This is a genomic window from Clostridium intestinale DSM 6191, from assembly GCF_900130055.1.
Taxonomy (GTDB): domain Bacteria; phylum Bacillota; class Clostridia; order Clostridiales; family Clostridiaceae; genus Clostridium_T; species Clostridium_T intestinale.
The window spans coordinates 251,288-366,630 of record NZ_FQXU01000007.1 but is presented as its reverse complement, the minus strand read 5'-3'; the positions used below and the strand labels follow the sequence as shown (position 1 = coordinate 366,630).

Here is a 115,343-nt window from a genome sequence, read left to right as displayed (position 1 = left end):
GAGGAAGAAGCTGAAAAATCTAAGTTTGGCGCTGTTATAACAGTTGCATTAGCTTTTTTTATAGGAGAGTTAGGAGATAAAACACAATTAACAGCAATAACTTTATCTATAGATGCGGTATATCCTTTAGTTATATTAGCGGGATCAGTTTCAGGTATGATAGCTACAGGTGTATTAGGAATTATTGTAGGCAAAAAGCTTGGAGACAAGATACCAGAGTTTACTATGAAAATAATAGCAGCTTCTATATTTATGTTCTTTGGATTAACTAAGTTATATGAAACCTTACCAGATAGTTATTTGACCCCATTAAATATTATTTTATTTTTAGCTGTATTAGTTGTAGCTGTAGTATTTTTATTAAGACCAGAAATTATAAGACGAAGACAAGGAAGACAAACCTTGTTTAAGAAGACTTCAAAAGATTTATATGACTATTACAACAAAATACAAAGTGATATAGGTGAGATATGCCTTGGAACAGAAAGCTGTGGAAGTTGTAAAGGTAACAGCTGTGTAGTAGGACATACTAAAATACTTATACAAAAAGGATTAAATGAAGAAGAGTTACTGCTTGATGAAAGTGTAGATATTAATGAAAAAACTTTAGAAAAAAAATATGATAAAAATAAGGTTATAGAGAGTTTAATAACAACTTTAGAGGTAATAAAGGATGATCCATCTAATCCAAAGTATGAAAATTTACATAAAATAAGAAAAAATCTTGAAAAAATACTCTTTGGAAAAAGTATAGAAAACATTGAAGTCTGGAGTGATTATTCAAGTAAGTTTACAAAAATGGATTCTGAAATAGCTGATAAAGTTTTTAGTGTCTTAAATAATTAAATAAATAATAATTTAATACTATTATGTTTGAATTAAAGGGGTTGTTGCACCTCTAGAAATCTAGATTTGCAGCAACTCCTTTTTATCATTTTTAACTAAAAAACAGATATTAAAGAATCTTTTAATTTTTTAACATCACTTATAGGAGGAAGTCCAAATAATCTAGCATATTCACGACTAAATTGTGAAGGACTTTCATACCCAACTTTAAATCCCGCATCAGCGGCCTCAGTAGTTTCAGAAAGAAGTAAACGACGAGCCTCTTGAAGTCTTATTAATTTTTGATATTGAAGTGGGCTCATTGCAGTTACCTTTTTGAAATGAGTGTGTAATGAAGAAACGCTCATTGAGACCTCTTTGGCTAAAGCTTCAATAGTTAAAGATTTATAGTAATCACGATTTATTATCTTAATAACTTTAGATATTGCTTGTGCATGGCTTCCTAGCATAGCAAATTGTTTAATTAAATAACCACTTTCATCTTGTAAAACTCTGTAAAGAATTTCACGCGTAATTAGTGGATATAAAATAGGAATATCATTAGGCGTATCTAAAAGTTTTATAAGTCTTAATACAGGCTCTAAAATAGATGATTTAAGTGTATTTACTACAAGACCTCTTCCGATTTCATCATTATGTTTCCACATATCAGGACAATCCTTTACTATGTTTAGAATATCGTCAGGAGAAAAACTAAGTTTAAGTGATAGATATGGAGAATCTTTGGAAGCATCAACTATTTCACCACATATAGGCAGATGAACAGAGGCTACCAAATAGGTTGCAGGATCATATCTGTAACTTTCTTGAGCTAAAGTTACAATTTTTGAACCTTGAGCAATAATACATATTGATGGGTCATATATTGAGTGAAGAGATTTAAATGGGTTTGTTGAACGAATAAGTTTTAATGCTGGAATTTCAGTATCTTGAATACCTTCTGAGTGAGTATGCAAGTCTATAAATTCGGCTAATGATTTCTTTGATTCAGTACTTATTTGAGTTTTATTAATTTCTTTAGACATAACACTCATCCTTTTGTGATTAATATAATAATTATAATTTCTTTTGTAGGATTAGGCAATAATACTATAGGAACTGTATACCACTTTAATCTACTTGAATTGTATAATTATTTCAAGAATACTGTTTAAAGGAGAGGTAGTTATGAAAAATATAGAAGAGAGAGTTGCTATAGTAACAGGAGCATCAAGAGGAATAGGGAAAACTATAGCTAAACAACTAGCTAGTTTAGGAATAAAGGTAGTAGTTAATTATTCTAGTAGCGAAGAAAAGGCATTAGAAGTAATAGAAGAGATTAATAAAAATGGCGGAGAAGGTATTGCAATAAAAGCAGATATAAGTAAAGTCAGTGAATTAGAAGATTTGTTTAAAAAGACTCTAGAGTCTTTTGGGAGAATAGATATCCTAATTAATAATGCAGGTATAATGAGAACAAAACCTTTATTAGAAATAAGTGAAAAGGACTTCGATGATCATTTTTCTATAAATGTAAAAGGAACATATTTTGCATGTAAAGAGGCTATGAAGCATATGGCTTATAACGGAAGAATTATTAATTTCTCAACTTCTGTCTTAGGTCAAATGTTCCCTGGATATAGTCTTTACGCGGCAACTAAAGGAGCGGTTGAACAAATAACACGTCAATTGGCAAAAGAATTTGGAGCAAAGAAAATAACAATTAATGCAGTTGCACCAGGGCCAGTAAATACAGAACTTTTTACTACTGGAAAAACAGTAGAACAAATAGAAGGAATGAAAAAGATGAATGCATTTGGACGTCTTGGTGAAACAGAGGATATTGCAAAAGTAATTGAGTTTTTAATAAGTGATAATTCCAATTGGATAACAGGTCAGACTATACGTGTTAATGGTGGATTTATTTAATAGGGAGGCAAAAAAGAACTTTGAATAATTTAAGGTTCTTTTTGCAGTTTGTATAAAAATAATAATAATTAACGATAATTACTAAAATCATTACTTTTATTACAAGTTCTACTAATAAATGATAAAATCTGATAAACTAAATTTAAGAATAATTGATAGAAGGGGGGATGAGTAAGGTGAAAAAATACGGATTAATTTTGATAACTCTTGGAGTAATAGCAGCAATAAGCTACATTGTTAAAGAAGATAATAATGTACCGCTTGCAGCAACTAAAGATGTAATATATAAGAAACTAGATTCAAATGAAGTTAAAAGTGAACAATTAAAAGAATCCAATATTAAGAAAAATTATGATATTGAAACTGCAAAAAAAGATATGTCATTAATTTTTTTAACAGACAGTGGAGAATATATAAATAAAAATAAGATTGATGATTTTTTTAAGCAGATGGAAAATAAAAATCAAATAAAGATAAGGTATACTCAATATGCAGGTGAATTTTTAGATAAGATGAGAGATGTAGAATTTGATGGGGAAAAAATCATATTAAAAGAATATGATACTAAGTCACCAGAAGGAGAGAACTACTTCTACATAGAAATAGCAGGTGAAAAGATAGATGTTATAGATGGATACTACAAATTATTGGATGACAAAGGTGAGAAGATAAAACTATTTCCCCAGTAAAACTAAGAGGTAATAAAAAGCAGGAAGCTTTTTATTACCTCTTTTAAATTATTGTTTTATAAGAACTTTTTGAACCTCTGAGATATACATTGTATGGTAGTCTTTATCTTGATAGAATTTGTCATCAAATCCATCTACAGAAAAACTTTCAGGTGATAATTCTTGAGCATAAAGTTTTTTACATATAACAGTAAGTTTTGCTTCTTCAAAGTAAGGAGTAGAACCGTCATGTGTTATTGTTAGGTTAGATTTTGATATTTTATCTTCATCTCTTCCAGAGGTGCTGCCTAAATAACCTAACTGTTTTTTAAAGCTGTTATCAAAAAATGTTAATGAAAAAGTATCTGAAGCATCTACAAATTCTTTAGTGTAACGATGAGGTCTTATAAAAATATAAGCTGCAGGTTTACCCCACATAATACCAAGTCCACCCCATGAGGCAGTCATAGTATTTACTTTTCCTTCTTTTTCAGCAGTAATTAAAGTCCAATCACTGCCTATAAGTTTAAATGGATTTTCAGTTAATTCTTCTGGTTTGATTTCTACGAATGTACTCATAATATATCTCCCTTCATATTTTAAGTAATTTAATAACATTTTACCATAATATGTTCGGTGAAGAGATATTTATTTAACTAATAATCGATGTAATACACGAACTTTGTGTGATTGCTAAATCATAAATATATAGGAGAAGCAATAAAATATACAATGCTATAGAATAGTTGCGAAATAATAAGCAAATTTAAGCTAGAGGTAACTATACCTCCCTAGGGCATAATAATTAAGAATATCTATTGATAATAATTATTGATTAAAAAGAATTATCATTTATAATAGAATTAAGAACTGAATTTTATTAAGTTTTTAAGATAGATTGACACCTAATTATCAAGGAGGTAACTAGAAGTGAATTATAATGTTTTAATTGGCGGCGCTGCTGGCCAAGGTATGGATACTATTAGTAATTTTTTAGAGAAAATACTAAAGAAAAAAGGTTTTTATGTTTTTACAAACAAAGATTATATGTCAAGAGTAAGGGGAGGTCATAACTTCCTTCAAGTGAGATTTTCAGATGAACCTATATATACTCATACGTCTAATGTTGATGTTATTTTTGCATTAGATCAAAACACAATAGATCTTCATATGGAAAGATTAAGTGAACATGGAGTTGCTATAGGAGATGATGCATTAGTTTCAGAAGATAGCAGATTTAAAAAACTTCCACTAAAAAAGACTGCATTGGAATTAAAGCTTTCTAAAGCATTAGGAATGGTGGGATTAGGAGCTGTTATTAAGTTTTTCGGAATTTCATTAGAGGGTGTAGAAGAAATATTTCCAAAGAAATTCGCACCGCAAATAAGAGAAACAAATATACAAGCTTTAAATAGAGGATATGATTTAATAGATACAAAATTTCAATTAAAGGGTGGAAACTTAGAAGATCATCTTTTACTTGATGGAAATACAGCTATTGCTTTAGGGGCACTGGCAGCAGGGGTTAACTTTTACTGTGGTTATCCTATGACTCCAGCTACTTCTGTAATGACTTATCTTTCTAAAAAACAAGTTCAAGCAGGAATAGTAGTAGAACAGGTTGAGGATGAAGTTGCAGCTTTAAATATGGCAATAGGTGCATCTTATGCAGGAGCTAAAGCCATGACTGGTTCTTCAGGTGGAGGAGTATCTTTAATGGTTGAAGCTTTTGGGCTTGCAGGTATTATGGAAACACCAGTAGTTGTTGTGGATTCTCAAAGACCAGGACCAGCTACAGGATTACCTACAAGAACAGAGCAAAGTGATTTAAGTTTCTTATTAACAGCATCTCATGGTGAATTCCCAAGAGCTGTATTATCAGTAAGAAATGCTGAAGATGCATTTTATCAATCTTTTAGAGCATTAAATCTAGCAACTAAGTACCAAACACTTGTTATCTTGTTAACTGATCAATACTTAGCAGATAGTAAGGTTACAGTAGCACCATATAAGTTAGATGATTTAACTATTGAAAAAGGTAAGTGGGTAGATGGACCTTTTAAAGAAGGTGAAGAATATAAGAGATATGAACTTACAGAGGATGGAATATCTCCAATGTTAGTTCCAGGTAAAGTTCCAGGTCAAACTGTGTTAGTTGATTCAGATGAACATACTGATGAAGGTCATATAACTGAGTCAGGAGAAGTTAGAAATTCTATGATGGAAAAAAGAATGAAAAAGCAAGTTCTTATGGAAGCTGATATAGAAGAACCAGTTTATTTTGGAGTTGAAGAACCTGATACAGTATTAGTTGGATGGGGTTCTACTTATGGAGCGTTAAAGGAAGCTACAGATTTACTAAATAAAGAAGGACTTAAGGTTGCAGCATTAAGTTTTGGTGATATATTCCCATTACCTAAAAAGACTTTAGATAAGTTAAAAGGTAAAGTTAAGTTTATAAATGTTGAACAAAACTACAATGGTCAACTAGGTAAGTTTATAGCTAGCGAAACTGGAATTTTAATGGACGGAAGCATATTAAAATATGATGGACGCCAAATAAATGGAGTTGAGCTTTATGAAAGAGTAAAGAGTGAGGTGAACAAGTAATGCTTGATTTAAAAATATATGATTCAAAAGATGAAATTGCATGGTGTCCAGGTTGTGGTCACTTCTCAATATTAGATGGTATTAAACAAACCTTAGCTGAACTTGAGATTAAACCTCATGAGGCTGTTATAGTTTCAGGTATAGGCCAAGCTGCTAAAATGCCACACTATTTAAAAATAAATGGTTTTAATGGACTTCATGGTAGAGCACTTCCACCAGCTCAAGGTATTAAAATAGTAAATAAGGATCTTAAAGTAATTGTAGTAGGTGGAGATGGAGACGCTTATGGCGAGGGTGGTAATCACTTCCTTCATGCTATAAGAAGAAATATAGATATAACTCAAATAGTAGGAGATAACCAAATCTATGGTTTAACTAAAGGTCAAGGTTCACCAACTACATTTTTAGGACAGGTAACTTCAATGCAGTTTGAAGGAGTTATGCAAAATCCTTTAAATCCTTTAGCAATAGCAATATCAGCTGGGGCAACATTTGTTGGTAGAGCTTTCTCAGGAGATAAGGAAACTATGGTTAAGGTACTAAAAGAAGCAGTAAATCATAAAGGTTATGCATTAGTAGATATAGTTGAACCTTGTGTAAGCTTTAATAAGGTTAACACTTTCAAGTGGTATAAAGATAGGGTGTATAGATTACTAGAGGAATATGATCCAACAGATAGAGCAAAAGCTATGGAAAAAGCCTTAGAGTTTGGAGATAAGATTCCTACAGGAATTATCTATAAAGAAGAAGGAAAACCTGTGTTTGAGGATTTACATCCAATTGTTAAGGATAACCCACCAGTAGTGGATAGGGAATGGAATGTTAAAAACGTAGAAAAATTCCTTAATGAGTTTAAGTAATAGGAAATATATAAGATGCTGCAAACTTAATGTAGCATCTTTTTTATTTTTGTAGTTACATAATTGATATTTGTGATATAATATATAAAAATTTGTTAGGAGGAGATTATGGAAGCATTATTCGTTAATTATCCTAAATGCACTACCTGCATAAAGGCTAAAAAATTTCTAAAAGAAAACAACATAGACTTTATAGATAGACACATTGTTGAAGATAATCCTACTAAAGAAGAGTTGAAAAAATGGTTAGATAAAAGTGGACTAACAATAAATAAATTTTTTAATACAAGTGGGAAATTATATAAAGAAATGAATTTAAAAGACAGAGTAAAAAGTGATTCAGAGGAATCTTTATTAGAACTACTTGCTACTAATGGAATGCTTGTAAAAAGACCTATATTAGTAACAGAAGACAAGGTTTTAGTAGGATTTAAAGAGTGGGGAAAAGATTTATTATAATCATAAGTTGTAAGTAGGGGGCTATAAATTGACAAGAATGTTAGAGGCTAAAGAGTATCTTAAAAGATTGCTTAAGGGAAATGAAAATTTTTATAACAAGGACAACTATGAAGAGGTAGATATATCAAATAATAAAATAGAAAGCTTAAGAGAAAATCAATACCCTTTTGGAGTAGTTGTATCCTGCTCTGATTCTAGAATCACACCAACTATAGTATTTAATCAAGGACTTGGTGACTTGTTTGAAATTAGGATAGCAGGAAATGTTATGAATGAAGATGCTTTAGGATCAATAGAGTATGGAGTTGAAGTTGGTGGAGCATCTATAGTTATGGTTTTGGGGCACGAAAACTGTGGGGCAGTTAAGGGTGCAATAGATCAATTTGAGGAAAAAGCAGAATTCAATGGAAGTATAAAATATGTATTAAAAAAGATAGAACCATCAGTTAAGTATGTGAAAACACATTTTAAAGAGGATATCTATCTAAATACTATAAAGGTAAATATAAAAAACACATTAGATATTATATATGAAAGTCCAATAATAAAGGAATTTATAGAAAAAAAAGAAATAATTCTAGTAAGCGCACTATATAAATCAGATGGAAAAGTGGAAGTATTAGAAGTAATTGAAAGCAATATAGATAATCAGCTTATTAATTCATTAAAAGTAATATAGACAAGTATATTAAGAAGTTATAAAGTGGTTAAACTGAACAGTATAGAAATAAATTAAATTGGAAGGTGCTTTTATGAGAAAAAGCTACAAAAAATTTTATTCTGAAAATAAGTTGTTTTCAAAATTAAAGAAGTATGCTACAAAAGCAGGAACTAAGGTTGTGTATGCTATTTTAATTTTATTTTATGCTATGAAAAAACCTGAGATATCTATGAAAGAAAAGCTAATAGTAATAGGTGCTTTAGGGTATTTTATCGCACCAATAGATAGTATACCAGATTTTATACCACTTGCAGGATTTACAGATGATTTTGGAGCTTTGATGTTTGCATTAATAAAAATAGCAAGGCACGTTGATGATGAAGTAAAAACAAAAGCTAAAAATAAATTAGATAGTTGGTTTAAAAATATTAATGAAGATGATTTGATAGTTGTTGAAAGAAGATTATTTACTTAAAAGCGGTTATGCCGCTTTTATTTTTGCCATATTTATACTAGGATAAGTGGTAGCATAAAAATTTTAAGTTTATTATTAAAAGTTATTTTAGGAGGAGAGTAATGGATTTTATTAAAAGTTTGGATTTAAATACTTTTGATTTTATTCAGAAGTATATATCAAATAGTTTTTTGGATAGTGTTTTGCCTATCATAACCAATTTAGGTCATGGGGGTGCTATTTGGATTGTAATTTCATTAGCCCTAATAATAAGTAGAAAATATAGAAAAGCTGGAATACTTACATTAGCCGTACTTTTAGTAAACTATTTAATAGGTGATGTAGCATTAAAAAACATAATCGAAAGGGAGAGGCCCTTTATAAGCATAGAGGGAATTGAGCTTATAGTTAAGCCACCAAGCTCTTTTTCTTTTCCATCAGGACATACTTCAAGTGCTTTTGCTGCAGCTACTATCTTAAGTTTACACATTAAGAAGTATTCTTTTTTATTTATTACATTAGCATGTATCATAGGTTTTTCTAGAATTTATTTATATGTACATTATTTGAGTGATGTCATAGCAGGAATGTGTTTAGGAATTGTAGTTGCAATGATATGTAATATAATTTGGGAGAATTTTTTAGAAAAAAAGTTTGCAAAAGTATAGAGAATCGATAAATTCTGATATCAATCTACTTTTTTTATTCATATATTGGATAAGGAAAGGAGATTGATATAGATGGAAAACTATAATCCTATCTTACTTGCTCTTATAGCGACTTTATTTACTTGGGGTATAACTGCTCTTGGAGCAGCAGTAGTTTTTTTCTTTAAAGACATAAATAAAAAAGTTTTAAATGCCATGTTAGGTTTTGCTGCAGGAATTATGATAGCAGCGAGCTTTTGGTCATTATTAAAACCTTCTATAGAGATGGCAGAGGAAATGGGAATTGTTCCTTGGATACCTGCTGTTATAGGATTTTTATTAGGTGGATTTTTTCTAAGAGTTGTAGATAAATTTTTACCTCACTTACACCTTGATAAAGGTGAAGGAGAGGAAGAAGGGGTTAAAACCTCCCTTAAAAGAAGTATACTTTTGGTTTTGGCTATAACCCTTCATAATATACCAGAAGGATTAGCAGTTGGAGTTGCATTTGGAGCTTTAGCTGATGGTGGTTCTGGAGCTACTTTAGCATCGGCAATAGCTTTAGCATTAGGTATAGGACTTCAAAACTTTCCAGAAGGCGCAGCTGTATCCGTTCCATTAAGAAGAGAAGGGTTATCTAGATGGAAAAGTTTTATGTTTGGACAGCTTTCAGGAGTAGTAGAACCTATATCGGGAGTTATAGGAGCAGTGCTCGTACTGACTATGAAAGGAATATTACCTTATGCCTTAGCCTTTGCAGCAGGAGCTATGATATTTGTTGTAGTTGAAGAACTAATACCAGAGTCGCAAGCAGATTCAGGATCTGATATTGCAACTATGGGAACAATTTTAGGATTTGCTGTTATGATGCTTCTTGATGTTGCTCTAGGCTAACAAAATACGGTGAAATAAAGGCCTATGAGTTGATAACAACTTATAGGCCTATTTTATTCTTTAGGAAATTATACACATTATTGCTGTAGCAACCCGACGTAGGAGTGGTTGCGTTAAATTCATTTATTAGACATGAAGCTCCTAAAGAATAAAAAACAAGAAAATTGAGCGCCTGCCAGTTTTTCCTCACATGCGTTTGGAAAGGCAGATGCGCAAAAAAAGTCGACGGCTCATAATCGCCTTGGCGACTTTTTTATTAAATATAGATAACTTTTTTATAACTTAGAATAAATCTCCAGTTATGTAATATAGATATATTAGAAGATATTCATAATTAGGGGGTGAGGAGTAAAGCATGGGAAGTGGTATAATTATAAAATGTAATAAATGTGAGTTTTCAAAGGAATTACTTTTAGGATATGGAATGTATAAACCTACTTTTGAGAAGACAATGGAAACTATAGATGAAAGAAATATTAATGTTGTAGAAAGGTTACTAGAAAATTACTGTGTAGAAGATTTTCATGTAACTAGACAAATATACTATTGTGAAGAATGCTCTGAAATTGTAGATAAGAGTGCTTTAAAAATTGATTTTCAAGATGGAGTAAAGTTTGAAGAGCAAATGTACTGTAACAAGTGTAATAATAAAATGGCGAAGATTAATAATTTAAAAGAAATTGATAATATACACTGCCCTAATTGCAGAGAAGCTGCTTTAACCTATATAGAAAACTATATATCTTGGGATTAATTTTAGATATATTTGGAGAAAATAAAAGTATGGATAATATTAATAATTCTGACGAAAAAGTCTTTGAGGTACGTTTAAAAAGATATTGTGAAGATATTGATACTCTTATAGGAGAAAGTCTAAAAATGCTAAAAAATATGGGAAGGGAAGTTAAGTTTCTAGGTTTTGATAAATATAACTCTCTTATTTCATTGATAGATGGAGAGAAATATAGATGTGTTAGAGGGACACAGAAATCAGGTTGTGTGAGGTTTTTCAAAACAAACTGTGAAATTTTAGATTTAAAAAACAGAGATAGGGTTTTGAATATCAGAAAGCTTATAAATTAAGGTGAGAAAAGATGTAATCATAATAATATGGTTACATTTTTTTGTATAGGATTTAGTTTAAATTTTTTGCAGAGGGCATAAAGTCAATTATTTTGTCTAAATATAGAATTGGAGTAGTTCATATAGTATAATAATACATAAAATGTATAAAGTGAAACTTATCTAGGGTCGTGCCACTGTTATCTCCCACTTTAATATAAGATGGGAGTGTTACAGTGGCTAGACATCAGATAAAGAAATACAAATAAACTAGATAATTAAGGAGGCAACTAATGAGGGGGCATTTATTTAAAGATACATTATTAATAAAGGAACTTGAAAAGAAAATACTGGTTCTTGATGGGGCAATGGGAACTTGTATTCAAGCATATAAACTTAAAGAAGATGATTTTAGGGGAGAATTATTAAAGGATTTTAATAAAGATCAAAAAGGTAATAATGATTTATTAAGTTTAACAAAGCCAGAGGTTATTAAAGAAATACAAAAAGCGTATTTAGAGGCAGGGGCCCATATAATAGAAACTAATACTTTTAACAGTAACGTGATATCACAAGAAGATTATGGATTAACAGATTTAGTTTATGATTTAAATTTTCAAGGAGCAAAAATAGCTAAAGAAGTAGCTAATGGGTTTTCGACTCCAGAAAATCCAAGGTTTGTAGCAGGTTCTATAGGGCCTACAAATAAAACTTTATCCATGTCTCCAGAGGTTGAAAACCCAGCATATAGAAGCGTAAGTTTTAAAGAGGTTTTAGATTCTTATAAAGTTCAGATAAGAGGCTTAATAGATGGTGGAGTAGATGTACTTTTAATTGAGACTATATTCGATTCCTTAAATGCTAGAGCAGCTATTATTGCAGCTGAGGAGGTCTATGAAGAAAAAGGAAAGGTTCTTCCTATAATGATTTCTGGAACAATAAATGATAAAGGTGGAAGAATTCTATCAGGTCAGACATTAGAAGCTTTTGCTGTATCTATGAAAAGCGATTATGTAATATCTATAGGTTTGAACTGTTCATTTGGAGTTAAGGAATTAGTTCCATTTGTAAAAGAGCTATCTAAAAAGCAGGACTTATATATATCTGTATATCCTAATGCAGGGTTACCAAACTTATTAGGAGAATATGATGAGATTCCAGAAATAACTGTGAAGAATTTAAAAGAATTATTAGATGAAAGTCATTTAAACATTGTAGGGGGTTGTTGTGGAACTACTCCTGCACACATTAAAGCCATACATGAACTTACACAAGAGTATTCCCCAAGAGTTATACCAGAAGTAAAAAGAGTAAGTTCTTATGCAGGATTAGAGTTACTAGAAGTTAAAGAAGAAAATAACTTTGTAAATATAGGAGAGAGACTAAATGTTGCAGGTTCTGCTAAGTTTGCAAGACTTATAAGAGAGAAAAAGTATGAAGAAGCTTTAGCAATAGCTAGGGAACAGGTTGAAAATGGAGCCCAGGTTTTAGATGTAAACTTTGATGATGGACTTTTAGAAGGAAAAGAAGAGATGGATCACTTCTTAAAGCTTTTAGCATCTGAACCTGAAGTTGCAAGAAAACCTATTATGATAGACTCATCAAGATGGGAAGTAATTTTGGCAGGTATTCAAGCTATTGGTGGAAAACCTATAGTTAACTCTATATCTCTAAAAGAAGGAGAAGAAGAGTTCTTAAAGAAAGCTAAAGTCATTAAAAGTTTTGGAGCAGCTACAGTTGTAATGGCATTTGATGAAAAAGGTCAGGCTGATAATTATGAAAGAAGATTAGAGATATGCAAAAGAGCCTATGATTTATTAGTTAATAAGATTAACTTTCCACCAGAAGATATAATATTTGATCCTAATATACTAGCAATAGCTACTGGGATGGATGAGCATGATAATTATGGAGTAGATTTTATTAAAGCAACTAAATGGATAAAGGAAAACCTACCTTATGCAAAGATATCAGGAGGAGTTTCTAATCTTAGTTTTTCATTTAGAGGAAATAATGTTATAAGAGAAGCTATGCATTCAGTATTTTTATATCATGCTATTAAAGCTGGAATGGATATGGGGATTGTTAATCCAGGAATGATAAGGATTTATGATGATATTCCAGAGGAACTTCTAGAACTAGTTGAAAATGTAGTATTAAATAAGAAGCAAGGAGCTAGAGAAGAACTTCTTGAACTTGCTGAAAAGTATAGAGAGCAAGGTGGAAAACAAGAAGAAAAAATAGAACTTTGGAGAAGTGAAGATATAGAGAAAAGACTAAGCCATGCAATAGTTAAAGGAATAAGCGATTATCTTGAAGAGGATTTAGAGGAAGCTAGAAAACAATATGATAAGGCTTTAATTATAATTGAAGGACCTTTAATGGATGGAATGAAAATCGTTGGAGACTTATTTGGTGAAGGAAAGATGTTCCTTCCTCAAGTTGTTAAGTCTGCAAGGGTTATGAAAAAGGCAGTAGAGATATTGATGCCATATATAAAAGCTGAAAATTCAAAAGGTGGCTCTAAAGCTGGCAAAATACTTTTGGCAACTGTAAAAGGTGATGTTCACGATATAGGTAAAAATATAGTTGGAGTTGTATTAGCCTGCAATAACTTTGAAGTTATAGATTTAGGGGTTATGGTTCCTTGTGAGGAAATATTAAAAAGAGCAAAAGAGGAAAATGTAGATGCTATAGGTTTAAGTGGACTTATTACACCATCTTTAGATGAGATGGCACATGTAGCTTCAGAAATGGAAAAGCAAGGGTTTGATGTTCCATTATTAATAGGTGGTGCAACGACCTCTAAAACTCATACAGCTCTAAAGATAGCACCTAATTACTCTAATGGAGTAATTTATGGAGGAGATGCTTCAAAGACTGTAGAGATTCTTAAGGAGCTAATGAAAGATAAAAAAGGATATTTAGAAAAGGTAAAAGAAGAGTATGAAAAAGCAAGAGAAAATTATAAAGCTATTTCTATAAAAAATGTTTCTATAGAAGAGGCTAAAGGGAAAGCTTTAAAACTTGATTGGAATACTGAAGTAATAGATAAACCTGAGTTTATAGGAATAAAAGAAATTAAGTATTCAGTTAGAGAACTTAGAGAATATATAGATTGGACTTTCTTCTTTATAGCTTGGGAAATGAAAAAAACTTATCCAGAAATTTTAGAAGATGAGAAGTATGCACAAGAAGCTAAAAAGCTATTTAAGGAAGCAAATGAAATGTTAGATGAATTAGAGAAAAATAACAAAGTGTGTCCAAAGGGTGTATTTGGTATTTTTCCATGTAATTCTATAGGAGAAGATATTGTTATTCACGATGAGAAGGGTGGAGTTTTAGAAACTTTCAATTTCTTGCGTCAACAAAGAGAGAAATCAGAAGGCTCTTATTTATCCTTAGCTGACTTTGTAGCACCTTTAGATAGCAATAGAGTGGACTATATAGGCGGATTTTTAGTGACAGCAGGTACTGAAGTAAATGAGTATGAAAGAGAACTTAAAAATAGCGGAGAAGACTATAAAGCTATTATGCTTAAACTTTTATGTGATAGATTAGCTGAAGCTTCTGCTGAGAAATTACATGAAGAAATAAGAAAAGTATATTGGGGTTACTCAAAAGAAGAAAATATAACTAAAAAGGAACTATTCCAAAGCAAATATAGAGGAATAAGACCAGCCTTTGGTTATCCATCTTTAAAAGATCCTAAACAAATGGAGAAACTATTTAAGTTATTAAATGGAACTGAGGTAACTTCTGTAACTTTAACTGAAAGCTATATGATGAACCCTGTATCATCTGTATGTGGATTGTACTTTGGGGCTCCAAAATCAAGATATTTTGATCTTCTTAAACTTTCTAAGGATCAAATAGAGGATTATAGCAGAAGAACAGGTGAAAAGATTGAAGTAGTTGAGAAGAGACTTAATAACTATTTATTATAATAAGAGATAAAAGGAACTTTAGGAGGAAGAGTATTCATGAGAAAAATTGTGATATTAGATGGAATAAGTATGGGGAATGTAGATTTTAGCTTGTTAAATTCTTTGGGAGAAGTAACTTATTATGATTTAACAGAGGATAATGAAGTTGCTTCAAGAATTCAGGATGCAAATGTAATTTTAACTAATAAAGTTGAGTTAAATAAAGATAACTTATCAAATGCAAAAAATCTTGAGCTAATCTGCGAAATGGCAACAGGTTTTAATAATATAGATATTGAGTATGCTAAAGAAAAGGGAATAGCAGTAACTAATGTTGCAGGTTATTCTACAAACTCAGTAGCTCAGCATACTTTTGCAACTCTTCTACATTTGTACAATGAAATAGCTTATTATGATGACTATGTGAAAAGTGGAAATTATGCTAAAAGTCCTATTTTCACGCATATAGATAGAGAGTTTAATGATATATCAGGTAAAACTTGGGGAATAATAGGTCTTGGAGCAATAGGAAGAAAGGTTGCGGCTATTGCTACTGCTTTTGGTGCAGAAGTTCAATATTACTCAGCGTCAGGAAATAACAACAATGCTGACTACACTAAGGTGGAGCTTGATGAACTTCTATCAACTTCAGATATAATATCGATACATGCTCCACTTAATGATAAAACTTTAGGACTTATTAATTATGAAAACTTAAAAAAGATGAAGAAGAGTTCAGTTTTAGTAAATATGGGTAGAGGACCGATTGTGAAAGAAGAGGATTTAGCAAAAGCTTTAGATGAGGGTTTGATAAAAGGTGCAGCCTTAGATGTATTTGTTTCAGAACCAATAGGAAAAGATAGTCCTTTATTACAGATTAAAAACAAGGATAGACTTGTTGCAACTCCTCATATAGCTTGGGCAAGTGTGGAAGCTAGAGAAAAGCTTTTTGGTTATTTAATTGAGAATATAGAAGCTTTTTATAAAGGAGAAAAGAAAAATAGAATAGTTTAACAACTTATGGTTGAGAACTGAAAGTTGAGAACTAATAGAGAAATATAAAAAGCAACTTTCATAAATTTCAGAAATAGGGACTTGTAATGAGATTTTTATAATCTTTATGGCAAGCCCTTCTTTTTTATTGATATTATCATAGAAAAAAATTACAATAAAAGGGGGACTATATCAAGTTTCACTTGCTTCTAGGGATGGAGGAATGCTATATGGCTAGAGGTAAATTTCAGATATTAATTAATGAAGGAATTAGGCTTAAAAAAGAAAATAAATTTAAAGATGCTATAGATATGTTTACAAAAGCAAAAGAAGAAGCTTTAGAAAAGGATGAAGAACTAACTTGTTTAGTTTCTATGATAGATTGTTCAGTTAACTTAGAAGACTATGAATTAGCTGAAAAACTATGTTTAAAGGTACTTCTTAAGTTTGGTGAAATAGAAGATGCATACCTTAATCTAGCGTATATTAAGGAACAGCAGAGACAATATATAGATTCATATAGAAATCTACAAAATGCTTATATAATATCCAAAAAAGAAGTTTATAAGGAAAACTTAGATTCTAGGTGTTTAACTTGGGAAAAAGAGCTTTGGATGGAGTACAAGTACAATATAAGTAGTTTAGAATTTAAAAAAGCGTCAGAAAACTTAGAGGACTTATTTTGTTTAATTGCTATACAAGGGCAGGGAGAAATAACTAAGGAAGAAGCATATACTAAGTATATATCTTTATTAATTCAAACTAAGGAGTATTCTAGGCTCTATAATCTGAGAAACAGACTTAGATCATTAAGGATATCGGAAGAAGAGATAGAAGAGCTAATAGATGAAGAGTACTTTTTAAAAAAAATTAAAGCCTCACTTAATGATAAAAGCATATATTTTATGTTTATTGACTTTTTATTAATAAAGGAAAAGAAAAGCCTATATTATCTTGAAAAATTAAAATTATCAATGGAATTTTTAGATAAAGAATATTTCAAGTGTTTAGTGGAAAAATACTTACATAGAACAAAAGATGAAAAAATTAAAAATAAAGAAAAAGAATACAAAGTTGAGATGGAAATATACGACTTAGCCTATAATTATTTGTTAAATGATTATGAGGAATTAGCTAAGGCTATACAAGAGGAATTAAGTGAACTAAGAAAAGTTAAATAGTATAAATATAGTAATTATGCTATAATATTCTCAAAACAAAAATATGGAAGTGGCTATTTTAAATAGTCACTTTTATACTCTATCTTAGATATTTAGCGAGAGACTTAATAGTATAGGAAGTGATAATATGAATAATATAACAGTAAATGATGTGTTAGATCAGACACCACCTGGTGCCGCAGTACCTTTAGTGGTTAATTTTAATGGGAAAGATGTACCTTTTATATTTATAAAAGACTACAAAGATCTATTAGACTATATTAGCCAAGAGGTAGATATAAGAATAAAAACTGCCTATATTGAGAATAAAAAAGTTACCATACTTTTAATTTTAATTAAGATAGGGGAGGTTGAAGAAAGTATCTATGATATGTGGTTTGATTATGGAAATAAGGTTCAAAGAGATTTTCTTCAAAAACTTTTACATGAAGAAGAGATAGTTCTTGATGTAAGAGATGAAACTAACGAAAGGTTATGCTGTCTTAGTATTAACAACGAATTAGTTTTGCCTATTGAAGAATATGTTCATAGAGTTAATAAAATAAAATTAGTAAAAGGTGAAACTGATGGTAATGTGATTTTTCTTCAGAATGTTGAAAAATATAATTATTGGAATGAAGATGATGTAGCTGATCTTTTAGAAAATGTATTTATGGATTATGAAGATTTAGAAGAACTTTGGGATAATTTTTAATCAATATATATAGGAAATCATAAATAATAAAAGAAAATATGAGTAAATTAAGATTAGTTTAGTATAAAGTAAGCTGATCTTATTTTTTCGCCTAATTTTAGATTATATATTAACATTTAAAATATGATATAGTATTTATTGGTTAATATATATAAAACATCAAGTTTAGTAAAAGTAAACAAATGAAAAAAGTTTAATAAATTAAACTTGAAATTTAATATTAGTAAACAAAATATATATAAATATATATAAAAGTTTATATAAATAGTATTTAAGGAGGTTTTTATGTTATTCGCTGTGTTACTACAAAAATATTTATGTAACATATAGGACATATTAAATATTAATGGAGGGATTAAAATGAAACTAGAACAATTGGGAAGACACATTTTAGTTGAATATTATAATTGCGATAAGGACTTACTAAAGGATCATAAAATAATCGAAGAATATATGAGAGAGGCAGCTATACGATCAAAGGCTACGATAGTGACTAGTTGTTTTCACAGGTTTAATCCCTGGGGAGTTAGTGGTGCAGTAATAATACAAGAATCTCATTTAACAATTCATACATGGCCAGAATATGGTTATGCGTCTGTAGATTTATATACCTGTGGAGATACAATAAATCCATGGGATGCATTTGATTACTTAGAAGATGTACTAAAAGCAGAAAGAAGTGAATCTACAGAAATTGCTAGAGGAATGGTTGAGAAAATAAGAAATTATTCTAAGGTTCAAGATGAAGTTATAACTTTTAAACCTATGGATGTTTAGTAGTAGGAGGAACAAAGATGGAATTGTGGTATACAGAAAATCAAACTGAAAATGTTAAATTTTCAATGAAGGTAAAGGAACATATATTTACAGGACAAAGCGATTTTCAAAAAATCGATATTATAGATACTTATGAATTTGGAAGAGTTTTAGTTATTGATGGATGGACAATGGTTACTGAAAAGGATGAGTTTATTTATCATGAAATGATAACTCATGTTGCCTTAGGAGTTAATCCTAATATAAAAAGGGCTTTAGTAATAGGTGGAGGAGATGGAGGTACAGTTAGAGAACTTACATCTTTTAAAAATATTGAAGAAATTCACATGGTTGAAATAGATCCAGTTGTTGTTGAGGCATCTATAAAATACCTACCTTTTACTTCAAGTAAACTTTCTGATGAAAGAGTTAAAGTCTTTTATCAAGATGGATTAGAGTATGTTAAAGATAAGGAAGATTATTATGATATAATAATTGTAGACTCTACAGATCCTATAGGGCCTGGAGAAGGACTATTTACAGAGTCGTTCTATAAAGACTGCTTTAAGGCTTTAACAAAGGATGGAATTATGGTTAACCAATGTGAAAGTCCATATTATCCTAATAACGCTAGAGAAATGAAGAGATCATATAGTAAGATTAAAAATATCTTCCCTATATGTGAAGTTTATCAATATAACATGCCTACATATGCATCAGGACATTGGTTATTTGGATTTGCATCTAAAAAATATCATCCTTTAAAGGACTTTAAAGGGTTTGAATTTAAAGAAAAATTAAACTATACTAAATATTATAATGAGGATATTCATAGAGGTGCATTTGCTCTTCCTAATTACGTTAAAAATAATTTGGAAAAATAGGGTTGACATTTATATGGAATTAGTATAATATTTTACTAAAATATCAAAGGCGATGAATGAGAGTAGTAAGAAGAAGTGTTTTTTAGAGAGCAGTCGGTTGGTGTAAGTCTGCAGATGAATTTTCTGAACTCGCTCAAAGAGCTGTGAATTGAAATTAAGTAGATTCAACCGGTTAATAACCGTTATTTTAATTAAGTTATAAGTTTGGATGGTACCGCGCCCTTGCGCTCCAATATGGAGTGTTAGGGCGCTTTTTATGCTTTAGGAGTTTGTAAAAAGTTTGCATACATTTATGAAGTTAAAAAGAAGCTGAGAACTCTACCATCCAATTTCAAATAAAAAAGGGGGCAAAACTATGAAAAGAGAAGGATTTAAAAAGTATAAGCAGTATCAAAATGTAGAATTAAAAGAAAGAAAGTGGCCGAGTAATCTAATAACTAAAGCACCAATATGGTGTAGTGTAGATTTAAGAGATGGTAATCAAGCGCTTAGAAATCCTATGAGCTTAGAGAAAAAGATGGAGTTTTTTAATCTCCTTGTTGAAATGGGGTACAAGGAAATTGAAATAGGTTTTCCAGCAGCTTCGCAAATAGAATTTGATTTTACTAGACATCTTATAGAAAATAATTTAATACCAGAAGATGTTACTATACAAATATTAACTCAGGCAAGAAGAGAACTTATAGAAAAGTCCTTTGAAGCTCTTAAAGGAGCAAAAAAGGCAGTAGTACATTTATATAACTCTACATCAGTTGCACAAAGAAGAGTTGTGTTTAATAAATCTAAACAAGAAGTTATAGATTTAGCAGTAGATGGTACTAAAATTATAAAGGAACTAACAAGAGAATATCCAGAAACTAAATTTACCTTAGAATATTCTCCAGAAAGCTTTAGTGGAACAGAATTAGATTATGCATTAGGGATATGTGATGCAGTGGTTAAGGAATGGAAACCTACTATAGAAGATAAGGTAATTTTAAATCTTCCTACAACGGTAGAGATGTATACACCTAATATATACGCAGATCAAATAGAGTGGTTCTCAAATAATATAGAAAATAGAGAATGTATAATACTTAGTTCTCATCCTCATAACGATAGAGGAACAGCAGTTGCAACTGCAGAACTTGCTATGCTTGCTGGGATAGATCGTATAGAAGGAACTCTATTTGGTAATGGAGAGAGAACTGGAAATGTCGACTTAGTCACTTTAGGATTAAATCTATATACACAAGGGATAGATCCAGAGATAGATTTTGGTAAGATAGATAATATAGTAGATATATATGAAGATTGTACCGAGATGATTATCCCAGAAAGGCAACCTTATGCTGGGGAACTTGTGTACACTGCATATTCAGGTTCTCATCAAGATGCTATTAATAAAGGACTTGTTGATTACAAAGATGGCGGATACTGGGAGGTGCCATATCTACCTATAGATCCTAAAGATGTTGGCAGAAATTATGAAGCTTTAATTAGAATTAACGCTCAATCAGGAAAAGGTGGAATTGCCTTTATCATGCAAAACTATTATGGATTTACTATACCTAAATTCATGCAAAAGGATTTAAGTTTAGTTATTCAAAACATTGCAGATAAAAGTGCTAAAGAAGTTAATGCTGAAACTATATTAGAAGCCTTTAAAGATAACTATTTAAATATACCATCCCCACTAGTCTTAGAGAGCTTTGAAATCAGTAGTAAGGAGTTTTCAAGTCAAGACATATGTATAAAGGCTGAGATGAAAAATAATGGTGTGAAGGTTAATATAACAGGTTCAGGTAATGGGCCTATAGATGCCTTTGTTCATGCTTTAAATGGACTATTTGGAGGATGTAAGGTAACATCATATACTCAGCACTCTTTAGGAAGTGACTCAAATGCAGAATCAGTTGCATATATTGAAATAACAGATGACAAAAATGAAAGTTATTATGGAGTAGGTACAGATAGTAATATCATATTAGCTTCCATAAAAGGAATAATAAGTGCAGTAAATAAAAGGATAATAACGTTAAGTTAAGAATTTGTAACATATTTTTAATAAAAACACCAGAAATTTTCTGGTGTTTTTTATATTCAAACTAAAGGGATTTATGATATTATGTTAAAGTGAGGTGGTTTAATGAAAAAAGGAAGAGGGCTTAAAATTTTAGCTACACTTATGGTTTTAATGCTAATTGGGGCTTTAGGGTCAGTATATGCTCTTAAAAAGTACAACAGATATAAGTTAGAGCAAGCAAGACTTAAAAACATAGCAATAACTAAGGACATAATTAGATTGTATGTAGATGAAGCAGATAAAATGGGTGTAGAAAAGATTCAGTTAAATTGGAAAGAGCTTGCAGCAATTAGTGCTGTAAAAGCAAATAATTACATAGTAAACGTTGATGAAAATGAAATAAAAAACATAGCTGAAAGTTTTATAATAGAAAAACAGTCAGGTGGTAAAACATATTACGGCGCAAAAGATATGCTAGAGGTAGCGGCGGACTTAAAATTTGATGATAAACAAACATCAAGAGTAACATCATATTATGAACAATTAGATGACCTGGGACTATATTCAGAGAATTTAAAGAAAGACTCGCCTCAAAGAAAGTTTGTTGAAAGTGTTAAACCTTATGCAATAGAGGTTTATGAAAAGTATGGTATATTACCTTCTATAGTAGTTGCACAAGCTTTTTATGAAAGTCACTGGGGAGAATCAGTATTAAGCCAACAGGCAAAGAACTACTTTGGCATAAAGGCTGATACTAGTTGGAAGGGAAAAACCGTAACTATGGAAACCACAGAGTTTCATAATGAAAAAATAAAAGATAAATTTAGGTTATATGACACTGTATCAGAGTCTTTTGATGATTATGGTAACTTCTTAACTACTCATCCTAGATATAGACAGGCGGGGGTTTTTGAGGCAAAAGATTACGAAGCTATGGCAAAGGCTTTGGAAAAAGGCGGATACTCAACAGCACAAAATGCAAAAGGCGAAAAGGTATATGCAATAGATATATACTCTATCGTAAGGGCAAACGATCTTATGATATTAGATAGCACTGTATTAAAAAATAAATTTAATAAACAATTTGGGAATAGTTAAGGGTTCGAGTTGAACACTTAACTATTTTTTCATTAGTAGACTAGTTTAAAAGATTTTTCTTTATTTTCTAAAGGAACTTCCTTTGAACTTATGTCATCAACAGAAGAAAAGCCATTTCCTTTATAAAGTTCACTTATTAGTTTAAGAATATGCTCTTCGTCGCCTTGAGCAAAAATTTCAACATTTCCATTGGATTGATTTCTAACTGTTCCAGTTAAATTAAGGGTGTTGGCTTTAAGAAGTACAAAATATCTAAAACCAACTCCCTGAACTCTACCAGAAGCAATAATATGATATCTTTTCATAATTACCTCCAACCTTTAATAATAAAATTATATCAAAAAGTTTCATAAAAGGAAAAATAAAAGAGAAATATTTTAATATTTGAAATATACAGAATATTTGGTATAATATTAAGTAGACTGGAATATGGAGGAATTTATGACTATGATTGAGAAAAGTTTTGTTCTAATTAAACCTGATGCAGTTGAAAGAAATTTAATAGGAAAGATATTGGACTGTTATGAAAGTAATAATCTAAAAATAGTAGCTATGAAGCTTTTTAAAGTAGATAAAAGTTTAGCTGAAAAACACTATGAAGAACATAAAGAAAAAGTATTTTATGACAACCTTATAAAATATATAACAAGAAGTCCTTTATGTGCTGTGATTTTAGAAGGTGAAAATGCAGTAGAGGAAGTAAGAAGGATAAATGGAGCAACAGATCCAGAAAAGGCAGAAGAGGGAACCATAAGAAAGCTTTTTGCAGTTAATAAAACTGAAAACTCAGTACACTCATCTGATTCTAAATCTAGTGCTGAAAGGGAAATAGCACTTTGGTTTTAAGCTGTTTAATAACATATAAAAAACGGATTCTTTTAAGGAATCCGTTTTTGTTTTAATGACTTTTTATTTCAAGCCATGCATCATCATAAAGTTTTATCTTATCTCCTAAATCTATAAACACTTCACATTTGTCTAAGATATCTTCAGGAGGATATGCAGCTTCATCTTCTTGAGTTTCTTCATCTAGAAGCTCATAAGCAGCAGCATTAGGTGTAGAGTATCCAATATACTCAACGTTTTGTTTTGCATTTTCTGGGTCAAGTAAGAAGTTTATAAAGGCTTCAGCTTCTTCTTTGTGTTTTGAACCTTTAGGAATTACCATAGTATCAAACCACTTATTACTACCTTCCTCAGGAACCACATAAGCTAAGTCAGGGTTCTCTTCCATCATATAGATAGCATCTCCAGAATAAACTGTAGCTAAAGCAGCCTCTCCACCTATCATTCTATCCTTAACTTCATCAACCACATATGCTTTAACTAAAGGTTTTTGTTTTATTAACTCATCTTTAGCTTTAGTTATTTCTTGTGGATTAGTAGAATTTAAAGAATATCCTAATCTCTTAAGAGAAATAGCTAGAGTATCTCTTATAGAGTCAAACATCATTATTTCCTTAGTATATTTAGGATTCCAAAGAATGTTCCAAGAATCTACAGGGTCATCAACCATAGTTGTATTGTAGATTATACCAACAGTTCCCCACATATATGGTACAGAATATTCATTGTTAGGATCATATGAAAGTCCTTTATAATCTTCATCTATATATTCATAGTTAGGCAGATTGTCAAAGTTAAGTTTCTCAACCATATCTTCTTTAATCATTTTCTCTAACATGTAATCAGATGGTACAACTATGTCATAGTCTGAATTACCGCCCTTTAGTTTTTGATACATTATTTCGTTTGTATCATATTCTTCATAGTTTACCTTGATGCCTGTCTCTTGTTCAAACTTATCAAGTAAATCTCTATCTATGTAATCACCTACGTTAAATACATTTAGGGTTTTGGTAGTAGAGTTACTCTTTCCAACAAATACTAAAGTAGAAACAAGTACAACAATAGCAAGAGCAAAAGCTAAGGCTTTGTTGTTATTTTTGTTAGTTACTTTCTTAGTTTTCTTTTCAGAAGTTAACTCTTTCTTATTTACAAGAAGTAAAAGAGAAAGTACTGTAATAAACATCAAAGTTGAAAGTGCATTTATTTCTGGTTTAATTCCTCTTCTAGCCATTGAGAAAATCTCTATAGAAAGATTTGAAACTCCTGAACCAGTAGTAAAGAAGGAAATTACAAAGTCGTCTATACTCATGGTAAAAGCCATCAAGAAACCTGCTAAAATACCTGGTTGTATTTGAGGAATTATTATCTTTCTTAAAGTATAACTAGGTGTTGCACCTAAATCTAAAGCTGCATCTGTTATATTAACAGGCATCTGTTTAAGTTTAGGTAAAACAGATAATATTACATAGGGTATATTAAAGGTAATATGAGCTAAAAGCATTGTTTTATATCCAAAAGTAAGACTGAAGAAAACAAATAAACTCATCAAAGCTATACCTGTAACTATATCTGGGTTAAGAACAGGTAAGTAGTTTATGTTTAATAAAATGTTCTTAAGTTTACCTTTCATATTAAATATACCGATAGCTGCAATAGTACCTATTATAGTTGCTATAGTTGCTGATGATAAAGCTATAAGTATGGTGTTATATAAGGCTCTTAGAATCTTATCATTGTGTAGAAGCTCTATATACCACTTGAAGGTAAATCCTTGCCAAGATGCCATGGATTTAGAATCATTAAAGGAAAACACTAATAAAGCAAGTATAGGTGCATATAGAAATAAGAAAATTAAAAACATGTATACTTTTGAGCTTATACTTTCTAATCTTTTCATTATAAAATAGCACCGCCTTCCTTACTGTTGTCACCTTCATATCTAGATAGTATAGCCATAGATATAAGAATTATTATCATCATAAAGATTGAAATAGCAGATCCAAAATTCCAATCCCCTATATTTGTAAATTGCTGTTCTATAAGGTTACCAACTAACATGTATTGTCCACCACCTAGAAGGCTTGAAATTATAAAAGTTGATACAGCAGGCATAAATACCATTGTTATACCAGACATTACCCCTGGGATTGATAGTGGGAAAATAACCTTTTTAAATACGATTGATCTATCTGCACCTAAATCTGCAGCAGCATTTAATAAATCAGAATCAATCTTTATTAGTACTGTATAAATAGGAATAATCATAAAAGGTAAAAAGTTGTATATCATTCCTAAAATAACAGCAGTATCTGTATAAAGTATATCTATAGGACCTAAACCTATCTTCATTAAAAGAGTATTTATGATACCATTTTTACCTAAGATAGAAAGCCAAGAATAGGTTCTAAGTAAAAAGTTCATCCACATAGGAAGAATAATGAGCATTATAAGCATATTTCTACTACTAGCAGCTTTTTTAGATATTATATAAGCAATAGGATAGCCTAAAACTAAGCAAGCTAAAGTTGAGATTAAAGCTAAACTTAAACTTCTTCCAAAAACCTTTAGGTATTGAGTTGAAAATAGTTTTTGATAGTTCTCTAAGCTGAAAACATAAGAATCAGCTACTTTTACAGTGAAGCTGAAAAATAACACTATAAGTAGTGGAATAACTATAAATAGAATACTCCAAACTAGGTAAGGGTAAGCTGCAAGTCCTTTTCTTTTATTCATTTTCACTCACCTTTCTCATTATGTGAATATCTTCTGGGAATATATTCATTCCTAGAATATCTCCAACTGAAGCATTTTTAGTATTATGTATTATCCATCTTCTATCAGCTTCCATAAGTTCTATCTCATAATGAACACCTTTAAAAATTACTGAAGTTACAGTTCCAAATAACATTCCTTCTTCTTTGGAAGTTATCTTAATATCTTCAGGACGAATTACCACTTCAATTTCTTCATTTTCTAAGAAGCCCTTGTCCACACATTCGAAATCTTTATTGCAGAAGTTTACTTTAAAATCTTCTTTCATAATTCCAGGTAATATGTTACTTTCTCCTATAAATCTAGCTACAAAAGAGTTTGCAGGTTCGTTATAGATATCTTCGGGAGTTCCCATTTGTTGAATCTTACCGTTATTCATAACTATGATTTTATCAGACATAGTTAATGCTTCTTCTTGATCGTGAGTTACAAATATAAAGGTTATACCTAATTTTTGTTGAATCTTTTTAAGTTCAAGTTGCATTTCTTTTCTAAGTATTAAATCTAAAGCACCTAAAGGCTCATCTAGAAGCAAAACTTTAGGTTCGTTTACTAAAGCTCTAGCTATAGCAACTCTTTGTTGTTGACCACCTGATAAGGAGTCAATACTACGATTTTCAAACCCATCAAGAGAAACTAATTTAAGAATATTTTTAACTTTTTCATCTATTTCATCTTTGGAAAGCTTTTTTATTTTTAAACCAAAAGATACATTATCATATACATCCATGTGTGGGAATAATGCATACTTTTGGAACACAGTATTAAGAGCTCTCTTATATGGAGGAATATTATTAATAACTTTCTCTTCAAAAATAATGTCGCCTTTATCAGCTGATTCAAAACCTGCTAATATCTTTAAGGTTGTTGTTTTTCCACAACCACTAGGACCTAAAAGAGTCAAAAACTCATTTTTCTTTACACTAATACATAAGTCATCTAATACCTTATGCTCAACATAATTTTTTGATACATTTTTAATTTCAATAATGTTTTCTGACAAAACAAACACCTCTTTCTAAAATGATGGGGGAGTACTAATCCATATAACCTTTGCTGAAGTTTTACCAGGATTAGAAATAAAGTGATTTTCCCTAGGTTTAAAATAAAAGCTTTCGCCTTTTCTAACTTTGTATTTTCTGTCGCCTAAATGAAGAGTTATTATACCAGATAATACATATCCAAATTCCTCACCTTCATGAGGTTCTTCTTCTACATATCTTCCATCTGGATCAAGAGTTATCATAATAGGTTCCATTTCATTTTTTTGAGCATTAGGTATTAACCACATAAGGGAATACTTAAGCTCAGAGTCTTCTTTTTCAAACATATCATCTTTAGTGAAAGTAACTCTTTCTTGATTGTCTTCACTAAAAAACTCTGTAAGGTTAGTACCTAAGATTTCTAATATATCTATTAAAGTAGCTATAGATGGAGAAGTTAGATCATTTTCTAGTTGAGAAATAAATCCTTTAGAGAGTTCACACCTATTAGCTAATTCTTCTTGAGTTAATTGTTTCTCGATTCTTAATCGTCGTATTTTATCACCTATTTGCATATAAACACTCCTTTTAAGTTGTGAAATGTAAGTTTTACTAAACTGAAAGTTTAAGATTACTAAACAAACAAATATTATTATATAGTCAATAAATAAGTAAATCAAGATTTTTTTACCTCATAAGTTACAAATAACTATCAAAAATAAAATGCAATTGATAAAAAAGTTAAAATATGAGATATTATTAGTATCAAAGGAAATTATGGGTGATTATATGAAAAATAATTTATATAGGCGTGATGGGAAATTAATATACATTAAACAGCCGGAATTCAATGAATTAGAATATACCCAGAGATTGTGGAATGATGAAAAGACAATGGAGGATATAGGGGGCGTTTTTAATTTCCCTAAAGAAAAGTGGCAGCTATTTTATCAAAAAATGATTTATCCTTCTGATGGTAAGAACTTTTATTGCTTGATTTATAATATAGATAATGTACCTATTGGAGAAGTCAGTTTTCATGGATATGACTCTGCAACTAAGATAGCTAGGTTTAATATTAAAATAGAAGATAAATACAGAAGACAAGGATATGGAAAAGAAGCTATTAGATTGTTATTAGAGTATTATTTTTTAGAATTTGGTGGACAAATTATGATGGAAAAGGTATTAAATAGATATCCTGAAAGTATAGAGGATACCTTTGGTTTTGAAGTCATAAGGCAGCAAAAAGGAGAATTTACTTATAGAATTTCTAAAAGTTCTTTTTTAACTATATCTAAAAGCGAAAAGAAAAATGTATGTTGTGTAGTTTATGATGGTGTAGATTTTATGGAAATTGCATCAACCTTTGAACTATTTAATCTCTTAAATAAAGTAGCTGATAAAGAAATATTTGATTTATATACAGTAGGAGAGCGGACTGTTAAAGCCTCAAATGGAGTAGATATAATTCCAAGAAGAGGTATAGAAAATGAACTTTCTTCCGACATACTTATAATACCAGGGGGAAGCAGCTTCAATAATGTATTAAATGATTCAAAACTTTGCAATTTCGTAAAAAATGAGTACAAGTCTTCGGATTTTATAATTGCTACTGGAGAGGGAATCTTACTATTAGCTCAATGCGGATTAATTAAGGATCACACTATTGCAGCTCCTAATTTTATAGTTGATAAAGTTCAAGTATTATCGCCTTCAACTACTATAAGTGGAAAAAACTTTGTAGATAATGGGAGAATAGTTACAGCTAGAGGTGGGAAGAGCTCAATGGAAGGAACTTTTAAAATTATTAATGCTATAGTAGGAGAAGAGTTAACAGAAAAGTTATTAGAATATATAGAATAAAAAAAGCGACATAGTCGCTTTTTTATTTTTTAAATGTAGTTAAAACTATTGACAAGATGTCTTTAAAAATAACCATATTATTTATAAGGCTATCTTTAGCAACAATAACATCAGCAGTAACGTCAGTTGCTGCATCACTTATATCTTTAACATTGCCAGTTATATCAGCAATATTAGTTGTTGTTTTATTTATGTTTTCCTTATTAGAAGTTAGGGTAGAGTTAATATTGTCTAATAAACTTGATAGTTTTTTAAAAGTTAGGGCTAAGTAACCTAAGGTTATAACAAGAGCTATTCCTATAATGCCCCAAAATATATATCTTATATCAACGTACATCTTATTCCTCCAAGTTATCAGCTATTTCTTCAACTGCTTCTTTAACTTCTTCAATCTCCTTATTAACTGCAACAGAATTTTTCTTAGATTCTAGGTATGAAGCAATTTTTTCTTTAGCTTCTTTTACATTAGAAATAGTTTCTTCTTTTTTATCTTTAGCTAAAGTAATTGTATCATTTACAGTGTTTTTTATATTTTCATTAGTTTTTTTATAAGCATCCTTAATGTCTTCTCTTGTTTCTTTACCAGACTTAGGAGCTAAAAGTAATCCGCCTAGAACTCCAAGAGCTATACCAGCAGTAGCACCTACACTAATTTTTTTTGCTGATTCTATCTTTTTTCTCTTTAATTGTTCTCTTTTCTTTTTTTCTACTAAATCTCTTAATCCCATGTTTAGTACCTCCATTTTCTGAATTTATAGAATAATTATACTACATAGTACAAAAATGGACAAGTTAAATATGGATAGAGAAGAAGTTATATGTTTAATTAGTAAAAATAAGTGAATATTTGAAATAAATTTGTAGAAGTATTATTATAATATTACAATGTTATAATGTTGGAACATTACAATATTATAATATTATAACATTTTAAAATAGGAGAAGAGTAATGAAGTTTGAATTAACCACACCTGCCTTATTATTTACAGCTATTTCATTGTTAATATCTGCATATACAACAAGATTTTTAAATTTAGCTCAGTTATTAAGAAGTTTAGATATTCAGTATAGAAAAGAAAAGGAGCCTAGATTTTTAAAGCAGATTAGAAATTTAAATAAAAGAATACAAATTATAAGATATACTCAAATTGCTGCTGCAATAAGTTTCTTTTTATGCGTATTATCAATGTTTAGCATATTTTTAGATAGATATTTACTGGGAGAAATAACCTTTGGAGTGTCCCTTATAGCTTTGCTTATTTCTTTAGGATTATCTATTTATGAAGTGCAGATATCTGTTAAAGCAATAAGTGTACAAATTGAAGATTTAGAAGATTGTTAATCTAGAGCTTAACTTATGATAAAGAATAGGAGAAAAATATGAAGTTAAAGGTAAATAAAAATAAAAGAGGTCTCCTGTTTTTAGAATTGTATATAAAAGAAGAGGAAAAAGATACCTTCATAAAGAGGCTTATTTTGGAGGGGAAGAAAAAAGATAAAAATAAATATCTACTTCCTCTCAAATACTTATATCCCTTGTTCAAAAATTCTAAAAATAGTGATGTAGAACTTGAAATGTCTTCAATTAAAGAATTTTTAGAGTTTAGTGATGAATATGAGGAAAATTATTATTATAAAGAGAAAGCTGATGCAATTTATATGAGGCTTTGGAGAGAAAATAATTGTCCATACATATATAAATATACCCTTGATTCAAGCAATAATCAGATTTCTAAGCAAATTTGTTTTCAAAAGTTAACTTAAAATATTCAACATTATTCGACTGGAAGAATATACTAAAATAGGAAGTTAAAAGGGGGTAATTGTATGATACACTCAGGTACTAAGTTATCTCCACCATGGGTAACTCAAAGAAACAAAATTGCTTGCACCATTGGATTAGACCCTCAAGTGGAAGTTGGAGAACTTGAGGAAAGGTCTTGCGAGAAATATGTTGTTAGGATTTTAGTTAATGATAATAAAAAAGCTAAAGCTATTGCAAATATGCTTGTTCCAGAGTATGTATACGGTGAAAGTAGATTAAAAATAAAGGTTTATGCACCTTGTGAGATACGGGTATATCCTCGTATTCATAAATTAAATGGGGAAGAGCTGTCAAAGCTTTTAACAGATGCATTAGGCGGAAACCCATTATATAGGGGATTTGTAATTACAGATGGTATAATTCCAAATGTGGTAGCAGAAACTGTTGGGCAAGTAGTAGGCATTATAAAAAAGGAGATAGTACAGTTTTTTAATGATGATATAACTGATTTATGCGGTAATTATAATGAGGTTGCGTCAAAAGTTTTTAATAGCATAATAAGAAGAGATTATAACCCTGCTACATTATCTTTTACAACAGAAGATAGGGAATGTTTGATTGGACTTAGTTCAAGAAAATAAACAAGGAGACTGAATTTTAATCAGTCTCCTTGTTTATTATTTTTAATGAGTTGCAGGTTTTGTTGGATCGGTATTAGATGGTGTATCATTTTTTTCTGTATCATCATCTTTTTTGTCATTGTCTTTTTTAGGATCATCTTTTTTGTCATCAGATGGTTTGTAATCATCAAGTTCTGTAGGAGGAGCGTATTTAGCATCTGGACCTGTAGCTCCTTTAATAAATACTCTTTCCTCAATTAAGTTTGCAGGAGTACTTGCAGTTGCAAGCTTTCCATTAAGTTTATTAACTTTAGCAATAACATAAGAATCATCAGTTTCTGTAGGCTCAGAGCCATCTATAACCCAGTCATTAACAACCTTACTTCCTCTAGGATCACGAGCTGTGCCTTCGCTTGGCAGTTTCCCAGATAAAGAAGATAGAGGCATTTTATGAATTCCTGAAGGTTGAGGTATATCCTTAACTTCTAAACCTTCATGGGCCTTAGCCATTATCTTTCCCCATAAGCCAGCAACATAACCACTGCCTGCACCTAAAGCTTCAGGTTTATCATAACCTACCCATACAGCTCCAGATAGATATGGAGTTAAACCAGCAAACCATAAGTCTTTACTGCTTGAAGTAGTACCTGTTTTACCTTGTACTGGCATAGCACCAAATTTAGCCTTACTTGAAGAGTAGTTTTCAACTGGTTCTTTAAGTAAATCATAAGTTATATATGCTGCTTGAGCAGAAAGTATTGTTTTAGTTTTTGGAGTTTTAGTTAATATGGTTTTCCCTGTAGCATCTACAACCTTAGTGTAAAGAGCGCCTTCTGTATAAATACCACTATTACCAAAAGTCCCATAAGCTTGAGCTAATATAAATGGATTACCACCATCTGGATTTTTGGGGTCACTATCAAATTCACCTAGAGCAACTGCAGCAATGTTTTTAGAGGCGTCCGCATAAGTAAGTCCAAATTGTTCACCATAAGCTATTCCATTTTTTAAACCTATTTTATCTTCGACCTGTACTGCAACAACGTTTTTAGATTCTCTTAAAGCCACTCTTATAGGAATAATACCACTATATTGATTAGGTGAGTTTTTTGGGTTATAAGGTTCTCCGTTACCTTTATATTTGTTTTGGAATTCTGTAGGTAGAGGAGCATCATTAAAGCCTGTAGCTGGATTAACCATTTTTAAATCTATAGCTGGGGCGTATACCGTTAAAGGTTTCGTAGATGAACCAATAGGTTTTAATATGCTGTAAGCTCTGTTTAAAGAATTAGCATCCTGTTCACCACGTCCTCCTATCATAGCTTTAACTTGACCACTTCTATAGTCCATAATTACAGCAGAAGCTTGAAGAGTATAAACTCCCTTATCATTTTTTTCAGCTGATCTACCGAAATCTCTTAAATTAGCTTCATTGTCCAAAACACTTTGAGCATGATCTTGAAGAGATCTATCCATGGTAGTGTATATTTTTAAACCACCATTTACTAACATCTTTGATATTTCAGCATCACTTAGTTTTAATTGTTCTTTTAAGTCTTTTTTAACTTGAGAAATGGCTGGATTAACAAACCATTCGTAGTTTAATTTATAAGATATCTTTTGAGTTTTAAATTCGTAAGCATCTCTTTTCTTTTCATCTAGAGTACTAATAGCTTGGTTATATTCTTCCTCTGATATTTTACCTAGATCCTTCATTTTTGATAAAACGGTTTTAGTTCTATTTATGAAAGGAGTAGGGTCAGTTTGCATTTTTTCTGTATATGCGCTGTAGTAAGATGGAGCTTGAGTAATTCCAGCTATATAAGCACTTTGTATTAAATTAAGATCTTTAGCTGGTTTTCCGAAGTAGTACATTGAAGCAGCTTCAACTCCGTATAACTTACCACCTAAAGGAATAGTATTAAGGTATGCTTCTAAGATTTGATCTTTTTGAAGTATCTTTTCTAACTTAGTAGCAAGGTACATTTCTGTTAATTTTCTTTCCATAGTAACATCGTTAGTTAAGATAGTATTTTTTAAAAGCTGCTGGGTTAAAGTGGATGCACCATGCAGACCAGATTTTCCAGTTAGCTTATTTTTAACATCAGTAAAAGCAGCCCCTGCAATTCTTCTTAAATCTATACCTATATGGTCATAAAATCTCTCATCTTCTATAGACACATAGGCATTTTTCAAATAATCAGACATATTATTAAGTGAGACCACGTAACGCTCTTCTTCGGTGTGTACAGTATCGATTAGCTGTTCATTGCTATCATATATGGCAGAAGGTTCACTTAAACTTAAAACTGAATTAACGTCTAGTTCTGGAGCACTTTTAATTATTGCATAAACATATCCACAGGCGACTATAATTCCAGTCAATATAATAAATCCAATAGATAACGCAATGGTTTTAAATACTTTTCGGGATTTCTTTTTTTTCTTGGATTTATTTTTAGGTTTTTTATTTTCTTTATTGTTATTGTTCATTCTTTCCTCCTAAAACACATGAAAATGAATTAATCATCATTTAGTAATCATTATAACATAAAAAATGTTAATAATAAAATTGAGAGGTTGCATATGAAATATTATACTAAAAAAACATCAACTAATAAACGAATATTAGTATTTTTATCTATAATTATTAGCTTGTTAATATTATTTATATACATGTTAGATAAAATAATATTGTCAACCCTCATGGTTGTAGCAGATGGAGAGATGAGAACAAGGGCTATTGAAGTCATAGATCGAAACATTTTAGACTTATATGATAAAGAATTTAATTATGATGATATTATGAAAATAGAAAAGGATGGGCAAGGAAATATTACCATGATTAGAGCGGATACTATAAAATTAAACTCTTTAGCAGCTAAGGTTTCTTTAGAGTCTCAAAATAAGTTAAGAGAGATGGGTGCTGTTGGGATAAAGATACCTATAGGATATATAAGTAAAAATGTTATATTATCTAATTTAGGACCATCAGTTAAAGTTAGAATGTTGCCTATAGGAAGTGTAAAGACAAATTATATATCTGAGTTTGAGTCAGCTGGAATTAACCAAACGCGGCATAAGATTTACCTTGAGGTTGAAACTTCAATAAAAGTTATAATTGCAACAAAAAGTGATGAAGTTCAGATAAAAAACACCATACCAGTTGCGGAAACTATAATAGTTGGAAAAGTTCCTACTACTAATTTGGACTTTGGAAAATAAAATTAAGGTTGAAGATATACATATGTTTATCTTCAACCTTAATAAATTCATATTGAACTTTAATATAAAAGTTTTCTGGTAACTCTATAAACATTTATATCACCTCAGTTTTGCAAAGAATAAATATCGTGTAGAGTAATATAACCGGTATTTAGAAGAACCTCTTGTATATTATTTCTATCAACAATTACTGGTGTTAAAAGCAATGAAGGAACAATTTTCTTACCGTTATTTGTTTCAGAAAATGCGTTTAACGGTTTATTTTCAACTAGATTTATTGCAGCATCAATGGCTACCTCAGCCTCTTTTCTAAAATCTGTGAATATAGTCATAGATTGAGTACCTTCAAGTATTCTTCTAATTGCAGCAGGTTCTGCATCTATTCCAGTTACAAGAACTTTTCCGGCAATGCCCTGTTCTTCTAGTGCTTTTATAGAACCTCCCGCAACAACATCATTAGGAGCTAATATTGCATCAATATTGTTATCATTTGTAATGAGAGATTTTTTCACTATATCGTAAGCTACATTAGGATTCCAATCCTTAACAGATTCTTCAGTAACTATTTTTATTTTACCAATAGAATTTAAAGGTTCTATATACAGCATGGCTCCTTCTTTATATAATTTAGAATTAGTATCGTTAGGATCTCCAGATAATATGATGTAATTTCCAATAGGAGCTCTTTGAGTAAGGTAACGCCCTTGTAATTCACCCATATTTACTCCGTTAAAGGATACAAAGAAATCAACGTCGCTATTAGGGATAAGTCTATCGTAATTAACAACCTTTATATTTGATTCCTTGGCTTTATCAACTATAATAGAAGCCTCTTTAGAGTTTATAGGAGCTAATATCAAAACATCTATATTTTGTTTTATTAAATCCTCTACTTGGGTCAATTGTTCAGAATTAGTGCTTGCTCTTTCTGAAAACTTTAATACTGCATTTTTTCTTCTTGCATAGTCTTTAAGGAAAGTGCTATCCATTGGCCATCTTTTCTCGCCACCACCTAAAGGCAGGGATATACCTATAATTGTCTCTTTTCTATTTATTAATAAATTCTTATCATATTGAACCTTCATATAAAAATTTTCTGGTAAGTTTATAAACATTCATATCACCTCAGTTTTGTAAGGAATAAATATCATGTAGAGTAATATACCCACTGTTTAGAAGAACCTCTTGTATATTGTTTCTATCAACAGTTACGGGGGCTAATAATAGTGAAGGAACTTCCTTTTTTCCATTATTTATTTCTATATATATGTTTAATGGAAGGTTGTTAGCTAAGTTTATTGCAATATCAATTGCAGCTTCTGCCTCTTTTCTGAAGTCAGTAAAGATAGTCATAGATTGTGTTCCATCAAGAATTCTTTTAAGAGCCGATGGTTCTCCATCTAGTCCAGTAACAAGAACCTTTCCAGCAAGATTTTGTTCCTTGAGTGCTTTTATTGATGCACCTGCAAAAGCATCATTTGGAGATAATATTGCCACAATATTATTGTTGTTTGCTACAAGGGATTTTTTCACAACATCATAAGCTAAGTTGGGATTCCAATCTTTAATAAATTCATCAGTAACTATTTTTATTCTCCTAATAGCTTCTAAAGGCTTAATATAAATCATAGCTCCATCTTTATATAATATTGAGTTAGAATCAGTCAGATCACCAGCAAGTACAATGTAATTGCCAGTAGGTGCTCTTTGAGTTAGATATCTACCTTGTAGTTCCCCTATATTAAGTGAATTAAATGCTACAAAAAAGTCAATATCGCTATTAAAAATAAATCTATCATAAGCAACAACAGGGATATTATACTCTTTAACTTTATCAATTATTATTGAAGCTTCATCTGAATTTACTGGAGCAATTATTAACACATCTATTCCTTGTGTTATAAGTTTTTCAACTTCTGCTAACTGGTCCGAGGTAGTTATAGTAAGCTCAGAAAATTTTAATAAGGCATTTCTTCTTCTTGCATAATCTTTAAGAAAGTTACTGTCAGATGGCCATCTCTCTTCACCACCACCTAAAGGCAGGGATATACCTATAATTGTCTCTTTTCTATTAAAAACTAAGTTTTCATCATATTTAACTTGAACATTAAACGACTCTGGCATGGATATAAACATTAGATCACCTAAAAAAATAATATATATTTATAATATTCATATAAATAGAAAAGGTATCACAAACTAAGTTTGTGATACCTAAATATGTATTATTCCCAGTTAAATACGTAAGGAACATTTCTATAGTAATTGCCATAATCTAATCCGAAGCCAACTACAAAAACATCTTCAATTTCAAAACATCTATAGTCAGGGTTTATATCAACCTTTCTTCTTGAAGGTTTATCTAATAAAACACAAGATTTTACTGATTTTGCTCCTAATGATTTAACATGGTTAACTATAAACTCCATTGTGTATCCTGTATCTACTATATCATCAACTATTAAAACATCATATCCTTCAATGTTATCAGGAATATCGTTAATAACCTTTACTTTACCTGTAGATTCTTCTGCGTGACCATAGCTTGATGTAGTCATAAAACCAACTTTAGTTTTAACATCTAAAGCTCTCACTAAATCAGCTGAAAATATAAAGCTTCCTCTCAAAAGTGATAGAACATATAGATTTTTATCTTTATATTCTTCTGAAAGCTCTTTTCCTAATTCCTTAATTCTTACGGAAATTTGTTCCTCCGAAATAAGTATATTTCTTTTTTTATCTTCCATGGTATCCTCCAACAATTAATATAGAATATTTAAAAATACTAAAATCATAATATCCATATTAACAATTTTTTTGCTATATTTCAACACCTACTATAATTTCATTCAAAATAGACAAACTAATATAGTTTACATCTACTATTATATAGTTTAAAATTACATTGAAAGTTTTAGTAATTCAAGAAAATGAGGTGAAATTTTATGATTTATGGGAATATTGAAGGAATTAAAAACTCTTACTTAAAAGAGTTAGAAGAAATATATAAATTAAAGGTTTTAAAGTATGAATATTGCTCTATGGAAATAATTGATACAATCTCAAGATTGACATCATTAGTTGAAAGAGAAATATCTGTAGGAATAGATAGAAGGGGAAACATAGTTTCAGTTGCAGTAGGTGATTCAAACTCGGTAGAACTTCCTATTATAGATATAAGTGAGAAGAAGTTAGCAGGAGTTAGAATAGTTCATACTCATCCTAATGGAAACTCGCACTTGTCTGCACTTGATGTAACTGCACTTTTAAAACTTAAACTAGATGCACTAGTTGCAGTTGGTGTAGTTGATGGTACTCCTAAAGAGGTATCTATAGGTTTTTGTGCAGTAGAGAATGATATTTTAATTGTTGAAACCATGTTAGGGTTAAACTTAAACGAAAGTTTTAACTTTAATATAGGAGAGAAAATTCAGAACTTAGAAACTGCTCTAAAGAGAAGTAATGTTGAAGAAGACTTAGCAGAAAGAGCTATACTTGTTGGTACAGATACAGAAGAAAGTTTAGATGAACTTGGTGAACTTGCTAAAGCTTGTGATATAACTGTCTTGAACAAGGTATTTCAAAATAGAGCAAAGATAGATGCAGCTTTGTTTATAGGAAGTGGAAAAGTTTCAGAGATTGCGAGTCTTAAACAAACTTTAAGAGCAAACTTGATAATCTTTGATGAAGAACTATCTGGTTCTCAAGTTAGAAACTTAGAAGAAGCTATAGGAACTAAAGTTATAGATAGAACTACTTTAATACTTGAGATATTTGCAAGAAGAGCTAAAACTAGAGAAGCAAGAATTCAAGTAGAACTTGCACAACTTAAGTATAGAGCATCTAGACTATCAGGACTTGGAACCATACTATCTAGAACTGGTGGTGGAATAGGTACTAGGGGACCTGGAGAAAAGAAACTTGAAACTGATAGAAGACATATAAAAGAAAGAATTTATGACTTAGGTGATGAACTTAAAAAGATTAAGAAAAATAGAGAAGTTCAAAGAGAAAGAAGAGGAAAACAAAGTATACCTCAAGTTTCTCTAGTTGGTTATACTAATGCAGGGAAGTCAACACTTAGAAACACTTTGTGTGACATGGTATCAATAGGTGAAGGAAATAAAAAAGAAAAAGTATTTGAAGCTAATATGTTGTTTGCAACTTTAGATACTACAACTAGAGCTATAAACCTACTTGATAACAGACTAATAACTTTAACTGACACAGTTGGGTTTGTAAGAAAGCTTCCTCATGAACTAGTTGAAGCTTTTAAGTCAACTTTAGAAGAAGTTATCTACTCTGATATGTTACTTCATGTAGTTGATGCAGCTTCAGATACAGCTAGAGAACAGATTAAAGCAGTTGAAGAAGTTTTAGCTGAACTTGGTGCAAGAGATAAAGATGGTTTCTTGGTACTAAACAAGATAGACTTAGCAAGTGAAGAAGCTCTTTCTGAACTAAGAGATGAGTTCTCAAACTATGAAATCATTGAGATATCTGCAAAACAAAAGATAAACTTAGATAAACTTCTATTAAAGATTGGGGATAAACTACCTAACAAACTCAAACTTGCAGAGTTTATCATACCTTACGACCAAGGTGGTATAGTTTCATATCTTCACAACAACAGCAATGTACTTGAAGAAGATTATAAAGAAGAAGGAACTTACATCAAAGCAGAAGTAGATGATGAAGCTTACAACAAGTATAGCGAGCTTATCTTAAAATAATTAAATTATCCTTCCTGTATAAATGGTTTAAATTAGAATAAACTATGATGCAGGAGGGATTTTTTTATGGAGAAAATATGTCCTATATGTAACAAGATAATAAGTAGTACAATAAAGTGTGGCAAGTGTGGCGGCTTAATGAATGATATCGGCAGAGAGCAGGAATATAGAGATCCCTATGGAAATAAGCAAGAGATAGAGTATATAAACTCTTGTTGTGTACACATATTTCACTGTGATAATTGTGGAGAAGAAGCAGAAAAAAGTATACAAGATTTGTACATATGATATATAATAATCTTAAAATATTGGGGTGAGTTATATGAATACAAAGATTGTGGAATACCAGAAGGCTTTTTCAAGTATAAAAGAAGATTTAGAAAAAAATAAACATGTATTAGCAGTGTTAGCCTATGGCTCAATGGTAAGCGGCGATCTATGGGAAGGGTCTAATATAGATTTATTAGTAGTTATTGATAACTTAATTAATGATATAAAGGATATTAATTTAACTTTAAATGAAGTGCCTATTCATTTAAAACTTATATCTAAAAATACCTTAATAAATAATTCTAATAAAAAGATAGATGAGATATTAATAACTTCAAGACTTATAATATGTAATGATTTATCTATAAGAAAAATACATGATGAACTTAGATATGTACCAGATATAGAAAAGGAAAAAATGAATCTGGTTTATCTAGGAGAAACATTAAAAGCTATAAATGTACTTAATAAGTATTTATATAATAATAGAAGATATACAGCCTTTGAACTGTCTTTAAAGGCTATGGAGTCATTTGCCAAGCTATACATAAACAATAATGGATATTTAGTAAGTAAAGACTCTATAAACATGGCTATAAGTTTAAATGATTCTTTTAAAGAAATAGTAGACAAGATTTTCTTTGAGCAAGTTAACAAGGAAGAAGCAATCAAAGAAATGATTACGTACATAAAAAACTATTTAAATGTGAATTTAAAACAGTCTTCAAGGATTTTAATAGATTATATAAAAGATAAGGATAACTGGGTTACGCCTCAGCTTTTAAAGGAAGAAGAGTTATTCAAAGGTCTATATATAAACATGGAAGTTATATTAAATGAGTTATATAAAAACAAGATTTTAAATAGAAGAATTTTAGAACAAAGTTTAAATGGTTTTAGATATAAGGAAAATGTATATTATTATAACAACATTTAGTTAGTTGAGAACTGAAAATTGAGAGTTGACAATTGATTGAGAAATTCAGCTTTGCTGGATTTTTTAGCTATAAGACATCTAAGACTAACTCTCAACTAAAAAATGGAGGAGAAATGAAAAAGTTCTTAGTTGAGTTTGATGAAGATATCTCTAAGTATATACAAATCTCTGAACATATAAAAAAGTTAATAGAGTTTGGGAAGATAAAAGATGGAACTAAACTGCCTACTATAAGAGAGCTTTCTAATTTTCTTGAAGTGAATAATGTAACTATAGTAAGTGCTTATAAAAAACTTCAAGCTGATGGCTACGCTATTATGAAAATAGGAAGTGGAACCTATGCTAGAAAAAAAGAGGCAATTAAGAGTTTTCAAAAAGAATATAATAAAACTTTTAAACTGTTAAATGCAGGTTCATTAAGAGAGTATATAGATTTTACAGGGGAGACTACATCATCTTCCTTTTTTCCAGTTAAGGATTTACAAATGGTTATAAATGAGGTTTTTGATAGAGATGGAGCTGAGGCTTTATTATATCAAGATGTTTTGGGTTATGATAAACTTAGAGAAGAAATAAGTAAAAACTTTTGGAATGGCAGGGTTAAAAAAGAAGACATACTTATAGTTTCTGGAGCTCAGCAAGGAATAGATATAGCTTCAAAGGCCATCTTAAATGTAAATGACAAGGTAGTTGTTGAGAACCCAACCTATGGAGGAGCTCTTTCTGTATTTAGATGGAAAAGAGCAGAAGTTATAGAAGTTCCAATTGAGAAAGATGGAATGGATTTAGAGAAACTAGAAAAGATACTGAAAAAAGAAAAAATAAAATTCATGTATATAATGAGTTATTTTCAGAATCCAACAGGAATTAGTTACTCAAATGAAAAAAAACTAAAACTTATAGAATTGTCTAATATTTATGATTTTTATATATTAGAAGATGACTATTTATCAGAACTAATTTATGATGATAATTTGCAATATAAACCATTAAAGGCGTATGATATTTATGATAGAGTAATATATATTAAGAGTTTCTCAAAGATTTTTATGCCAGGAATAAGAATAGGGTATGTAATAGCACCAGAAAAGTTTAAAGAAAGTATGTATATCTCTAAAATAAATACAGATATATCTACCTCATCTTTAATGCAAAGGGCCTTGGAGCGTTACATAGTGCATAACTATTGGAAAAGGCATATAGAATATTTAAATGGAGAGTATAAGTCTAGATATTTACATATGAAAAGTATATTGGATGAGAAATTCAAAGATATAGTTGAGTACATAGATCCAAAAGGGGGATTAAACTTTTTCTTAAAGGTTTTAGAAAAAGATTCTCCAAGTTCACGAAAGCTTTTTTCTATACTTAAGAAAGAAAAGATACTAATATCGCCAGGAGCCTTATTTTATAAAAAAGAAGTAGATGGGGACGATTTTTTTAGAATAGGTTTCTCTCAAACAACCCACGATAAAATTGATGAGGGAATGGAGAAAATATTAAAAGAATTACAGCAATAGGGGGAAAAGCATGTCTTATTTAACAATTAAAAGACAATCAAAGGATGATTTTGAAGAAAAGAAATCTCAATTTATAGGTCACATAAAAAGAGTTGAAACAGAAGAAGAAGCAAAAGCATTTGTGCAGGAAATAAAGGGTCAGCACAAAATGGCTACACATAACTGCTGGGCTTATGTAATAGGAGAAAATATGAATATTCAAAGATATTCTGATGATGGTGAACCTCAAGGAACAGCAGGAATACCTATTTTAGAGGTAATTAAAAAAACAGGCATAGTAGATTGTGCTATAGTAGTTACCAGGTATTTTGGAGGTGTATTATTAGGGGCAGGAGGATTAACAAGAGCCTATACTAAAGGTGCTTCCATAGCAATAAAGGCTGGAGGAATGGTAGAAAAAGTTAAGGGTGTTCCCTTAACTATAGATATAAATTATGATTTAATAGGTAAAATTCAATATATATGTGGAGAAAATAACTGGAATATAGAAGATTCAGAGTATGGAGAAAATGTAAAAATTCATCTGTTATTAGAATTAGAGGAAGCAGAAAAAGCCATACAAGAAATAACTGAAGCAACTAATGGAAAAGCAGTTATCAAAAAGAGTGATGAAGGAATATTCTTTAAAGAAGAATATAGACTTTTGAAAAGTTTAGAATAGATATATGGCTAAATTACCCACTTCAAGTTGCAGATGGAATTTATGCTATGTTATAATGGTTTAGGATATTGACCTTAAGGGTTAACATATAAGGGAACAAAGTTAGGAGGAAATATAATGTCAGGACATTCAAAGTGGCATAATATACAAGCTAAAAAAGGCAAAACAGATGCTAAAAGAGGAAAAATATTCACAAAGATAGGTAAAGAAATAGCTGTTAGCGTTAAAAATGGTGGAGCTAATCCAGAAACTAATGCTAGACTAAGAGATGCTGTAGCAAAAGCAAAAGCAGAGAATATGCCTAGTGATAATATACAAAGAGCTATTAAAAAAGCTTCAGGAGAACTTGGTTCAGTAAACTATGAAACAATAGTTTATGAAGGATATGGTCCATCAGGAGTAGCTGTTATAGTTGAAACTCTAACAGATAACAAAAATAGATCTGCTGGTAATGTAAGAAGTGCCTTCACAAAAGGTGGCGGAAACATGGGAGCAAGCGGATGTGTTGGATTCATGTTCCAAGAAAAAGGTGAAATAGTTATAGAAAAAGAAGACAAAGATGAAGATGAAATCATGATGTTAGCTTTAGACTCAGGCGCTGAAGATTTTTCATCAGAAGAGGAAGTTTTCGTAATAACAACTGCACCAGATGACTTTAGTACAGTTAGAGAAGCCTTAGAAGCAGAAGGTTTAGAATTCTTAGAAGCAGCTGTAAAAATGATACCAGATACATATACAGCAATTAATGAAGATGATGCTAAGAAGTTCCAAAAGATGCTTGACTTACTTGAAGATGACGATGATGTTCAAGAAGTTTACCACAATGCTGAGTTCCCAGATGGATGGGAAGGGTAAGACTAATTTAAATATAATCACTCTAAAGGTTGTATAAAACAACTGGAGGAGTGATTTTTTTATTAAATACAGATAAAAAAATAGGAAGGCATTAGTGTGGACGGTGATAAAAATGGAATAGGATGCCTTCCTTTAAAGTATTTGATGATAGTTTAATTATAATTGGATTTAGTTAAATAATGAAGTTAAGTTTTGTAAAAACCGTGTAAACTAACAAAGTTAGAATAGTATTTATGAAGTTGAAAACACTAGCTATATATAGTGAAACTAAAGGAGACTTTTATGTTATATATAGGACCACATATGACAACAGCTAAAGGATATGCAAGGGCTTCTAAGGATATTATAGAAATGGAGGCTAATGTTTTTCAGTTTTTTAGTAGAAATCCTAGAGGATCAAATTTTAGAGCTTATAATGAAAAAGATGTTAATGAATTTCAGAAATTGAGAAAAGAGTATAAGTTTGGACCACTACAAGCACATGCACCTTATACTATGAATCTTGGCAGTAGTGATGAAGGTGTGTATGAGTTTGGCAGGACTGTTATTAAAGAAGATATTCATAGAATGGACAAATTAGGAATTGAGTTTTTTGTTTTTCATCCAGGTAGTCATACAGGTTCAGGAGTTGAAGTTTCAATAAATAAAATAGCTAATGCTCTTAATGAATCAATAAAAGGGGATGAAAAAATCAAGATTTTACTTGAAACTATGCCTGGAAAAGGAACTGAAATTGGGTTTAGGTTTGAACATTTAAAGAGCATAATAGATAAAATAAGTTATAAGGAAAAGATAGGGGTATGTATGGACTTATGCCATGTTTTTTCTGCTGGATATGACATTAAAAATAATATCTATGAGGTTATGGAGGAGTTTGACAAGATAATAGGAATAGAGAAATTAAAAACCATTCATTTAAACGACAGCTTAATGCCTTTTGGTGAAAGAAAAGATAGACATGTACCTGTTGGTGAAGGAACTATAGGACTAGATTCAATAATAAAAATAATGGAGCATCCATATATAAAAACTTTACCTTTTTATGCTGAAACACCATTAGATAATGAAGGTCACAAAAGAGAAATAAAAATGATAAAAGAAAAATTAAATTATTTTTAAAAATATGTAATAGATTAAAGGATTTTCTAATAGTTTATAGAATATAATATATATAACTAAAAATTATGTGTTGAGGTGTTGTGAAGATGAATCTAATAGAAGCAGTTGAAAGTGGTCACGAGCAAGGGTTTAAAGTTGTTTTTAATGCTAATTTTATTAATTCTAGTAACAATGACGTACAAAATGTTAAAGTAAGATATTATGAAGGAAGAAGTAAAAAAGAAGATTTTGTAATTCAAGACACAATGGAAAATATAATAAGTCAACAGATTTATTTAATAAGTAAAAAAAATAGTTAATATTTAAGGTTATTTCTTAAGGGTTTTAGGAAATAACCTTTTTAGTTACTTTTTATTTATTAAAAAATATACTTGTAAATAAATTATTAATAATTTATACTATAATAGTTGTGCATGCAACTATTATTTTTTATTAAAGGTGGATGAGATGCAAAAAAATATTGATAGCATTGGAAGATATATTTCTATATTGTATAGAGCAGGAGCTATGTATTTTAATAAAAATTTTAATATTGGAAATATAGGGAGTGGACAATATACTTTTCTACTTTTTCTTGAAAACAATGAAGGTGTAACTCAGGAAGAAATGACTTGTAAACTAATTATAGATAAAGGAACAACGGCTAAAGCCTTAAAAAAGCTTGAAGAAGAAGGTTTGGTAAAAAGATCTGTAGATGAAAATGATAAACGAGCTTACAGAGTTTATTTAACTGCTGATGGGAAAGATATTATTAAGGATATTAGAAATGTTCTACTAGAATGGAATGATATATTAACATCGGATTTCACAGAAGAAGAAAAGAAAATGGCATTAAATCTTCTCCAGAGAATGGTGGAGAACAAAAAGAAAAAAAGATTAAAGGAGATTACAAATGATAGATAGAGAAAAACGACTGGCAAATGAAAATATATTAAAATTACTTATAAGCTTCTCTGTACCAGCTATTATAGGAATGCTTGTAAATGCATTATATAATGTGGTAGATAGAATCTATATAGGACAGATGGAAGGTGTAGGACAACTTGCTTTAACAGGAGTTGGATTAAGTTTCCCGATTATGACTGTAGTTATAGCTTTTGCTATGCTTACAGGAGTTGGTGCATCAGCAAATATATCAATTAAATTAGGGCAAAGAAAAAAAGATGAAGCAGAACATATATTAGGGAATGCACTTTCTCTTTCAATAATATTTTCTATTTTAATAACTATAGTAGGACTTTTATATAAAGATAAACTTTTAATGATGTTTGGTGCAAGCGAAAGTACTTTTGGTTACGCTAGTGATTATCTTGGAATAATTTTACTTGGAACAATATTCAGTCTTACATCCTTTAGCTTAAATCACTGCATTAGAGCTGAGGGAAATCCTAAAAGAGCAGCGTCCACAATGTTAGTTGGAGCAGTACTTAACACTATTTTAGATCCTATATTTATTTTTACTTTTGGCATGGGAGTAAAAGGAGCGGCATTAGCAACAATAATATCTCAAGCCGTCTCAACTATTTGGGTTTTAAGTTATTTTTTAAAAGGGCAAAGTAGTTTAAAATTAAAAATAAGCAATTTAAAACTAGATATGCATATAGTTAAAACAATTTTTGCAATAGGAGTTTCTCCTTTTTCAATGCAAATGGCAGCAAGTGTGGTATCAATAACTGCAAATACAGCACTTAAGACTTATGGTGGAGATGTAGCAATAGGTGCTATGACAGTAATAAACAGTGTAGTTACTTTAATTGTTATGCCTTTGTTTGGAATAAATCAAGGGTACCAGCCGATAATTGGATTTAATTATGGAGCGAAAGCTTATAAAAGGGTACTAGATACATTAAAGTATGCTATTATGGGAGCTACAATAATTGTTGTTATGGGCTTTATAGGAGTTCAAGCATTTGCACCACAAATTATTAAACTCTTTAATAAAGACCCAGAGCTTGTTGCAGTAGCATCACATGGTATAAGAATATTCTTAGCAATGCTTCCTATAGTAGGATTCCAAATAATAAGCGGTAACTATTTTCAAAGTGTTGGTAAAGCCAAAATATCTATGTTTTTAAGTTTGCTTAGACAAGTTATTCTTTTAATACCTTTATATTTAATACTTCCAAGAATGTTAAATAGCATAACTGGAGTTTGGCTAGCAGGCCCGGTAGCAGATGGTACATCCTCAATTATAACGGCAATATTCCTATTTAGAGAGTTAAGACTTTTAACTAAAGCACATGAAAAAGGTGAACTAGAAGCAGAGGCGGAAGTTGTATAACTAGTTAGTGAGAATTAGATTATGTCACACAATATTCACATATTTTTACCATAATATCTTGAAATTTTAGTTTTATTATTAAAATAAGAGGTTGCATAAAATAACAAGGAGTGGTAAAAATGAATGTTGGTTCGATTTCTAATACTTCAACTAGTACATATAAAGCTTCAGATAGCAGTTTAGAAGCATTAAAAAAGCAAAGAGAAAGTCTTCAGCAACAGCTTTTACAAGTGAATTCAAGTAAGTTAAATGATAAAACAAAACAAGAAAAAGTTGAGCAGCTACAACAACAAATAGAACAGATAGATGCTCAAATACAGCAAAAGGAAGCTCAAAGCAGCAGCAACAGTAATGCTACTCAAAAAGTATCAGAAGTTTCTTCTCAAGGTAAAAATAATGTTTCCACATTAAAAAGTAATGAGGAAGAATCTTCTTATGAAAAAACACAAGGAACATTAATAGACGCCTTTGCATAAAATTATCTATAGAAAAATCATTTTGAAACCTCGGTTTTGAAATGATTTTTTGTTATTGAGGTTTAAAAAACTTCCATAAATGATATAATAATAGTAATTATAGTTGATGGAGGAAGAAGTGTGAAGAACAAGAAGTGGATTTTATTAGTAGTATTATTATCTATAGTTACAATATTAACTGTAGTTTTTGGCATGTATAGTTTTAATAAAAAAACAAAGATAGTGCCAGTGGCATCTAACATACCAGTAAAGGAAGAGCCTAAAGAGGAAGTAATAACTAAATCTATAAAAGGGGCTAAGGTTGTTGCTTTAGGCGATAATATTACATATGGAGAGAATTTTCAAGCTGGAAATAAGTTATGGACTGATTTATTAAAGGAAAGATTTAGTTTGGAACTTACAAATGCAGGGGTTAATGGGAATACATCTACCCAAGGTTTGGAAAGATTAAATAAAGATGTTTTAGAAAAAAATCCTGACTTTGTAGCAATTAATTTTGGATTAAATGATCATTATTTTGTAGATAAGAATAAAGAAAATGTTCCTTTAGATAAATTTAAAAGTAATCTGGAGTCTATGGTTAAACAAATAAAAGAAAAGAAAGCTATTCCTATTTTAGTTGCACCTAACAAAGTTATTGAAGGAAATAAAGGTAATGGTAATATGGGTGGAAATGCAAATTACTATTACAAAAAACATCCTGCTAATTGGTATAATGAAGTTGGTGGAGCAAATGCTCAGCTAAAAAAATATTGTGATGCAATTAAAGAAGTTGCAGAAAAGAATAAAGTTGGATATGTGGACATGTATGCTGAAAGTGAAAAACAAGAACTTTATACAATGTTAAGAAGTAAGATGAACTCTAACTTAGAAGATGGTGTTAACTTAAGCACTGAAGGGGCCAAGCTATACGCTCAAGTTATTGGGGATTATTTAGACGCTAATTATTAAGTGAAACTTGATTTAGATGAGGGTTTATCCTTATCTAAATCGCCTGTGCTCTATGAGTATAGTTGAACTTATCTAGGGTCTAGCCACTGTTATATCCCATCCTTTGTTAGGCTTGTATATAACAGTGGCTAGACATCAGATAAATAGAGACAAAGGGTGGTTTGTAGGAATAATTCTTACAAACCATTTTTAATTATATATTTACTTATTACTATACTCACTTAAAATGCTTATAATTTTATCAGAGTAATCATCATTAGGATTACTAATATTTATAGTACTTTTCTTAACCAATGTAGTTAGACCTTCTAAAGTGGTTGTGTCAGTATTTACTAATGCTCCAGTTTCTAATAGGGTCTTTATATTAGAATAGTTTGCATAATTAGGGCTATTGTCACATGCATGTCGTAATACAGTGTTGCCTTTATTATCGGAAGCATTAATATCAGCACCATTTTTAATCAAAAGATTTACAATCTCAGGTTGTTCGCAATTAACTGCTCTAATGAGAGGAGTATAGCCATCTGATGATGCTTTGTGATTTATATCAGCTTTGTTAGATATAAGTAAATTAACAAGGTCATATTTTTGTTGTGCAGTTACAGCATACATGAGAGGGGTATAGCCTTTTTGTGTTCCGTCACTATACCCATTAAACTCAACGTCAATTGTACAACCATGTTTGATTAAAAGTTTTGCTATTTCATAGTTTCCTGATGTACATGCATATGTTAAGGCAGTATAATTAGAACCTTTATTTTGGTCTGGATCAGTTCCACTGTCTAAAAGTTCCTTTACTTTTATTAAATCCTCTCGGTCAGCGGCTCCAACTAATGTTTTTTTATACTGAGCATGTTCATATTGGTCATATACAAGTGTACCGACAAAAAGTATTGGAAGAGAAAATACTGTTAATCCAGATATAAGTGTAATAATTAATATTATGCGAACTATTAATTTTGTTTTTTTACCTTTCTTTTTATTGTGTAATTTGTAGGTTATAAGTCCTATTAGTGAAGGAATTGCTATAAATAAACCGATGAAAAACATAGCAATAATTATAATAATAGCAGCTGAAGCACCCATGTATATTACCTCCAATTTTAATTAAAGAAATTAATTTTAGTTATATATCATATTAGTATATATTTACATAATACCATAATGTAACCAGTAATTGTGGAACATATTGATTATATATATATTTTGTTTGAAGGGGTTAAGTTATTAATATATAATGTTAATATATGGGTTTATAAAGGGGGAGTTTTAATGAAAGACAAGTTATTAGCAATTTCAATAATAGTTTTATCATTTTCTTTAATAATTGCAGCTTCAATTATAGGAAGAGCTATAAAAACTGCACCAGTAGTTTCATTTCCAAATGGATTAAGTGTGGACTTAAGACAGCCGCAACAAACTACAAATGAAAAGACATATAACTTACAAACAGCATCTGAATATTTAGGTATAGCTGAGTTTCAGTTAAAGAGTATAGTAGACTCCGAACATAATGATTTGCCATATACTAAAGTTGGAGATACTTATATATTTAGTAAAGGAGCTTTAGATAAATGGCTTGAAGTAGGACCAAGAAAAATAAATCAATCAAATTCTTAAAAAATTACTGTAGAAAAATAAGTATGGCTGTGGAGCTAAATAATTAGTTCCACAGCCATTTTAACGGTATTATATTTAGAAACATAGCTTATATATAATATATTAAGCCGTATGATAATTCGATTGATTAATAACATCATTTAAACTTACACAAACATTTTTATTACCTATTTTATCTACAAATCCGTATTTCTTTAGTGTATTTAAAGGTTGAGGTTGTACATTAAGTAATAGAAGTTTTGTATTTTCTTTATTACATATATCTAAGAGCATTTCAAAAGAATGATATGCTGTAGAATCCATAATAGGAACTTTGTCCATTTTGATTATAAGTATCTTTGGCATGGAGGAAATATCTCTAATAGCTGATATGAATTTATCTGTTGCACCAAAGAAAAATGGTCCATTTATTTCATACATAGCAACATCCTCAGGATATTTTAGAGTGTTTTTTATTTCTAATAAGTCAACACTATCTATATCATCTATTATAGACTTAACACTAGTAAATTCGGCCATCTTCCTCATAAATAATAAGGATGAGAGAACTACTCCAACACCTATAGCAAATACTAGGTCAAAGAAAACAGTCAATAAAAATGTAACTATAAATATTAGGCTATCACTTTTAGGGGCTTTTAGTAAGTTTTTAAATGCATCCCATTCACCCATGTTGTATGATACCATAACTAATATAGCAGCCAGAGATGCCATAGGAATTAACTTAACATAAGGCATAAATAAAAACATTATTAGTAAAAGTATAACTGAATGAACCATTCCAGCAACAGGAGTTCTGCCTCCATTTTTTATATTAGCAGCTGTTCTTGCTATAGCTCCAGTTACAGGTATTCCTCCAAATAATCCGGAAAATATATTTGCAAAACCTTGAGCAACCAATTCCATATTAGATCTATGACGACCGTCTATCATGTTATCTGCAACAACTGCAGAAAGTAGAGACTCTACCGCAGCAAGGATAGCTATTGTTAGTGCTGGGAAAACCAAGTTGAGTATAGTAGACAAATTTACACTTGGAATAGAAAGTGATGGTAGAGAAGAAGATAAATTACCAAAAACACTACCTATGGTTGGTGTATCTAAATTAAAAGTCAATGTTATTACTGTTGTTAATATAATTGCTAAAAAAGCACCGGGTATTTTTTTGTTAATTTTAGGCCAAAAAATTATACAACCCAAGGTTAATAATGATATTAATAAACTTTGAGGATTAAAGGTATTGAGGTTTTTTAAATATGCTCCCCACTTATGTATAAACTCTGAAGGAACTGATTTTATAGATAGTCCTAAAAAGTCCTTTATTTGAGTTGAGAATATTACTATTGCAATTCCACTTGTGAAACCTGAAGTTATAGATGCCGGTATAAATCTTATAAGGCTTCCTAACTTAAGAAATCCCATAATAGTTAAGAAAAGTCCCGCCATAATGGTTGATATTATAAGGCCATCTAATCCATATTTCTCAATTATTCCATAGACTATTATTACAAAGGCTCCAGTTGGACCTCCAATTTGAACTTTACTTCCACCTAAAAAGGAAACAATAAATCCACCAATAATTGCAGTATATAAGCCTTTTTCAGGTGATACACCAGAGGCTATAGCTAGGGCTATTGAAAGAGGAAGTGCTATTATTGCTACTATAATTCCAGAGGATAAATCCTTTAGGAATTGTTGTTTATTATAATCTTTTATACAGGTAATTAATTTTGGTACTAACAAGATATCATCTCCATTTATTATTAGCATTCGAATGTTGAAATTTCAAAACAGATTTATAATAGCATTTTTCTTTTAAAATAACAAGGGAAAAAAGTTTAAATTAATGATAAAATTACATTGAGAAACTTTAAAGGAAAAGGAAATAAAAATGAGAAGTAATAAGAAAAATCTCAAAGATAGTCAATTAAAAAAGCACTTGCTACATGTGCATAAATTTTATAACTTATCAAGATATCTATTTTTAAATATAGAGTGGAATTATAACAAATACGTAGAAAAAAATAATATTACACTACCACAACTAAGAGTGCTTTGGATTACAGCTCTTTTTCCTGGAGTATCCTTAGTAGAAATAGCAGAAATAGCTGGCTGGGCACCTCCTACAGTAACTAAAATACTTAGAAATCTTATAAAAAAAGAGCTCATAACCAATAAAGAAAATCAAAACAAAAAGAACTATAACCTCTATGTAACGGAAAAAGGATATGAGTGTATAAAGGATAATCAAATAGAGAAAGGTGAAGAATTTCCTATATTTGAATTACAGAACTATATGAGTAATTTGGAGTTGGATTTCTTAAATTCACTATTTGAAGAAGTTGTTATAAATATGAATAAGAAGTTGGTTCTCAAATACATAGAAAGGATGAATTTGAGAAATTACAAAATACATATTGAGGATTTTGATAAAGAAGATAGAGATTTAATTCATAAATTGATCTATTTCTATAACTGTTTAAGAATAATTGTTTTGAATATAGAGAGTATTCATAGAGATATGCTTAAACCTTTAGATTTAACCTATCCTCAACTTAGATGTATATGGATTATAGAGGCCTTTCCAGGAATAACATCTGTTGAGCTAAGCAAAATAGCATACATTTCCCCATCTACAGCTAATGTAATAGTTAAAAATATCTATAAAAAAGGATTAATAAAAAAAGAAAAATCTGTATATAAAAACTCTTTATTTTTATATATAACTGAAGAGGGAGAACAGTTGATAAAAGAAGATTTTAATGTTTCACAAGTTTATTTAAACATTTATAAATCTATAGAGATTATTGATGAAAATAGAATGATTAAAGCAAATGAGATATTAGAGAAAATGAATCAGATATTAAAAAACAATATTGTAAATGAGTATATTGAGAAAACATCTTTAATAATTAGTAAGCTTTTAATGTAAGGTTTTTAATTTAAGGAGGAATATGTCCTCCTTTTTATAATGTGAAATTTTAGAGAGAGATTTTAAATTATATTCCGTATTTATATATGAAGGGAAGGGGGAGAAGAAGTGAAGATAAATGATGAGAACTTAATTGACCAGCTCAGAAATAGAAATGAAAAAGCTTTAGATTACTTGATTGATAGATATGGGAATCTTCTTTTAAAGGTGAGTTATTCAGTACTTAAAGATAGGGAAGCAAGCTTAGAGTGTATGAACGATTCTATATTTAAAATCTGGAATAATATTGAGGCTTTCAGTGGAGAAAAAAGTAAGTTTATTAATTGGATTGTAGTAATTACTAAAAGAGCTGCTATAGATGAGTTAAGGAAAAGAGATAAAAAGGTCATAACTGCATTGGAAGAATTAATGGTAGGAGAAGAACAAGATTTTCATAAACAACTTGAAGATAAAGAAATTATAGATAGATTAGTAAAAGAGATAAATAAGATGGAAGAGGTATCAAAAGAAATATTTCTTAGACGCTTTTTTATGGATGAGGCAATAAAGGATATTGCAGAGAAATTAGAAATTTCAGTTTCTGCTGTATCAAATAGGATTCTTAGAGGAAGAAAAAAACTTGAAGTTTTATTTAGAGAGGAGGTTATTTAGTTGGATTTTTTAGAAATAATGAAAATAAGTGAAGAAATAAATATAAGTGAAGAAGAGTTTGAAGATATTCCAGTAGATTTAAATGAGCTTGAAATTAAAAAATCGAAAAGAGAAATAAAAAAGAGAATAAAAAGCCTTGAAGACAAAAAATTAAAAAGAAAATTAGGAGTTAAAAGGTTATCTGCTGTCGGCATATTTTTTGTAGTTGCTTCAAGTTTAATAGTATTTTTGTCTAAGCCAGCCTTCGCAGAGAAAATAGAACTGTTTGATGAGATTTATAATAAGTTAGGATATTATAAAGAATATAAAGATTACTCTCAGTATATAGGGGAAAGTAAAACAGATAAGGGATATACATTTACAATAGAAAAATTAGTAGTAACTCCATCTAAAGCAGTAGTAGCTATTAGAGTAAATGCAGAAAAGCCTTTTGATAGGGATAAAGATAAATCTATACTAGAAAACCTAAGTGTGTTTGTGAATTTTCCTAATATGGATGCTAAATGGGGAACTGGAAGCCAGAATGTTGAGTATATTGATGATAATACAGCGATTTTAGTAAATGAATCAGAAATATATGGTGGTTATTTTAAAAAGAGAGGAGATCTTAAAATAAATCTGAACTCAATGAAGATTGAAGGTGTTGATGACGTATCTGCTAACTTTGACTTTAAAGTTAATTTCAGTGAGTCCTTTAATAAAGTATTGGATAGAAAAATAGATAAGTTTGTAAAGATAGGTAATGAAGAAACTTATATGAAAAGTATGCAGAGTACTATATTAGGAACTCATATATATTTTACTACTTTTGATATGAATGAAAATGGAAAGTTTGTTTTAGAAGTAGATGATAAGATATATAGATTTATGAGTTGGGGAAGCGGTGAAGATGGAGCTAATACCTTTATAAAAGAGTTAACATATGATGTGATAAAAAATGCTAAGAGTATAAAAATTATACCTATATACAAAGAGGATGTTAAAGAAGAGGTAAAACAGCTAAATTCAGAGGACTTAGTGTTGAATGAGAATTTAAAAGTACCACAAAAATTTATGTTTTCTAAAGACTCTCAAGGAGAAATATACAAGGTAGAAAATTTAAATAATAAGCTGAGAATTTATTATGATAATGGCGAGAGAACACTTGCAGAGATTAGTAGTATGGATATATATGGTGAAGGAGAGCAGGATTGGGCTAAAAGTGTTATTGAAAAAGATCCAGAACGAAAAAATGGTTATTTTATTGAAAGAGAAATAAATGATAATACTAAATATTCACTTAGGGTTGTAGATTTAAGATTCAAATATAAAGTTGGAGAAGCTGTAAATATAAAATAGGGCTTAATATTTATATAAGGATGACTTGAAAACGAGGTCATCCTTTTTTGCAAAATAAATTTGATATTTTTGCAAAAAAATTAAAAAAATATTTATCAGGCAAGTGTACTCCCTTGGAGTACACTTGCTGATTTTAGTTATCATTTAGCTCGGTTATTCAACTTAATTACAATTTTTATTAAAAAAGAATGGTTTTATGAAATTATGGTGCTATGAAAGGGGTTACTTATAAGGAAAAGTACACTTTCATAAATTGTTAAAACTTTCTCTTAAAGAATAGATTTATTACTTTAGCGTGATAAATTAAAAACTAATGTTTTAAAAGTAAATCCATTTGTAAAGAAGTATAAAATACATGTATTTGCTTGGAGGACATATGTATATAAAAAAGCTCTAGATTGAGGAATTGAGGCATATTGCAATTAAAAAAATATCATGATAATATGATGTAGTTAATAATACTTGCAAAGTTTTATTGATATTTTATTATGATTAAATTGGTATATTTGATAAATTAATAAAAATGAGTTTTGGCTAGAAATGTTTAAATTTTAGTTAAGTTTGTGTCAATTAGGGAGGCTATTTAATAATGAGAAAAAAGATTTCTTTACTTTTGGTACTAGCTGTATCAACTAGTTTAACTTTAGCTGGTTGTAAGCAAAAATCAAAAGAGTATGTAGAGAGTGATGTAATTAAGATTGGTGTATTTGAACCAATGACAGGAGCTAATGCAGCAGGTGGAGAGCTTGAAGTTGAGGGGGTTAAACTTGCAAACAAGCTATATCCTACGGTATTAGGAAAGAAGATTGAACTAGTTTTTACTGATAATAAATCGGACAAGGTTGAGGCCGCAACAGCAGCAGCTAATCTTGTTGAAAAAGAGAAGGTAAATGCAATTATAGGAAGCTGGGGAAGTGGTAATTCAATGGCGGCTGGAGATATAGTTATGGATGCAAAAGTTCCAGCAGTAGCAGCATCTGCTACAAATCCTCTAGTAACAGCAGGAAACGACTATTATTTTAGAGTTTGTTTTATAGATCCATTCCAAGGAACTGTTATGGCAAAATATGCGGCTAACACATTAAAAGCTAAAAAGGTAGCTTTACTTCAAGAAGTTTCTAGTGATTATTCTGTAGGAATAAGTAAGTTTTTCTCAGATGCATTTAAAGATTTAACTGGAGATAAGGATGCCATAGTTGCTAAATCTAGTTACAATACAGGAGATCAGGATTTTACAGCTCAACTTACAAATATAAAAATGCAAAATCCAGATGTAATCTTTGCGCCAGGAAACTTTACTGAAGGAGCTTTAATTATTAAACAAGCTAGGCAACTTGGAATAACAGTTCCAATATTAGGTGGAGATACTTGGGAAACACCTGAGTTTTTAGAAATAGGACAAAAGGCCGTTGAGGGAACAGTATTTTCAACTTTCTTTGCAACAGAAACTCCTATAACTGAAGAATCTAAAACCTTCCTTGATGCTTATAGAAAAGAATATAATAAAGAACCAGCTGCAGTTACTGCACTATCTTATGATGCTTATTTAGTAATAATTAACGCTATAGAAAGAGCAAATTCAGCAGATCCAGTTAAGATAAGAGATGAGATAGCTAAAACAGCTAAATTCCCAGGAGCGGCAGGTTATATAACTATAGATGAAAATAATAATGCTGTAAAAGATGCAGTTTTAAAAGTAGTTAAGGATGGTAAATTTACTTATCTTGATACTATTAAGCCAGAAGAATAATGATTTAGGGGTGAAAATATGACTTTCAGTATATTTATGCAACACTTGACAAATGGAATATCTTTAGGAAGCTTATATGCGCTTATAGCTATAGGATACACTATGGTTTATGGAATACTTAGACTTATCAATTTTGCCCATGGAGATATATTCATGATGGCAGCATATTTTGCATTTTTTGGAGTAGCAACTTTTGGACTTCCTTGGTACTTTGCTTTTATAATTGCAATAGTTATTACAGGAGTACTTGGTATGACTATTGAGTTTACGGCCTACAAGCCTCTTAGAAATGCCCCAAAAATCTCTGTATTAATATCAGCTATAGGAGTTTCTTTTTTACTTGAAAATTTAGCTGTTGTATTATTTGGAGGAAGACCAAAGGCTTTTCCTACACCAGAGATATTTACAAATGTTGTAACTATAGGTGGAGTTTCGATACAAAACCTTACTTTTATAATTCCAGTAGTAACATTAGTTATATTAGTTGGACTTTTATATTTAGTTAACCATACTAATATAGGCATGGCTATGAGAGCTTCAGCTAAGGATGTTGAAACAGCCAAGCTTATGGGAATAAACGTTAATAGAGTAATATCCGTTACTTTTGCTATAGGTTCAATGCTTGCAGCAGTAGGTGCTATGATGTGGTCTATGAAATATCCTCAAATAGTAGCACTTATGGGTATGATTCCAGGACTTAAATGCTTTATTGCAGCAGTTATTGGTGGAATAGGTGACATTAAAGGAGCAGTAATTGGAGGATTTATCTTAGGAATAGGGGAAATCATGATAGTTGCTTTTTTACCAAGCTTAACTGGTTATAGAGATGCTTTTGCATTTATACTTTTGATTGTAATATTGCTATTTAAACCTACGGGAATAATGGGCAAAAATCTAGCAGAGAAGGTGTAAATATGAAAAATAATAAGATTTTAAATATAGCTTTGATTATAATTATATTTTTGTTGCTTATAGTAGCTAATGGGAACTTAGATTCTTATGTAGTTAGAGTTTTAAATTTATGTGCAATTTACTCAGTACTTGGATTAAGTATGAATCTAATAAATGGTTTTACTGGTATGTTTTCACTAGGTCATGCTGGATTTATAGCAGTAGGTGCATATACAACAGCATTACTTACTATGACTGAAAAGGTAAAAACTCAAAACTTTTTTATGGAACCTTTAATAGCTCCGTTTAATAGTATATCAATACCTTTTCTTCCTGCACTGATTATAGCAGGATTACTTTCAGCCTTTATAGCCTTTTTAATAGGGGCACCTGCTTTAAGACTTAAAGGAGACTACTTAGCTATTGCGACTTTAGGATTTGCAGAAATAATAAGAATAGTTTTAAATAATGCTCAAAGTTTAACTAACGGAGCTTTAGGACTTAGAGGAATTCCAAGAGCTACTAATTTATATTGGAGTTTTGGAGTTGCTATAGTAACTATAATAATTTTGATTTCTCTTATTAAGAGTTCTTATGGAAGGGCATTAAAAGCCATAAGAGAAGATGAAATTGCAGCAGAAAGTATGGGAATTAATTTATTTAAACATAAGACTATAGCCTTTACTATAGGTGCATTTTTTGCTGGCGTAGGTGGTGGACTTTTAGGAAACTTAATGGGAACTATAGATCCTAACATGTTTAAATTCGTTCTTACATTTAATATACTTCTTATAATTGTTATTGGAGGAATGGGAAGTATTACTGGAACAGTAATTTCAGCTTTTATAGTAACAATACTTGGAGAACTTTTAAGATTTCTTGATATGGAAAAACAATTTAACTTTGGTTTTATAAGTTTTAATGGAATACCTGGACTTAGAATGGTTGTCTTTTCAGTAATACTTATGGTTATAGTACTTTTCTTTAGAAATGGTATTATGGGAACTAAAGAGTTTTCCTGGAAATTCTTATTCAAGAAAAAAGCTACAGATGAATCTCTAACAGAAGGAGGAGTTAAGTAATGGCGTTATTGAAGGTAGAAAATGCAACAATGCAGTTTGGAGGCCTTACTGCTGTTAAAGATTTTAATTTGGAGATAAAAGAGGGAGAAATAGTTTCCTTAATAGGACCTAATGGTGCTGGTAAAACAACAGCTTTTAACATGGTAACTAATGTTTACACTCCTACAAATGGGAAAGTATTTTTAAATAATGAAGATATAACTGGATTAAGACAAGATTTAATAACTCAAAAGGGAATAGCTAGAACCTTCCAAAATATAAGACTTTTTAAAGACTTATCAGTTCTAGATAATGTTTTAATAGGTAATCATGTACACATTAAATCAAACTTTCTTGGAGCTATTTTTAAATTACCTAAATACAGAAATGAAGAAAAAGAAATGCTAGAAAAATCTATTGAACTTTTAAGGGAAGTAGGTTTAGATGATTTAAAAGATGAAAAGGCTAGTTCTCTTCCTTATGGAAAGCAGAGAAAACTTGAAATAGCAAGAGCCTTAGCAACTAATCCTAAGATTCTTTTATTAGATGAGCCAGCAGCTGGGATGAATCCAACAGAAACTGATGAGCTTACAGACTTTGTTAGAGAAGTTAAAGACAAGTTTAAATTATCTATATTTATGATAGAACATCATATGCAGATGGTTATGAGTTTATCAAATAAGATACAGGTTTTTGAATATGGAATCACAATAGCTGAGGGAACACCTGCTCAAATACAAAATGATGAAAAAGTTATAAATGCATATTTGGGGGTGTCTGAAGATGATTAAAATAAATGATCTAGTAGTAGCTTACGGTGGAATAGAAGCTTTAAAAGGAGTAAGTCTAGAAGTTCCTAAAGGAAAGATAGTAACTCTAGTAGGAGCTAATGGTGCAGGAAAAAGTACAACTTTAAAATCTATAGTAGGACTTGTTAAACCAAAGAGTGGAACCATAGTTTATGAAGGTGAAGACTTAACTAAACTAACAACAGAAAAGATGGTTGAAAAAGGTATAGCACTAGTTCCAGAAGGAAGAAGAGTTTTCTCAGATTTAACTGTACTTGAGAACTTAAAGATAGGTGCTTACTCTAGAAAAGATAGAAATCATATAGATAAGGACTTAGAAAATGTTTATTCTCTATTTCCAAGATTAAAGGAAAGAACTTGGCAGGCAGCAGGAACATTATCTGGTGGAGAGCAGCAAATGCTTGCTATAGGAAGAGCTCTTATGTCTAAACCAAAGCTTATAATGATGGATGAGCCTTCCTTAGGACTTGCTCCAATAATAGTTAAAGAACTATTTGGAATAATTAAAAAGATAAACAAAGAAGAAGGCGTTACTGTACTTCTTATAGAACAAAATGCTAATGCAGCCTTAAAGATAGCTGATATTGGATATATTATGGAGACTGGAAAGATAATCTTAGAAGGCGCAGGAAAAGAACTTCTTACAAATGAAGAAGTTAAGAAAGCATATTTAGGGGAAGCTGTTAAAAAGAATATAGTTTAGTTGTTTATTTATTAAAAGCTATAACAATAAGAGAAGAGATATCTTATTGCTATAGCTTTGTTTTATTTTTTAGAAATAACATAATATTAAAGAATACTATTATGTTAGAAATTGCATTATAATGGTATTAAGAGGAAAAGGAGAGAGCTTATGTTTTTTGATGATTATGCTAAAAAGTGGGATACAGACAGAAGAATTAATAGAGCTAAGATAATATCAGATGAAATAGCTAATTCGATTCATATAAATAAAGAATACTCAGCTATGGAGTTTGGTTGTGGAACAGGACTTATAAGTTTTAATTTAGTTGAGAAATTTGAGAACATTACTCTAATTGATTCTTCAAAGGGTATGATTGATGTGGTGAAAGAGAAGATTGAGAAATATGGAGTAGATAATATGAAATCATATTCTATAGACATATTTAATGAAGAGATAATAGAGAATTTTGATCTTATATATACTTCCATGGTTTTGCATCATATTCAAGATATTTCTGGACTTGCAAATAAGTTTTATACTTTGCTTAATGATGGTGGGCAGGTTATCATAGTAGATTTAGATAAGGAAGATGGAAGTTTTCATAAAAATGAACCAGGATTTAATGGACACAATGGCTTTGATCAAGAAAAATTGAAAAATATTTTTATTGAAGGTGGTTTTAGAGATGCTGAATCTACTACATTCTTTTATGATGAGAAAAAAATAGAGGACAAAAATGTTAAATATTCTTTATTTATAATGAAAGCACAAAAAACACTTAGATAGTGATTTTTAGAGATATTTAAGGAGTTAATGATATGAGAAATTTAGATAAACTTAATAAGATAATAGATGAGAAAGAAGAGAAACAAGAATTTTCAGGAGTTGTTTTAATAAACGAAAAAGGGGAAAAGATATTCAGAAAAGCTTATGGATATGCAAATAGAGGTTGGAGTATAAAAAACACTTTAGATACTAGATTCAGGATAGCATCAGTATCAAAGATGTTTACTTCAGTTGCAATTCTTCAATTAATTGAAAAAGGACAGCTGAATTTTGAAACAAAAGCGGTAGAGTACTTAGATTTAAGAGATACAAAGATCTCAAATGAAGTTACGGTTGAGAACTTACTTACTCATACTTCTGGAATAGGAGATTACTTTGATGAAAGTTTAGGTGATGAAGAATGGGAAAAAATGTGGACAGACTTTCCTATATATAAGATGAGAAGTAATTCAGATTATCTTCTTTTATTTATAAACAAGGATCAAATCAATAAACCGGGTGAAAAGTATCACTATAATGGAGCTGGATATATACTACTAGGACTAATAATTGAGAAAGCTTCAGGGATATCCTATTTTGATTATATAAGAAAAAATATTTTTAAGAAAGCAGATATGAAAAACTCGGATTTTTTATCATTGGACAAGGTTTGTGATAGAGTTGCTGAAGGATACGAAGTCATTAGAGATTCAAATAAAAATGTAATAGGCCTAGAGAAGAATATCTACACCTCAACTCCAGATGGTGCAGCAGATGGAGGAGCAACTTCAACAGCTTATGATTTAGTAAAGTTTATGCAAGCTCTAAGAAACAATACTTTACTTGGTGAAAAAATGAGTGAAGAGATATTTACACCTAAGGTTATTGATGAAGAAGCAAATGGAGCTAGAGTCTACACTTGGATGTATGGATATGGCAACTCTTTTGTGTTAGACATAGAAGGAAAGAATATAATAAGATGTGGACATACTGGGGAAGAATACGGAGTTAGTTGTAGACTTTACTACTATCCAGAGAAAGATATAACTGTGGTTATTTTGGCAAATCAAGGTTGGTGCGCAGGGAACCTTGGATGGGATATTCATAATGCTTTGAGTGAAACTTATTAAACGTAAAGGTATAAGGGTGAAATACTTTTATGAAAGGGTTTAGAATACAAGACAGAGGTGATTAAAGTGATTGAAGGAATTAGTCATATTACTTTTATTGTGAAAGATTTAGAACTTGCATCTACATTCTTTAGAGTAATATTTGATGCAGAGGAAGTATATTCAAGTGGAGATAAAAAAATTTCATTATCAAAAGAAAAGTTTTTTAAAATAAGCAATCAGTGGATTGTAATAATGGAAGGGGAATCTTTGGAAGAGCGTACATATAACCACACTGCATTTAAAATACCAGATGAAGAGTTTGATATTTATGAAAAAAGAGTACGTTCATTAGGAGTTGATTTAAAAACACCTAGAGCAAGAGTTGAAGGAGAAGGTCGTTCGTTGTATTTTTATGATTTCGATAACCATTTATTTGAACTACATACTGGAACTTTATCAGAAAGATTGCTTAAGTACAATAAATGATATTTTTTAAACAATTTTAAAGATAGACTCCATAAAATATATCTTAACTAATCTAATATTGATGACTTGGTATAAGTATTGAGAGGTGGTTTTATGAAAAATAACAAAGTTGATAAGGGATTCGAAATAATTTATTGGAAATTAAGTTATAGAAGAAAGTTTATAAGAACTTTGTGGATGACAGCTATTTGTGTAGTACTCATGATATTTGTATGGGTTACTGGAGAGAGAATTATTATTAATAGAGTTATGCCAATTGCAAGCATAATATTATGTTTTATACAATTACTTTATACTTATTTAAAGTGGAAGGAAGAATAAAAGTTATAAATAGTTAGAGAATATGTATAACTTTATGAGAATTATTGAATAAAAAGGATAATAAATTAAAATGATGAAAATAGTATGAGCGAATTGAGGACTGTGTTTATTAATATAAAGATGATTTACAGTATTTATTTTAGCCAGTCAATGATGGTGTGCAGGGGTATTGGGGTGGGTGTACATGGATTTTTGTGTGAAGATTAGTTAGTAGATAAATAAAATATTTTATGCTAAATGATAGTTACTAAAATATTATAATACACATAAACATACTTTTGAATATCTAAACTAAGTAATAAAGGGTGGGATTTTGTGAGTAGATTTTCAGAATTTAAGATGGATTTTTTAAGACATATTAAAGATAAAGGTCAAAAAGAAAAAACATTAGATCAATATAGGCAATTATTCGATAAGGTTGATAGTTTTGAAAAAAGTTTTAAAAAAGATTTTTATGATTTTACTGCGCATGAATTGGGTATATTTTTTACAAGTTTGAAAATACCTTTACCATTAACATTGAATTCAAGAAAGAGTTTAATTAATTCATATTGCAAATTTGCTATTGAACAAAATAAAAGTATACATAAGACCTCTATTGTTGAAGCCTTAAGAGTTAAAGAGTATATTGATACAAGTGAATTTAATGAAAAGTATTGTACTCAAGAAGAACTTTACTTTAATATTAGTAAATTAAGCAATTTATCAGATATGGCACTATGTATATTACTTTTTAAAGGAATAAATGGTGAAAGATCACAAGAGTTGTTAAAGCTTAAAATAAGTGATTATGATGAAGCTAAAGCTACTATATTTTCTAATGGAGTAAATATAAAATTATCTATTTTCGAAAATAATATAATTCAAAGTACAATAAAAGAGAAATATTATATTTCCTACAATGCAAATAGAAAGAAAAAGCATATTAATTCAGAATACTTATTAAAGAACTTGATTTGTTTCTTAGATGATTCAGAAAAAGATATAGATTTATTAAAAAGCAGCAATAGAGTTGATTATATAATGAGAAAAATAAGCAAGTATCTTAATAAAAAATGGACAACTCAAAATATTTATACAAGTGGAGTAGTTTATAGAATTGTTAATCTGAATCCTGATTGGACATATAATGAGGTTAGAGAATATTTAGATAAAAATAATATAAAGCTTAACTATATAAATGTAAAATATATAGCAGATAATATAAAAAATAAGATTAATATACAAAAACTTTTTAATGATAATATGAGAGTTAATTTTAATGAGATTAATGAATTCAAAAAACATATAGGAGATATGGGAGAAAAATATGTATTAGAGTATGAAATGAGACGTTTGAAGAATTATCCTAATCTTCTTAAGCATGTTAGTGACTCACCAGCTAAAAATCCTGCTCTTGGATATGATATACTTTCTTTTGATGAAGAAACAGGAGAAGATATATTTATTGAAGTTAAAACAGAAGCGTTAGAAGGTAAAGAATTTGTTATTACTTCACATGAACTTAGTATTGCGAAGCAAAGAATTAGCAATGGGGAAAAATATTATATTTATAGAGTTAGTAATATTTTAGATAAAAATAAGGTTAGCTTAGTAATTATAAAAGATATATTTAATGAAACTGAAATTATGCCTAATGACTTTAAAGTAAAATATATATGTGATGGAGATTTATTACCATAAACTAGTTGCTTAAAATAAGAATATTTAAACATAGAGGTAATTATTATGAGAAATAACTTTGATATTGTAAAAAGATATTTTAACTGTTGGATAAAGAAAGATTCTTCAATATTAGAAGAAGTTTTTGATAAAAAGATATTTTATAGTGAGTGTTATGGACCAGCTTACCAAGGTTTGGATCAAGTCGAAAAATGGTTTAAGGACTGGAATGAAAAAGGAACAGTACTTGTTTGGGATATAAAAGAACATGTGGTTTACGATAACATATTAGTATGTCAGTGGTATTTTGAATGTGAATATAAAGGAAAAGTTGATGGATTTAACGGAGTATCATGGATTACTTTTAGTGAAGAGGATAAGATAATAGAACTTAAGGAATATCAATCAAAGGTTCCAATATATTTTCCATATAATTAAATAAAAAGGAGAAGAAGATATGTTACTTTAGGCTTGGATTTAGAAATTTATAAACTCCAAGCTTTTATTATTGTTAGCTGTTTTTATGGAAAAAACAATTTATAGATATTAAAAAAGAATATGTTAGTAAGGTTTAAGAAATAGGATAAATAGTATATAATATTAGTATGAGAAAGGTGGTGTGGTTAGTGAATAAAAACAGTATAATTGATGATGGATTTATAATGTCTCCTAAAAATGATTTTGTTTTTAAGCTTATCTTTGGAGATGAGAAAAATAAGGATTTACTTATAGACTTTTTAAATTCCATACTTAAAGCGCCACAGTCAAAATTAGAGGATATAGAGCTTATTAATACAGAGTTATTGAGAGAGTTTGCTGAAGATAGAAAAGGAATTCTAGACATACGAGCAAGAACTAAAACTGGAGAACAGATTGATATAGAGATCCAAGTGTTATATACAGATTATATGGCGGAAAGAACTTTGTTTTACTGGAGCAAAATGTATAATGGACAAATAAAATCAGGTGATACATATGATAAGTTAAAGAAATGTATAACTATAAACATAGTAGATTTTAAATGTCTACCAACTAACAAAGTACATTCAAGTTTCCATATAGTTGAAGATGAAACTCAAGAAAGACTTACAGATGTTTTAGAGATTCACTATCTAGAGCTTCCAAAACTGTTTGAATCTAATATAAAGAAAGATGAAAATGAAGATATAATCCAATGGTTAATGTTTTTAGAAGCTAAAAACAAGGAGGGATTTGAGATGTTAGCAGAGAAAAATGATAAAATAAAAAAAGCTTATAGCATACTTGAGGTTATAAGTAAAGATGATATAAAGAGAGCGGCTTATGAGGCTAGAGAAGCAGAACTTCACGATCAAATGACTAGGTTAAAGTCAGCTAGAGAAGAAGGAATAAAAGAAGGAATAAAAGAAGCCTCAATAAAAAATGCTAGAAACTTCTTGCTGATGGGATTGGATTTAGATATTGTTGCTAAAGGTACGGGGTTAACTATTGAAGAAGTCAAAGCTATTAAAAATGAACTAAGTTAAAGCAAATAGTATTATAAGACTGCAATTTGGCAGTCTTATTTTTATGTTATAATAGAAGTGTTATTTTCAACAAGGAGGGGCAAATGGTGGAAAGAACATATGAAGTTAAAAGTAGTTTTAAAGATGGAGTTATAACTTCAATACCTGTGGTAGTTGGATATTTTCCAGTGGCAATGGCTTTTGGATTGTTATCTAAGTCAACAGACATATCACTTTTAGATAGTTTTCTGTTTTCGGTGTTTGTTTATGCAGGTGCAAGTCAGTTTATGGCTTTAGACTTAATTAAAGCTAGTATTGGGACAGGTAGTATAATACTATCAACATTTTTACTTAATTTGAGGCATGGAATGATGAGTGCATCCTTAGCCTTAAGGCTTAAGAATGTAAAAAGAAAGTGGCTCTATTTCATTGCTTTTGGGGTAACAGATGAGACTTTTTCTATTTCATCACTTAAAGAGGGAGAACTTAATGTTCCATTTTTATTAGGAATGCAGGGAATGTCCTATGTATCATGGATATGTGGAACAATAGCCGGGTACTTAGTCGGAACTATACTTCCAGAATCTCTTCAAAGTAGTCTGGGGATTGGTCTTTATGCAATGTTTATGGCAATACTTATGCCAGAGATTAAAAAATCTAGTGGGGTTTTATTTATATCACTTATTTCCGGGGGAATATATTTTTTAATATCTTATTTTAAGATAATTCCAAGTGAATGGAGTCTTGTATTTACTATAATCGTTGCAACTCTTATTGGTGTGGTTTTAATAAAAGAGCCAGAGGAGGAAGCAAAATGAAAAGTTATTTAGTTCTTATACTTGGAATGATGTTAGTAACTTATATACCTAGATTAGTTCCGTTAGTTGTTTTATCAGATAAACCTATTAATCCAATGGTTGAGAGATTTTTAAAATACATACCCTATACTGCATTAAGTGCACTTATAGTTAGAGGGGTTATGGAGTCAAAAGGAGAACTTTTAGTACCAACATTTGTTGGACTAGCTGCATCAGCCATATGTTCATGGATAAAAGGAAGTTTGATATTATCAGTTGCAGTTGGAATAGTTACTTCTTTAGTTGTTATAAGTTTGAGATAATTTTTTTGATAACTTGATGGGCCTTTTCATGGCTTGATGAAGTGAGTATTTAGTTTCATGTTTGATATCAAATATTAAGAGTAATTTAAGGGGGAGTTTTAATGGAATTTAGAGAAAAAGAAATAAAACTAAAAGATGGTACAACTTGTATTTTAAGAAGTCCTAATGAAAATGATGCAGAAGAAATGATTGAATATCAAAAGATATCATCAGATGAAACACATTTTATGACTAGATATTCTGAAGAAATTGATATTACAATTGATAAGGAAATAGAATTTCTTAAAGATAATCTAAATAGTAAAACAAATATGATGATTGCAGCATTTATAGATAATCAAGTTGCAGGTAGTGTAGGAATAAACTGTGTAGGTAATCGTATTAAACAAAAACATAGAGCAGTGTTTGGGATTTCTATAAAGAAAAAGTATTGGAACAATGGAATTGGAAATGCACTTGTTAAAGAAGTAATTAATCAAGCAAAGGAAATTGGGTATGAGCAGATTGAACTTGGAGTGTTTTCTGATAATGAGAAGGCAATTGCATTATATAAAAAACATGGTTTTGAAGTTTGGGGAAATGTGAAAAATGCTTTTAAACTTAAAGATGGGACATATCATGATGAAATCATAATGGGGAAAATGATATAGAAGTAAGGTATAAAAGAGTGGGGAGAAAATGGTATGATACAGTCAATTGTGCATATAGCTTTAGTGGTAAAAAATTATGATGAGGCAATAGAATTTTACACAAAAAAACTTAATTTTGTATTGATAGAAGATACCTATCAAGAAGAGCAAGACAAAAGATGGGTGGTAGTGGCTCCACCAGGTTCTAATGGAACAACAATATTACTCGCAAGAGCATCTAAGGCTGAACAAGAGCCTTTTATAGGAAACCAAGCAGGAGGAAGAGTTTTTCTATTTTTAGGAACTGATGATTTTTGGCGTGACTATAATGAAATGAAAAAAGAAGGAATAGAGTTTGTTAGAGAACCTAAAGAACAGGATTACGGAATAGTTGCAGTATTTAAGGACTTGTACGGAAATTTGTGGGATTTGGTTGAGTTTAATGAAAATCATCCTATGTTTAAAAGAGTTAAATGATAAAAAAGTATCCACTATATCACCAGACTTTATCATAGTTATATTATAATTATAGAATGGTGGTGATAAAATGAATACTTATAAAACATCAGAAGTTGCGCGTGTTATTGGAATTCATCCAAATACAGTAAGGCTTTATGAAGAACTTGGACTTATTCCTAAAGCGGAAAGAAAAGTAAATGGGTATCGGGTTTTTACAGATTTTCATATAGAGCAGATTAAACTTGCAAGAATTGCGCTGGAGGTTGAAGTTCTGCAAAAGGGTCTCAGAAAACAAGCTATTTCTATTATTAAAACTTCTGCACTTGGTAAGTTTAATGAGGCTTTTTATTTAACTGAAGACTATATAGAGAAAATTAGAAATGAACAGAAAAATGCTGAAGAAGCAATAGAAATTACTCAAAAATTATTATCAAGTAAAGTTCAAGAAATAGGTACAAAATATTTTACTAGAAAAGAGGCTGCTGATTATCTTAATGTTTCAATAGACGCATTGAGAAATTGGGAAATGAACGGTTTGCTTAAGGTAAAACGAAAAGAAAATGGCTATAGAGTGTATAAAGATGAAGATCTTAAATTGCTAAAGATAATACGTTCTTTGCGCTGTGCTAATTATTCTCTTTCAGCTATTTTAAGAATGTTAAATGTTCTAGACAGAAATCCAGAAGCTGATATTCGTAAGGTTATTGATACTCCAAAAGAAGATGAAGATATAATTTCTGTATGTGATAAGCTACTTACATCACTAAACTTTGCTGAAAAAAATGCAAAAACTATGCTGATTCAGCTTGATAAAATGAAAAAGCAATTTTATATAAACCATACACTTTGACACCAGACTTTGTTCTGGTGTTATTCTTTTTATGAAAGAAAAAGAAGAGGAGGTATTAATCGTATGGAAGCAACCATTGAAGTAAAAGAATTATGCAAGTTTTACGGAGATATTAAAGCGGTAGAGAATGTTAATATATCTATTTACCCTGGAGAAGTATTTGGGTTATTAGGTGCAAATGGTGCAGGTAAAAGCACAACAATTGAATGTATTTTGGGAACGAAGAAGCAGGATAGTGGAAAAGTATCTATTTTAGGAATGAACCCTGAAGTTCATAGGAAAAAGTTATTTGAAAGGGTAGGAGTTCAATTTCAAGAGGCTAACTATCAAGATAAAATAAAGGTTGGTGAGCTTTGTGAAATTATAGCCTCTCTTTATAAAAGATCACAGGACTATGGAGTTCTTTTAAAACAATTTGGACTTTTTGATAAGCAGAAAAACATGGTTAGTGAACTTTCTGGGGGACAGAAGCAAAGACTTTTTATAGTTCTAGCTTTGATTCCTAATCCTGAGGTTATATTTTTAGATGAATTAACTACTGGATTGGATGCTAAGGCACGAAGAGAGGTATGGAAGAGTCTATCAGAGCTAAAGAAGAAAGGTATTACTATCTTATTAACCTCTCATTTTATGGATGAGGTTGAAGTTTTATGTGATAGAATCATGATTTTGAAAGATGGGAAAAGTGTTTTTCATGGTACAGTAAGTGAGGCAATAGCAAGAAGTCCATATGAAAAACTTGAAGATACTTACCTTTGGTATACAGATGAGGAGGAAGAAAATGAAAGCATTTAAAGCCTTATTTAAAACAGAATTAAAATTATCCCTAAGGGGAATGGATATGCTTATCTTTGCTATATTTATGCCTGTTGTTGTTATTGTTATATTGGGTTTAGTGTTTGGAAATAAACCTGCTTTTGAGGGGGCAGAATATACTTTGTTGGCTCAATCTTTTAGTGGGATATCAACTATAGCTATTTGTGCTGGTGGGGTTATGGGGCTGCCTTTAGTAGTATCCGATTATAGAAATAGAAAGATACTAAAACGCTTTAAAGTTACACCTATAAGCCCAACACTCATACTAACAGTCCAACTTGTTATTTATGCTCTTTATTCAATTACTTCTTTTGTTCTTATTTATATAGTAGGAGCATTATTTTTTGATTATCAGGTTCAAGGTTCCTGGATTCATTTTTTAGGGGCATATTTTCTAGTAATGTTGTCTATGTTCAGCATAGGAGTATTAGTAGGAGGGATTGCTCCAAACATGAAAGTTGCAAGTGCGACGGCAAGTTTGTTGTACTTTCCAATGCTTATATTTTCTGGAGCTACTCTTCCTTATGAAGTAATGCCCGTAGCCCTTCAAAAGGTTGCTGATATATTACCTTTAACCCAAGGAATAAAACTTCTTAAAGCTGCCTCTCTTGGATTGGCTGCAGATAGCGTTTTAATTCCAGCAACTTTGATGATTGTTATCGCAGTTATATGTATAAGCATTTCTATAAAATTTTTTAAGTGGGAGTAATTAATTTGATGGCCTCTCATGGTTTGATAGACTATGAGAGGCCTTTTTTGATATTTTGATGAACCTGTTAGTTTGATAATATGATTATTGTTATGATTTGCAAGTAAAAAATGATATGATTATAAGTAAGGATATAAGAAATCTAAGTCTTGTGGGGAGGTATAAAATTATGAATTTAAAGGTTGCACTATTGCAAATTATGCCTGAAGACAGTTTAGAAGAAAACTTACAAAAAGGATTAGAGTATTGCAGAAAATCTAAAGAGATAGGTGCAGATATTGCATTGTTTCCTGAAATGTGGAGCGTTGGGTATAATATTCCAGAAGATATAGATGAGCTGAAGACAAGTGCTGTATCTAGTGATAGTACATTTGTTAATTCCTTTGGGAAGCTTGCAAAAGAACTTAATATGGCAATCGGAATAACTTTCTTAGAAAAGTATGATCCATTACCAAGGAACAGTATTTGTTTGTTTGATCGTTTTGGAAATAAGGTATTTACTTATGCAAAAGTACATACTTGTGATTTTGGAGATGAATGTCGATTAACACCAGGGGCTGATTTTTATGTTGGGGATTTAGATACAGAGCAAGGAAATGTAAAAATCGGTTCAATGATTTGCTATGATAGAGAATTTCCAGAGAGTGCAAGGATTCTTATGCTAAAGGGAGCAGAGATTATTTTAGTTCCTAATGCTTGCCCTATGGAAATAAACCGCATTTCACAATTAAGGGGAAGAGCTTATGAGAATATGGTTGGAATTGCTACTGTAAATTATCCTAAAGGCAAACCAGATTGTAATGGTCATTCTACTGCTTTTGATGGTATGGCTTATAGCCCTTCCGATTCTGAATCAAGAGATACTCTTATTATTGAAGCAGGTGAACAAGAGGGGATTTATATAGCTGATTTTCCTGTTGATGAAATCAGAAAGTATAGAAATAGTGAAGTTCATGGAAATGCATACCGCCATCCACAGAAATATAAATTGCTGATTTCTGAAAACATTGAGGAGCCATTTATAAGAAAAGACTATAGGAAATAGTAAAGGAGAAATAAAAAATGAAGAATTTAAAAATTTTCGCAATGCCTTTCTCGAGGATTTATCCACTCTATATACAAAAAGTTGAGAGAAAAGGAAGAACAAAAGAAGAAGTGGATGAAGTTATTTTTTGGCTTACTGGGTATAATGAAGATTCGTTACATAAGCAAATAATTAATGAAGTGGATATGGAAACCTTCTTTAAAGAAGCACCTCATATTAATCCAAATGCTTCACTTATAAAAGGAGTAATTTGCGGATATAGAGTAGAAGAAATAGAGGATGAATTAATGCAAAAAATCAGATATCTAGATAAGTTAGTTGATGAGCTTGCCAAAGGTAAAACCATGGAGAAAATATTAAGAAAATAGAGAGTTCAGAAATTAGTTTAATAATGAATAGTTAAGAGTTAATAGTAATGGATGATTTTTGCAGAAGCAAAAACTTTAATTAATCAAAAATTCCTAAGGAATTTTACCCATAACTCTTAACTATTCTCTTTTAACTCTTAATTTATTTAAGTGATTCCTTTAAAGTGTGCCAAGCAAGTACTGCACACTTTACTCTTGCAGGCATGTTTTGGATGTTTTGAAATACCATAGCATCTTCTAGAGCTAGAAGTTCTTCTTCATTTGTTATTTCGCGTTTTATCATGGAGATAAAAGTTTCTACTAAGGACAAAGCTTCTTGTTTGCTTTTACCTTTGATTAAATCTATCATAATAGAAGTTGAAGCTTGTGATATAGCACATCCACTGCCTGTAAAAGCCATATCTTCAATGATATCTCCATTAAATTTTACTGAAAGGGATATCTCATCTCCACAGGAAGGGTTATGACCTCTTTCTGTTTTGTCTGGATTTTCAAGTTCTCTTTTATTTCTTTTGGAGCTGTTATGTTCCATTATTAGTTCTGTGTATAGTTTACTCATGTCCATGTCCAAATAACCTCCTTGCATAGTTTAAGGCATCTACAAGTTTATCAATGTCAGTTTTTTCATTATAAATAGATAAACTGATTCTGTTGGTTGCATTTACACCTAAGTATCTTAAAAGTGGTTGAGCACAGTGATTACCAGCTCTTAATGCTATACCTTTTGAATCTAGTATGGTAGCTAAATCATGAGGATGGATATCATCAACTACAAATGAAACAACACCAACCTTATCATGGGCCTCTTTTGGACCTATTATCTTAACATAGGAAAGAGAATTAAGTTTTTCATGAGCATACTCTAAAAGTTCTTGTTCATATGTGTGTATTTTTTCATATCCGATAGTATTAATAAAATCTATTGCCTTAGTTAAACCATAAACGCCTTCTACATGTTGAGTTCCTGCTTCAAATTTATGAGGAACTTCATCAAAGGTAGTTTCTTGTTCATATACATACTCAACCATGTCACCACCGTACATAAATGGAGGCATTTCATCTAATAGTTTTTTATCTGCACACAATACTCCTATACCCATTGGGCCAAAGATTTTATGAGGAGAGAAGGTGTAAAAGTCAGGAGTATATTTAGATAAATCAGTCTTTATGTGAGGTACTCCTTGAGCTCCATCTACAATAACTTTTGCGTTAACTTCTTGCACCTTTTTTATTATAGCTTCTATTGGATTTATGGTTCCAAGTACATTAGAAGCTTGACCTACTGCTATTAGCTTTGTTTTTGAAGTTATCTTTTCATCTATCTCTTCTTGAGTTATTTTATAGTTATCATTAATGTAAAGATATTTTAAGGTTGCCTTTTTAACCTTAGCTACATGTTGCCAAGGGATTAAGTTTGAGTGATGTTCTGTTATTGAAACAACAATTTCATCACCTTCATTAATAAAAGTTAATCCGTAGGAGTAAGCAACTAGGTTTAAAGCTTCAGTGTTATTCTTAGTAAATATAACCTCATGAGAGGAAGGAAGGTTAAGAAGTTCCTTAACCTTGGCTCTTCCTGCTTCATAAATGTTAGTGGAGTCTATTGAAATGCCGTAAGCGCCTCTATGAGGATTGGCATTGGATTTATGATAATATTCATTTAAAGCTTCTATTACAGTATAAGGTTTTTGACTTGTTGCTGCCGAATCAAGATAGATTAGATTTTTATTATTTTTAATTAGCGGAAATAAATCTTTATAACTGTTAGACATTTTTAAGTTTCTCCTCTATGGAATTAATTAAATCTTCTCTTAAACTTTCTGGCAGATTATTTATAATTGGTGTAAAGTGAGCTAAAATGAGTAACTTTTTACTTTCTTCTAAAGATAAACCTCTACTCATTAGATAGAATAGAGTGTCTTCATCTATTTTTCCTGCAGAAGCTGCATGTTCTCCTTGAACATCATCTTCTCTACATAAAAGTAGTGGAATTGAACTATTTCTAGCTTTAGGGGAAAGAAGCATAACATACTCTTCTTCTTTTCCTATAGAGCCTGATGCACCTCTCTTAAAGTCTAATGTACCTCTAAAGATCTTTTTACTTTCATCTAGTAGAGCACCTTTTGAGTTTATTACTCCTAAAGTTGACTTTCCTCTTTGAATAAGAGAGTAGTTGATGTCTATTATCTTTTTACCTTCTCCTATATAAAGAGAGTCTAAACTAGAGTTAGAGTTTTCTCCATTTAGGTAAGAGTAGTAGCTAGAAAGTGAGTTAAGTGAGCCTAAGTCAATAAAACTATAATTAACTTTAGCATCTTCTTCAAGTATAGATACAGAAGATGTTAAGTTCACACTTTTGTTGTTTAATGTTTGAATTACAACTACATTTACTTGTGAATTTCTTTGTGCATATATCTTAATTAAAGAGTTAGCGTAGTTAAACTCATCTTCACTTGAGTCAAGATTGACTATAACAGTAGCAGTTGAACCTTCTTCGGCTAAGATGAAGTTACTAGCTACAAGAGTTGGACTTTTAGAGTCTAACTTGTAATTAACTAGGATAGGTTCTAAAACTGACTTCTTTATATTTAAGTAAAAGCTACTGTTAGCTTCCTTGTTAACTTGATTAAGTACTCCTTCAGAAACTCCATAAGTTTCTCTTTCAAAGTCTAGAACTTTAGGAAAGTTTTTAGAAGAGAAGTCTAGATTGTAAGAGTCTGCATCAACTGATTCAAAGTTGTGTTTAAACTCTGTTATAGTTGGAACTTCAACGTCTTTTAAAGAAACATTGTTTATTCCAAGCCATCTAAAAGTTTTTACTGGTATTTCGTTTAAGTTAGTTAATTGTAATGACATTGTATCCCTCCTATCCTATAGCACCTTCAAGTTCTAAGTTAATTAAGTTGTTCATTTCAACTGCGTATTCAAGTGGAAGTTCTTTAGAAATTGGTTCAACGAAACCTCTAACTATCATCTTTTTAGCTTCATCTTCACTTAGACCCCTAGACATTAAGTAGAAGATAGCATCATCAGATATTCTTCCTATTTTTGCTTCATGTCCGATATCAACTTCGTCATTTTCAATCTGAACTACTGGTATAGTATCTGAAATTGACTTGTTATCAAGCATTAAAGATTCACAAGAAACAGTAGATTTTGAGTTAACAGCATTTGGAGTTATTCTAACAACTCCTCTGTAGATTGCTTTACCTCCATCTCTAGATATAGACTTTGAGTTTATAGTAGATGAAGTGTTAGGAGCAGCATGAATTACCTTGGTACCTGTGTCTAACTCTTGACCAGATGATGCAAAAGTTATTCCAGTAAACTCAGAAGAAGCACCGTCACCTTTTAATATACTCATTGGATATAACATAGAAACTTTTGATCCAAAAGATCCTGATATCCATTCTATTTTTCCGTTTTTGTCAACTGAAGCTCTTTTAGTGTTTAAGTTCATCATGTTTCTTGACCAGTTCTCAATAGTTGAGTATCTCAAAGTTGCATCTTCTTTAACAAAAAGTTCAACACAACCTGCATGAAGGTTAGTTACATTGTACTTAGGAGCTGAACAACCTTCTATAAAATGAAGTTTAGCACCTTCTTCAACTACTATTAGAGTATGCTCAAACTGACCAGCTCCTGGAGAGTTTAATCTAAAGTAAGATTGAAGTGGAATATCAACTTCAACTCCTTTAGGTACATAAACAAAAGAACCTCCTGACCAAACTGCACCATGTAGAGCTGCAAACTTATGGTCTTGAGGAGGAACTAATTTCATAAAGTATTTTTTTACTATGTCCTCGTAATCTCTTACAGCTGTCTCCATGTCAGTGTAAACTACACCTAACTTAACTAGATCTTCTTTGATACTATGATATACAACTTCTGAATCATATTGAGCGCCAACTCCAGCAAGGGAAGTTCTCTCGGCTTCAGGAATACCTAATAACTCAAAAGTATTTTTTATTTCATCGGGAACATCATCCCAAGTATGTTTCATTGAAGTATCTGGTTTAACGTAAGTAACTATGTTGTTCATATCAAGATCGCTTATATCAGGACCCCAAGTAGGAACTTCTATAGAGTTATATATATCTAGAGACTTAAGTCTAAAGTCTCTCATCCAATCAGGTTCATTTTTTTCCTTGGAAATAGATAATATAACTTCCTTTGTTAACCCTTTATCTGATTTATAACTAAATTTATCTTCATTTTTAACATCATATATGCCTCTATCTACGTCTTCTACGTAGGTTTTTCTCTTTTCCATAATATCACCTTACTTTTCTATAAGATTTTTAAAGCCGTTAAAACCATTTTCGTTGATTTCACTTATAAGATCTTCAGAGCCAGTTTTAACTATTTTTCCATCAATTAAAACATGAACAAAGTCAGCTTTTAAGTTTTCTAGGATTTTAGTGTTGTGGGTAATGATTAATATAGAATTCTCTTCTTTCTTAAACATTGAAACCCCTTGAGAAACAATTTTTACTGCGTCTACATCTAGACCAGAATCTGTTTCATCTAATATAGCAAGTTTAGGTTCTAGTAGAAGCATTTGAAGAATTTCATTTTTCTTCTTTTCTCCACCAGAGAAGCCCACATTTAAATATCTTTCTCCATAAGTCTCAGGAATGTTCAAGTTTTTCATTTGATTTTTTAATTTAAAATTAAAAGCAAATGGACTTATTGGTTTATCTTCAACAGAACTTTTAGAAGAACGTATAAAGTTTTCAACTGTTATTCCGGGAACTTCTTCTGGATTTTGGAAGGATAAGAAGATACCTTTTTTAGCTCTTTCATTAACCTTTAATTCTGAAATATCTTCACCCTCAAAGGATATTGAGCCTTCAGATACTTCATATTTAGGATGACCCATTATAGCATAAGCTAAAGTAGATTTACCTGCACCATTAGGTCCCATTATTACATGCACTTCACCTTTATTAATTTTTAAATCTAAGCCTTTTAAGATTTCTTTATCTTCAACTTTAGTTTTTAAGTTTTTTATATCAATTAAAACTTCTTTCATAAAACGAACACCTCTTAATTCCGATAATTTTACTCTGATTTATTTTATAGTATCACCCAAAACTTAGTAAGTCAATAGTAAAACAGAGTATACATATATAAATTTCCAATGGTTACATAAATTATGTTATAATTTTTAAAATAGTTTGTTATAATTTAAAGATAGAATAAATTATAGGAGTGAATCATATGAAAGATACAGCATTAGTTCTAGAAGGCGGCGGAATGAGAGGCATATACACAGCAGGAGTTTTAGAATATTTTTTGGAAAATGAAATTAATTTTCCTTATGTAGCAGGAGTATCGGCAGGGGCTTGTCATGCTTTTTCATATATTTCAAAACAAAAGGGAAGAAATAGAAGAATAATGATTGACTACATAAATGATAAAAGATATTTAAGTTTTAGAAATTATTTTAAAGAGAAATCATTATTTGGTATGAATTTTATATTTGATGAAATTCCAAACAACTTAGTTAAATTTGATTATGAAACATTTGAAAATGATAATAGAGATTTTTATATTGGGGTAACGGATATAGTGACAGGAGAATCAATATATTATAATAAAAAGGAGCTTAATGATCCTAACTTAATAGTTAGAGCTTCTTCATCTCTTCCATTAGTTTCTCCAATTGTTGAATATGAGAATAAAAAACTTTTAGATGGGGCCATAGCAGACCCTATTCCAATAGAGAAGGCATTGAGAGATGGATATGAAAAGTTTGTAGTAGTTCTTACTAGAAACTTAGGATATAAGAAAGAAAAAGACAAATCTATTAGACTTGCAAAAAGATTTTATAAAAAGTATCCAAATTTAATTAAGCTTATGGAAACTAGACATGAGGTTTATAACAGGCAGTTAGATTTAATTGATGAGCTTGAGAAACAAGGTAAAGCTATAGTAATAAGACCTAGTGAAAAGCTTCAAGTTGATAGATTTACAAAAGACAAGAGTAAACTAGAGGGTTTATATAAATTAGGATATTTAGATGGTAAAAAAATCAGATAAATTTCTATAAAAGTGAATACTTTGGATAATAATGGACATAATCACACCTAAGAGGTGAGATTATTATGAATAAAAGAAAGTTGGTTTCGGTAATTATTTTAAGTTCTTTATTTTTGGTATTAGTTTTTGCAGGTACTTATGTGGGGGTTTCAAAATATATACACAATAAATATAAGGTTGAGCAAGAACAAGTTAAAGAAGAACAGCTATTAAATGAAAAAGATAAAAGCTTAAAGGACTCCATTACGCTTATATTTAAGAATAATGATAAGGTTGAAAAGTCAATGAAGCTTAAGGATTATAAGAGCGAAAACTCAATAACTGGAGATATTAATAGAGAAGAACTTTTAAATAAATTAGAAAATAAAAACTACTCCTTAGAAAAAGAAGGAGAAGAACAGATGGTTTTCAGTAGGAGTACAGTAAAAAAATTAACTCCTAACAGCTATTATTTAGGCGAAAAAGATGGATATTTTGCTATATATAAAGCAGATAGTACTGGCAAACCTACTATTGAAGATGAATCAAAAGATGTATTTAAAAATTATAAGATGGTTAAAGAACTAAGTGACTTAGACCAAGAAAAGATAGTTAATTTTGAATTCTCTTTTACAACAAAAGAGGATGCTGAAGAAAAATTAAGTGAATTCCTATCATAGAAGAAAAACCGTTATTTTTTGTAACGGTTTTTTCTTTATTATAAAATTACGGTCTTAAAAGAAATCTATCAAAATCATGGAAGTTATGAATTACATCGTAAACTTCAACCATGTTTTGAAATGTTGATTCATTTTTAGAAGAAGTGACAGCAATTATTTTGCCTATTCCAGCACTATAAGCAGCTTGAATTCCAGAAATAGCATCTTCAAATACAATGCAGTTTTGAGGTAAGGTAGCTATTTCTTTAGATGCTTTTATATAGTAGTCAGGGTTAGGTTTACCAAGAACTGTACCATCATCATATATAATCTTGTCCACATCAAACCATCTAGTTAAATTGAAGCTTTCAATATAGAACTTTAGATTTGAAAGTTGGGAAGCTGTTGCTATTGTGATTGGAATGTTTCTTTCTTTAAGTTCATCTAAAAGAATCTCAGCACCAGTAGCTAAATGAAAGTTAGATTTATCAGACAAACAAAGCTCTCTATAGATTTGTTCTTTAATCTCTAAATATGAGGAGACTTCCTCATCTGTTAAGGGTTTTCCAGATAAAAATTTTAATGTGAAATCACCATTGCGACCATGAACATATTTTTTAAATTCCTCATCAGTTACATCACGATTAAATTCATTTTTAAAAAACTGTCTCCATGCTTTTTCATGTTTATCAGAGTCATGAAAAAGTGTACCATTAAAATCAAAAACTATACCTATATTATTCATGTTTAAAGTCCTCCTCAAGTTTACGAATTACGCGGCAAGGATTACCTACAGCTATAGAGTAGGGTGGGATTGATTTAGTTACAACACTACCAGCGCCTATAACAGAATTTCTACCTATAACTACACCAGGTAACAATATAGCTCCTCCCCCAATCCATACATTATCTTCTATGGTAACAGGAAGTGCGTAAGTATTAAAAAAGGCATTTTTATCATTAATACTCCAACCGTCAATAAGTCTTTCTTCATAGGATACAGGGTGGGTAGCGGTATAAATCTGAACATTTGAAGCTATTAAAACATTGTTACCTATAGTAATCGTATTACAATCAACAAAAGTACAGTTTATATTTACCGTTACGTTATTTCCAATGAATGTGTGTCTACCATAATCGCAATAAAAAGGAGTATCGATTCGTACATTTTCTCCAATAGAACCTAAGAAATCTTTTAATATTTTCACTTTAATATCTTGATCAACTGTTTGGTTATATTGTTTAGTGAGATTACGTGACTTAATTTTTATTGATGTTAATTCATTATCTCTGCAATTAAAAACTTCTCCGTCAAGGCATTTATCTAATTCTGATTTAACCATATGATACCCTCCTAATTAAATTGAAATCCTCTATATTTATAAGTATAATGCAATTATATAGATGGAAAATATAATATTATTGCATATAAATATAACAATATTGCAAATCTTAAAACTATGGAGGGAGTTATTATGGAAAAGGTAATTGTTACAAATGAGAACGATATGGAAATGATTTTACATGGTACAACAGAGCTCCCCTTAAAGGTAAGTGACGAAAGTATATTAAATTATAAAAATAATTACTTTAATTGTCATTGGCATAAAGAGATTGAATTAACCTATGTTTATGAAGGTGAAATGTTGTACCAAGCAAATAACCATGAAACTGTGCTCTCTGCTGGCGACTGCTCTTTTGTTAATTCTAAAGCCCTACATTTAGGAAGTGCTATTGATGGTAAGTCTTGTCACTATAAGGTTATAACTTTTAATCCAGATTTGCTTGGAGTTGAAGAAACTGCGATTCAAAAAAAGTATGTTCAGCCAATATTAAACTGTAATAAACTTTCCTTGTATTTATTTAAAGCTGATAATGAGTGGGAAAACAAAATAGTAGAGATGATCAAAAAGATAATATTCATTTATGAAGAAAAATCCCCTTGTTATGAAATTGAAATAACTGCAATTTTGATTAATATATGGGGAATATTTTATCAAAATACAAGATCTATTCTTAAAGAGGAAGGCAACAATCCTAAAAGTATAGATTATATAAAAAATGTGGTAACTTTTATCCACAAAAACTTTAGCTCAAAAATATCACTAGAAGATATGGCTAAAGCAGCTAATATTTCTAAAAGCGAATGTAGTCATTCATTTAAAAGGTATATGAAGGAAACACCTTTTGAATATTTGTTAAGATACAGAGTTAAGAGAAGTATGGCAATTTTACTTAAGGAGAATTCATCTATTACTGAAATAGCTTTAGCAGTAGGTTTTTCAAATGCAAGTTATTACTCAGAAGTTTTTAAGAGATATATAGGGGTAACGCCTAGAGAGTATAAGAAGCTGGGTGTTAACAAATGATTCTGTACAAAAAATTAAATAGACACTAGTATTTTATGAGAGTAAAATGGTGGAAGGAGTAGATTTATTATCAGGAGTTGATGAAAGTGAAATTAACTATAATGACATATGTATATCCAATGATATTAAGTAAAGTCGTTAAAGAACAATTAATCAAATACTATTCTGAAGATAATCTTGATTATTTATTAAAAAATACAGGGAATGAATATAAAGAAATCTTGAGACGCTCTCCAGATATTGGAGGAAATAAAAATTCATTTATGGGAACTTTTTTAATGGGTGTGTATCTGGTAGCTTTATATAAGAATACAAAAGATAAGCTTAGTCTTGATGATTTTGATTTATTAGTTGCAGACGGGCTTAGAAGTTTTAAATTTATGAAAAAACAAATGAAGAAGGAAGATTTACTTTCTATAGAATATAAGAATAAAATTAAATTAGCAGGAAAATGGTTTAAGAAAAATGAAGACAAATATCCGGATAATTGGCAAGTGGAAGTAAGACAAGAGGAAAATACTGAGCTAACCAATATTGTTTTTACTAAGTGCGCACTCTGTGTCTTATGTAAAAATGAAGGCGTTGGCGAGTTTATATCATCTTTATGTGCTACAGATTATATAACAATGAGTTTTTCTAATTGTAACCTTTATAGACCTACGACTTTAGGTAAAGGAGATTCTTGCTGTGACTTTTATATAACAAGATTAGGATAGTTGTAAAAAGTTTTTTATTATAAGGAGGTGGACTATGAAGAACATAGAAAATCCATGGATCAAGCTTAAGGAAAATATAAATAAAGAAGATTATGAAGTAATAAATAGGTTACAACAAGAATGTATTGATAGTGATAAGGTTGCATTAAAGCTAGAACTTGATTATAAACTTGCATCATCAAATGAAAGCTCAAAGATAACAAACAATACAAATGAATTTATGTACTTTGATGGAGAAAAACTCATAGGGTACATAGGGATTGGAAGCTTTGGTGGATTTAACACACCTATTGAGGTAAATGGAATGGTACATCCAGATTACAGAAAACAAGGTGTTTTTAAGAAGTTAAGTGAGTTAGTAATTGATGAATGGAAAATAAGAAATTCAAATAATATGTTTTTATTAAGTGATAGAACATCAAAAGAAGGACAAGAATTTATCAAAAACTTAGGGGCAACTTATAACCATACTGAATATGAAATGTATTTTAGGAGAGAAGGTTCATCAGAACCATCAAAAGGCCAATCAAACTTAACTTTTAGAAAAGCTAATAATGAAGATGCCTATGAACTTGCAAAACAGGATGCTATTTATTTTGGAGAAGAAGTTCCAGAAGAAAATGATAAAGAAAAAATGATACTTCCGGAAGAAGAGGAAAAGAAGGGTATTAGAACTTACTTAGCTGAAAAGGACAATGAAGTAATTGGAAAAGTTCGTCTTGAGTTAACTGATAAAGGTGGAATTTATGGACTTGGAGTTTTACCAAAGCATAGAAGAAAAGGATACGCAAGAGAGATGTTAAAGTTTGCAGTTAACACGCTTATAGAAGATGGAGCTAAGGAGGTTATGCTGCAAGTAGATAGCGAAAATCCTAATGCACTTAATTTATATAAGTCTTGTGGATTTGTTGAAACCTCTGTAATGGATTATTATGAAATGAAACTTTAGGAGAAGAAGATGAGTACTAGTCAAAAAACTATAAAAATAGCTAAACCTCAATTAATAAGAGGAATTGAAGATAGAAGTATAAACGAACTTAAACTTGAAGATGAAAGTGTAATAGAAAATATTTATATAACTGAGTGTCAAGTTGAAACAAGTGAAGTAAGTAGTGTTAACTTTGAAGGAGTTGTCTTTAGTAGAGTAGACTTTAACGGAGTTAAGTTAGAGTCTTTAGAACTTACTGATGTAAGATTTGAAAACTGTGACTTATCTAATGCTGACTTTAGTGGAGCAATTATACATAGAACTGAGTTTGTAAACTGCAAACTTATAGGGTTAAAACTTAATGATTCTTCTCTTCAGAATGTTTATATAGAAAACAGTAATGGCAAGTTTGTTCTCATGAACTATGGGGAAATGAAAAATGTTATTATAACTGATTCTATATTTGAAAACAGTAGTTTTCAGTATTGCAAGCTAAATAAAGTAAGTTTCAGAAGATGTGATTTTAAGCTAAGTCAAATGTTTGGTACTAGTTTAAATGGAATGGATATAAGTGATAGTGAGTTTGAAGGAGTAAGCTTAAGTATAGATGACATAAAAGGTGCCATAGTTTCTCCTATGCAGGCTATGGATTTTTCAAGATTACTTGGACTTATAATCAAAGAATAAGAGTTAAGCAGAGTTAAAATAACTCTGCTTATTTTTTACAGAAGGAGAAGTTAAATTGAAGATACTAGAAGTTAAAGGAAATACCTATTGTATAGATACTGGAATGACTTATATTCCATTTTATAAAATTAATGAGAATGAAATAATAATGTTAGATAGTGGCTGGGCAAAAGGTGAAAGAAAAGGAATAGAGGAAGTTTTAGAAAATAACAAATTTAAGGTAGTAGCTATAATAAATAGTCACTTTCATATTGATCATGCTGGTAATAATTTTTACATAAAGGAAAAACATAATTCTATAATTGCTATGAGTGAACTTGAAGCCGTTATAAGTAGTTCACTTGATAATCTTAAACTTTATTATGGAGAACAAACTATAAGAGATGTAAGAGAACATCATGAACATATGATATTTAAAACAGATATTATAATAGAAAAACATCAAAAAGAAATATCAGTATATGGTGTTAATTTCAAGATTCTTCATACACCTGGACATAGTCCATCACACATATGTATAATGACCCCAGATGATGTTTATTATGTAGGAGATGCACTTATAAGTTATGAGGTTATGAAGGGATCAAAGCTTCCTTATGCCTTTATATTAAGTGAAGACATGAAAAGTAAGGCTAAGCTTTATGATATTAAATGCAGTAAATATGTTGTAGCCCATAAAGGAATATATGATGACATCACAAAACTAATAGATGATAATATTGATTTCTATGAGAGTAGGGCCATGGCTATATATGAACTTATAGATAGGCCCATGACCTTTGAATGTATCATGAAAGTTGTACTTGAAAATCTGAACATCAAAGTCGGGAGTATATATAAATATTACACAGTTGAAAGAATGCTTAAATCTTACATAGAGTACTTAAATGACATAGAAAAAATCAAACTAATTATGGAAGACGGCTTCTTAAAGTATTCACCTCATTAAAGTAAATCTCAGCAAAATACTCATGGTGCATATCTTTATGAAGTAATGCAAAAGAAAACTTAACATGGATAGTTGTGTTCTTTAAATTAAAATGGCTACAAAGCAGCTGAAGATATTCTTGTAGTTTATTATCAGTTCCAGAAAAACTAACATATCTATATTTATTAGATATGTGGAATTTTAATATCTTTTCTTCATTTACTCCAGAATTTAAATAGTCCAATAATTCCTTTGAATTTAAACTGTTTTCATGAATAGACAGTCCTAGAACTTCACTGTTTTCAATGATTACTTGTTCATTATCAACATTATAAGAAATCCATTGATCAAAAGACTCTATTCCACTTAATTCAGAAGTTTCAACTTTGTTTAAAAAGTTGGCTAAATTAACCTGATAGATAGTAATATCTAAATCTTCACTTCTATTAACCTTAGAAAATGTATTATCATTAGAAAAGCTTTTTATTTCTGTTAACATGTTTTTCATTTCACTAGCATATTGATTAAGTCTCATTAGTACATCAAGCTTTTCTTTGATAATTTTTTTTTGCTCATCTATCATATCAATATATCCATCTATGCTTTCAGAATCTATCTTTTCTTTTATTTTATCTAAGGGGATTTCAAGATATTTTCCTACTAAAATCATTTCTAATACATCTAGATGTTCAAAGGAGTAATAACGATAACCATTTTGGTTATCAACAATTGGTTTAAGTAAATCTTTTTTGTCATAGTGTCTTAAAGTATCAAGTGATATGTCGTATAAATTACTTACTTGCCCAATCTTCAATAAATTTTTCATAAACTTCCTCCTAAAATAAAACATTGACTCTTGAGTAACTCAATAGTTTATGATGAGTATAACATTTAGAAATAAAAGTTGTAAAGGAGACGGTACTGTGGGGAAGATAAAAATAGAAAGATACAAAGAAAGTGACTTTAACGAAGTAATAGCTTTATTAGTATCCTCATTTAATAGTAAGTTCACTCATAAGCAAGGCTTATCAAATAAGGGAATAGAAGATGTTCTTTACTCTGTTTGGGAAATAAAAGAAGAGGATTTAAGCTACTTACATCTTGTTGCAAAAGATGGAGAAAATGTAGTTGGAGTAATATTAGTAAGGCTTTATGAAGGTAAAAAAGAAACAAAAAGAGTTTCATTTATCAAACTATGTAAAAAATATGGAGTTTTTAATGTGGTATTTTTGATTCTTAAGTTATGGATCTTAGATAAAATAACTTTAGAAGAGTGCTACATAGAACACATAGCAGTAGCTGAATCTATGAGGGGAAAAGGAGTTGGAGAGCTTCTTATAAATGATGCTGAAAAATATATAAAGAATATGGGCTTTGATAGCGTATCTCTTATAGTGGCAGAAGGGAATAAAGCAAAAAAATTATATCATAAAAAGGGTTTTAAAGATGTAGATATGATTAGCAGTTATTTAAAATATTATTTTATAGGAATAAAGAAGTGGATGTTTATGAGAAAATATTTAGTATAAAATAATTAAGAAATAATTACAGCAAAGTAATGGAGGATAGGAATGAAGAAAAAAGTTATAAGATTAATTATAGGTATAAGTATTTTAGTTCTTTTATGTATTTTGATAATACTTCATCAAAACACTTATGATATGAAGGTTACTACTGTTGATATTCAAACATCGAAAGGGTTATTAAAGGGCAATCTAACATTACCTAAAGAAGATAGAGATAATGTGGGACTAGTTGTATTCATTCATGGTGATGGACCGGCTGATGCTTCTTATAATGATCAATATAAACCATTGTGGGAAAAGTTAGCGAAACAAGGATATGCTTCATTATCTTGGAGTAAGCCTGGAATAGGTGGATCAGAGGGGAATTGGCTTTCACAGACAATGGATGATAGGGCCAAGGAGGCTAATGAAGTTATAAAATGGGCAAAAACTTTACCTGAAATAGATAAAGACAGAATAGGTTTATGGGGAGCAAGTCAAGCGGGGTGGGTTATTCCAAAAATAACTCAAATAAATAAAGATATTGCATTTAATATAGTAGTAGCTCCAGCTATTAATTGGATAGATCAAGGGAGATATAATACTTTAAAAGAACTAGAGAAAAAAGGTGCAACTAAAGATGAGATAAAAAATAAAGAGAGTGAATTTAAGAAGGAAGTTGAACTTTTAAAAAGAGATGTAAGTTATAAAGAGTATGTAATGGAAGTAGGAACAAAAGAAGATGTGTCAGAAGATAGATGGAGTTTTATTAAAAAGAATTATAAATCAGATTCAACAGAAGATATTAGAAGCTTTTATAGCCATGTAAAGTTGTTTCTTGGCGGAAAGGATATAAATGTTGATAGTACAAATACTAAAGAGATTTATGAAAAAGAAGTTCCATCAAAACTTCTTAATGTAACCTTAATACCAACAACAGATCACTTTATGCTTAAAGAATCCCTAGTAGATTCAAAGATAAAAACTTTCTTTGTAGGACTTTTTGCGCCAAAGGAGCTTGCTGATAAGCAGTACTATAAAGAAATTGAAGAGTTCTTAAAAGACCAAGAAAAGAAATAAAGGTGTATATAATAATAAATTAGCGGTGTATTTAATATTGATATAATAACATATTCTTTAAGGGGATAGTATGGACGAAAACTTTATTAAAGCTTTAGAAAATAATGATTTAGAAGAACTTAGAAAGATATCTAAAAGTGATTTGCACAATCATAGTGCAAGAGGAGGAAATGTAAATTATCTTGAGGCATCTATTGGCAGATATATACCAAGAGCTACATCTAGCTTTAAAAATCTCCATGATATGCAAAAATGGGTCAATGAGAATATTAATCCTATTTTTATAGGTACATCAGGATATGAAAGGTTAATAGAAGCTGCTTTTGTTCAAGCTAAATATGATGGAATTAAGATACTTAGTATGAGTATCAGTTCAGATGCAATCATTTATTATAGATATGATGTCCATAGTTGCATAGCTGCATTAAAAAGAATTCACAATAAGTTTGCTCCAGATATCATATTCATACCTGAGATAGGCTTTAAGACAATTACTCCAGTTGATATTGCGTACCAACTACTTGATGTTTTCTTGGAACAAGAGTATTTTAGTGCGATTGATATCTATGGTAGTGAAGTTCACATGACTACATTTAAAAAAGTATACAAGAAAGCAAAAGAGAAGAGATTGATTCTGAAGGCCCATGTTGGTGAGTTTGGAGGTGCAGAACTAGTTAGAAAAGTTGTAGAAGAACTAGAACTTGATGAAGTTCAACATGGAATAGGCGCATCTAGTTCTGAAAGTTGTATGAACTGGTTAAGAGATAACAAAGTTCAACTAAATATATGTCCAACAAGTAATGTTTTACTAAGTAGAGTTAAAAATTATAAAGTACATCCTATAAGAAAGTTATATGATTATGGAGTTAAAGTAACTATAAATACAGATGATATGTTGATATTTAATCAAAGTGTTTCTGAAGAGTTTTTAAATCTTTACAATAATGGAGTTTTTAATGCTAAGGAATTAGATGAAATAAGAAGAGCAGGCCTTAAAGAAAGCTATAAACTTTAAATGAATAAGTACATTAACATTTTCAATTTTCTAAAATACTATAATTAATGGATAAATATATTATGAAGAAAAAATTATGGAGGAGTTATATGTACTTGTATCATGGTTCTGATATAGCAGTAACTACAGTTGATTACAAAAAAAGTAGAACTTCTGCTGACTTTGGTACTGGATTTTATACCACAAACATTAAAGAACAAGCAATAATATGGGCTAAAAGGATAGCTATAAGTCATATGGGTAAGGAGTATAATCCTGAGATTAAAGCAGTTGTGACAACTTTTAATCTTGACAATAAAATTTTTAAAGATACAAAAATAAGGTATAGGCGTTTTCGTGGAGCATCTGAGACTTGGCTTAGATTTGCTAGAAATAATTTAGTGGGAGATAAAAATACTAAAGGAGATCATAATAAGGACTTTAGATATGATTTAGTCAGTGGATATATGGCTACAGCAGAACTTATATCAATACTTAATAATTATGATAAAGGGGAAATTGATAAGGAAACTTTTAGAATGTATTTAAAATCTACATTAAAAAATAATCAATATTCCTTTCATTCAAAAAGAAGTACAAAATATCTAAAGTCACCTATCTATGAATATTTTGATATAACTCAGGAAGACTTTAATAAAGCTCGAAATACTGGTAATATAATTGAACTTAAGTTTTTTATTTATAATGAAAATAATGGTGTAAGTTTAAAAAGTATTGTTTTAAATCTAGAGGATATACTTAACAATAAAATTCAATGATTTTAAATTTAAAGGACTTACCCTTAAATGGTAAGTCCTTTAGTGTAAAAATATTATTTTATATCATTAACTTCTTTTAATATTTTCTCAAGCTTTTCTAATGATTCTATTCTATCATTACATTTACTGCTATCCAAACAAATATCAAAACCTATAGATTTATAGGCTCCATCAAAAGAGTTTGAGGTTTTGCATATAGGGGATACAAAAGCTACTTCGCTTTCTTTACCAATTCTATTACAAAGCACACATATATGTGAATTTGGATCTGGATTTGATATTCTACAAGACATACCAACAAGATTATCATTTAACTTATAAGCTATAAACAACTTTCTAACTGACTCATCAACCCAACCTAAATAAACATTTTTTGAATCTTGATCCTCTTGATTTGGAAGTTTAAGTTTTTTCTCTTTCTTAAATAGTTTCTTTAACTGAGCATCTGTAATTTTTTGCATTCCATAAACATACTCTTCTAATTTAACTAGGTACTCGTCAACTTCAGTAGATTTAGTTAAGTTTGTAATATCTAAAAGTGCCTTCTCATCTTCAGACAATGATGAAAATACGCTAAATATCTTATCTTGTATATAAATTTTACTAGCAGCAATTATATCATTATCCACACAACCTTTAAAAGAATTCTTTAAATCTTTTAAACATCTCTTTATGTAGTTATATTCATATTTTTTAATAAAAGTATTCATAAAATTATTACCTCTCTGTTCCGATTAATCTTCAAAATATTATTTCTACAAGTGAAAGTGTATCATGGACCAAAGGTGGATTCAAATCATTAAATAATTCTGTAAAGATTATGATTGAATGTTGTGAGAAGTTGATGATGAATGAGTAGGGTATATATTAATACAAATATGTAATGTGATATAATATTAGAATGATGAACAGAGAAAATGAGGAAAAATATTTAATAAAAAGATTAAAGTAATATATTATGGAGGAAAAAGATGAGAAAATATAGTTTATATCAAGTTGACTCATTTACTAAAGAAAAGCTTTCTGGAAATCCAGCAGGTGTTATAACTAATGCAGATGGATTAAAAGATGATGAGATGCAAAAAATTGCTAGAGAGCTAAATAATTCAGAAACTGCATTTATATTTTCAAAAAATAACGATGAGTATGATGTACATGTACGTTTTTTTACTCCTAAAAATGAAGTTCCAATCTGTGGACATGCAACTATTGCAGCTCACTATGTAAGAGCAGTTGAAAATAATTTAGATAGCACGAGAATATACCACAAAACTGGAGCTGGAATTTTACCTGTTGATATAATAAGGGAAGATGAAGATTATAGAATTGTCATGACTCAAGGAGAGATTGAATTTGGCGATATTATTGAAGATAAAAACAAAGAAAGTCTTCTAGAAGCCTTACATATAAAAGCGGATGATTTACTTGAAGATTATAAAATCCAAATAGTATCTACGGGGCACTCTAAAGTCATGATTGGGATTAAAAATAAGATTGTATTAAATAACTTAAATCCAGACTATTCTGGGCTATCTAGGTTAAGTAGTATTATAAATTGCAATGGATATTATGTTTTCACAGTTGATTCAGAGGACAGTGATATTTTAGTTCATGGAAGAATGTTTGCACCTAGTATAGGAATTAATGAAGATCCCGTCACAGGTAATGCAAATGGGCCTTTAGGTGCATATTTAGTCCATCATAACCTTATTAAACACGATAACTCTTCCTTTAAATTTAAAGCAAAGCAAGGAGAAGCTATGAAAAGACCAGGTATTATAGAGGTTGAGGTTAGTATAGAAGATGAGGAACCTAAAGAAGTAAAAATATCTGGAAATGCTGTAATAGTATTTAAATCAGAACTTATATTAAATGATTAAAGTATAATTTAATCTAGAGAAATCACCTATGATAATAGTTATAGGTGATTTCTCATTTCTACCCTCCAAACAAATTTTCGCATTCTTATTGATAAAATACTCCATAAATGCTAAAGTATTATGTAGGTTTTTAAAGGTTGAGGTGAGAATATGTACGAATATATTAGAGGTTTACATAAAGGGATAAATAAGGATTATATAGTAGTCGAGAATAATGGAATTGGATATAAAATTTTCACGTCTGGCTCTACTTTAGCTAAACTTCCAAAGCTTGATGAAGAAGTAACTATTTATATTCAACAGATAGTTAGGGAAGACTTTATAGGTTTATATGGATTTTTGTCTAGAGAAGAACTTGATATGTTTAATATACTTTTAACTATTAATGGAGTTGGAGCTAAGGCTGCTTTATCGCTTTTATCTATAAGTACAGTTGATAATCTTAAGTATGCTATAATGATAGGCGATGAAAAACATGTAGTAAGAGCACCTGGAATAGGTAAAAAGACTGCTCAGAGAATTATATTAGAGCTTAAGGATAAGTTTAAAGCAGATGAGCTTTTAGATAATAAAGATGCTTCAATTGATATTGATATGAATAATATTTACGCTAACAATATTAATGAAGCTTTAAGTGCTTTAATGGCTTTAGGATATACAGAGAAAGAAGCTCAGAAGGCTCTTTCTAATGCTGATGTTGATAAATCAGTTGAAGATATAATAAAAGAGTGTTTAAAAATGCTTATGAGATAGGGGTGGGGAAATGGATGATAGAATGACTACAGGCGAAGAAATTCTAGAAGATTCCCAAGGTGAATTAAGTTTAAGACCTCAGAAAATCAGCGAGTATATAGGACAACAGAAGGTAAAGGAAAAACTTAATATTTTTATAAAGGCAACTAAAAAAAGAAGAGAAGCTTTAGACCATGTACTTTTATATGGGCCTCCAGGTTTAGGAAAGACAACTTTGGCTAATATTATAGCTAAGGAGATGGGTGGAGATTTAAAGGTTACTTCTGGACCTGCGATAGAAAGAGCAGGAGATTTAGCTGCTATTTTGACTTCTTTAAATGAATTTGATGTTTTGTTTATTGATGAAATACATAGACTGAACAGAAGTGTTGAGGAAATACTTTATCCTGCTATGGAAGATTATGCCTTAGATATCATTATAGGAAAAGGTGCATCTGCAAAGTCTATAAGACTTGAGTTGCCTAAGTTTACTTTAATAGGTGCAACAACTAGAGTTGGTATGCTTACTGCTCCTTTAAGAGATAGATTTGGAATTCTTTCATCTATGGAGTACTACACAAATGAAGAACTTAGAGAAATCATAGTAAGAAGTGCAGATATCTTAGGTTGTAGTATTACACCTGAAGGTGCTTATGAAGTTGCAAGAAGATCAAGAGGAACTCCAAGAATAGCTAACAGACTTCTAAAGAGAGTTAGGGATTACTCAGAAGTTAAAGAACATGACTTTATAGACATTAAAGATGCAAAAGAGTCTTTAGAACTTTTAGAAGTTGATGAAGAAGGTTTCGATAGAGTTGACAATAAGATACTTGAAGCAATTATAGATAACTTCAACGGAGGGCCAGTTGGTATAGAAACTCTTTCTTATTTTGTTGGAGAAGAACTTGGTACAATAGAGGATGTTTATGAACCTTATCTTCTTCAAAGAGGGTTCATTATAAGAACGCCTAGAGGAAGAATGGCAACTAAGAAGGCTTATAAACATTTGGGAAGAATTAAGATTGAAAATAAGGATGAAAGTCAAACTACATTATTTGATTAGAGAAGGTGCTAGATATGAAAGTTGAAGATTTTTACTTTGATTTGCCAGAGGAACTTATAGCTCAACATCCCTTAGAGGATAGAACAAGTTCAAGACTTATGGTGTTAGATAGAGAAACAGGTGAAGTTTCTCATAAACATTTTTATGATGTAATAGAGTATTTTAATAAAGGAGATACCTTGGTTCTAAATAACACAAGAGTACTACCTGCAAGACTTATTGGAGAAAAAGAAGGTACAGGTGGAAGGATAGAGTTTCTACTTCTTAAAAAAGTTGGAGAAGATTTATGGGAATGTCTATCTAAACCAGGCAAAAAAGCTAAACCTAAAGCTAGATTTACTTTTGGAAGCGGTAAACTTACAGCTGAAGTTAAAGAAGTTTTAGATAATGGTAATAGAATAGTTAAGTTTTATTATGAAGGACTTTTTGAAAATGTATTAGATGATTTAGGAGAGATGCCTCTTCCTCCATATATACATGAAGCTTTAGAGGATAAAGAAAGATATCAAACTGTATATTCAAAGGAGAAAGGCTCTGCAGCAGCTCCAACTGCTGGTCTTCATTTTACAGAGGAGCTTTTAGAGAAAATAAAAGCTAAGGGTGTAAATGTAGTTTATCTAACTTTACATGTAGGTCTTGGAACTTTTAGGCCTGTTAAAGTTGAAAATATAGAAGAACATGATATGCATTCAGAGTTTTATGTATTATCAGAAGAAACTGCTAAGGTAATAAACGAAACTAAAAAGAGAGGAAACAAAGTTATTTCAGTTGGAACAACTTCAACAAGAACTTTAGAAACTGTAGGAGATGAGAATGGAGAAGTTAAAGAAGCTTCAGGTTGGACTAACATATTCATCTACCCAGGTTATAGGTTTAAAGTAGTTGACAACTTGATAACTAACTTCCACTTACCAGAATCAACTTTGATCATGTTAGTTTCAACTTTAGCTGGTCAGGATAATGTAATGAAAGCTTATAAAACAGCAGTAGAAGAGAAATATAGATTTTTCTCCTTTGGAGATGCTATGTTTATTAAATAGTTTAGTGTTGATGGTTGAGAGTTGACAATGAGGTACGAACTTCATTAAACTTATTCAGTTAACTTTGCAAAGTCAGTAAAATATCATTAAAGTTTGACAAAGATAGTTAAAGATTATTAAAGTCTGCAAAAGTCTATCAAAGATTGCTAAACTTAGTTAAAGTTGAAGAAACTAGTTTATAAATTAAATACTAATAGTTAGGAGAATACACACTTCTATCCTGTAGAAGATTCCGAAGGAATGCTTCATTAAATTCATTTAAGGATAGTAAGTAGTATAGAAGGAGAACATGCCGTGTCTAAAAAATATACTCTATTAAAGAAAAACGGAAAAGCAAGAAGAGGAAGATTTGAAACTCCTCATGGAACTATAGAAACTCCAGTTTTTATGAATGTTGGAACTTTAGCAGCTATAAAAGGCGGAGTTTCATCTATGGATTTAAAGGAAATAGGTTGTCAAGTTGAGTTATCTAATACATATCACTTACACTTAAGACCAAGTGATAAAGTTGTTAGTAACTTAGGTGGACTTCACAAGTTTATGAACTGGGATAGACCTATACTTACAGACTCAGGTGGATTCCAAGTGTTTTCACTTTCAGCTATGAGAAAGATAAAAGAAGAGGGAGTTTACTTTAACTCTCACATAGATGGAAAGAAGATTTTCATGGGACCAGAAGAAAGCATGCAGATTCAAAGCAACTTAGCTTCAACTATAGCTATGGCTTTTGATGAATGTGTATCTAATCCATCAACTAGAGAGTATGTAGAAAAGTCTGTAGCTAGAACTACAAGATGGCTTGAAAGATGTAAGGTTGAAATGGATAGATTAAACTCACTACCTGATACTATAAATAAAGAGCAAATGCTTTTTGGAATAAATCAAGGTGGAGTTTATGATGATATAAGAGAAGAACATGCTAAAACTATAGCGAAGATGGACTTAGATGGATATGCTATAGGAGGTTTAGCAGTTGGAGAAACTCATGAAGAGATGTATAGAGTAATAGATGCAGTAGTTCCTCATCTTCCAGAAGATAAACCTATATATTTAATGGGAGTAGGTCTCCCAAGTAATATATTAGAAGCAGTTGAAAGAGGAGTAGATTTCTTTGACTGCGTACTTCCTGCTAGAAACGGAAGACATGGTCATGTATTTACAAAGAGTGGAAAGATAAACTTAATGAATGCTAAGTTTGAGTTAGATTCAGCTCCTATAGATGAAGGCTGTGAATGCCCAACTTGTAAGAACTACACTAGAGCATACATAAGACATTTATTTAAGGCAAAAGAAATGTTAGCTATGAGACTTTGTGTATTACATAACCTGTATTTCTACAATAAACTTATGGAAGATATAAGAAAAGCTATAGATGGAGACTATTTTGATGAGTTTAAGAGAGAAAAGCTTGAAGCTTGGGGTGGAAGAGCTTAAGAAAGGGTAAAGAAATATGAGTGGTGGTCAATTACAAATATTGATATTAGTAGGTATTCTTGTAGTATTTTATGGAGTATTGATTATTCCTGAGAAGAAAAGAAAAAAAGCTTACAACAATATGTTGTCAGAACTAAAAGTTAACGACAGAATAATTACTAGAAGTGGGTTAATAGGGAAAGTAGTGATTATACAAAAGGATAATGTAGTAATAGAGGTTGAGCCTGACAATGTTAGACTTACATTTAGTAAACAAGGAATATCATCTTTATTAACAGAAGAGAGTAATATGTAATAACTTCACCCCTTATGTTCATATAATTATAGTGAATGTAAGGGGGTGTTTAATTTTGGGAGTTGATTTAATCAAAAATTCAGGGAAAGGGGTGTTTGTCTCATTTATATCAACCATAGTTATGATGTTGATATTAGCTATGATAATGAGTTTTATGGATCTTTCAACCAAAGCACTATATGTAGGATATGTTGTTGTAACTTGTATAAGTATAGTGTTTGGTTCCATTTATTCAGCAAAAAGAAATGGTTCTAAAGGATGGTTAGTAGGATTATTAGTAGGAATTCTATATTATATTCTTATCGGAATCATATCTTCAATAGCAACTGGATCTATGGCACTTGGATTATTTGACTTTTACAGATTCATTTTCGCAGTAGCTATAGGGCTGCTTTCAGGAATGCTTGGAATAAATCTATAGAAAAGTTAAGTGCGTTTAAAAACTATTAACAATATAGCATGGTTCTAAAACCCAATTGAAGAATAAACTTCTTTATCTTAAGAAAAAACTATGCTATAATCTTAATGGAATTGTATCAGAATGGAGGAGTATGACGTGAAGCATATTAAAACTATTAATAAGTCAAGCCTAAAAAATAGTCTTTGTAAGCCAGGCTGTAAGGAATGTGCAAACTCATGCCAATCAGCATGTAAAACATCTTGTACAGTTGCTAACTTAGCATGTGAAAACTAATTTAAGTGTAGGTATGAGAAAGTGGCAGTAACTTATGTTACTGCCACAATTGTAGTTAGGAGGAAAAAAATGAGTTTAATTCATAAGTTTAAACTTGAAGATAATTATTATGTTATAGATGTTAATTCAGGAAGTATTCATTTAGTTGACAAGCTTATATTTGATTTACTAATAGATAATGATAGATTAGCACCAGTTAATGAAGTGGTTGAAAGATATAAGGGTGTATATTCAGAAGAAGAAATCAATGAAGCCTATGAGGATTTAGTTGAATTAGTTAATGAAGAGGCTTTATATTCAAAAGATTACTATGAAGAGATTGCCCAAAATGATGAAGACAGGGACTATATAAAAGCGCTTTGCTTAAATGTAGTACATGACTGTAACCTTAAATGCAAATACTGTTTTGCAGAAGAAGGTGAATACAAAGGTTGTAGAAAACCTATGAGTGCAGAAACAGGTAAAAGAGCTATAGACTTTGTTATAGAGAAGTCTGGTCCAAGAAGAAATATAGAAGTTGACCTTTTTGGTGGAGAACCTTTAATGGTTTTTGATACAATAAAAGAGATAGTAGATTATGCTAGAGAACAAGAAAAGATACACAAGAAAAACATAAGATTTACCATGACTACTAATGCAACTCTTTTAAATGATGAAATAATGGAATATATGGATAAAAATATGGGAAACATAATATTATCCATAGATGGTAGAAAGTCTGTTAATGATGCAGTAAGAATTAGAAGAGATGGTTCAGGAAGTTATGACAGAATATTACCTAAAATCAAATCAATGGTTGATAAAAGAGATAAATCTAAACAGTATTATGTTAGAGGAACCTTCACTAGAAACAACACAGATTTTTATGAAGATGTTATGTCTTTAGTTAATGAAGGTTTTAGAGAAATCTCTGTTGAACCAGTGGTTTTACCAGAGGATAACGAACTAGCACTAAGGAAAGAAGATCTTCCAAAGATTTTTGAACAATACGATTCTTTATATAATGAAATGCTTAGAAGACATAAAGACGGAGATTCCTTCAAGTTCTATCACTTTAATATTGATTTAAATGGTGGACCATGTGTTTATAAGAGAATATCAGGTTGTGGAGCAGGTTTTGAATATGTAGCTATAACTCCAGATGGTGAAATATATCCATGTCATCAGTTTGTTGGTAACAAGGAATTCTTGCTTGGAAACATAAATGATGGGGAGATAGATAGTGACTTATCTAAAACATTTAAAAAAGCTCATATATACAATAAACCTAAATGTAAAGACTGCTGGGCTAGATTCTACTGTAGTGGAGGTTGCCAAGCAAATAACTTTAACTTTAATAATGACATTCATGTTCCTTATGAAGTAGGATGTGAAATGCAGAAAAAGAGAATTGAATGCGCTATAGGACTTAAAGCACAAACTATGGTAGATTAAATAGGATACTCTCCTATTAAAAAATAAATAACCAAGGGGGATAAAAATGAGAACAAAAGGAAAAGGCAAAAGCACTATATTGTTTTTATTAATCTGTGGGTTTATATTCCTTTTTACCTATGTAACTTTTTTTGGAGTTGAGCTATTTGGGTACGAATATAAAAATATCGACAAAGCTATAACTAAAGGTCTTGATCTTCAAGGAGGAGTTTCAGTACTTATGGAAATTACCTCTGATAATGTATCAAAGGATGATTTAGACAAAACCAAGGAACTACTTTCTTTAAGAGTAAATAAAGTTGGAGTTTCTGAAACTATAGTAAATACCGAAGGTGACAATAGAATCAGAATTGATATCCCAGGAAAGTTTGACTCAAAAGAAATAGTTGATAGTTTAAATAAAACTGGGGAATTAAAATTTGTGGCTCCAAATGAAGCTAAAGATGTAATATTAAAAGGGCAAGATGTTAAAAAAGCAAGTTCTCAAGTTGATCAGCAAACAGGTAAGCCAGTTGTTAGTTTAGAATTAACAGATGAAGGAACTAAAAAGTTTGCAGATGCAACAGCAAAGTATGTAGGACAACAAATCTCTATCTATATGGATGATGACTTATTAACATCTCCTACCGTTAACAGTGTTATAAGCAACGGAGTTGCTACAATTACAGGAAATAGTAGTTTGCAAGAAACTAAGAACTTAGCTGGAGTAATAAATGCAGGTGCACTTCCAGTACCAGTTAAAGTAGCTTCAGTTGAAACTGTTGGAGCTCAACTTGGTGCAACAGCTCTTCCTAATGCAGTGAAAGCTGGAATTATAGGAATAGGATTAATATTTTTACTTATGATAGTTTTATATAGAGTTCCAGGAGCTTTAGCATCCATTGCATTACTTCTTTATACTACATTAGTACTTACTATTTTTGCATCTATTAAAGCAGCATTAACTTTATCAGGAATTGCAGGTTTCTTATTAACTATAGGAATGGCAGTTGATGCAAATGTACTTATATTTGAAAGAATAAGAGAAGAAATTAAAAAAGGTAAATCACCTTTAAGTTCCGTTAAAGAAGGTTTTGATAATGCTATGTCATCAATAGTTGATTCAAACTTAACTACAATAATTGCAGCGTTAGTATTGTACTTTGTTGGTACCGGAGCAGTTAAAGGATTTGCTACTACTCTTTTAATAGGGGTTGTAGTATCAATGTTTACAGCAATAGTTGTAACAAGAACGCTTATGAATTTAGCTGCTAAGATGGGGCTTTTAAGTAAACTTTGGAGCTTCAGGGTTAAAAGGGGGTAAGGACATGCTAAAGATAATAGAAAAAACTAAATTGTGGTTTGGTATTTCAATTTTAGTTATAGCCATAGGTATTGGTGCTATGGTTTATAGAGGTGGCCTTAATCTCGGACTTGATTTTCAAGGCGGAACTAAAATAACTATTGATATGGGAGCTGAATTTAATAAAATAGAAGTTGATGAAATAGTAAAAAAATATGCAGATGATGCAGTTACTAATACTTTAAATGATACTCAATTAGAAGTTAAAGCTAAAGAGTTTGATTCAAATAAGGTTTCAGAACTTATGAAAGAATTAAAAGAAAAGTATTCACTTAAAGATGATGCTCTATTAAACCAACAAGAGATTGGAGCTTCTGTTAGTGCTGATTTAACTAGAAATGCTCTGATTTCGCTTGGAATTGCAGCGGTTGCGATGCTTATATATATAGCTATAAGATTTGAATTTAACTTTGGAGTAGCAGCAATTGTTGCACTATTACATGATATTGTAATAACCGTTACAGTATATGCAATATTTAATATTCCGCTTAATACACCATTTATAGTTGCTATATTAACTATAATAGGATACTCAATAAATGATACTATAGTTATATTTGATAGAATAAGAGAAAATCAGAAGAAGATGCGTAGAGTTTCTCATGCTGAAGTAGCTAATGTAAGTATAACTCAAACTTACTTTAGATCTATAATTACATCTTTAACTACATTAATAACTATAACAGCAGTTAATGTACTTGTTCCATCTGTTAGAGAGTTTACAGTTCCATTAATTATAGGAATTGCATGTGGGGCATATTCATCTATATTTATAGCAAGTCCAGTGTGGGTAATGCTAAAAAATAGAAAATAATAAGCTTAAAAATACTTATTTTACAAAAACCTCCAGTATTTTTTACTGGAGGTTAACTATTTCTATGAAAAGTATTTGTAAAATAGGTTAAATTCATTTATAATATAGATGTTTTCTATCAGGTGAAGCTTAATTTTGGTGGATTATAATCCATGGAATTATGGTTAAACTTAACCATAAGCTTAGTGCTATAATAGACAAACTAATCAAATGAAAATAATTCAAATATTAGATAAAATGTTATATTAATAGCATCTAGCCTTAGATAAATATGGAGGAGTTTAGAGATGAGCAAACAATGGGAGCAGATTTATCGCCCGAATTATATATCAGGATATAATCCCTTTATAATAAAAAATATGAATAAAGCCATAGAGAAACTAGTAGACGCTATAAACTCTAGGAAAAAGATTGTAGTTTATGGACGATGTGATGTAGATGGTATTTGTGCTTTATCTTCTCTAATTCTCATACTTAAATATTTAAATGGTGATGTAGAATATTGTATCGAGGAAACCTCAAATTCTGAGCATATTATAAAAGAAGAGGATATAAAAAATAGAATACACTTTTTAGGAGCAGATTTACTGATTACTGTTGGATGTACCTTTAAGAGTACAAAGGAGTTAGAACTCTGTGAATCTTTGAATATAGAAACAATTGTACTAGAAAACATAAAACCTAAGAAAGTATATAACACAATTTACATAAATCCAAATCAAATAGGATGTTCATACAGATATAAAAATTTATCAATTTCTGCTTTAACCTTTAAACTTATGCAGGCTATAGCAATATACTATAATATGAAAAGTATAAACAGGTACTTAGATCTGATTTTCTTAGGCAGCGTTTATAACGCAAGTGAAGAAACTGGTGAGAATAAGGTTTTTTTAAAGGAAGGACTTACATATTTAAAGCAAACAGATAACTATGGATTAAGCTCGATTCTTGAGTATTTAAATATAGAAGCCATAGAAAAACATAACATAGATAGTATTTTAGAATTACTTAAGCCTAAAAGCAGCTCAGTTAGCAAAATGGATACTGCAAAAATAGTAGTTGAGCTTTTAACAACTTCTGATAAAGATAGGGCTGAGCAGATTGTTAAATATCTTAATTTTGAGAAAAAAAAATTATCTACAATTAATTAGGGGGATTCATAAAATGGATTTAAAAGAAAAAGTAAGAATAATAGAGGACTTTCCTAAAGCAGGTATAAGCTTTAAAGATATAAGTACTTTAATTGGAGATGGGGAAGCGTTTAGATATTCTATCGACCAAATGGTAAGTTATTTAAAAGATAAAAATGTAGATTTAATCGTTGGACCAGAAGCAAGAGGATTTATATTTGGAGTTCCTGTAGCTTATGCTTTAGGAGTGGGTTTTGTACCAGTTAGAAAGCCAGGTAAACTTCCTTATAAAACAACAAAGATAGAATATGCTTTAGAGTATGGTACTGATGCATTAGAGATTCATGAAGATGCTATTAAACCTGGACAAAGAGTGGCTATAGTTGACGATCTTTTAGCTACAGGTGGAACTATAGAAGCGGTTACTAAACTTGTTGAAAAAGTTGGTGGAGAAGTTGTTTCTCTAAACTTTGTTATTGAATTAGAAGAGTTAAAAGGCAGAGATAAATTAGTAGGTCATGATATAATGACTTTGCTTAAGTATGATATTTAAATTTCTTGAAAAACAATATCTGTTGATATATAATATAAGTTAAATATGGCTGGTATAAATACCAGCCTTTGCATTTAATTATATTATTTTAGGGGAGAGTAATCCATATGCTTGATAACTTAATGAAAAAAATCAATATAAATTGCAATAACATAGATTGTTCTCTAGTAGAGAAAGCATATAATTTGGCTAATGAGGCGCATTCAAGTCAAAAAAGAGAGTCTGGAGAACCGTACATAATTCATCCATTAGATGTTGCAGGCATTTTAGCTGAACTTGGTATGGATACGAATACTATTGTAGCTGGATTACTTCATGATGTAATTGAGGACACCGAATATAGTCATGCTGATCTAGAAAGGCTTTTTAATAAAGAAGTTGCAGACTTAGTTGAAGGGGTAACTAAGCTTGGACAGATAAAATATAAGTCTAAAGAAGAACAGCAGGCTGATAATGTAAGAAAAATGCTTTTAGCAATGGCTAAGGATATTAGAGTTATCATAATAAAGCTTGCAGATAGGCTTCATAACATGAGAACTTTAAAATACATGAGCGAGGAAAAGCAAAAACAAAAGGCGAAAGAAACTTTGGATATCTACGCTCCTTTAGCTCATAGATTAGGTATATCAAAGATTAAATGGGAGCTAGAAGATTTAGCTTTTAGATATATGCATCAACAAGAATATTACGATCTTGTTCATCAGATAGCAGAAAAAAGAAAAGAAAGAGAAGCTTTTATTGATGATATAATTCAAGAAATGAAGGATAAGCTATCTCAATCTGGAATTGAATCGGACATAGAAGGAAGACCAAAACATTTTTATAGTATTTATAAAAAGATGGTTAACAAAAACAAAAGCATAGAGCAGATTTTTGATTTAACTGCCATTAGAATTTTAGTTAATTCTGTTAAAGACTGTTATGCATCTTTAGGAATTGTACACACTATATACAAACCTATTCCAGGCAGATTTAAAGACTATATAGCTATGCCTAAACCTAATATGTATCAATCACTACATACAACAGTTATAGGACCACAAGGGAAAACCTTTGAGATTCAGATTAGAACCTTTGAAATGCATAAAACAGCTGAGTATGGTATAGCAGCTCACTGGAAGTATAAAGAAGGGGATAACTCTAAGGGAGAAACTTTTGAACAAAAGTTAACTTGGCTTAGAGATATGCTTGAATGGGGTAAAGAGACCTCAGATGCAGAAGAATTCATTGAAGGTTTTAAGATAGATTTATTTTCCGATGAGATATTTGTTTTTACTCCTAAAGGAGTTGTAATAAACCTTCCATCAGAATCTACGCCTATTGATTTTGCTTATAAGATACATACTGATGTGGGCAATAGATGTGTAGGCGCTAAAGTTAATGGAAAGATGGTTCCACTTGATTATAACTTAAAAACTGGTCAGATTGTAGAGATTATGACTAGTGCTACAGCTAAAGGACCTAATATAGATTGGGTAAGTATTGTTAAGAGTAATCAAGCAAAAAGCAAGATAAAACAATGGTTTAAGAGAGCTCAAAGAGATGAGCATATATATAAAGGAAAAGAGTTAATTGAAAAAGAAGCTAAAAGACAGGCTGTAACTTTTTCTGAACTCACTAAAGGAGAGTTATACGAAAAGTTCTTAAAGAGATATAATCTCCATAATCAAGAAGACATATATGCAGCAGTAGGAACTGGAGTAGTATCAGCTTCTATGGTTTTAGGAAGACTTAAAGAAGAAGTAGCTCCAGATGATAAACAGGTTTTAGAAAATATAAATAAAACAATTGAAGAAAATGCTGCTAAAGCACAAAAAATGAAAAATATTAATAAGTCTTATGGAATAACCGTTAAAGGCTTAAGTAATATAATGATAAGATTTGCAAAATGTTGTAATCCTGTACCTGGGGATGACATTATTGGATACATAACTAAAGGTAGAGGTGTTTCAGTTCATAGAAAAGATTGCTTAAATGTTAAAGAACTTGAAGATAACGAAGAAACAAGAATAGTTGAAGTAAGTTGGGGAGTTTCTAAAGGAACAGCTTATACTGCTGAACTTCAAGTAGAGGCAGAAGATAGAATGGGTCTACTTGCAGAAGTTATGCTGATTTTAAGTGAAGCAAAAATTAGTGTAAATGCAGTAAATGCTAAAACCCTAAAAGGAAACCTAACTGTTACTAACATAAAAATCAAAATAGATAGTATCGATCAACTAAAAGATTTAATGAAAAAGTTAAGAAAACTTAAAGGTGTTCTTGATGTTTATAGAATGAATAACTAAAGGAAGTGCTAAGAGTTTGAGAGCGGTAGTACAAAGAGTTAAGAGAAGTAGCGTTAAAGTTAATGGAGAGACAATAGGTGAGATATCAAAAGGCATCAATGTGCTAGTTGGTATAACTAAAGACGATAATGATGAAGATCTTAAATATATTAAAGAGAAGATTTTTAACTTAAGAATCTTCTCCGATGAAAATGATAAAATGAATCTTTCTGTAAAGGATATTAAGGGAGAACTTCTTATAATATCTCAATTTACTTTGTATGGAGATGCAAGAAAAGGAAGAAGACCAAGTTTTATAGAAGCCTTAGGTGGAGAAGAAGCTGTAAAACTATATAATGATTTTATAGAGCTTTGTAAAACAGAGAGACTTAAAATTCAAACTGGAGAGTTTGGAGCTGATATGGAAGTTGAGATAATAAACGATGGACCTGTTACCTTACTTCTAGATAGTAAAAAGAATTTTTAGGAGGAATGAACTATGCTTATAAAAGGAGTTGAAGCTGGTCAACTTGGAGCTAATTGTTACATCATAGTAAATGAAGAAACAAAAAAAGGCTTCATAATAGATCCAGGTGGAGATGCGGAGTATCTAAATAATATAATAAACTCTTTAGGAGCTAAAATAGAAGCAATACTTTTAACTCATGGGCACTTTGATCATGTAGGTGGAGTAGTTGACATGAAAAACCTAACAGGAGCTCCTTTTTATATTTGCGAAGATGAGATAATTTACATGGATGGAGCTTATGTTTTTGGTAAGATTCCTAAAACAGATAAATTAATCAAAGATGGAGATGTTTTAAACCTAGCAGGTTTTGAAATAAAGTGTATTCATACACCAGGACATTCACCAGGAGGAATTAGTTTTCTTGTAGATAATGCCCATCTTTTTTCAGGAGATACTTTGTTCCAACTAGGTGTTGGAAGAACAGACTTTGATGGTGGAGATTCAAGAACTCTTACAAAAAGTATAAAAGAAAAGTTATTTGTACTTGATGACAATGTAGTTGTATATCCAGGACATGGTCCTAAATCCTCCATAGGATTTGAAAAAAAGAACAATCCTTTTATTAGATAGGGGAAAAAGAATGGCAATTAATATAGAACTTAATGATGAGAATTTTAGATACGACGTATTTCTAATATTTAATATATTTTATCTGCTTGAAGATGTTTTGATAAATAAGTCAGAGTCTAATGGCTTTAAGGTATTTATTGAATCAGACAAGATGACCTTAAATCATAAGGACCATGAAAAAGCTTATGAGCTTAAGGAAAATAAAAAAGAGTCCATAAAAAGAGGTGTATTTAAGTTCTTAACTGAAGTTACAGGAGAAGAACATCCTTGGGGGACAATGGTTGGTATAAGACCAAGCAAAATAGCATCATCTCTACTTAAAGATGGAAAAAGTGAAGATGAGATTGTAGCTACTTACAAAGAGTCATATCTAGCTTCAGCTGAAAAAAGCAAGTTGTGTATTGAAGTTGCTAAAAGAGAAGAGAAGTTTTTAAAGAGTAGTAAAGACCAAGTTAGCATTTATGTAGGAATGCCTTTTTGCCCAACTAGGTGTCTTTACTGTTCTTTTGCGTCCAATCCAATCTCTGCTTGTAAGAAACAAGTACCAACTTATTTGGAAGCCTTGAAGAAAGAAATTAATGCTATAAATGAATATATCTTAAGTAAGTCGATTAAAGTCAACACTGTTTATTTTGGAGGAGGTACTCCTACTTCCGTAAACAATGAAGATTTTGAGGATTTGATGAAGGTTATATATGAAAAGATCATAACTCCTTTTAAACCTTTAGAGTTTACAGTAGAGTGTGGAAGACCAGATTCTATAACTGAAGAGAAACTTATAACTATGAAAAATTATGAAGTATCTAGAATAAGTATAAACCCTCAGAGTATGAACAATGAAACTCTTCGTACTATAGGTAGAGGTCATACAAAAGAAGCTGTAGTTGAGAAATTTAACTTAGCTAGAAAGTTAGGTTTTGAAAATATAAACATGGATATAATAGTAGGACTTCCAGGAGAAGGAATACAAGAAGTTAATAATTCTTATAAAGAAATAATGGACTTAAAACCAGATTCTTTAACAGTTCATGGCATGTCTATAAAACGTGCATCAAGGTTACATGAAGAATTAGTTTTAGGAAGAAAACTTTATAGACCTAAACAAGAAGAACTAAAAGAGATGTACGATAAAACAAGAGAGCTATCAGAAGAGTTAGGAATGAACCCTTACTATATGTATAGACAGAAAAATATGGTTGGAAATATGGAGAATATAGGTTATTCTAAAGAGGGTAGTGAATGTGTTTATAATATAGTTATGATTGAAGACATAGAAACTATAATAGCGTTAGGAGCAGATGCAGTATCTAAAGTTGTTTTTAAAGATGAAAATCGAATAGAGAGAACTGCAAATGTTAAAGATGTTAATGAGTACATTAACAGAATAGATGAGATGATAGAAAATAAAATTAGTTTACTTAATACCTTATATAAGTAGGGAGGATATTTAATGGAGAAGATTCAAGCGCCAAAAGGTACTAAAGACATGTTGCCTAAGGATGGGTACAAGTGGCATTTTGTAGAAGAAAAATTAAAAAAGTTATCTGAAGAGTATGGAATTAAGGAGATAAGAACTCCTATTTTTGAGCATACAGAACTTTTCTTAAGAGGAGTTGGAGAAACTACTGATGTAGTTCAAAAGGAGATGTATACTTTTTTAGATAAGGGAGAAAGAAGTATAACTCTTAAGCCAGAGGGAACAGCTCCAGCTGTAAGAGCATTTATAGAAAATTCTATTTATGCAGATCCTCAGCCAACAAAACTTTGTTATTTTACGCCTTGTTTTAGATATGAAAAGATGCAAAAGGGAAGACTTAGACAATTCCATCAATATGGAATTGAAGTTTTTGGAGCAAAAGAAGCTTCTGTAGATGCCGAGGTTATATCTTTGGCAATGAGAGCTTTAGATGAGTTTGGAATAAAAGGTTTAACTTTAAACATAAATAGTCTTGGATGCCCTAAGTGCAGACCTAACTTTAATAAGGCATTAAGAGAGTTTTTAGAAGCAAACTATGACGGTCTTTGTGAAACTTGCAAGGGTAGATTTGAAAAAAATCCTATGAGAATTTTAGACTGTAAAGAAAAGAAGTGTAAGGAAATTACTAAAAATGCTCCTGTAATTTTGGATTTTTTATGTGATGAATGTAATGATCACTTTGATGATTTAAAGAAGTATCTTGAAGTTATGAACATTAACTATCAAATAGATTCTAAAATAGTTAGAGGACTTGATTACTATTCTAAAACCGTTTTTGAAATTATAAATAAAGATATTACTGTTTGTGGTGGTGGAAGGTATGACTACCTAATAAGCGAAATGGGCGGTCCTGAAACTCCAGCTATAGGTTTTGGATTAGGACTTGAAAGACTTCTTTTAACTTTAGAAGAAGAGGGAATAGAAATTCCTGAGCCAAACTACATGGATATTTTTATAGGTTCAATTGGAGATGTGGCTAGATTAGAAGCTTTTTCATTAACTTATAAGCTTAGAAAACTTGGAGTTAAGTGTGAATGTGATCACATGAAAAAGAGCGTAAAAGCTCAGATGAAACATAGCAACAGAATAAATGCATCATATTCAATGATATTAGGTGAAGATGAAATAACTAATAAAACTGCAAAGCTTAAGAGAATGAGCGATGGAGAAATATTCGAAGTTAAATTAGATTCCTTAGAGGAAATTAAGAATATAATAGTAAAGTAATTAGGAGGACAAAAGCATGGGCGAAGCCTTAAATGGATTAAAAAGAACCATTATGTGTGGTGAACTTAGAGAAGAACATATAAGCAGTAAAGTTACTGTTATGGGATGGGTTCAAAGAAATAGAAATCTAGGTGGATTAGAATTCCTTGATTTAAGAGATAGAACTGGAATTTTACAAGTAGTTTTTGGTGAAGAGATAAATAAAGAAGCTTTTGAGAAGGCTGACAAAGTAAGACCAGAATATTGTATAGCTGTAACTGGAGAAGTTATTAGAAGAGAATCTCCAAATGCAAATATGCCTACAGGTATGGTAGAACTTAAAGGAGAATCTATTAAGATATTATCAGAATCTGAAACTCCTCCTATATACATAAAGGATAATTTAGATGCAGCTGAAAATATAAGACTTAAATATAGATATCTAGATTTAAGAAGAGGAGATATGCAAAAAATCTTCATGATTAGAAGTAAAGCTACTAACTCTGTTAGAAACTATCTAATTGATAATGGATTTTTAGAAGTTGAAACTCCTATGCTTACAAAAAGTACACCAGAAGGTGCTAGAGACTACTTAGTTCCTTCAAGAAACTATCCAGGAATGTTTTATGCACTTCCTCAATCACCACAATTATTTAAACAATTACTTATGGTGTCAGGATTCGATAAGTACTTCCAAATAGTTAAGTGTTTTAGAGATGAAGATTTAAGAGCAAACAGACAACCAGAATTTACTCAAATAGACTTAGAGATGAGTTTCGTTGAGCAAGATGATGTTATAGCTGTTAATGAAGGTTTAATTCAAAAAGTATTTAAAGATGTTATAGGAGCAGATGTTAAACTTCCTATAAGAAGAATGGTTTATAAAGAAGCTATGGAGAAATACGGTTCAGATAAACCTGACTTAAGATTTGGAATGGAAATCACTGATTTAACTGATGAAGTTAAAGCTTGCGATTTTAAAGTGTTTAAAGATGCAATTGAAAATGGCGGTTCAGTTAGAGCTTTATGCTTAAAAGGTGGAGCTTCCATGGGAAGAAAAGATATTGACAGATTAGGTGAATTCGTTAAGACATTTAAGGCTAAGGGATTAGCTTGGATTCAATTAAAAGAAGATGAAATAAAATCTCCTATATCAAAATTCTTAAAAGAAGAAGAAATGAATGCTGTAATTGATAAGATGAAGGCAGAAAAAGGAGATATGATATTAATACTAGCAGATAAAAATTCTGTAGTATTCCAAGGACTCGGTCAATTAAGATTAGAACTTGCTAAAAAGTTCGACTTAATTAAGGATAAAAATGAATTTAATTTCTGCTGGATAACTGAGTTCCCATTATTTGAATATGATGAAGAAGAAGGAAGATACTTTGCAGCTCACCATCCATTTACATCACCTATGGACGAAGATATTGAGTTCTTAGAGTCAGAACCAGGTAGAGTTAGAGCTAAAGCATATGACTTAGTTTTAAATGGTGAAGAACTTGGTGGAGGTTCTATAAGAATTCACGATACTTCTCTTCAAGCTAAGATGTTCGAAGTTTTAGGATTTACGAAAGAAAGCGCTTGGGAGAAATTCGGTTTCTTACTTGAAGCATTTAAGTATGGTCCACCACCACATGGAGGATTAGCTTTTGGACTTGACAGAATGATAATGTTCTTAGCTGGAACAGATAACATAAAAGATGTTATTGCCTTCCCTAAAAACCAAAATGCTTTCTGCCCAATGACAGAAGCACCTAATGTTGTAGATGAAAAACAATTATCAGAACTAGGTATAGCTAAGATAAATGTTGAATAATTAATGAAAATCCAGTCTCTTATGAGGCTGGATTTTTTTGCTTATATATTTAAAATCTTCAAGGTTTAAAATTTTAACCCTATATAATGAAAAAATGAAAATATAACCTTTGACAAGTTCGACAAATTTTGATAAATTATACTCTGGATTTAATAAATAAAATAGTGGGGGTAACCATGAACAATCAAACACAAAATGTAAAAATCCTAAATGCAGATCCGTCAGCATTAGGACTATTTGGACTTGCTATGGTAACGATCGTAGCTTCTTCACAAAAACTTGGTTTAACAGATGGAGTATCTTTTGTTTTACCTTGGGCAATTTTCTTAGGAGGATTTGCACAATTATTTGCTTGCTTTAATGATTCAAAAAGACAAAATGTTTTTGGAACAACGGCTTTTGGAGCCTTTGGTTTCTTTTGGCTTGCAGTAGGAGCATCTTGGATGATAAAAAATGGAGTATTTGGAGCTGCTTTAGCTTCCAGTGTAGATCCTAAACAACTTGGATTTGCATATTTAGGATATTTAATATTCTCAATTTTTATGACAGTAGGAGCAATGGAAACATATAAGGTTTTATTTATAATATTTGTTTTAATTGATTTCTTATTTTTAGGATTAACTCTTTCATCTTTTGAAATAGCTACAGAGTTTACACATAACTTAGCAGCCTACTCAGAACTGTTAATAGCATTATTTTCTTTTTATGGTTCTGCAGCAGCAGTGCTTAATCCACACTTTGGTAAAGTATTTTTACCAGTTGGAAAACCATTTGGAATATTTAAAAAATAATTAATAAAACCTTAGAATACATTAGATTTGTGTTCTAAGGTTTATTTTTATAGATATATAGGCCTAATCTATTATTGCATAAAATAATGATTATAATATATACTAGTTATATACCAGGTATGGGTATAGCGGCTCCTGTTATATAGATAGTAAATTTATAATAGCGAGACATTATATAAAGGAGATGATTTTATGGAAAATGATGAAGCTTTGAAGAAGAATATATTAACACGATTAAAGCGAATTGAAGGCCAAGTTAAAGGTATTCAAGGAATGATAGATAAAAACGTATGCTGCTCAGATGTTTTAGTCCAAATATCAGCTATAAGAGCTGCTATAAACAAAGTAGGAGGACTTATTCTAGAAGACTATGCTAGAAATTGCATAGGTATAGAAGAAGGCAGCGATAACGAAGAGGGATTAGAAAATTTAATAAAAACCTTAAATAGTTTTGTAAAATAAAAAAATAGAATTGACGTTTGTCAATTCTATTTTTGTCTTAAAGGATAATTTCTCATTAGCCTAGTTAAGGTAGACACGAAGATTATTCCAAGTGCTAAAGCACCAGCTGAAGCTAATGTCTCTAAACCTAGGCTAAGAGCTTTATCTATGTTGCCTTGTACAACTTCATACATTGTGTAATACATTCCTCCACCAGGAACTAAAGGTATTAAAGCACATATTACAAAGGTTGTAACAGGGGTTTTTAATATTCTAGCACATATCTCTGAATAACTTGAAAAAATAGTTGAAGCTAAAAACAGAGATAAGGATAAAGATAAACCATCGTTAAGGGCAGTTTTATAAACAATCCAGCCTAAACCTCCACCTAAAGATGCAAATATAAGATTTTTTCCATGTATATTAAAGATTATTCCAAATCCAAAGGTTGCTATTAATGAAACTAAGATTTCTTTTAACATCCTATATTCCTCCATATAAATTAAACCAAAAACTTAAAACCACACCTGTTCCAATTGCTATAGCTAAAGCTATTAAAAAAGCTTCAGCAGATCTAGTAAGCCCAGCTACTAAATCACCTGCCATAGTATCTCTAATGGCATTTGTAATAGCAAGACCTGGAACCAGAAGCATAATTGAACCTATAATGGTCATATCTAAATTAGATGCGAGTCCTAAGTTAACACAAACTAGTGCTAATAAGGCTGCAATAGCTCCACCTATACTATTTATAAAAAAGTCATTTATTAATAAATGACTGCTTAATATAGAAAATGCTTTTATTATTAAACCTATAAAAAATGCTGAAAAGAAGTCTTTGATATCTCCTCCAAATAAAGCAGAAAATCCAGCAGCTCCTAAAGCAGAAAAAAACAAAGTTGTTTTAGTTCCATATCTTGAACTTTTATCTATTTCTTTTAAAGCTTTATTAACTTCTGCAACTGTCATATGTTGCTGGCCTATACTTCTTGATAAGTCGTTAACCATATGAACTTTTTCAAGGTTAACAGTTCTATATTTAACTCTTTTAATTAATGAAACTGTTCCTTTATCTTTGTGAAAAGCTGATACCATTATTCCAGTTGGAGTAACAAAACTATCTGCATCATCCATTCCAAAGGATGTACATATTCTATTTATGGTTTCTTCAACCCTATAAGTTTCTCCACCACTTTCTAGTATTATTCTGCCAGCAAAAGTAGCTACGTATAGTATCTTATTTATGTCCATAAAAATCCCCTCGATTTAAGATATTCTGAATGTATTATAGCATAGTAATTTCAAAAAAGAATAGAGAAAGTTGTTTTATTTTTAAAGTCATATATGATACAATACCATATATGATGTCAAATCATGTTTAGTCTACGAAATTATAGAAATTGGGGTGTTAAAATGGATTTTACAAATCTACAAAAAGTTGATCCAGAAATAGCAAAACTAACTGAAAAAGAGTTAGAAAGACAACAATACGGAATTGAATTAATTGCATCAGAAAACTTTACTTCTAAGGCAGTTATGGAAGCTATGGGATCATATCTTACTAACAAATATGCTGAAGGATATCCATCAAAAAGATATTATGGAGGATGTCACGTAGTTGATGAAGTTGAAGAACTAGCTATAGAAAGAGCTAAAGAATTATTTGGTGCTGAACACGCAAATGTTCAACCACACTCTGGTTCTCAAGCAAATATGGCAGTTTATTTTACTGTTTTAAATCCAGGAGATACAGTTTTAGGTATGGATTTAAGCCATGGAGGACATTTAACTCATGGTTCACCAGTAAACTTTTCAGGCAAGTTATTTAACTTTGTTTCTTATGGAGTAGATAAAGAAACAGAAGAAATAAACTATGAAGAAGTTAGAAGAATAGCATTAGAATGTAAGCCAAAGTTAATAGTGGCTGGAGCTTCTGCTTATTCTAGAACTATAGATTTTAAGAAGTTTAGAGAAATATGTGATGAAGTTGGAGCTTTATTTATGGTAGATATGGCTCATATAGCAGGTTTAGTTGCTGCTGGAGTTCATCCAAATCCAGTACCATATGCTGAGTTTGTAACTTCAACAACTCATAAAACTTTAAGAGGACCTAGAGGAGGACTTATACTTTGTAGAGAGAAGTATGCAAAAGACTTAAATAAGAATATCTTCCCTGGAATTCAAGGTGGTCCATTGATGCACATAATTGCAGCAAAAGCAGTATGTTTTAAAGAAGCATTAGACCCATCTTTTAAAGAATATGGTAAAAACGTAGTTGAGAACTGTTCAGTACTTTCAGAAGAATTAGTTAAGTTTGGATTTAAGATAGTATCAAATGGTACAGATAATCACCTTATACTTCTAGATTTAAACAATAAAGATATAACAGGTAAAGAAGCTGAAAATCTATTAGATTCAGTAGGTATAACAGTAAATAAAAATACTGTTCCGAACGAAACAAGAAGTCCATTTGTTACTTCAGGAATAAGAATAGGTACAGCGGCTGTAACTACTAGAGGCTTCAATCAAGAAGATATGAAGGAAGTTGCAAGTATCATAAACTACGTAATTGAAAATAAAGAAGGAAATTTAGAGGAAGCTAAACAAAGAGTTAAAACTCTATGTGAAAAACATTCACTATATTAAGAATAAAAAATCATCATATTTAATATGGTGATTTTTTTCTTTAAAAAACATAAGATTAATGTATAGCAATAAATTAAAAAAGGTTTTATGTATAATAAGATAATAGATGAATTATATAAAAAAGCAGAAACTATAACTTTAGAAGATAAGGATAAAGTAGTATTTATAAGTGATTGTCATAGAGGAGATGGAAGTTATAAAGATCCATTGATGAATAATTACAATACCTATAAAGGAGCACTTAAATATTATTTGAGGAATAATTTTAAGCTTGTAGAGATAGGTGATGGTGATGATTTATGGAGAAATAAAGATTACAGATATATAGGTTATTATTATGAAGAGATATTTAAAATTTTATTAAAGTTTAAGAAGGAGTATAGGCTTTATCTGTTTTGGGGAAATCATGATATTGTAAAAAAATACAAACATGAATTTATTAGTCTTTTAGAGAGAAGTGAGGATGAGAAATTTTATAAAACACTTAAAGCTTTATATGGAGATTTAGATTTTTATGAGGCTTTAAAGTTCAAAATAAGAGAAGATGAATTTTTTGTTTTTCATGGTCATCAAATAGATAATATAAATAGCACCTTTTGGAGAATATCTTGTTTCTTATTAAGAAATGTATGGGCTAGAGTTGAATCCATCGGCATAAAGACGCCAACTTTACCAGCACAAAACATAGCTAGAAGAAAAGTAGTTGATAAGAGAATACTTAATTGGAGCATTAAAAACAATAAAAAAGTTATAGCAGGTCATACTCATAAAGCAAGATTAGGTAATCATGAAAGCGGGTATTATTATAATGACGGTTGTTGCGTGTATCCAAATCATATAACTACCATTGAATATATAGAAGGAAAATTAAATTTAATAAAATGGTATTTAGATTTAGGAGATGATGGTAAAATTATATTGACGAGAAAAATCATAAATTATTAAGGAGAATATATTATGAAATTTATAGATATGCATTGTGACACACCTTCATTTATACTTGATAATAGAGAAAATTCTCTAAAAAAGAGTAATGGTACAGTAGATATAGAGAAACTTAAAACAGGAAATGCTATAATTCAGTTTTTTGCCTATTTTGTTGAACTAAATAAGGAAATAGATTCATTTGAGAAATTTGATGCTATGTATCATAACTTCCAAAATCAGATCAAATTAAATGAACAGGATATAGAAGTTATAAAAAGATTTGAAGATATAAAAGCTATCGAAGATAAAGGTAAAATAGGATGTTTATATACAATAGAAGAAGGTGAAGTTTTAAAGGGAGATATGGAAAACCTCTATAAAGTATACGACAAAGGTATAAGAGGTATAACTTTAACCTGGAACTTTGAGAATTCTATAGGTTATCCTAATTGTATAAAAGAGTGTTCAAGCAAGGGACTTAAAAATTTTGGATTTGAGTTAATAGGAGAAATGAATAACTTAGGAATTATTGTTGATGTTTCTCATTTATCTGATGGTGGTTTCTATGATGTAAGTAGAGAAAGTATAAAACCTTTTGTAGCTACTCATTCTAATGCCAGAGCTATAACAAACCATTCAAGAAACTTAACAGATGATATGATTAAGATTCTTTCTGAAAAAGGTGGAGTTATGGGATTAAACTTTTGTGCTCCTTTTTTAGGTGGCAGCAAGATATCTAGAATTCAAGATATGATACTTCATTTAAAACACATTAAAAATGTAGGTGGAGTAGATGTAATAGCATTAGGAAGTGACTTTGATGGTATTGATAATAAGGTTGAAATAAAAAATGCATCAAAAATGCCAATTTTAGCAGAAGAACTTCTTAAAAATGGATTTAAAGAGGAGGAAATTGAGAAGATATTTTATAAAAATGCATTGAGAGTATTAAAGGATGTACTAGCTTAGGAGGAAAAATGAGTAGTTTAAAAGGAAAAGTAGCAATTGTTACAGGAGCTTCTTCTGGGATAGGAAGAGGAATAGCTTTAGAGCTTTCAAAAAAAGGAGCAACAGTCGTAATAAACTATAAAAGCAATAAATCTGGTGCAGAAAAAACACTTGAACTTTTAAAAGAAGCAGGTGGATATGGACATATAATAAAAGCAGATGTAAGTATATATGACGAGTGTAAAACATTAGTTCAGGAAGTTATAAATAGTTTTGGGAAGATTAATATACTTATAAATAATGCAGGTATATCTAAAGTAGGACTTTTTATGGATATGCGTATTGAAGAGATATATGAACTAATAGATACTAATATGAAGGGAACTTTAAATATGAGCCATGCTGTTTTACCTCATATGACAGAAAGAAAACAAGGTTCAATAGTTAATATATCATCAATATGGGGAGTTCAAGGAGCTTCTTGCGAAGCAGTATATTCTTCCACAAAGGGAGCAATAAATTCTTTTACTAAGGCTTTAGCTAAAGAAATGGCCCCTAGTAATATTAGAATTAATGGGGTGGCTCCAGGA

The 115,343-nt window shown here is 30.5% G+C and carries 125 protein-coding genes and 1 other annotated feature (2 of these 126 running past the window's edge); of the genes, 99 read left to right on the top strand and 26 right to left on the bottom strand.

Features of this window, described 5'->3' with window-relative positions; genetic code table 11:
* On the top strand, nt 1-846 hold the 3' portion of the coding sequence (locus tag BUA92_RS12780) for a TMEM165/GDT1 family protein (protein ID WP_073020048.1). The gene continues 273 nt to the left of window position 1, outside the view; 846 of the gene's 1,119 nt are visible here — the last part of the coding sequence; the start codon falls outside the window, past its left edge; the stop codon is at nt 844-846.
* A 95-nt stretch (nt 847-941) separates the two neighbouring features.
* Here BUA92_RS12780 and BUA92_RS12775 read toward each other — a convergent pair whose 3' ends face one another.
* On the bottom strand, nt 942-1,871 hold the full coding sequence (locus BUA92_RS12775) for an AraC family transcriptional regulator (protein ID WP_073020047.1): 930 nt from the start codon (nt 1,869-1,871) through the stop codon (nt 942-944).
* A gap of 142 nt (nt 1,872-2,013) precedes the next feature.
* Here BUA92_RS12775 and BUA92_RS12770 point away from each other — a divergent pair, with 142 nt between their 5' ends.
* Both BUA92_RS12770 and BUA92_RS12765 read left to right on the top strand, forming a co-directional pair.
* Nucleotides 2,014-2,754, top strand: a complete 741-nt coding sequence (locus tag BUA92_RS12770) for an SDR family oxidoreductase (protein ID WP_073020046.1) — start codon at nt 2,014-2,016, stop codon at nt 2,752-2,754.
* A gap of 176 nt (nt 2,755-2,930) precedes the next feature.
* Complete coding sequence (locus BUA92_RS12765; protein ID WP_073020045.1) at nt 2,931-3,443, top strand: hypothetical protein; 513 nt, start codon at nt 2,931-2,933, stop codon at nt 3,441-3,443.
* 48 nt (nt 3,444-3,491) lie between these two features.
* Here BUA92_RS12765 and BUA92_RS12760 read toward each other — a convergent pair whose 3' ends face one another.
* Complete coding sequence (locus tag BUA92_RS12760) at nt 3,492-4,001, bottom strand: flavin reductase (protein ID WP_073020044.1); 510 nt, start codon at nt 3,999-4,001, stop codon at nt 3,492-3,494.
* 351 nt (nt 4,002-4,352) lie between these two features.
* Between BUA92_RS12760 and BUA92_RS12755 the strand changes: the two genes are divergently transcribed.
* The 17 genes from BUA92_RS12755 (at nt 4,353) to BUA92_RS12675 (ending at nt 22,606) form a co-directional block, all read left to right on the top strand.
* Nucleotides 4,353-6,032 carry a 2-oxoacid:acceptor oxidoreductase subunit alpha gene (locus BUA92_RS12755; RefSeq protein WP_073020043.1) on the top strand — a complete coding sequence of 560 codons (1,680 nt, stop codon included), beginning with the start codon at nt 4,353-4,355 and terminating at the stop codon, nt 6,030-6,032.
* Nucleotides 6,032-6,892 (top strand): 2-oxoacid:ferredoxin oxidoreductase subunit beta, encoded by an 861-nt coding sequence (locus tag BUA92_RS12750; RefSeq protein WP_073020042.1) that lies wholly within the window; start codon nt 6,032-6,034, stop codon nt 6,890-6,892. Before BUA92_RS12755 ends, BUA92_RS12750 begins: the two co-directional genes overlap by 1 nt.
* A gap of 108 nt (nt 6,893-7,000) precedes the next feature.
* Nucleotides 7,001-7,351 carry an arsenate reductase family protein gene (locus tag BUA92_RS12745; RefSeq protein ID WP_073020041.1) on the top strand — a complete coding sequence of 117 codons (351 nt, stop codon included), beginning with the start codon at nt 7,001-7,003 and terminating at the stop codon, nt 7,349-7,351.
* Between the two features lie 37 nt (nt 7,352-7,388).
* On the top strand, nt 7,389-8,030 hold the full coding sequence (locus BUA92_RS12740; RefSeq protein WP_073020070.1) for a carbonic anhydrase: 642 nt from the start codon (nt 7,389-7,391) through the stop codon (nt 8,028-8,030).
* Between the two features lie 73 nt (nt 8,031-8,103).
* Nucleotides 8,104-8,487: a YkvA family protein gene (locus BUA92_RS12735; protein WP_073020040.1), complete on the top strand. Its 384-nt coding sequence runs from the start codon at nt 8,104-8,106 to the stop codon at nt 8,485-8,487.
* A gap of 101 nt (nt 8,488-8,588) precedes the next feature.
* Nucleotides 8,589-9,134, top strand: a complete 546-nt coding sequence (locus BUA92_RS12730; protein WP_073020039.1) for a phosphatase PAP2 family protein — start codon at nt 8,589-8,591, stop codon at nt 9,132-9,134.
* Between the two features lie 72 nt (nt 9,135-9,206).
* On the top strand, nt 9,207-10,007 hold the full coding sequence (locus tag BUA92_RS12725) for a ZIP family metal transporter (RefSeq protein WP_073020038.1): 801 nt from the start codon (nt 9,207-9,209) through the stop codon (nt 10,005-10,007).
* A gap of 355 nt (nt 10,008-10,362) precedes the next feature.
* On the top strand, nt 10,363-10,761 hold the full coding sequence (locus tag BUA92_RS12720; RefSeq protein ID WP_021801247.1) for a hypothetical protein: 399 nt from the start codon (nt 10,363-10,365) through the stop codon (nt 10,759-10,761).
* A gap of 29 nt (nt 10,762-10,790) precedes the next feature.
* A complete protein-coding gene (locus tag BUA92_RS12715) occupies nt 10,791-11,090 on the top strand; it encodes a hypothetical protein (protein ID WP_073020037.1) in 300 nt (99 codons plus the stop codon).
* Nucleotides 11,091-11,362: 272 nt separating this feature from the next.
* Nucleotides 11,363-15,016 carry a methionine synthase gene (metH, locus tag BUA92_RS12710; protein WP_073020036.1) on the top strand — a complete coding sequence of 1,218 codons (3,654 nt, stop codon included), beginning with the start codon at nt 11,363-11,365 and terminating at the stop codon, nt 15,014-15,016.
* 36 nt (nt 15,017-15,052) lie between these two features.
* Nucleotides 15,053-16,009 carry a D-2-hydroxyacid dehydrogenase gene (locus BUA92_RS12705; protein ID WP_073020035.1) on the top strand — a complete coding sequence of 319 codons (957 nt, stop codon included), beginning with the start codon at nt 15,053-15,055 and terminating at the stop codon, nt 16,007-16,009.
* 209 nt (nt 16,010-16,218) lie between these two features.
* Nucleotides 16,219-17,169: a hypothetical protein gene (locus BUA92_RS12700; protein WP_073020034.1), complete on the top strand. Its 951-nt coding sequence runs from the start codon at nt 16,219-16,221 to the stop codon at nt 17,167-17,169.
* A 127-nt stretch (nt 17,170-17,296) separates the two neighbouring features.
* On the top strand, nt 17,297-17,863 hold the full coding sequence (locus BUA92_RS12695) for a hypothetical protein (protein WP_021801252.1): 567 nt from the start codon (nt 17,297-17,299) through the stop codon (nt 17,861-17,863).
* A 360-nt stretch (nt 17,864-18,223) separates the two neighbouring features.
* On the top strand, nt 18,224-18,640 hold the full coding sequence (speD, locus tag BUA92_RS12690) for an adenosylmethionine decarboxylase (RefSeq protein ID WP_073020033.1): 417 nt from the start codon (nt 18,224-18,226) through the stop codon (nt 18,638-18,640).
* 17 nt (nt 18,641-18,657) lie between these two features.
* Nucleotides 18,658-19,503: a polyamine aminopropyltransferase gene (gene speE / locus BUA92_RS12685; protein WP_021801254.1), complete on the top strand. Its 846-nt coding sequence runs from the start codon at nt 18,658-18,660 to the stop codon at nt 19,501-19,503.
* Nucleotides 19,504-19,546: 43 nt separating this feature from the next.
* Nucleotides 19,547-19,738, top strand: a binding site (T-box leader).
* Nucleotides 19,739-19,858: 120 nt separating this feature from the next.
* Nucleotides 19,859-21,529 (top strand): 2-isopropylmalate synthase, encoded by a 1,671-nt coding sequence (leuA, locus tag BUA92_RS12680; RefSeq protein ID WP_073020032.1) that lies wholly within the window; start codon nt 19,859-19,861, stop codon nt 21,527-21,529.
* 102 nt (nt 21,530-21,631) lie between these two features.
* Complete coding sequence (locus tag BUA92_RS12675; protein WP_073020031.1) at nt 21,632-22,606, top strand: glycoside hydrolase family 73 protein; 975 nt, start codon at nt 21,632-21,634, stop codon at nt 22,604-22,606.
* A 32-nt stretch (nt 22,607-22,638) separates the two neighbouring features.
* On the opposite strand, the gene BUA92_RS12670 is transcribed toward BUA92_RS12675, so the two are convergent.
* A complete protein-coding gene (locus tag BUA92_RS12670) occupies nt 22,639-22,911 on the bottom strand; it encodes an acylphosphatase (protein WP_021801257.1) in 273 nt (90 codons plus the stop codon).
* Between the two features lie 142 nt (nt 22,912-23,053).
* Between BUA92_RS12670 and ndk the strand changes: the two genes are divergently transcribed.
* Entirely contained in the window at nt 23,054-23,452 is a 399-nt protein-coding gene (gene ndk, locus BUA92_RS12665; protein ID WP_073020069.1) for a nucleoside-diphosphate kinase, read from the top strand.
* 52 nt (nt 23,453-23,504) lie between these two features.
* Here the strand turns inward: ndk and BUA92_RS12660 are convergent, their stop codons facing one another.
* The 4 genes from BUA92_RS12660 to BUA92_RS12645 are packed head-to-tail and all read right to left on the bottom strand — an operon-like array spanning nt 23,505 to nt 27,785.
* Nucleotides 23,505-25,352, bottom strand: a complete 1,848-nt coding sequence (locus BUA92_RS12660) for an extracellular solute-binding protein (RefSeq protein WP_073020030.1) — start codon at nt 25,350-25,352, stop codon at nt 23,505-23,507.
* Nucleotides 25,352-26,188, bottom strand: coding sequence for an ABC transporter permease (locus BUA92_RS12655; protein WP_073020029.1), 837 nt, complete (start codon nt 26,186-26,188; stop codon nt 25,352-25,354). Before BUA92_RS12655 ends, BUA92_RS12660 begins: the two co-directional genes overlap by 1 nt.
* Nucleotides 26,181-27,230, bottom strand: coding sequence for a spermidine/putrescine ABC transporter ATP-binding protein (potA, locus tag BUA92_RS12650; RefSeq protein WP_073020028.1), 1,050 nt, complete (start codon nt 27,228-27,230; stop codon nt 26,181-26,183). The genes BUA92_RS12655 and potA overlap by 8 nt, the downstream gene beginning before the upstream one ends.
* Nucleotides 27,231-27,245: 15 nt before the next feature.
* Nucleotides 27,246-27,785, bottom strand: coding sequence for a helix-turn-helix domain-containing protein (locus BUA92_RS12645; protein ID WP_021801263.1), 540 nt, complete (start codon nt 27,783-27,785; stop codon nt 27,246-27,248).
* A gap of 214 nt (nt 27,786-27,999) precedes the next feature.
* On the opposite strand from BUA92_RS12645, the gene BUA92_RS12640 reads away from it, so the two are divergent.
* Nucleotides 28,000-29,076 carry a GNAT family N-acetyltransferase gene (locus tag BUA92_RS12640; protein ID WP_073020026.1) on the top strand — a complete coding sequence of 359 codons (1,077 nt, stop codon included), beginning with the start codon at nt 28,000-28,002 and terminating at the stop codon, nt 29,074-29,076.
* A 22-nt stretch (nt 29,077-29,098) separates the two neighbouring features.
* Here BUA92_RS12640 and BUA92_RS12635 read toward each other — a convergent pair whose 3' ends face one another.
* Together BUA92_RS12635 and BUA92_RS12630 are read right to left on the bottom strand one after the other, a co-directional pair.
* Nucleotides 29,099-29,413, bottom strand: a complete 315-nt coding sequence (locus BUA92_RS12635; protein WP_073020025.1) for a DUF948 domain-containing protein — start codon at nt 29,411-29,413, stop codon at nt 29,099-29,101.
* 1 nt (nt 29,414) lies between these two features.
* On the bottom strand, nt 29,415-29,804 hold the full coding sequence (locus BUA92_RS12630; protein ID WP_073020024.1) for a YtxH domain-containing protein: 390 nt from the start codon (nt 29,802-29,804) through the stop codon (nt 29,415-29,417).
* Nucleotides 29,805-30,025: 221 nt separating this feature from the next.
* On the opposite strand from BUA92_RS12630, the gene BUA92_RS12625 reads away from it, so the two are divergent.
* From BUA92_RS12625 to BUA92_RS12615, 3 genes are all read left to right on the top strand, one after another.
* Nucleotides 30,026-30,418: a DUF2721 domain-containing protein gene (locus tag BUA92_RS12625; protein ID WP_073020023.1), complete on the top strand. Its 393-nt coding sequence runs from the start codon at nt 30,026-30,028 to the stop codon at nt 30,416-30,418.
* A 38-nt stretch (nt 30,419-30,456) separates the two neighbouring features.
* Nucleotides 30,457-30,840 (top strand): hypothetical protein, encoded by a 384-nt coding sequence (locus BUA92_RS12620; protein WP_073020022.1) that lies wholly within the window; start codon nt 30,457-30,459, stop codon nt 30,838-30,840.
* A gap of 63 nt (nt 30,841-30,903) precedes the next feature.
* Complete coding sequence (locus BUA92_RS12615) at nt 30,904-31,482, top strand: hypothetical protein (RefSeq protein ID WP_073020021.1); 579 nt, start codon at nt 30,904-30,906, stop codon at nt 31,480-31,482.
* A 42-nt stretch (nt 31,483-31,524) separates the two neighbouring features.
* Here BUA92_RS12615 and BUA92_RS12610 read toward each other — a convergent pair whose 3' ends face one another.
* Nucleotides 31,525-33,954 (bottom strand): transglycosylase domain-containing protein, encoded by a 2,430-nt coding sequence (locus tag BUA92_RS12610; RefSeq protein WP_073020020.1) that lies wholly within the window; start codon nt 33,952-33,954, stop codon nt 31,525-31,527.
* Between the two features lie 93 nt (nt 33,955-34,047).
* Between BUA92_RS12610 and yunB the strand changes: the two genes are divergently transcribed.
* On the top strand, nt 34,048-34,686 hold the full coding sequence (yunB, locus tag BUA92_RS12605) for a sporulation protein YunB (protein WP_073020019.1): 639 nt from the start codon (nt 34,048-34,050) through the stop codon (nt 34,684-34,686).
* 104 nt (nt 34,687-34,790) lie between these two features.
* On the opposite strand, the gene BUA92_RS12600 is transcribed toward yunB, so the two are convergent.
* From BUA92_RS12600 to hpt, 3 genes are all read right to left on the bottom strand, one after another.
* A complete protein-coding gene (locus BUA92_RS12600; protein WP_073020018.1) occupies nt 34,791-35,801 on the bottom strand; it encodes a sugar ABC transporter substrate-binding protein in 1,011 nt (336 codons plus the stop codon).
* A 10-nt stretch (nt 35,802-35,811) separates the two neighbouring features.
* Nucleotides 35,812-36,822, bottom strand: coding sequence for a sugar ABC transporter substrate-binding protein (locus BUA92_RS12595; RefSeq protein ID WP_073020017.1), 1,011 nt, complete (start codon nt 36,820-36,822; stop codon nt 35,812-35,814).
* A gap of 89 nt (nt 36,823-36,911) precedes the next feature.
* A complete protein-coding gene (gene hpt, locus BUA92_RS12590) occupies nt 36,912-37,433 on the bottom strand; it encodes a hypoxanthine phosphoribosyltransferase (protein ID WP_021801272.1) in 522 nt (173 codons plus the stop codon).
* 198 nt (nt 37,434-37,631) lie between these two features.
* Here hpt and hflX point away from each other — a divergent pair, with 198 nt between their 5' ends.
* From hflX to BUA92_RS12530, 12 genes are all read left to right on the top strand, one after another.
* Nucleotides 37,632-39,419 (top strand): GTPase HflX, encoded by a 1,788-nt coding sequence (hflX, locus tag BUA92_RS12585; protein ID WP_073020016.1) that lies wholly within the window; start codon nt 37,632-37,634, stop codon nt 39,417-39,419.
* 66 nt (nt 39,420-39,485) lie between these two features.
* The gene (locus BUA92_RS12580; protein WP_073020015.1) at nt 39,486-39,707 is read left to right on the top strand and encodes a hypothetical protein; all 222 of its coding nucleotides are present in this window, start codon (nt 39,486-39,488) and stop codon (nt 39,705-39,707) included.
* A gap of 34 nt (nt 39,708-39,741) precedes the next feature.
* Nucleotides 39,742-40,626, top strand: coding sequence for a nucleotidyltransferase domain-containing protein (locus BUA92_RS12575; protein ID WP_073020014.1), 885 nt, complete (start codon nt 39,742-39,744; stop codon nt 40,624-40,626).
* 113 nt (nt 40,627-40,739) lie between these two features.
* Nucleotides 40,740-42,146, top strand: a complete 1,407-nt coding sequence (gene pdxR / locus BUA92_RS12570) for a MocR-like pyridoxine biosynthesis transcription factor PdxR (RefSeq protein WP_073020068.1) — start codon at nt 40,740-40,742, stop codon at nt 42,144-42,146.
* Between the two features lie 10 nt (nt 42,147-42,156).
* The gene (locus tag BUA92_RS12565; protein WP_073020013.1) at nt 42,157-42,807 is read left to right on the top strand and encodes a YigZ family protein; all 651 of its coding nucleotides are present in this window, start codon (nt 42,157-42,159) and stop codon (nt 42,805-42,807) included.
* A gap of 117 nt (nt 42,808-42,924) precedes the next feature.
* Complete coding sequence (locus tag BUA92_RS12560) at nt 42,925-43,662, top strand: YebC/PmpR family DNA-binding transcriptional regulator (protein WP_073020012.1); 738 nt, start codon at nt 42,925-42,927, stop codon at nt 43,660-43,662.
* A gap of 282 nt (nt 43,663-43,944) precedes the next feature.
* Entirely contained in the window at nt 43,945-44,781 is an 837-nt protein-coding gene (locus BUA92_RS12555) for a deoxyribonuclease IV (protein ID WP_073020011.1), read from the top strand.
* An 86-nt stretch (nt 44,782-44,867) separates the two neighbouring features.
* Nucleotides 44,868-45,080: a hypothetical protein gene (locus tag BUA92_RS12550; RefSeq protein ID WP_073020010.1), complete on the top strand. Its 213-nt coding sequence runs from the start codon at nt 44,868-44,870 to the stop codon at nt 45,078-45,080.
* 148 nt (nt 45,081-45,228) lie between these two features.
* Complete coding sequence (locus BUA92_RS12545) at nt 45,229-45,684, top strand: MarR family winged helix-turn-helix transcriptional regulator (RefSeq protein WP_073020009.1); 456 nt, start codon at nt 45,229-45,231, stop codon at nt 45,682-45,684.
* Entirely contained in the window at nt 45,677-47,062 is a 1,386-nt protein-coding gene (locus tag BUA92_RS12540; protein WP_073020067.1) for an MATE family efflux transporter, read from the top strand. Before BUA92_RS12545 ends, BUA92_RS12540 begins: the two co-directional genes overlap by 8 nt.
* Nucleotides 47,063-47,181: 119 nt before the next feature.
* Nucleotides 47,182-47,538 (top strand): FlxA-like family protein, encoded by a 357-nt coding sequence (locus BUA92_RS12535; RefSeq protein ID WP_073020008.1) that lies wholly within the window; start codon nt 47,182-47,184, stop codon nt 47,536-47,538.
* A gap of 120 nt (nt 47,539-47,658) precedes the next feature.
* Complete coding sequence (locus tag BUA92_RS12530; RefSeq protein ID WP_073020007.1) at nt 47,659-48,489, top strand: SGNH/GDSL hydrolase family protein; 831 nt, start codon at nt 47,659-47,661, stop codon at nt 48,487-48,489.
* 201 nt (nt 48,490-48,690) lie between these two features.
* On the opposite strand, the gene BUA92_RS12525 is transcribed toward BUA92_RS12530, so the two are convergent.
* Complete coding sequence (locus BUA92_RS12525) at nt 48,691-49,575, bottom strand: ankyrin repeat domain-containing protein (RefSeq protein WP_073020006.1); 885 nt, start codon at nt 49,573-49,575, stop codon at nt 48,691-48,693.
* A 186-nt stretch (nt 49,576-49,761) separates the two neighbouring features.
* Here BUA92_RS12525 and BUA92_RS12520 point away from each other — a divergent pair, with 186 nt between their 5' ends.
* Nucleotides 49,762-50,109 carry a MerR family transcriptional regulator gene (locus BUA92_RS12520; protein WP_073020005.1) on the top strand — a complete coding sequence of 116 codons (348 nt, stop codon included), beginning with the start codon at nt 49,762-49,764 and terminating at the stop codon, nt 50,107-50,109.
* 102 nt (nt 50,110-50,211) lie between these two features.
* Here the strand turns inward: BUA92_RS12520 and BUA92_RS12515 are convergent, their stop codons facing one another.
* On the bottom strand, nt 50,212-51,879 hold the full coding sequence (locus BUA92_RS12515; protein WP_073020004.1) for a SulP family inorganic anion transporter: 1,668 nt from the start codon (nt 51,877-51,879) through the stop codon (nt 50,212-50,214).
* A gap of 121 nt (nt 51,880-52,000) precedes the next feature.
* Here BUA92_RS12515 and BUA92_RS12510 point away from each other — a divergent pair, with 121 nt between their 5' ends.
* The 24 genes from BUA92_RS12510 (at nt 52,001) to BUA92_RS12395 (ending at nt 72,052) form a co-directional block, all read left to right on the top strand.
* Complete coding sequence (locus BUA92_RS12510) at nt 52,001-53,041, top strand: MarR family transcriptional regulator (RefSeq protein ID WP_073020003.1); 1,041 nt, start codon at nt 52,001-52,003, stop codon at nt 53,039-53,041.
* A gap of 108 nt (nt 53,042-53,149) precedes the next feature.
* Nucleotides 53,150-53,692 carry a sigma-70 family RNA polymerase sigma factor gene (locus BUA92_RS12505; protein ID WP_073020002.1) on the top strand — a complete coding sequence of 181 codons (543 nt, stop codon included), beginning with the start codon at nt 53,150-53,152 and terminating at the stop codon, nt 53,690-53,692.
* On the top strand, nt 53,693-55,030 hold the full coding sequence (locus BUA92_RS12500; protein ID WP_073020001.1) for a DUF4179 domain-containing protein: 1,338 nt from the start codon (nt 53,693-53,695) through the stop codon (nt 55,028-55,030).
* A 589-nt stretch (nt 55,031-55,619) separates the two neighbouring features.
* Nucleotides 55,620-56,780: an ABC transporter substrate-binding protein gene (locus BUA92_RS12495; RefSeq protein ID WP_073020000.1), complete on the top strand. Its 1,161-nt coding sequence runs from the start codon at nt 55,620-55,622 to the stop codon at nt 56,778-56,780.
* An 18-nt stretch (nt 56,781-56,798) separates the two neighbouring features.
* Nucleotides 56,799-57,692 (top strand): branched-chain amino acid ABC transporter permease, encoded by an 894-nt coding sequence (locus tag BUA92_RS12490; RefSeq protein WP_073019999.1) that lies wholly within the window; start codon nt 56,799-56,801, stop codon nt 57,690-57,692.
* A 2-nt stretch (nt 57,693-57,694) separates the two neighbouring features.
* A complete protein-coding gene (locus BUA92_RS12485) occupies nt 57,695-58,753 on the top strand; it encodes a branched-chain amino acid ABC transporter permease (protein ID WP_073019998.1) in 1,059 nt (352 codons plus the stop codon).
* Nucleotides 58,753-59,523 (top strand): ABC transporter ATP-binding protein, encoded by a 771-nt coding sequence (locus BUA92_RS12480; RefSeq protein ID WP_073019997.1) that lies wholly within the window; start codon nt 58,753-58,755, stop codon nt 59,521-59,523. Before BUA92_RS12485 ends, BUA92_RS12480 begins: the two co-directional genes overlap by 1 nt.
* The gene (locus BUA92_RS12475; RefSeq protein ID WP_073019996.1) at nt 59,516-60,244 is read left to right on the top strand and encodes an ABC transporter ATP-binding protein; all 729 of its coding nucleotides are present in this window, start codon (nt 59,516-59,518) and stop codon (nt 60,242-60,244) included. Before BUA92_RS12480 ends, BUA92_RS12475 begins: the two co-directional genes overlap by 8 nt.
* Nucleotides 60,245-60,394: 150 nt before the next feature.
* A complete protein-coding gene (locus tag BUA92_RS12470) occupies nt 60,395-61,012 on the top strand; it encodes a class I SAM-dependent DNA methyltransferase (RefSeq protein ID WP_073019995.1) in 618 nt (205 codons plus the stop codon).
* Nucleotides 61,013-61,044: 32 nt separating this feature from the next.
* On the top strand, nt 61,045-62,121 hold the full coding sequence (locus tag BUA92_RS12465; protein ID WP_073019994.1) for a serine hydrolase domain-containing protein: 1,077 nt from the start codon (nt 61,045-61,047) through the stop codon (nt 62,119-62,121).
* Nucleotides 62,122-62,187: 66 nt separating this feature from the next.
* Entirely contained in the window at nt 62,188-62,589 is a 402-nt protein-coding gene (gene fosX, locus BUA92_RS12460) for a FosX/FosE/FosI family fosfomycin resistance hydrolase (RefSeq protein WP_073019993.1), read from the top strand.
* A gap of 93 nt (nt 62,590-62,682) precedes the next feature.
* A complete protein-coding gene (locus BUA92_RS12455) occupies nt 62,683-62,910 on the top strand; it encodes a hypothetical protein (protein ID WP_073019992.1) in 228 nt (75 codons plus the stop codon).
* 315 nt (nt 62,911-63,225) lie between these two features.
* A complete protein-coding gene (locus BUA92_RS12450; protein WP_073019991.1) occupies nt 63,226-64,593 on the top strand; it encodes a protein NO VEIN domain-containing protein in 1,368 nt (455 codons plus the stop codon).
* 45 nt (nt 64,594-64,638) lie between these two features.
* Complete coding sequence (locus BUA92_RS12445; protein ID WP_073019990.1) at nt 64,639-65,010, top strand: nuclear transport factor 2 family protein; 372 nt, start codon at nt 64,639-64,641, stop codon at nt 65,008-65,010.
* 188 nt (nt 65,011-65,198) lie between these two features.
* Nucleotides 65,199-66,077: an Rpn family recombination-promoting nuclease/putative transposase gene (locus BUA92_RS12440; RefSeq protein ID WP_341412678.1), complete on the top strand. Its 879-nt coding sequence runs from the start codon at nt 65,199-65,201 to the stop codon at nt 66,075-66,077.
* An 83-nt stretch (nt 66,078-66,160) separates the two neighbouring features.
* Nucleotides 66,161-66,874 (top strand): AzlC family ABC transporter permease, encoded by a 714-nt coding sequence (locus BUA92_RS12435; RefSeq protein ID WP_242950152.1) that lies wholly within the window; start codon nt 66,161-66,163, stop codon nt 66,872-66,874.
* A complete protein-coding gene (locus tag BUA92_RS12430; protein WP_073019988.1) occupies nt 66,871-67,176 on the top strand; it encodes an AzlD domain-containing protein in 306 nt (101 codons plus the stop codon). Before BUA92_RS12435 ends, BUA92_RS12430 begins: the two co-directional genes overlap by 4 nt.
* A 101-nt stretch (nt 67,177-67,277) precedes the next feature.
* Complete coding sequence (locus tag BUA92_RS12425) at nt 67,278-67,826, top strand: GNAT family N-acetyltransferase (protein WP_073019987.1); 549 nt, start codon at nt 67,278-67,280, stop codon at nt 67,824-67,826.
* A 33-nt stretch (nt 67,827-67,859) separates the two neighbouring features.
* Nucleotides 67,860-68,282, top strand: a complete 423-nt coding sequence (locus tag BUA92_RS12420) for a VOC family protein (RefSeq protein WP_073019986.1) — start codon at nt 67,860-67,862, stop codon at nt 68,280-68,282.
* A gap of 70 nt (nt 68,283-68,352) precedes the next feature.
* Entirely contained in the window at nt 68,353-69,114 is a 762-nt protein-coding gene (locus tag BUA92_RS12415) for a MerR family transcriptional regulator (protein ID WP_073019985.1), read from the top strand.
* A gap of 63 nt (nt 69,115-69,177) precedes the next feature.
* Complete coding sequence (locus tag BUA92_RS12410; protein ID WP_073019984.1) at nt 69,178-69,909, top strand: ABC transporter ATP-binding protein; 732 nt, start codon at nt 69,178-69,180, stop codon at nt 69,907-69,909.
* A complete protein-coding gene (locus tag BUA92_RS12405; RefSeq protein WP_073019983.1) occupies nt 69,896-70,639 on the top strand; it encodes an ABC transporter permease in 744 nt (247 codons plus the stop codon). Before BUA92_RS12410 ends, BUA92_RS12405 begins: the two co-directional genes overlap by 14 nt.
* A 169-nt stretch (nt 70,640-70,808) precedes the next feature.
* Entirely contained in the window at nt 70,809-71,684 is an 876-nt protein-coding gene (locus BUA92_RS12400) for a carbon-nitrogen hydrolase family protein (protein ID WP_242950150.1), read from the top strand.
* A gap of 17 nt (nt 71,685-71,701) precedes the next feature.
* Nucleotides 71,702-72,052: a DUF2200 domain-containing protein gene (locus BUA92_RS12395; protein WP_073019982.1), complete on the top strand. Its 351-nt coding sequence runs from the start codon at nt 71,702-71,704 to the stop codon at nt 72,050-72,052.
* A 142-nt stretch (nt 72,053-72,194) separates the two neighbouring features.
* Here the strand turns inward: BUA92_RS12395 and sufU are convergent, their stop codons facing one another.
* From sufU to sufC, 5 genes are read right to left on the bottom strand one after another with little or no spacing between them, the layout of a single operon-like run.
* The gene (gene sufU / locus BUA92_RS12390; protein ID WP_073019981.1) at nt 72,195-72,617 is read right to left on the bottom strand and encodes a Fe-S cluster assembly sulfur transfer protein SufU; all 423 of its coding nucleotides are present in this window, start codon (nt 72,615-72,617) and stop codon (nt 72,195-72,197) included.
* A complete protein-coding gene (locus BUA92_RS12385; RefSeq protein WP_073019980.1) occupies nt 72,604-73,824 on the bottom strand; it encodes a SufS family cysteine desulfurase in 1,221 nt (406 codons plus the stop codon). The genes sufU and BUA92_RS12385 overlap by 14 nt, the downstream gene beginning before the upstream one ends.
* The gene (sufD, locus tag BUA92_RS12380) at nt 73,817-74,908 is read right to left on the bottom strand and encodes a Fe-S cluster assembly protein SufD (protein WP_073019979.1); all 1,092 of its coding nucleotides are present in this window, start codon (nt 74,906-74,908) and stop codon (nt 73,817-73,819) included. The genes BUA92_RS12385 and sufD overlap by 8 nt, the downstream gene beginning before the upstream one ends.
* A 10-nt stretch (nt 74,909-74,918) precedes the next feature.
* Nucleotides 74,919-76,325: a Fe-S cluster assembly protein SufB gene (gene sufB / locus BUA92_RS12375; protein ID WP_021801312.1), complete on the bottom strand. Its 1,407-nt coding sequence runs from the start codon at nt 76,323-76,325 to the stop codon at nt 74,919-74,921.
* Nucleotides 76,326-76,334: 9 nt separating this feature from the next.
* Nucleotides 76,335-77,087 carry a Fe-S cluster assembly ATPase SufC gene (gene sufC / locus BUA92_RS12370; RefSeq protein WP_073019978.1) on the bottom strand — a complete coding sequence of 251 codons (753 nt, stop codon included), beginning with the start codon at nt 77,085-77,087 and terminating at the stop codon, nt 76,335-76,337.
* A gap of 188 nt (nt 77,088-77,275) precedes the next feature.
* On the opposite strand from sufC, the gene BUA92_RS12365 reads away from it, so the two are divergent.
* The gene (locus BUA92_RS12365; protein WP_073019976.1) at nt 77,276-78,097 is read left to right on the top strand and encodes a patatin-like phospholipase family protein; all 822 of its coding nucleotides are present in this window, start codon (nt 77,276-77,278) and stop codon (nt 78,095-78,097) included.
* Between the two features lie 65 nt (nt 78,098-78,162).
* Complete coding sequence (locus BUA92_RS12360; protein ID WP_073019974.1) at nt 78,163-78,756, top strand: hypothetical protein; 594 nt, start codon at nt 78,163-78,165, stop codon at nt 78,754-78,756.
* 46 nt (nt 78,757-78,802) lie between these two features.
* Here the strand turns inward: BUA92_RS12360 and BUA92_RS12355 are convergent, their stop codons facing one another.
* On the bottom strand, nt 78,803-79,480 hold the full coding sequence (locus BUA92_RS12355) for an HAD family hydrolase (protein WP_073019971.1): 678 nt from the start codon (nt 79,478-79,480) through the stop codon (nt 78,803-78,805).
* On the bottom strand, nt 79,473-80,078 hold the full coding sequence (locus BUA92_RS12350; RefSeq protein ID WP_073019969.1) for a sugar O-acetyltransferase: 606 nt from the start codon (nt 80,076-80,078) through the stop codon (nt 79,473-79,475). Before BUA92_RS12350 ends, BUA92_RS12355 begins: the two co-directional genes overlap by 8 nt.
* A 132-nt stretch (nt 80,079-80,210) precedes the next feature.
* On the opposite strand from BUA92_RS12350, the gene BUA92_RS12345 reads away from it, so the two are divergent.
* From BUA92_RS12345 to BUA92_RS12330, 5 genes are all read left to right on the top strand, one after another.
* Entirely contained in the window at nt 80,211-81,104 is an 894-nt protein-coding gene (locus BUA92_RS12345) for an AraC family transcriptional regulator (RefSeq protein WP_073019967.1), read from the top strand.
* 86 nt (nt 81,105-81,190) lie between these two features.
* A complete protein-coding gene (locus tag BUA92_RS12340; protein WP_073019965.1) occupies nt 81,191-81,820 on the top strand; it encodes an L-2-amino-thiazoline-4-carboxylic acid hydrolase in 630 nt (209 codons plus the stop codon).
* A gap of 34 nt (nt 81,821-81,854) precedes the next feature.
* On the top strand, nt 81,855-82,769 hold the full coding sequence (locus BUA92_RS12335; RefSeq protein ID WP_083553507.1) for a GNAT family N-acetyltransferase: 915 nt from the start codon (nt 81,855-81,857) through the stop codon (nt 82,767-82,769).
* Nucleotides 82,770-82,778: 9 nt separating this feature from the next.
* Complete coding sequence (locus BUA92_RS22855; protein WP_083553506.1) at nt 82,779-83,435, top strand: pentapeptide repeat-containing protein; 657 nt, start codon at nt 82,779-82,781, stop codon at nt 83,433-83,435.
* Between the two features lie 55 nt (nt 83,436-83,490).
* Complete coding sequence (locus tag BUA92_RS12330; RefSeq protein ID WP_073019963.1) at nt 83,491-84,384, top strand: MBL fold metallo-hydrolase; 894 nt, start codon at nt 83,491-83,493, stop codon at nt 84,382-84,384.
* Here BUA92_RS12330 and BUA92_RS12325 read toward each other — a convergent pair.
* Complete coding sequence (locus BUA92_RS12325; RefSeq protein ID WP_073019961.1) at nt 84,347-85,189, bottom strand: MerR family transcriptional regulator; 843 nt, start codon at nt 85,187-85,189, stop codon at nt 84,347-84,349. The genes BUA92_RS12330 and BUA92_RS12325 overlap by 38 nt on opposite strands.
* Nucleotides 85,190-85,286: 97 nt before the next feature.
* Here BUA92_RS12325 and BUA92_RS12320 point away from each other — a divergent pair, with 97 nt between their 5' ends.
* The 4 genes from BUA92_RS12320 to BUA92_RS12305 all read left to right on the top strand — a co-directional run bounded on the left by BUA92_RS12320 (nt 85,287) and on the right by BUA92_RS12305 (nt 88,721).
* Nucleotides 85,287-85,892, top strand: coding sequence for a GNAT family N-acetyltransferase (locus tag BUA92_RS12320; RefSeq protein ID WP_175550901.1), 606 nt, complete (start codon nt 85,287-85,289; stop codon nt 85,890-85,892).
* Nucleotides 85,893-85,934: 42 nt separating this feature from the next.
* Nucleotides 85,935-86,948: an alpha/beta hydrolase family protein gene (locus BUA92_RS12315; protein ID WP_073019959.1), complete on the top strand. Its 1,014-nt coding sequence runs from the start codon at nt 85,935-85,937 to the stop codon at nt 86,946-86,948.
* A 70-nt stretch (nt 86,949-87,018) separates the two neighbouring features.
* Nucleotides 87,019-87,963, top strand: a complete 945-nt coding sequence (locus tag BUA92_RS12310; RefSeq protein ID WP_073019956.1) for an amidohydrolase family protein — start codon at nt 87,019-87,021, stop codon at nt 87,961-87,963.
* Nucleotides 87,964-88,052: 89 nt separating this feature from the next.
* Nucleotides 88,053-88,721, top strand: a complete 669-nt coding sequence (locus tag BUA92_RS12305; protein WP_073019954.1) for a DUF3990 domain-containing protein — start codon at nt 88,053-88,055, stop codon at nt 88,719-88,721.
* 53 nt (nt 88,722-88,774) lie between these two features.
* Here BUA92_RS12305 and BUA92_RS12300 read toward each other — a convergent pair whose 3' ends face one another.
* On the bottom strand, nt 88,775-89,431 hold the full coding sequence (locus BUA92_RS12300; RefSeq protein ID WP_073019952.1) for an FBP domain-containing protein: 657 nt from the start codon (nt 89,429-89,431) through the stop codon (nt 88,775-88,777).
* Between the two features lie 261 nt (nt 89,432-89,692).
* Here BUA92_RS12300 and BUA92_RS12295 point away from each other — a divergent pair, with 261 nt between their 5' ends.
* The 21 genes from BUA92_RS12295 to BUA92_RS12195 all read left to right on the top strand — a co-directional run bounded on the left by BUA92_RS12295 (nt 89,693) and on the right by BUA92_RS12195 (nt 110,253).
* The gene (locus BUA92_RS12295; RefSeq protein WP_073019950.1) at nt 89,693-90,601 is read left to right on the top strand and encodes a PhzF family isomerase; all 909 of its coding nucleotides are present in this window, start codon (nt 89,693-89,695) and stop codon (nt 90,599-90,601) included.
* A 150-nt stretch (nt 90,602-90,751) separates the two neighbouring features.
* Complete coding sequence (ruvA, locus tag BUA92_RS12290) at nt 90,752-91,354, top strand: Holliday junction branch migration protein RuvA (protein ID WP_073019948.1); 603 nt, start codon at nt 90,752-90,754, stop codon at nt 91,352-91,354.
* A 10-nt stretch (nt 91,355-91,364) separates the two neighbouring features.
* Nucleotides 91,365-92,396, top strand: a complete 1,032-nt coding sequence (ruvB, locus tag BUA92_RS12285) for a Holliday junction branch migration DNA helicase RuvB (protein ID WP_073019946.1) — start codon at nt 91,365-91,367, stop codon at nt 92,394-92,396.
* A 14-nt stretch (nt 92,397-92,410) separates the two neighbouring features.
* The gene (queA, locus tag BUA92_RS12280) at nt 92,411-93,436 is read left to right on the top strand and encodes a tRNA preQ1(34) S-adenosylmethionine ribosyltransferase-isomerase QueA (RefSeq protein WP_073019944.1); all 1,026 of its coding nucleotides are present in this window, start codon (nt 92,411-92,413) and stop codon (nt 93,434-93,436) included.
* 294 nt (nt 93,437-93,730) lie between these two features.
* Complete coding sequence (gene tgt / locus BUA92_RS12275; RefSeq protein WP_073019941.1) at nt 93,731-94,870, top strand: tRNA guanosine(34) transglycosylase Tgt; 1,140 nt, start codon at nt 93,731-93,733, stop codon at nt 94,868-94,870.
* Between the two features lie 16 nt (nt 94,871-94,886).
* Nucleotides 94,887-95,165 carry a preprotein translocase subunit YajC gene (gene yajC / locus BUA92_RS12270; RefSeq protein WP_073019939.1) on the top strand — a complete coding sequence of 93 codons (279 nt, stop codon included), beginning with the start codon at nt 94,887-94,889 and terminating at the stop codon, nt 95,163-95,165.
* A gap of 55 nt (nt 95,166-95,220) precedes the next feature.
* Complete coding sequence (locus tag BUA92_RS12265; protein ID WP_021801336.1) at nt 95,221-95,586, top strand: TIGR04086 family membrane protein; 366 nt, start codon at nt 95,221-95,223, stop codon at nt 95,584-95,586.
* 135 nt (nt 95,587-95,721) lie between these two features.
* Entirely contained in the window at nt 95,722-95,859 is a 138-nt protein-coding gene (gene scfA / locus BUA92_RS12260; protein WP_021801337.1) for a six-cysteine ranthipeptide SCIFF, read from the top strand.
* A gap of 69 nt (nt 95,860-95,928) precedes the next feature.
* A complete protein-coding gene (scfB, locus tag BUA92_RS12255) occupies nt 95,929-97,293 on the top strand; it encodes a thioether cross-link-forming SCIFF peptide maturase (RefSeq protein ID WP_073019937.1) in 1,365 nt (454 codons plus the stop codon).
* A 46-nt stretch (nt 97,294-97,339) separates the two neighbouring features.
* Nucleotides 97,340-98,596, top strand: coding sequence for a protein translocase subunit SecD (gene secD / locus BUA92_RS12250; RefSeq protein ID WP_073019935.1), 1,257 nt, complete (start codon nt 97,340-97,342; stop codon nt 98,594-98,596).
* 4 nt (nt 98,597-98,600) lie between these two features.
* Complete coding sequence (secF, locus tag BUA92_RS12245) at nt 98,601-99,449, top strand: protein translocase subunit SecF (RefSeq protein ID WP_073019933.1); 849 nt, start codon at nt 98,601-98,603, stop codon at nt 99,447-99,449.
* Between the two features lie 287 nt (nt 99,450-99,736).
* Nucleotides 99,737-100,603 (top strand): DHH family phosphoesterase, encoded by an 867-nt coding sequence (locus BUA92_RS12240; RefSeq protein ID WP_073019931.1) that lies wholly within the window; start codon nt 99,737-99,739, stop codon nt 100,601-100,603.
* 13 nt (nt 100,604-100,616) lie between these two features.
* The gene (locus BUA92_RS12235; protein ID WP_073019929.1) at nt 100,617-101,135 is read left to right on the top strand and encodes an adenine phosphoribosyltransferase; all 519 of its coding nucleotides are present in this window, start codon (nt 100,617-100,619) and stop codon (nt 101,133-101,135) included.
* Between the two features lie 107 nt (nt 101,136-101,242).
* A complete protein-coding gene (locus tag BUA92_RS12230) occupies nt 101,243-103,420 on the top strand; it encodes a RelA/SpoT family protein (protein ID WP_073019927.1) in 2,178 nt (725 codons plus the stop codon).
* A gap of 16 nt (nt 103,421-103,436) precedes the next feature.
* A complete protein-coding gene (dtd, locus tag BUA92_RS12225; RefSeq protein WP_073019925.1) occupies nt 103,437-103,886 on the top strand; it encodes a D-aminoacyl-tRNA deacylase in 450 nt (149 codons plus the stop codon).
* Between the two features lie 12 nt (nt 103,887-103,898).
* On the top strand, nt 103,899-104,498 hold the full coding sequence (locus BUA92_RS12220) for an MBL fold metallo-hydrolase (RefSeq protein WP_073019923.1): 600 nt from the start codon (nt 103,899-103,901) through the stop codon (nt 104,496-104,498).
* Nucleotides 104,499-104,508: 10 nt separating this feature from the next.
* A complete protein-coding gene (locus BUA92_RS12215) occupies nt 104,509-105,936 on the top strand; it encodes a coproporphyrinogen III oxidase (protein WP_073019921.1) in 1,428 nt (475 codons plus the stop codon).
* Between the two features lie 12 nt (nt 105,937-105,948).
* Complete coding sequence (gene hisS, locus BUA92_RS12210) at nt 105,949-107,202, top strand: histidine--tRNA ligase (protein WP_073019919.1); 1,254 nt, start codon at nt 105,949-105,951, stop codon at nt 107,200-107,202.
* 16 nt (nt 107,203-107,218) lie between these two features.
* Nucleotides 107,219-109,000 (top strand): aspartate--tRNA ligase, encoded by a 1,782-nt coding sequence (gene aspS, locus BUA92_RS12205; RefSeq protein WP_073019917.1) that lies wholly within the window; start codon nt 107,219-107,221, stop codon nt 108,998-109,000.
* 176 nt (nt 109,001-109,176) lie between these two features.
* Nucleotides 109,177-109,791: an acetate uptake transporter gene (locus BUA92_RS12200; RefSeq protein WP_073019915.1), complete on the top strand. Its 615-nt coding sequence runs from the start codon at nt 109,177-109,179 to the stop codon at nt 109,789-109,791.
* 192 nt (nt 109,792-109,983) lie between these two features.
* Nucleotides 109,984-110,253, top strand: coding sequence for a metal-sensitive transcriptional regulator (locus tag BUA92_RS12195; protein WP_021801350.1), 270 nt, complete (start codon nt 109,984-109,986; stop codon nt 110,251-110,253).
* 26 nt (nt 110,254-110,279) lie between these two features.
* Here the strand turns inward: BUA92_RS12195 and BUA92_RS12190 are convergent, their stop codons facing one another.
* The gene (locus BUA92_RS12190) at nt 110,280-110,714 is read right to left on the bottom strand and encodes a threonine/serine exporter family protein (protein ID WP_073019913.1); all 435 of its coding nucleotides are present in this window, start codon (nt 110,712-110,714) and stop codon (nt 110,280-110,282) included.
* 1 nt (nt 110,715) lies between these two features.
* Nucleotides 110,716-111,483: a threonine/serine exporter family protein gene (locus tag BUA92_RS12185; RefSeq protein ID WP_073019911.1), complete on the bottom strand. Its 768-nt coding sequence runs from the start codon at nt 111,481-111,483 to the stop codon at nt 110,716-110,718.
* A gap of 162 nt (nt 111,484-111,645) precedes the next feature.
* Between BUA92_RS12185 and glyA the strand changes: the two genes are divergently transcribed.
* The 4 genes from glyA to ymfI all read left to right on the top strand — a co-directional run.
* Nucleotides 111,646-112,878 (top strand): serine hydroxymethyltransferase, encoded by a 1,233-nt coding sequence (gene glyA, locus BUA92_RS12180; protein WP_073019909.1) that lies wholly within the window; start codon nt 111,646-111,648, stop codon nt 112,876-112,878.
* Nucleotides 112,879-112,965: 87 nt separating this feature from the next.
* Nucleotides 112,966-113,823, top strand: a complete 858-nt coding sequence (locus BUA92_RS12175; RefSeq protein ID WP_073019906.1) for a metallophosphoesterase — start codon at nt 112,966-112,968, stop codon at nt 113,821-113,823.
* A gap of 12 nt (nt 113,824-113,835) precedes the next feature.
* Nucleotides 113,836-114,774 (top strand): dipeptidase, encoded by a 939-nt coding sequence (locus tag BUA92_RS12170; RefSeq protein ID WP_073019904.1) that lies wholly within the window; start codon nt 113,836-113,838, stop codon nt 114,772-114,774.
* An 8-nt stretch (nt 114,775-114,782) separates the two neighbouring features.
* Nucleotides 114,783-115,343 carry the 5' portion of an elongation factor P 5-aminopentanone reductase gene (ymfI, locus tag BUA92_RS12165; RefSeq protein WP_073019902.1) on the top strand. 183 nt of this gene lie beyond the right edge of the window, so only the first 561 of its 744 coding nucleotides appear in the window; the start codon lies at nt 114,783-114,785; the stop codon falls past the right edge of the window.

Coding starts and splice junctions, on each gene's coding strand:
- BUA92_RS12775 (WP_073020047.1), bottom strand. CDS start 1,871: ATGTCTAAAGAAATTAATAAAACTCAAATAAGTACTGAATCAAAGAAA.
- BUA92_RS12770 (WP_073020046.1), top strand. CDS start 2,014: ATGAAAAATATAGAAGAGAGAGTTGCTATAGTAACAGGAGCATCAAGA.
- BUA92_RS12760 (WP_073020044.1), bottom strand. CDS start 4,001: ATGAGTACATTCGTAGAAATCAAACCAGAAGAATTAACTGAAAATCCA.
- BUA92_RS12750 (WP_073020042.1), top strand. CDS start 6,032: ATGCTTGATTTAAAAATATATGATTCAAAAGATGAAATTGCATGGTGT.
- BUA92_RS12745 (WP_073020041.1), top strand. CDS start 7,001: ATGGAAGCATTATTCGTTAATTATCCTAAATGCACTACCTGCATAAAG.
- BUA92_RS12740 (WP_073020070.1), top strand. CDS start 7,389: ATGTTAGAGGCTAAAGAGTATCTTAAAAGATTGCTTAAGGGAAATGAA.
- BUA92_RS12735 (WP_073020040.1), top strand. CDS start 8,104: ATGAGAAAAAGCTACAAAAAATTTTATTCTGAAAATAAGTTGTTTTCA.
- BUA92_RS12730 (WP_073020039.1), top strand. CDS start 8,589: ATGGATTTTATTAAAAGTTTGGATTTAAATACTTTTGATTTTATTCAG.
- BUA92_RS12725 (WP_073020038.1), top strand. CDS start 9,207: ATGGAAAACTATAATCCTATCTTACTTGCTCTTATAGCGACTTTATTT.
- BUA92_RS12720 (WP_021801247.1), top strand. CDS start 10,363: ATGGGAAGTGGTATAATTATAAAATGTAATAAATGTGAGTTTTCAAAG.
- BUA92_RS12715 (WP_073020037.1), top strand. CDS start 10,791: ATGGATAATATTAATAATTCTGACGAAAAAGTCTTTGAGGTACGTTTA.
- metH (WP_073020036.1), top strand. CDS start 11,363: ATGAGGGGGCATTTATTTAAAGATACATTATTAATAAAGGAACTTGAA.
- BUA92_RS12705 (WP_073020035.1), top strand. CDS start 15,053: ATGAGAAAAATTGTGATATTAGATGGAATAAGTATGGGGAATGTAGAT.
- BUA92_RS12700 (WP_073020034.1), top strand. CDS start 16,219: ATGGCTAGAGGTAAATTTCAGATATTAATTAATGAAGGAATTAGGCTT.
- BUA92_RS12695 (WP_021801252.1), top strand. CDS start 17,297: ATGAATAATATAACAGTAAATGATGTGTTAGATCAGACACCACCTGGT.
- speD (WP_073020033.1), top strand. CDS start 18,224: ATGAAACTAGAACAATTGGGAAGACACATTTTAGTTGAATATTATAAT.
- speE (WP_021801254.1), top strand. CDS start 18,658: ATGGAATTGTGGTATACAGAAAATCAAACTGAAAATGTTAAATTTTCA.
- leuA (WP_073020032.1), top strand. CDS start 19,859: ATGAAAAGAGAAGGATTTAAAAAGTATAAGCAGTATCAAAATGTAGAA.
- BUA92_RS12675 (WP_073020031.1), top strand. CDS start 21,632: ATGAAAAAAGGAAGAGGGCTTAAAATTTTAGCTACACTTATGGTTTTA.
- BUA92_RS12670 (WP_021801257.1), bottom strand. CDS start 22,911: ATGAAAAGATATCATATTATTGCTTCTGGTAGAGTTCAGGGAGTTGGT.
- ndk (WP_073020069.1), top strand. CDS start 23,054: ATGATTGAGAAAAGTTTTGTTCTAATTAAACCTGATGCAGTTGAAAGA.
- BUA92_RS12660 (WP_073020030.1), bottom strand. CDS start 25,352: ATGAAAAGATTAGAAAGTATAAGCTCAAAAGTATACATGTTTTTAATT.
- BUA92_RS12655 (WP_073020029.1), bottom strand. CDS start 26,188: ATGAATAAAAGAAAAGGACTTGCAGCTTACCCTTACCTAGTTTGGAGT.
- BUA92_RS12645 (WP_021801263.1), bottom strand. CDS start 27,785: ATGCAAATAGGTGATAAAATACGACGATTAAGAATCGAGAAACAATTA.
- BUA92_RS12640 (WP_073020026.1), top strand. CDS start 28,000: ATGAAAAATAATTTATATAGGCGTGATGGGAAATTAATATACATTAAA.
- BUA92_RS12635 (WP_073020025.1), bottom strand. CDS start 29,413: ATGTACGTTGATATAAGATATATATTTTGGGGCATTATAGGAATAGCT.
- BUA92_RS12630 (WP_073020024.1), bottom strand. CDS start 29,804: ATGGGATTAAGAGATTTAGTAGAAAAAAAGAAAAGAGAACAATTAAAG.
- BUA92_RS12625 (WP_073020023.1), top strand. CDS start 30,026: ATGAAGTTTGAATTAACCACACCTGCCTTATTATTTACAGCTATTTCA.
- BUA92_RS12620 (WP_073020022.1), top strand. CDS start 30,457: ATGAAGTTAAAGGTAAATAAAAATAAAAGAGGTCTCCTGTTTTTAGAA.
- BUA92_RS12615 (WP_073020021.1), top strand. CDS start 30,904: ATGATACACTCAGGTACTAAGTTATCTCCACCATGGGTAACTCAAAGA.
- BUA92_RS12610 (WP_073020020.1), bottom strand. CDS start 33,954: ATGAACAATAACAATAAAGAAAATAAAAAACCTAAAAATAAATCCAAG.
- yunB (WP_073020019.1), top strand. CDS start 34,048: ATGAAATATTATACTAAAAAAACATCAACTAATAAACGAATATTAGTA.
- BUA92_RS12600 (WP_073020018.1), bottom strand. CDS start 35,801: ATGTTTATAAACTTACCAGAAAATTTTTATATGAAGGTTCAATATGAT.
- BUA92_RS12595 (WP_073020017.1), bottom strand. CDS start 36,822: ATGTTTATATCCATGCCAGAGTCGTTTAATGTTCAAGTTAAATATGAT.
- hpt (WP_021801272.1), bottom strand. CDS start 37,433: ATGGAAGATAAAAAAAGAAATATACTTATTTCGGAGGAACAAATTTCC.
- hflX (WP_073020016.1), top strand. CDS start 37,632: ATGATTTATGGGAATATTGAAGGAATTAAAAACTCTTACTTAAAAGAG.
- BUA92_RS12580 (WP_073020015.1), top strand. CDS start 39,486: ATGGAGAAAATATGTCCTATATGTAACAAGATAATAAGTAGTACAATA.
- BUA92_RS12575 (WP_073020014.1), top strand. CDS start 39,742: ATGAATACAAAGATTGTGGAATACCAGAAGGCTTTTTCAAGTATAAAA.
- pdxR (WP_073020068.1), top strand. CDS start 40,740: ATGAAAAAGTTCTTAGTTGAGTTTGATGAAGATATCTCTAAGTATATA.
- BUA92_RS12565 (WP_073020013.1), top strand. CDS start 42,157: ATGTCTTATTTAACAATTAAAAGACAATCAAAGGATGATTTTGAAGAA.
- BUA92_RS12560 (WP_073020012.1), top strand. CDS start 42,925: ATGTCAGGACATTCAAAGTGGCATAATATACAAGCTAAAAAAGGCAAA.
- BUA92_RS12555 (WP_073020011.1), top strand. CDS start 43,945: ATGTTATATATAGGACCACATATGACAACAGCTAAAGGATATGCAAGG.
- BUA92_RS12550 (WP_073020010.1), top strand. CDS start 44,868: ATGAATCTAATAGAAGCAGTTGAAAGTGGTCACGAGCAAGGGTTTAAA.
- BUA92_RS12545 (WP_073020009.1), top strand. CDS start 45,229: ATGCAAAAAAATATTGATAGCATTGGAAGATATATTTCTATATTGTAT.
- BUA92_RS12535 (WP_073020008.1), top strand. CDS start 47,182: ATGAATGTTGGTTCGATTTCTAATACTTCAACTAGTACATATAAAGCT.
- BUA92_RS12525 (WP_073020006.1), bottom strand. CDS start 49,575: ATGGGTGCTTCAGCTGCTATTATTATAATTATTGCTATGTTTTTCATC.
- BUA92_RS12520 (WP_073020005.1), top strand. CDS start 49,762: ATGAAAGACAAGTTATTAGCAATTTCAATAATAGTTTTATCATTTTCT.
- BUA92_RS12515 (WP_073020004.1), bottom strand. CDS start 51,879: ATGCTAATAATAAATGGAGATGATATCTTGTTAGTACCAAAATTAATT.
- BUA92_RS12510 (WP_073020003.1), top strand. CDS start 52,001: ATGAGAAGTAATAAGAAAAATCTCAAAGATAGTCAATTAAAAAAGCAC.
- BUA92_RS12495 (WP_073020000.1), top strand. CDS start 55,620: ATGAGAAAAAAGATTTCTTTACTTTTGGTACTAGCTGTATCAACTAGT.
- BUA92_RS12490 (WP_073019999.1), top strand. CDS start 56,799: ATGACTTTCAGTATATTTATGCAACACTTGACAAATGGAATATCTTTA.
- BUA92_RS12485 (WP_073019998.1), top strand. CDS start 57,695: ATGAAAAATAATAAGATTTTAAATATAGCTTTGATTATAATTATATTT.
- BUA92_RS12480 (WP_073019997.1), top strand. CDS start 58,753: ATGGCGTTATTGAAGGTAGAAAATGCAACAATGCAGTTTGGAGGCCTT.
- BUA92_RS12475 (WP_073019996.1), top strand. CDS start 59,516: ATGATTAAAATAAATGATCTAGTAGTAGCTTACGGTGGAATAGAAGCT.
- BUA92_RS12470 (WP_073019995.1), top strand. CDS start 60,395: ATGTTTTTTGATGATTATGCTAAAAAGTGGGATACAGACAGAAGAATT.
- BUA92_RS12465 (WP_073019994.1), top strand. CDS start 61,045: ATGAGAAATTTAGATAAACTTAATAAGATAATAGATGAGAAAGAAGAG.
- BUA92_RS12455 (WP_073019992.1), top strand. CDS start 62,683: ATGAAAAATAACAAAGTTGATAAGGGATTCGAAATAATTTATTGGAAA.
- BUA92_RS12445 (WP_073019990.1), top strand. CDS start 64,639: ATGAGAAATAACTTTGATATTGTAAAAAGATATTTTAACTGTTGGATA.
- BUA92_RS12435 (WP_242950152.1), top strand. CDS start 66,161: ATGGTGGAAAGAACATATGAAGTTAAAAGTAGTTTTAAAGATGGAGTT.
- BUA92_RS12430 (WP_073019988.1), top strand. CDS start 66,871: ATGAAAAGTTATTTAGTTCTTATACTTGGAATGATGTTAGTAACTTAT.
- BUA92_RS12425 (WP_073019987.1), top strand. CDS start 67,278: ATGGAATTTAGAGAAAAAGAAATAAAACTAAAAGATGGTACAACTTGT.
- BUA92_RS12420 (WP_073019986.1), top strand. CDS start 67,860: ATGATACAGTCAATTGTGCATATAGCTTTAGTGGTAAAAAATTATGAT.
- BUA92_RS12415 (WP_073019985.1), top strand. CDS start 68,353: ATGAATACTTATAAAACATCAGAAGTTGCGCGTGTTATTGGAATTCAT.
- BUA92_RS12410 (WP_073019984.1), top strand. CDS start 69,178: ATGGAAGCAACCATTGAAGTAAAAGAATTATGCAAGTTTTACGGAGAT.
- BUA92_RS12405 (WP_073019983.1), top strand. CDS start 69,896: ATGAAAGCATTTAAAGCCTTATTTAAAACAGAATTAAAATTATCCCTA.
- BUA92_RS12400 (WP_242950150.1), top strand. CDS start 70,809: ATGAATTTAAAGGTTGCACTATTGCAAATTATGCCTGAAGACAGTTTA.
- BUA92_RS12395 (WP_073019982.1), top strand. CDS start 71,702: ATGAAGAATTTAAAAATTTTCGCAATGCCTTTCTCGAGGATTTATCCA.
- sufU (WP_073019981.1), bottom strand. CDS start 72,617: ATGGACATGAGTAAACTATACACAGAACTAATAATGGAACATAACAGC.
- BUA92_RS12385 (WP_073019980.1), bottom strand. CDS start 73,824: ATGTCTAACAGTTATAAAGATTTATTTCCGCTAATTAAAAATAATAAA.
- sufD (WP_073019979.1), bottom strand. CDS start 74,908: ATGTCATTACAATTAACTAACTTAAACGAAATACCAGTAAAAACTTTT.
- sufB (WP_021801312.1), bottom strand. CDS start 76,325: ATGGAAAAGAGAAAAACCTACGTAGAAGACGTAGATAGAGGCATATAT.
- sufC (WP_073019978.1), bottom strand. CDS start 77,087: ATGAAAGAAGTTTTAATTGATATAAAAAACTTAAAAACTAAAGTTGAA.
- BUA92_RS12365 (WP_073019976.1), top strand. CDS start 77,276: ATGAAAGATACAGCATTAGTTCTAGAAGGCGGCGGAATGAGAGGCATA.
- BUA92_RS12360 (WP_073019974.1), top strand. CDS start 78,163: ATGAATAAAAGAAAGTTGGTTTCGGTAATTATTTTAAGTTCTTTATTT.
- BUA92_RS12355 (WP_073019971.1), bottom strand. CDS start 79,480: ATGAATAATATAGGTATAGTTTTTGATTTTAATGGTACACTTTTTCAT.
- BUA92_RS12350 (WP_073019969.1), bottom strand. CDS start 80,078: ATGGTTAAATCAGAATTAGATAAATGCCTTGACGGAGAAGTTTTTAAT.
- BUA92_RS12345 (WP_073019967.1), top strand. CDS start 80,211: ATGGAAAAGGTAATTGTTACAAATGAGAACGATATGGAAATGATTTTA.
- BUA92_RS12335 (WP_083553507.1), top strand. CDS start 81,855: ATGAAGAACATAGAAAATCCATGGATCAAGCTTAAGGAAAATATAAAT.
- BUA92_RS22855 (WP_083553506.1), top strand. CDS start 82,779: ATGAGTACTAGTCAAAAAACTATAAAAATAGCTAAACCTCAATTAATA.
- BUA92_RS12325 (WP_073019961.1), bottom strand. CDS start 85,189: ATGAAAAATTTATTGAAGATTGGGCAAGTAAGTAATTTATACGACATA.
- BUA92_RS12315 (WP_073019959.1), top strand. CDS start 85,935: ATGAAGAAAAAAGTTATAAGATTAATTATAGGTATAAGTATTTTAGTT.
- BUA92_RS12310 (WP_073019956.1), top strand. CDS start 87,019: ATGGACGAAAACTTTATTAAAGCTTTAGAAAATAATGATTTAGAAGAA.
- BUA92_RS12305 (WP_073019954.1), top strand. CDS start 88,053: ATGTACTTGTATCATGGTTCTGATATAGCAGTAACTACAGTTGATTAC.
- BUA92_RS12300 (WP_073019952.1), bottom strand. CDS start 89,431: ATGAATACTTTTATTAAAAAATATGAATATAACTACATAAAGAGATGT.
- BUA92_RS12295 (WP_073019950.1), top strand. CDS start 89,693: ATGAGAAAATATAGTTTATATCAAGTTGACTCATTTACTAAAGAAAAG.
- ruvA (WP_073019948.1), top strand. CDS start 90,752: ATGTACGAATATATTAGAGGTTTACATAAAGGGATAAATAAGGATTAT.
- ruvB (WP_073019946.1), top strand. CDS start 91,365: ATGGATGATAGAATGACTACAGGCGAAGAAATTCTAGAAGATTCCCAA.
- queA (WP_073019944.1), top strand. CDS start 92,411: ATGAAAGTTGAAGATTTTTACTTTGATTTGCCAGAGGAACTTATAGCT.
- yajC (WP_073019939.1), top strand. CDS start 94,887: ATGAGTGGTGGTCAATTACAAATATTGATATTAGTAGGTATTCTTGTA.
- scfB (WP_073019937.1), top strand. CDS start 95,929: ATGAGTTTAATTCATAAGTTTAAACTTGAAGATAATTATTATGTTATA.
- secD (WP_073019935.1), top strand. CDS start 97,340: ATGAGAACAAAAGGAAAAGGCAAAAGCACTATATTGTTTTTATTAATC.
- secF (WP_073019933.1), top strand. CDS start 98,601: ATGCTAAAGATAATAGAAAAAACTAAATTGTGGTTTGGTATTTCAATT.
- BUA92_RS12240 (WP_073019931.1), top strand. CDS start 99,737: ATGAGCAAACAATGGGAGCAGATTTATCGCCCGAATTATATATCAGGA.
- BUA92_RS12235 (WP_073019929.1), top strand. CDS start 100,617: ATGGATTTAAAAGAAAAAGTAAGAATAATAGAGGACTTTCCTAAAGCA.
- BUA92_RS12230 (WP_073019927.1), top strand. CDS start 101,243: ATGCTTGATAACTTAATGAAAAAAATCAATATAAATTGCAATAACATA.
- BUA92_RS12220 (WP_073019923.1), top strand. CDS start 103,899: ATGCTTATAAAAGGAGTTGAAGCTGGTCAACTTGGAGCTAATTGTTAC.
- BUA92_RS12215 (WP_073019921.1), top strand. CDS start 104,509: ATGGCAATTAATATAGAACTTAATGATGAGAATTTTAGATACGACGTA.
- hisS (WP_073019919.1), top strand. CDS start 105,949: ATGGAGAAGATTCAAGCGCCAAAAGGTACTAAAGACATGTTGCCTAAG.
- aspS (WP_073019917.1), top strand. CDS start 107,219: ATGGGCGAAGCCTTAAATGGATTAAAAAGAACCATTATGTGTGGTGAA.
- BUA92_RS12200 (WP_073019915.1), top strand. CDS start 109,177: ATGAACAATCAAACACAAAATGTAAAAATCCTAAATGCAGATCCGTCA.
- BUA92_RS12195 (WP_021801350.1), top strand. CDS start 109,984: ATGGAAAATGATGAAGCTTTGAAGAAGAATATATTAACACGATTAAAG.
- BUA92_RS12190 (WP_073019913.1), bottom strand. CDS start 110,714: ATGTTAAAAGAAATCTTAGTTTCATTAATAGCAACCTTTGGATTTGGA.
- BUA92_RS12185 (WP_073019911.1), bottom strand. CDS start 111,483: ATGGACATAAATAAGATACTATACGTAGCTACTTTTGCTGGCAGAATA.
- glyA (WP_073019909.1), top strand. CDS start 111,646: ATGGATTTTACAAATCTACAAAAAGTTGATCCAGAAATAGCAAAACTA.
- BUA92_RS12175 (WP_073019906.1), top strand. CDS start 112,966: ATGTATAATAAGATAATAGATGAATTATATAAAAAAGCAGAAACTATA.
- BUA92_RS12170 (WP_073019904.1), top strand. CDS start 113,836: ATGAAATTTATAGATATGCATTGTGACACACCTTCATTTATACTTGAT.